The sequence below is a fragment of the Clostridium sp. MF28 genome (assembly GCF_002969175.1).
Lineage (GTDB): Bacteria > Bacillota > Clostridia > Clostridiales > Clostridiaceae > Clostridium > Clostridium beijerinckii.
Genome location: NZ_CP014331.1, coordinates 2,766,347 through 2,881,689, shown reverse-complemented (window position 1 = coordinate 2,881,689; position 115,343 = coordinate 2,766,347). Strand labels below are relative to the sequence as shown.

At 29.8% G+C, this 115,343-nt stretch carries 73 protein-coding genes and 2 pseudogenes (2 of these 75 running past the window's edge); 61 read left to right on the top strand and 14 right to left on the bottom strand.

Annotated elements, in window-relative coordinates:
* From helD to AXY43_RS12260, 4 genes are all read left to right on the top strand, one after another.
* On the top strand, window positions 1–1,619 hold the 3' portion of the coding sequence (gene helD / locus AXY43_RS12275; RefSeq protein ID WP_077829084.1) for an RNA polymerase recycling motor HelD. The gene continues 556 nt to the left of window position 1, outside the view; 1,619 of the gene's 2,175 nt are visible here — the last part of the coding sequence; its start codon lies off the left edge, out of view; the stop codon is at window positions 1,617–1,619.
* 551 nt (window positions 1,620–2,170) lie between these two features.
* A complete protein-coding gene (locus AXY43_RS12270) occupies window positions 2,171–3,007 on the top strand; it encodes an ABC transporter substrate-binding protein (protein ID WP_077829085.1) in 837 nt (278 codons plus the stop codon).
* Window positions 3,008–3,767: 760 nt separating this feature from the next.
* Window positions 3,768–4,427: an amino acid ABC transporter permease gene (locus AXY43_RS12265; RefSeq protein ID WP_017212139.1), complete on the top strand. Its 660-nt coding sequence runs from the start codon at window positions 3,768–3,770 to the stop codon at window positions 4,425–4,427.
* A complete protein-coding gene (locus tag AXY43_RS12260) occupies window positions 4,414–5,136 on the top strand; it encodes an amino acid ABC transporter ATP-binding protein (RefSeq protein ID WP_039770789.1) in 723 nt (240 codons plus the stop codon). Before AXY43_RS12265 ends, AXY43_RS12260 begins: the two co-directional genes overlap by 14 nt.
* Window positions 5,137–5,637: 501 nt before the next feature.
* Here the strand turns inward: AXY43_RS12260 and AXY43_RS12255 are convergent.
* The gene (locus tag AXY43_RS12255; RefSeq protein ID WP_105411619.1) at window positions 5,638–6,444 is read right to left on the bottom strand and encodes a DUF2628 domain-containing protein; all 807 of its coding nucleotides are present in this window, start codon (window positions 6,442–6,444) and stop codon (window positions 5,638–5,640) included.
* 256 nt (window positions 6,445–6,700) lie between these two features.
* The gene (locus AXY43_RS12250; RefSeq protein ID WP_023974359.1) at window positions 6,701–7,876 is read right to left on the bottom strand and encodes a cation diffusion facilitator family transporter; all 1,176 of its coding nucleotides are present in this window, start codon (window positions 7,874–7,876) and stop codon (window positions 6,701–6,703) included.
* A 206-nt stretch (window positions 7,877–8,082) separates the two neighbouring features.
* Between AXY43_RS12250 and dapA the strand changes: the two genes are divergently transcribed.
* From dapA to AXY43_RS12230, 4 genes are all read left to right on the top strand, one after another.
* Window positions 8,083–8,967 (top strand): 4-hydroxy-tetrahydrodipicolinate synthase, encoded by an 885-nt coding sequence (gene dapA, locus AXY43_RS12245; RefSeq protein WP_012060929.1) that lies wholly within the window; start codon window positions 8,083–8,085, stop codon window positions 8,965–8,967.
* 694 nt (window positions 8,968–9,661) lie between these two features.
* Complete coding sequence (locus tag AXY43_RS12240) at window positions 9,662–10,726, top strand: phage replisome organizer N-terminal domain-containing protein (RefSeq protein ID WP_105411618.1); 1,065 nt, start codon at window positions 9,662–9,664, stop codon at window positions 10,724–10,726.
* A gap of 148 nt (window positions 10,727–10,874) precedes the next feature.
* Window positions 10,875–12,161 carry a M18 family aminopeptidase gene (locus tag AXY43_RS12235; protein WP_038458062.1) on the top strand — a complete coding sequence of 429 codons (1,287 nt, stop codon included), beginning with the start codon at window positions 10,875–10,877 and terminating at the stop codon, window positions 12,159–12,161.
* Window positions 12,162–12,440: 279 nt separating this feature from the next.
* Entirely contained in the window at window positions 12,441–13,088 is a 648-nt protein-coding gene (locus AXY43_RS12230; RefSeq protein WP_105411617.1) for a PD-(D/E)XK nuclease domain-containing protein, read from the top strand.
* 715 nt (window positions 13,089–13,803) lie between these two features.
* Here the strand turns inward: AXY43_RS12230 and AXY43_RS28760 are convergent.
* Window positions 13,804–14,204, bottom strand: a pseudogene (locus AXY43_RS28760) (transposase); the annotation flags it as partial.
* A gap of 158 nt (window positions 14,205–14,362) precedes the next feature.
* Here AXY43_RS28760 and AXY43_RS12220 point away from each other — a divergent pair.
* The 5 genes from AXY43_RS12220 to AXY43_RS12205 all read left to right on the top strand — a co-directional run bounded on the left by AXY43_RS12220 (window position 14,363) and on the right by AXY43_RS12205 (window position 34,721).
* Entirely contained in the window at window positions 14,363–21,154 is a 6,792-nt protein-coding gene (locus AXY43_RS12220) for an Ig-like domain-containing protein (RefSeq protein WP_105411616.1), read from the top strand.
* 397 nt (window positions 21,155–21,551) lie between these two features.
* Window positions 21,552–30,797 carry a GH36-type glycosyl hydrolase domain-containing protein gene (locus tag AXY43_RS12215; protein ID WP_105411615.1) on the top strand — a complete coding sequence of 3,082 codons (9,246 nt, stop codon included), beginning with the start codon at window positions 21,552–21,554 and terminating at the stop codon, window positions 30,795–30,797.
* Between the two features lie 729 nt (window positions 30,798–31,526).
* Window positions 31,527–31,661 carry a hypothetical protein gene (locus tag AXY43_RS28460; protein WP_279220083.1) on the top strand — a complete coding sequence of 45 codons (135 nt, stop codon included), beginning with the start codon at window positions 31,527–31,529 and terminating at the stop codon, window positions 31,659–31,661.
* 74 nt (window positions 31,662–31,735) lie between these two features.
* Window positions 31,736–33,643 (top strand): methyl-accepting chemotaxis protein, encoded by a 1,908-nt coding sequence (locus tag AXY43_RS12210; protein WP_243099208.1) that lies wholly within the window; start codon window positions 31,736–31,738, stop codon window positions 33,641–33,643.
* Between the two features lie 217 nt (window positions 33,644–33,860).
* On the top strand, window positions 33,861–34,721 hold the full coding sequence (locus tag AXY43_RS12205; RefSeq protein ID WP_012060924.1) for a YitT family protein: 861 nt from the start codon (window positions 33,861–33,863) through the stop codon (window positions 34,719–34,721).
* A 207-nt stretch (window positions 34,722–34,928) separates the two neighbouring features.
* On the opposite strand, the gene AXY43_RS12200 is transcribed toward AXY43_RS12205, so the two are convergent.
* From AXY43_RS12200 to AXY43_RS12185, 5 genes are all read right to left on the bottom strand, one after another.
* Window positions 34,929–35,195: a hypothetical protein gene (locus AXY43_RS12200; RefSeq protein WP_039773675.1), complete on the bottom strand. Its 267-nt coding sequence runs from the start codon at window positions 35,193–35,195 to the stop codon at window positions 34,929–34,931.
* 66 nt (window positions 35,196–35,261) lie between these two features.
* The gene (locus tag AXY43_RS27940) at window positions 35,262–35,405 is read right to left on the bottom strand and encodes a hypothetical protein (RefSeq protein ID WP_155715590.1); all 144 of its coding nucleotides are present in this window, start codon (window positions 35,403–35,405) and stop codon (window positions 35,262–35,264) included.
* Between the two features lie 45 nt (window positions 35,406–35,450).
* The gene (locus tag AXY43_RS12195) at window positions 35,451–35,702 is read right to left on the bottom strand and encodes a hypothetical protein (protein ID WP_039773673.1); all 252 of its coding nucleotides are present in this window, start codon (window positions 35,700–35,702) and stop codon (window positions 35,451–35,453) included.
* Window positions 35,703–36,090: 388 nt separating this feature from the next.
* Window positions 36,091–36,312 carry a hypothetical protein gene (locus tag AXY43_RS12190; RefSeq protein ID WP_039773671.1) on the bottom strand — a complete coding sequence of 74 codons (222 nt, stop codon included), beginning with the start codon at window positions 36,310–36,312 and terminating at the stop codon, window positions 36,091–36,093.
* Between the two features lie 20 nt (window positions 36,313–36,332).
* A complete protein-coding gene (locus AXY43_RS12185) occupies window positions 36,333–36,590 on the bottom strand; it encodes a hypothetical protein (RefSeq protein ID WP_105411614.1) in 258 nt (85 codons plus the stop codon).
* 233 nt (window positions 36,591–36,823) lie between these two features.
* On the opposite strand from AXY43_RS12185, the gene AXY43_RS12180 reads away from it, so the two are divergent.
* The gene (locus AXY43_RS12180) at window positions 36,824–38,551 is read left to right on the top strand and encodes an N-acetylmuramoyl-L-alanine amidase family protein (protein WP_105411613.1); all 1,728 of its coding nucleotides are present in this window, start codon (window positions 36,824–36,826) and stop codon (window positions 38,549–38,551) included.
* Window positions 38,552–38,661: 110 nt separating this feature from the next.
* Here AXY43_RS12180 and AXY43_RS27935 read toward each other — a convergent pair whose 3' ends face one another.
* Window positions 38,662–38,862, bottom strand: coding sequence for a hypothetical protein (locus AXY43_RS27935; protein WP_146145459.1), 201 nt, complete (start codon window positions 38,860–38,862; stop codon window positions 38,662–38,664).
* Window positions 38,863–39,750: 888 nt separating this feature from the next.
* Here AXY43_RS27935 and AXY43_RS12175 point away from each other — a divergent pair.
* The 6 genes from AXY43_RS12175 (at window position 39,751) to AXY43_RS12150 (ending at window position 49,524) form a co-directional block, all read left to right on the top strand.
* A complete protein-coding gene (locus AXY43_RS12175; RefSeq protein ID WP_012060918.1) occupies window positions 39,751–41,052 on the top strand; it encodes an N-acetylmuramoyl-L-alanine amidase family protein in 1,302 nt (433 codons plus the stop codon).
* Between the two features lie 165 nt (window positions 41,053–41,217).
* Window positions 41,218–42,492, top strand: coding sequence for a cadherin-like beta sandwich domain-containing protein (locus AXY43_RS12170; RefSeq protein WP_105411612.1), 1,275 nt, complete (start codon window positions 41,218–41,220; stop codon window positions 42,490–42,492).
* A gap of 230 nt (window positions 42,493–42,722) precedes the next feature.
* Window positions 42,723–44,270, top strand: coding sequence for an N-acetylmuramoyl-L-alanine amidase family protein (locus AXY43_RS28455; RefSeq protein ID WP_105411611.1), 1,548 nt, complete (start codon window positions 42,723–42,725; stop codon window positions 44,268–44,270).
* A 50-nt stretch (window positions 44,271–44,320) separates the two neighbouring features.
* Entirely contained in the window at window positions 44,321–45,565 is a 1,245-nt protein-coding gene (locus AXY43_RS12160) for an N-acetylmuramoyl-L-alanine amidase family protein (RefSeq protein WP_105411610.1), read from the top strand.
* A gap of 144 nt (window positions 45,566–45,709) precedes the next feature.
* The gene (locus AXY43_RS12155; protein WP_105411609.1) at window positions 45,710–46,927 is read left to right on the top strand and encodes an N-acetylmuramoyl-L-alanine amidase family protein; all 1,218 of its coding nucleotides are present in this window, start codon (window positions 45,710–45,712) and stop codon (window positions 46,925–46,927) included.
* Window positions 46,928–47,751: 824 nt separating this feature from the next.
* Window positions 47,752–49,524: an N-acetylmuramoyl-L-alanine amidase family protein gene (locus AXY43_RS12150; protein ID WP_105411608.1), complete on the top strand. Its 1,773-nt coding sequence runs from the start codon at window positions 47,752–47,754 to the stop codon at window positions 49,522–49,524.
* A 1,260-nt stretch (window positions 49,525–50,784) separates the two neighbouring features.
* Here AXY43_RS12150 and AXY43_RS12145 read toward each other — a convergent pair.
* The 3 genes from AXY43_RS12145 to AXY43_RS12135 form a co-directional block, all read right to left on the bottom strand.
* Window positions 50,785–52,617, bottom strand: coding sequence for an O-antigen ligase family protein (locus tag AXY43_RS12145; RefSeq protein ID WP_105411607.1), 1,833 nt, complete (start codon window positions 52,615–52,617; stop codon window positions 50,785–50,787).
* Between the two features lie 209 nt (window positions 52,618–52,826).
* On the bottom strand, window positions 52,827–53,696 hold the full coding sequence (locus AXY43_RS12140) for a glycosyltransferase family 2 protein (RefSeq protein ID WP_105411606.1): 870 nt from the start codon (window positions 53,694–53,696) through the stop codon (window positions 52,827–52,829).
* Window positions 53,697–53,770: 74 nt separating this feature from the next.
* On the bottom strand, window positions 53,771–55,189 hold the full coding sequence (locus AXY43_RS12135; protein WP_105411605.1) for an undecaprenyl-phosphate glucose phosphotransferase: 1,419 nt from the start codon (window positions 55,187–55,189) through the stop codon (window positions 53,771–53,773).
* A 428-nt stretch (window positions 55,190–55,617) separates the two neighbouring features.
* Here AXY43_RS12135 and rfbA point away from each other — a divergent pair, with 428 nt between their 5' ends.
* From rfbA to AXY43_RS12075, 12 genes are all read left to right on the top strand, one after another.
* Window positions 55,618–56,499: a glucose-1-phosphate thymidylyltransferase RfbA gene (rfbA, locus tag AXY43_RS12130; RefSeq protein WP_105411604.1), complete on the top strand. Its 882-nt coding sequence runs from the start codon at window positions 55,618–55,620 to the stop codon at window positions 56,497–56,499.
* A 34-nt stretch (window positions 56,500–56,533) separates the two neighbouring features.
* Window positions 56,534–57,085 (top strand): dTDP-4-dehydrorhamnose 3,5-epimerase, encoded by a 552-nt coding sequence (rfbC, locus tag AXY43_RS12125; RefSeq protein WP_012060908.1) that lies wholly within the window; start codon window positions 56,534–56,536, stop codon window positions 57,083–57,085.
* Between the two features lie 165 nt (window positions 57,086–57,250).
* Window positions 57,251–58,270 (top strand): dTDP-glucose 4,6-dehydratase, encoded by a 1,020-nt coding sequence (gene rfbB, locus AXY43_RS12120; protein WP_077854961.1) that lies wholly within the window; start codon window positions 57,251–57,253, stop codon window positions 58,268–58,270.
* Window positions 58,245–59,225, top strand: coding sequence for a glycosyltransferase family 2 protein (locus AXY43_RS12115; protein WP_242984875.1), 981 nt, complete (start codon window positions 58,245–58,247; stop codon window positions 59,223–59,225). Before rfbB ends, AXY43_RS12115 begins: the two co-directional genes overlap by 26 nt.
* A 14-nt stretch (window positions 59,226–59,239) precedes the next feature.
* A complete protein-coding gene (rfbD, locus tag AXY43_RS12110; protein ID WP_103699036.1) occupies window positions 59,240–60,079 on the top strand; it encodes a dTDP-4-dehydrorhamnose reductase in 840 nt (279 codons plus the stop codon).
* A 15-nt stretch (window positions 60,080–60,094) separates the two neighbouring features.
* Window positions 60,095–61,471: an ABC transporter permease gene (locus tag AXY43_RS12105; RefSeq protein WP_103699037.1), complete on the top strand. Its 1,377-nt coding sequence runs from the start codon at window positions 60,095–60,097 to the stop codon at window positions 61,469–61,471.
* Window positions 61,472–61,483: 12 nt separating this feature from the next.
* Window positions 61,484–62,746, top strand: coding sequence for an ABC transporter ATP-binding protein (locus AXY43_RS12100; protein ID WP_012060903.1), 1,263 nt, complete (start codon window positions 61,484–61,486; stop codon window positions 62,744–62,746).
* 18 nt (window positions 62,747–62,764) lie between these two features.
* Window positions 62,765–63,691, top strand: coding sequence for a class I SAM-dependent methyltransferase (locus tag AXY43_RS12095; protein WP_105411603.1), 927 nt, complete (start codon window positions 62,765–62,767; stop codon window positions 63,689–63,691).
* 3 nt (window positions 63,692–63,694) lie between these two features.
* Entirely contained in the window at window positions 63,695–64,429 is a 735-nt protein-coding gene (locus AXY43_RS12090; RefSeq protein WP_105411602.1) for a hypothetical protein, read from the top strand.
* A complete protein-coding gene (locus AXY43_RS12085) occupies window positions 64,426–65,142 on the top strand; it encodes a hypothetical protein (RefSeq protein WP_105411601.1) in 717 nt (238 codons plus the stop codon). The genes AXY43_RS12090 and AXY43_RS12085 overlap by 4 nt, the downstream gene beginning before the upstream one ends.
* Before the next feature lie 65 nt (window positions 65,143–65,207).
* Window positions 65,208–69,296: a glycosyltransferase gene (locus AXY43_RS12080; protein WP_105411600.1), complete on the top strand. Its 4,089-nt coding sequence runs from the start codon at window positions 65,208–65,210 to the stop codon at window positions 69,294–69,296.
* A complete protein-coding gene (locus AXY43_RS12075; protein WP_105411599.1) occupies window positions 69,286–69,855 on the top strand; it encodes a class II D-tagatose-bisphosphate aldolase non-catalytic subunit in 570 nt (189 codons plus the stop codon). Before AXY43_RS12080 ends, AXY43_RS12075 begins: the two co-directional genes overlap by 11 nt.
* 76 nt (window positions 69,856–69,931) lie before the next feature.
* On the opposite strand, the gene AXY43_RS12070 is transcribed toward AXY43_RS12075, so the two are convergent.
* Together AXY43_RS12070 and AXY43_RS12065 are read right to left on the bottom strand one after the other, a co-directional pair.
* Window positions 69,932–71,065, bottom strand: a complete 1,134-nt coding sequence (locus tag AXY43_RS12070; RefSeq protein WP_105411598.1) for a cadherin-like beta sandwich domain-containing protein — start codon at window positions 71,063–71,065, stop codon at window positions 69,932–69,934.
* A 407-nt stretch (window positions 71,066–71,472) separates the two neighbouring features.
* Window positions 71,473–72,477 (bottom strand): NlpC/P60 family protein, encoded by a 1,005-nt coding sequence (locus AXY43_RS12065; RefSeq protein ID WP_023974323.1) that lies wholly within the window; start codon window positions 72,475–72,477, stop codon window positions 71,473–71,475.
* A 265-nt stretch (window positions 72,478–72,742) separates the two neighbouring features.
* Here AXY43_RS12065 and AXY43_RS12060 point away from each other — a divergent pair, with 265 nt between their 5' ends.
* From AXY43_RS12060 to AXY43_RS11920, 29 genes and pseudogenes are all read left to right on the top strand, one after another.
* The gene (locus AXY43_RS12060) at window positions 72,743–73,834 is read left to right on the top strand and encodes an AI-2E family transporter (RefSeq protein WP_105411597.1); all 1,092 of its coding nucleotides are present in this window, start codon (window positions 72,743–72,745) and stop codon (window positions 73,832–73,834) included.
* A 686-nt stretch (window positions 73,835–74,520) separates the two neighbouring features.
* On the top strand, window positions 74,521–75,486 hold the full coding sequence (locus AXY43_RS12055; RefSeq protein ID WP_105411596.1) for a phosphatase domain-containing protein: 966 nt from the start codon (window positions 74,521–74,523) through the stop codon (window positions 75,484–75,486).
* 149 nt (window positions 75,487–75,635) lie between these two features.
* Entirely contained in the window at window positions 75,636–76,328 is a 693-nt protein-coding gene (locus tag AXY43_RS12050; RefSeq protein ID WP_103699045.1) for a YveK family protein, read from the top strand.
* 280 nt (window positions 76,329–76,608) lie between these two features.
* Window positions 76,609–77,331, top strand: a complete 723-nt coding sequence (locus AXY43_RS12045; protein ID WP_012060895.1) for a CpsD/CapB family tyrosine-protein kinase — start codon at window positions 76,609–76,611, stop codon at window positions 77,329–77,331.
* Between the two features lie 124 nt (window positions 77,332–77,455).
* Window positions 77,456–78,238 carry a tyrosine-protein phosphatase gene (locus AXY43_RS12040; protein ID WP_105411595.1) on the top strand — a complete coding sequence of 261 codons (783 nt, stop codon included), beginning with the start codon at window positions 77,456–77,458 and terminating at the stop codon, window positions 78,236–78,238.
* Between the two features lie 252 nt (window positions 78,239–78,490).
* On the top strand, window positions 78,491–80,017 hold the full coding sequence (locus tag AXY43_RS12035) for a response regulator transcription factor (protein ID WP_105411594.1): 1,527 nt from the start codon (window positions 78,491–78,493) through the stop codon (window positions 80,015–80,017).
* Between the two features lie 124 nt (window positions 80,018–80,141).
* On the top strand, window positions 80,142–81,740 hold the full coding sequence (locus AXY43_RS12030) for a sensor histidine kinase (RefSeq protein ID WP_242984877.1): 1,599 nt from the start codon (window positions 80,142–80,144) through the stop codon (window positions 81,738–81,740).
* A 218-nt stretch (window positions 81,741–81,958) separates the two neighbouring features.
* A complete protein-coding gene (locus AXY43_RS12025; RefSeq protein WP_077867932.1) occupies window positions 81,959–83,635 on the top strand; it encodes an extracellular solute-binding protein in 1,677 nt (558 codons plus the stop codon).
* 98 nt (window positions 83,636–83,733) lie between these two features.
* A complete protein-coding gene (locus tag AXY43_RS12020) occupies window positions 83,734–84,624 on the top strand; it encodes an ABC transporter permease (protein ID WP_077867931.1) in 891 nt (296 codons plus the stop codon).
* A gap of 12 nt (window positions 84,625–84,636) precedes the next feature.
* The gene (locus AXY43_RS12015; protein WP_077867930.1) at window positions 84,637–85,518 is read left to right on the top strand and encodes a carbohydrate ABC transporter permease; all 882 of its coding nucleotides are present in this window, start codon (window positions 84,637–84,639) and stop codon (window positions 85,516–85,518) included.
* A 34-nt stretch (window positions 85,519–85,552) separates the two neighbouring features.
* Window positions 85,553–87,943: a TIM-barrel domain-containing protein gene (locus AXY43_RS12010; RefSeq protein WP_105411593.1), complete on the top strand. Its 2,391-nt coding sequence runs from the start codon at window positions 85,553–85,555 to the stop codon at window positions 87,941–87,943.
* A 197-nt stretch (window positions 87,944–88,140) separates the two neighbouring features.
* The gene (locus AXY43_RS12005; RefSeq protein WP_077867929.1) at window positions 88,141–89,781 is read left to right on the top strand and encodes a glycoside hydrolase family 13 protein; all 1,641 of its coding nucleotides are present in this window, start codon (window positions 88,141–88,143) and stop codon (window positions 89,779–89,781) included.
* 32 nt (window positions 89,782–89,813) lie between these two features.
* Window positions 89,814–90,755: an ROK family glucokinase gene (locus AXY43_RS12000; RefSeq protein WP_077867928.1), complete on the top strand. Its 942-nt coding sequence runs from the start codon at window positions 89,814–89,816 to the stop codon at window positions 90,753–90,755.
* Between the two features lie 95 nt (window positions 90,756–90,850).
* Window positions 90,851–92,953 carry a methyl-accepting chemotaxis protein gene (locus AXY43_RS11995; protein WP_077867927.1) on the top strand — a complete coding sequence of 701 codons (2,103 nt, stop codon included), beginning with the start codon at window positions 90,851–90,853 and terminating at the stop codon, window positions 92,951–92,953.
* 100 nt (window positions 92,954–93,053) lie between these two features.
* Window positions 93,054–96,071 carry an N-acetylmuramoyl-L-alanine amidase family protein gene (locus tag AXY43_RS11990; protein ID WP_105411592.1) on the top strand — a complete coding sequence of 1,006 codons (3,018 nt, stop codon included), beginning with the start codon at window positions 93,054–93,056 and terminating at the stop codon, window positions 96,069–96,071.
* 19 nt (window positions 96,072–96,090) lie between these two features.
* Window positions 96,091–98,936 (top strand): annotated as a pseudogene (locus AXY43_RS28755) (glycoside hydrolase family 66 protein).
* 585 nt (window positions 98,937–99,521) lie between these two features.
* Entirely contained in the window at window positions 99,522–100,184 is a 663-nt protein-coding gene (locus AXY43_RS11980) for a sugar transferase (protein ID WP_077867924.1), read from the top strand.
* 157 nt (window positions 100,185–100,341) lie between these two features.
* Window positions 100,342–101,691, top strand: coding sequence for a UDP-glucose dehydrogenase family protein (locus AXY43_RS11975; protein ID WP_105411591.1), 1,350 nt, complete (start codon window positions 100,342–100,344; stop codon window positions 101,689–101,691).
* Between the two features lie 116 nt (window positions 101,692–101,807).
* Window positions 101,808–102,257, top strand: a complete 450-nt coding sequence (gene pssD, locus AXY43_RS11970; RefSeq protein ID WP_023974317.1) for a PssD/Cps14F family polysaccharide biosynthesis glycosyltransferase — start codon at window positions 101,808–101,810, stop codon at window positions 102,255–102,257.
* The gene (gene pssE / locus AXY43_RS11965; RefSeq protein WP_105411590.1) at window positions 102,254–102,742 is read left to right on the top strand and encodes a PssE/Cps14G family polysaccharide biosynthesis glycosyltransferase; all 489 of its coding nucleotides are present in this window, start codon (window positions 102,254–102,256) and stop codon (window positions 102,740–102,742) included. The genes pssD and pssE overlap by 4 nt, the downstream gene beginning before the upstream one ends.
* Before the next feature lie 31 nt (window positions 102,743–102,773).
* Complete coding sequence (locus AXY43_RS11960) at window positions 102,774–103,862, top strand: glycosyltransferase (RefSeq protein WP_105411589.1); 1,089 nt, start codon at window positions 102,774–102,776, stop codon at window positions 103,860–103,862.
* Window positions 103,863–104,087: 225 nt separating this feature from the next.
* Window positions 104,088–104,645 carry an acyltransferase gene (locus tag AXY43_RS11955; protein ID WP_242986193.1) on the top strand — a complete coding sequence of 186 codons (558 nt, stop codon included), beginning with the start codon at window positions 104,088–104,090 and terminating at the stop codon, window positions 104,643–104,645.
* A gap of 403 nt (window positions 104,646–105,048) precedes the next feature.
* A complete protein-coding gene (locus tag AXY43_RS11950) occupies window positions 105,049–106,176 on the top strand; it encodes a hypothetical protein (protein WP_243099206.1) in 1,128 nt (375 codons plus the stop codon).
* A 134-nt stretch (window positions 106,177–106,310) separates the two neighbouring features.
* A complete protein-coding gene (locus tag AXY43_RS11945; RefSeq protein ID WP_105411586.1) occupies window positions 106,311–107,471 on the top strand; it encodes a glycosyltransferase family 1 protein in 1,161 nt (386 codons plus the stop codon).
* 41 nt (window positions 107,472–107,512) lie between these two features.
* Window positions 107,513–108,481: a glycosyltransferase family 2 protein gene (locus AXY43_RS11940; RefSeq protein WP_105411585.1), complete on the top strand. Its 969-nt coding sequence runs from the start codon at window positions 107,513–107,515 to the stop codon at window positions 108,479–108,481.
* Between the two features lie 231 nt (window positions 108,482–108,712).
* On the top strand, window positions 108,713–109,894 hold the full coding sequence (locus AXY43_RS11935; RefSeq protein WP_105411584.1) for a glycosyltransferase family 4 protein: 1,182 nt from the start codon (window positions 108,713–108,715) through the stop codon (window positions 109,892–109,894).
* A gap of 34 nt (window positions 109,895–109,928) precedes the next feature.
* Entirely contained in the window at window positions 109,929–111,359 is a 1,431-nt protein-coding gene (locus tag AXY43_RS11930; RefSeq protein WP_105411583.1) for a lipopolysaccharide biosynthesis protein, read from the top strand.
* 363 nt (window positions 111,360–111,722) lie between these two features.
* Entirely contained in the window at window positions 111,723–113,690 is a 1,968-nt protein-coding gene (locus AXY43_RS11925) for an ABC transporter ATP-binding protein/permease (protein ID WP_087702353.1), read from the top strand.
* Window positions 113,691–114,718: 1,028 nt separating this feature from the next.
* Window positions 114,719–115,343 carry the 5' portion of an N-acetylmuramoyl-L-alanine amidase family protein gene (locus tag AXY43_RS11920; RefSeq protein WP_017212092.1) on the top strand. It continues 1,130 nt past the right edge of the window, so the window shows 625 of its 1,755 coding nt (coding positions 1–625); the start codon lies at window positions 114,719–114,721; its stop codon lies beyond the right edge, outside the window.

Here is a 115,343-nt window from a genome sequence, read left to right as displayed (position 1 = left end):
TTTTAACGGATAATTCATCAGATAAATTAAAAGATATAGTAATGACTATTCAAAAGGAACAAGATGAGATTATAAGAGAGGATAGAAATAAAATAGTTGTTGTAAATGGGGTTGCTGGTTCTGGAAAGACAACTATCGCACTTCATAGAATATCATACTTACTATACAATTTTAGAAAACAATTTGGAGATAAGGTATTAATCTTTGGACCTAATGACATTTTTATGGATTATATAGCTCAAGTACTGCCTTCGCTTGGAGAAAGTAATATTAAACAAACAACCTTTGAAAATTTTGCGAAGAAAGAAATTAATTTGAAATATGAAAATGTAAAGAGTTTCGGTAGCTATATTGAAGATGCTATGAACGGAAAAGATGATACTTTAGAAGAATATAGATATAAGAGCTCTAAGGCATTTGTTGATTTATTAAATTCTAATTTAGAAATTTTAAATAAAGAATATTTTAAGATACAACCAATTAGATTTAAGAAAGAAGAGATTGTTACAGCTAAAGAGATAGAGGAACTATTTACAAATTATTATAAAGATATGCCTTTGTTTAGAAGAAGTGAGAAAATAAAAAGAATATTAATATCTAAAATAAAAGATAAGAGAGATGAAGAAGTTTATAAGATAAATGCTGAGTTTAAAGAAAAGATTAGCAGCTTATCAGAGAATGAACTTGAAATAGAAAAAAATAATCTAGAATATTTAAAAAGAATTAAGATAAGAGAAATTGTAAGAGCGGTTATGAAATCTCGTGATGAATTAGATACTTGGATTAAGTACGAACCAGTAATAGATATTTATAAGAAAATTGTTAATTTAGATACTGATAAAAACTATATTAATGACTTAGAAAATATTAATAATGAAGACTTAGGTGAGAATAAAGAAAGACTAAGCTATATGGATTTATCTGGCATACTTTATTTAATGATTAAGTTAAAAGGTATAAAAGTAAAAAATGAGATAAAGCATATTGTAATTGATGAAGCACAAGATTATAGTTTTATTCAATTTGAAATAATTAAAGAAATAACAGGTTGTAAGAGTTATACAATTGTCGGTGATTCAAATCAGAGATTAATAACAACTAGTGAAGAACCAGCAATGCTTCACCTTGATGATGTATTTAAAGATCTTAATGTGGAGATTACAAAGTATGAGTTAAATAAGAGTTATAGGTCAACTCAAGAGATAATGGAATATTCAAATAAATTCTTGGATAAAGACAAGATTGTTCCGTTGGTTAGAAAAGGAGAACCTGTTATTGAAGAAGAAGTTTATAATAATGAGGAATTTGTTGATACAATAATATCATTAATTGAAGATTATGAAGAAGAGGGATACGAGAATATTGCAGTAATCTTTAAGGATAAAAATGAATTGAATAAATTCTCTCATGTTATTAAAGAAAAGATCAATGTTCAAAGTTTAGATAATGATGATATTATGTATAAGGGTGGAAAAGTGCTTCTACCAGCTTATTTAGCAAAAGGATTAGAATTTGATGGAGTTATAATAGTAGAAAGTGAAGAGATCGAACCGTTAGTTAAATATATAATGTGTACCAGAGCATTACACAGGTTGTCTGCAGTTAAGTATTTAATATAATGGTATATATATGAATATTTAACTCTCAGGGCTTATTATCTTAAGCCATAAGGATATATAAAGCAAATAATTTTATATAGAATGAGCTATGCTATCTGAAATTTATATATACTAAACTAGATAATCAATTTTAAATAATAAGTAGGCGGCACCGATAACATGATATTTATGATGGTGCCGCTTTTATTTTTTATTATGTGAATAATTTTTCATAAAGTATGCAAAGTGAAAAATTATAATATAAATTTAATGAGAATAAAATTTCATAATTTTTTGTGAATTTTAAATTATAGAAATACTAAATAAAATTTTTTTATAATTTTAAAATGATTAAAAAACGCTTAAAGCAAGCTTGCAAGCCTTATAATACTAATATATATAACTATTTCCAATACATAAAATATATATTTAAATATATAATAAGTAATGAGGATAAATTTAATTTTAATGAATAATAATTAAACTTTTTATCATATTTCTATTGAGTAAATATAAAAAAGTGTGTATAATTATGCTATCGTTAGTAGAGTAAAGTTTTGGAGGTATTAATAATGAAAGTTGGTATAGTAAAAAAATTAGTTGCTATTGCAGCAGCATCAGCTATTGCAATAGGTATGGTAGGCTGTGGAAACAGCACTAAAGGAAACAAAGAAAACACAAGCAGTAATGCTTCTGCATTACAGGCAATAAAATCAAAAGGTAAGCTTGTAATAGGAACAAGCGCAGATTATCCACCATATGAATTCCATAAAGAAGTAGATGGAAAAGATAAGATAGTTGGATTTGATATTGAAATGGCAAAAGAAATTGCAAAAGATTTAGGAGTAGAACTTGAAGTAAAAGATATGGCATTTGATGGATTGTTAGTAGCACTTCAATCAGATAAAATAGATATGGTATTTGCAGGTATGACTCCAACAGATGAAAGAAAACAAAATGCAGATTTCTCAGACATATATTATACTGCAACACATAGATTTGTACTTAGATCAGGTGATGAAGCTGGAATAACTAAAATGGAAGATTTAAAAAATAAGAAAATCGGAGTACAAAAAGGTTCAATACAAGAAGGTATAGCAAAGGATAACTTTGATGCAGCAAATATTAAATCATTAGACAAAGTTACTGATTTAATATTAGATTTAAAGAATAATAAAGTTGATGCGGTTTTAGCTGAACAACCAGTTGCTCAAATAAATGTTGATAAGAACGAAGGTATCGCAATTGCTGACAAATTAGAAGTTAAAGATCCAGACGGTGGATCTGCTATAGCTATGAAAAAAGGTTCAACTGATTTAACAGATCAAGTTAATAAGACAATAAAGAGATTAAAAGATGAAGATAAGATAAAGCAGTTTGTACTAGATGCAAATAAACTAGTAGATTAATCCTATTTGGCACTAAAAAGTACGATAGAAAATAACGAGTTAGAGATGTAGTATATATTTTGTTATTGACAAGGTGAATTTAGATAATATGATTTATTCCTTTATGAAAGTTATTTAAAATTTCAGAAGTTATATTGGGATTATTTAAAATCACTTTGTACCCGTTGTGGGTATAAGTTTGACTGAGACCGGGTGATAAAGAGAGCTTCACCTGAGAAGTTTTAACTTGTACTAAGTAATGAAAGTTTTTAGCATATAGAAACTATAAGGTAATACATACCAGTATAGTAGAATGCAAAATATACTGACATCATAGCTTGTTATTTTTTTGAGTATTAGATATATGTTGTAAATTCACAATACACGTTTCACAATTCACAATTATGGCTAAAATTCTTGTAATATTTTTAGAATTATGATGAAGGATTATTTTTTAAATATATATATTTGAAATTATTTTTATATTGGAAATTAACAACAGTTGAAAATTATCAGATAATGTCTTATAATTAAAAATTAGTGACTATTTTATTATATGTGTATTATTAAGTGAAGCTTGATTCAGATGGGGGGAGTCCTTAGCTGGATATTAGTTGAACTTATATAGGGTCGTGTTACTGTATATATTACTTAAGCAGGTAGCCTAAATATATGATTTAGTGTGAATCGGTTACTCATCTGACTTTAGGAAGAGGAGTTTCATATATTGTGAGAGTATTACAGTGGCTAGACATCAGATAAAGAACTAGGAGGGAAAATATTGAATTTTACATTTTTAGGAAAATACTCTGAATATTATTTAAAAGGTGCAGAAATCACTATTGTATTAGCATTTTTTGCAGTGCTATGTGGTACAATCTTGGGTCTTGCATTAACTCTTTTAAGGCGTTCAAAATTTAAACCAATAAGCTATATAGCAACAGCTTATGTAGAATTTGTAAGAGGTACTCCACTTCTAGTTCAAATCTATATAATCTATATAGGATTACCTAAGCTTATAGGAATAGATATGCCTGATATGACGGTTGGATCAATAGCTTTAGCATTAAACTCAGCAGCATATATATCTGAAATAATAAGAGCTGGAATCGAAGCAGTGGACAAAGGTCAAATGGAAGCAGCTAGAAGTTTAGGAATGAATCAAGGGTTAGCAATGGTTCATGTTATAATTCCACAAGCATTTAAGAATATATTACCTGCTCTTGGAAATGAATTTATTTCTGTAATAAAAGAATCATCAATGGTTTCTGTTATAGGTGTTGCAGAACTTATGTACAATGCAAGTATTGTAAGAGGAAATACAGCTTTAGGATTAGAACCAATAATTGTAGCAGCAGTAGTCTACTTTGTTTTAACTTTCACTTTGACAAGATGTTTAGGTTATGTTGAAAGGAGGATGAAAGCAAGTGATATACGTTAAAGATTTACATAAAAGCTTTGGAAAAAATAATGTGTTAAAAGGAATAGATGAGCATATCAGCAAAGGTGAAGTTGTAGTTGTAATTGGGCCTTCTGGGTCAGGAAAAAGTACATTTTTAAGATGTCTTAACTTATTGGAAACTCCTACATCTGGGCAAATTACTTTTGAAGATAAGGATATAACATCAAAAGCAACTAATATAGATAAGATGAGAGAAAAAATGGGGATGGTATTCCAACAATTTAATTTATTTCCTCATAAAACAGTCTGTGAAAATATATGCCTAGCTCCTATTAAAGTAAAAGGAATTTCTAAAGATGAAGCTAAAAATATAGCAGAAAGCTTATTAAATAAGGTTGGTTTGATAGATAAAATAAATGCTTACCCATCATCATTATCAGGTGGACAAAAGCAAAGAATTGCAATAGCTAGAGCTTTAGCTATGCAGCCAGATGTTATGTTATTCGATGAACCAACATCTGCTTTAGATCCTGAAATGGTTGGAGAAGTTCTAAATGTTATGAAAGATCTTGCAAAGGAAGGTATGACAATGGTAGTTGTTACACACGAAATGGGATTTGCAAGAGAAGTTGGAGATAGAATATTATTTATGGATGAAGGAAAAATATTAGAATCTGGGACTCCAGAGGAAGTATTTAAGAATCCTAAAAATCCACGTACAATAGACTTTTTATCTAAAGTTTTATAATTAACTATACAACAAGGCGTTCACCAAATAACTATTTTTATTAGTTATTATGGTGAACGCCTAAAATTTTAATATAGATAAACTAATTATAATCCATACTTATGCGTATAGCTCACCGAAATGAATAATATACTTTTGTTCCAGTTTCTAGGTAATTCTGATGGGTGATTCTAAGGCTATAAAGTTGCACCCAAAGTGCTAGCCTCAAAGAACAAGCTTTGAACTAGCACATTTGGAACAACTTATAGCCAAAGAATCACATCCATCAAAATTACCAATGAAACATTCCACAAAAGTATATCACTCATTTCTGGTTAGAAGATATTTCATAGTCTAAGTATTATAGTTTATGATTGCGCTATCTATAGATACCCTAACTAAGAGTAGGAATTTACCGAAATTATAAGAATTATTATTTGGGAAACTTATGAAAATTTCGCTAAAGGTTTTAAGCATAAGGCTGTATTAGCCTTAACGTATTCGAACTTTTAGTTTAACAAGCTAAAAGTAGTACGAAGGAGAAGAAAATTTATGTGGTGTAATCCTAGTTGAAAGCCACATGCCAAGTGAAATTACTATAAACATAATATGGAGAGCTAATACAATTAATGGTGCGGCTAAATTAACTCCGCCTTTTTTACGTAATTTATTTATATATTCAGTATTGCTGAGATTTTGTATATTGATAACATTCATTTTGAAGTCTTTAATCTTACGTTCGCAATTGTTAAGATAAATAAAATTTGCATATAAAGTTAATATAATTCTTATGAGTAGTAGCAAAGATAAGTGTATTCCCTTTGGAAAAATCGCTGAAGATACTAAGGTTAAGAGTATCAAAGCAGCTCCTGGAATATAAAGTTTTCTGTATAATAACCAATAGTAACCGAAGAAAAAACATGGCCAGTTCCAAGATAAAAATTTATGTTTATCGTTATATTTGTTGAGGTGCTTAATATAGAAACCGCTATTATTACCAATAAAGATAGCTAGTTCGTCTCGAGAAATATTGTTGCTTTTATTGTAAGGAATAGAATATATATTTTTAAATTTGTTTGTATTCTGATTATTATAATAGTCATTTCTATTATGATAGACTTTGTTTTGATTAAAGTTATCATTAGATTTGGAGTTGTTTTCAACATGATCTACTTTAATATCAGCATTAACTCTACTATTTAAGTTTTCTTCAGTATAATCTATATTAGTTTTTTCAGTATTTTTAATCGTATTACCGAAATAAGAACACATAGGATTTATACACACATCATTTATTCCTAGTTCTTCTGAACAATGTGGACATTTCAAAATTATATCCTCCTTTTAATAGCACTTAATACTAAAAGGATATCACAAATTTATCCAATTAACAATGAGAAGGACGGCAAATAGGATAGGGTAAAAAGGAATAATGAATTGAAAAAATTTATGTGGAGTTTCAGCTTTATTTATACTTATAGTTTTAAGGATAAGAATATGTATTAAATGGGATGCAGCGATATAGAAAAAGTACAGCCGCTATTTCAAACTAGAAGTTTCTTGGTTTGAAATAACGGCTGTATTTTTATGTGTAGTGTTTGTCTATAGTAATGACACAGTTATAAGAAGGATGATATTTCTTTACTCCTTCAGATATTATATTTATAAGTTCAGTATCAGTTATAGAAAGTTTTTTTGATGGTTCAATAACAACGTCAAAAATTAAGTTCTTGATATCACCTTCACCGACTACTCTAAAATCATGTATTGACTCTATATAATCATATTTTTCAATTATGGATAGAATTTCATCATAAGCTTCTTTGACTTCGCCTTCAATAATGCAGATAGGATCGATGTGAATAACTAAGTAAATCTTAAGTGCTTTTGAAATTTCTCTTTCAGCTTTATCAATCACTTCGTGAATATCTACAACGTTAATATTTCCAGGAATTTCAGCATGAATAGATGCCATACATTTACCCGGACCATAATTGTGAACTATTAAATCATGTGAGCCGAGGATGTTATCATAAGACAAAACCATTCTTTCTATGGATTCAACAAGTTCTGGATCTGGCGCTTCTCCTAAAAGTGGATTTATAGTATCTTTAACTAAATTGAAACCGGCATAAACAATGAATAATGCAACAAACATTCCTATATATCCGTCTATAGGGAAAGAAGTGAATTTTGAAGCTAAAAATGAAATAGCCACACAAGTAGTGGTAAATACATCCCCTAGAGCATCTGTAGAAGCAGCTTTTAGAGCAGAGGAATTAATCTTTTCACCAATAAATTTATTAAATTTAGAAAGCCAAATCTTAAAAAATATTGATACTATAAGCAGAATAAATGAAACTAACTCGAAAGCAACTGGTGATGGATTAACTATTCTTTCAAATGAAGATTTTATAAATTGCAGACCAACTAACATTACCATGAAGGCAACAATAAGTGCTGAAAGATATTCTATCCGCCCATGACCAAAGGGATGTTCTCTATCAGCTGGTTTATTTGAAAGTTTAAAACCTAAAATAGTAATTAAAGAGGAGGCTGCATCAGAAAGGTTATTAAAAGCATCAGCCATTATAGCTATACTCGAAACTATTACTCCAACAGAAAGTTTTATTATAAATAAAATAATATTTACTACAATACCTATGATACCGCCAAGAACACCGTAAGAATTTCTAACTGTGTCATCTTTAACATTAGAATTATCCTTAACAAATTTATTAACTATAAGTTCAAAAAACATGAAATACACTCCAATCATAAGAAATTACCAATAAGCATTACATCTATTATATTAAATATTTTTAGTTAAGCAAGTATTTTTTTACCAGAAGTTAAGCAATCTAACACTAATAAATATATATTTCATATTTTAAATATATTCTAAGTTTATAGTAGCACTTTACTGTGTTATAATTTATATAGAAAATATTCGAGGGGGCAATTTTTATGAAGGATATTATATTTACTGGTGCAGCAGTTGCAATTGTTACACCTTTTACAGAAGATGGAATTAATTTCTCTGAATTAAAAAAACTAATTGATTTTAATATAGAGAATGGTACAGATGCAATTGTAATTGCAGGAACTACGGGTGAGTCTTCAACTATGACTGATGAAGAACACAGGGAAGTTATTAGATTTACAGTAGAATATGTAAATAAAAGAGTACCAGTTATTGCGGGCACAGGGTCTAATGATACAGTTTATGCTGTTGAATTATCAAAATACGCTGAAAGCGTTGGTGCAGATGCACTTTTATTAGTAACACCATATTACAATAAAACTACTCAAACTGGTTTAATAAAACATTACAATTATATTGCGGATAGAGTTAATATCCCAATAATTCTATATAATGTACCATCAAGAACAGGAGTTAATATAGCACCTGAAACATATGCAGAATTAGCTAAGCATCCACGTATAGTTGCAACAAAAGAAGCTAGTGGGGATCTTTCAGCGATTGCAAAGATAAAAGCGATATGCAAAGATGAACTTAATATATATTCTGGAAATGATGATCAAATAGTTCCGATATTATCACTTGGGGGAAAAGGCGTTATTTCAGTCTTTTCGAATATTATGCCAAAAGAGTCGCATGAAATTTGTAGTTTATATTTTGAAGGAAAAGTAGAAGAAAGCTGTAACCTTCAAACAAAATATTTAGATCTTATAAATACGTTATTTATAGAAGTAAACCCAATTCCAGTAAAGACTGCATTAGGAATTATGGGATATAACGTAGGACCACTTAGAATGCCATTATTCCCAATGGAAGGCAAGAATCTAGAAAAATTACGTGAAGAACTTGCTAAAAATAATCTTATATAAGTTTTAGTGTGTATTTTAAGTATAGATAAATAATATTTAATTTAGATTTATAAAATAATTCATATAAATAAGCAATATATTAATGAACGCTTGGATATTATAAATTCGGGCGTTTATTTTCGTTCTTTACAAAGAAATTATAAAAAGTTAAATTTATAGATAATTATTGGAAATGTCAGAAATATATATTTTACGAGGCAGATGCGTAAGAATTTTTTTGTCTACCATTTTACTGCATCAAACTATTTTATAGATAAGCCAATTATAAGCTGGATTTATACTATGAAATATATCCCAAATAGAAATGGGTAATATACTTTTGTGGAATGTTTCATTGGTAATTTTGATGGATTTGATTCTTTGGCTATAAGTTGTTCCAAATGTGCTAGTTCAAAGCTTGTTCTTTGAGGCTAGAACTTTGGGTGCAACTTTATAGCCTTAGAATCACCCATCAGAATTACCTAGAAACTGGAACAAAAGTATATTATTCATTTCGGCGAGTTATATACATAAGTTAAGGTCTTAGTTGGGTTATCTATATGAATTAGATCCAAATTAAAATTTAGATGTATTTTACCCATGGAATAAAATTATTTCTAAAAAAATATAAAAAATTTTAGAGAAATTATGTAATTGTTCATTTTTATACATATATTCCATATAGAAGACTAATTTAAATGGGAGAGTGTTAAAGATGAAAGAAAGAAAATTTGTTAAATTAAGAGTTGATATGTATGATGATACTAAATCTAAAATAATAGATACAATGAATGAAAGAGATCTTATTCAGTATATTTGGATTAGACTTATTGTTTTAGCTGGTAAGGTAAATTTAGAAGGAGAATTATTTTTGTCTAGAAATATTCCATACACAATGGAAACCATCGCTATAGAATTTAATAGAGATATTGAACGAGTGAAATTAGCTATGAAGGTTTTAATGGATTTAGAAATGATTGAGTTTACTGAAGATAAAATCTATAAAGTAAAGAATTTTGCTAAGCATCAAAATATTAAAATAAATAAGAGTACTGAAATTAAAGATAATGTAGTAAAAGAAAATGATTCTAGTCACAAAATGGATGAGCCTAAAATTAAAGATAGAGAAAATCTAATGGGTGTTAATTCAAAAAGTAGTGGATATAAAAGTATTGATGAAATTGTTAGAAATAAAACTGCTAAAATCGAAGATAAGAGTACTATGATTACAAAGGAAGAGATAAATGAAAACAATAATGATGATAATAATATTAACAATTGTAATAGATATAATAAAGATTCTACCAGCGTGGATTCTGAATTTGTGGTTAAAGGTAATACAGAAAATGAAAGCTTTGCAAATAGTAATAAAAATAATAGTAATACTATAAGTGCTGGAATAACTCAGAATAATGATACTATAAATGCTAGTATAGATCCTACTAATGATAAAGATAATAATGAAAACATAGAATGTGTAGATAATACTAGAAATGCAGATGTGATAAATAGTAATATTACTTGCATAAATAACAATGCTAATATGAATATCAGCTTAGAAACTGAAAAAGGTTCCTGCGAAAGTAATGTAACTAATGCAAAGTCAAGTATACCAATCTCTGCGAAAAAGAAGAATAGTAAGGGCAGAAAAAAATCCAATAATAAAAGCGACATTAACGAGATAAATTTAAGTGACGATGATGAAGAAATAGTTGAACTTTGTTCAGGAGATGTGCCGTTAGGAAAAGATGAAAAAGTAGTTATGGCATTTACTATGTAGGTATTATCTAATATAAAATTTTCTAGATAATCACACATATAAAATATGCATTATTTTCTAAAAAGGTATATAATATTAAAAGTGAATTTAATATTGTTTAATGTTTTATGAGAAAAATTTAATTTATGTAGGGAGAGATAATAACTATATGAATAATGCACAAGAATTATTAGATTTTATAAATAATGGTAAGACGGCTTTTCAAAGTACTTATGAAATTAAAAATATCTTAGATAAGCAAGGTTATACAGAAATTAAAGAAGAAGATAAATGGGAATTAAAAAAAGGTAGTAAACACTATATTATAAAAAATAACTCTGCATTAATTGCCTTTGAAATAGGGAATGGTGATATTGAAAAAGATGGGTTCAGATTAATAGGAGCACATACTGATTCACCAGGATTTAGAATAAAGCCAAATCCAGAAATGAAAGTTGAAGGACATTATGTGAAATTAAATACTGAAGTATATGGAGGGCCAATACTAAGTACTTGGTTTGATAGACCTTTAAGCGTAGCAGGAAGAGTAACTTTAAAAGGAGAAAATCCATTCAGTCCAAGAGTTGAATTATTGGATGTAAATAAGCCAATCTTAATTATTCCTAACTTAGCAATACATATGAATAGAAGCGTGAATGAGGGCTATGAATATAATAAGCAAAAAGATACTTTACCAATGCTTACAATAGTTGAAGATAAGCTAGAAAAGGATAATTATTTAATTAATTTAATAGCAGAAACTTTAAAGGTAGATTCTAGCGATATATTAGATTTCGATTTGTTTTTATATGAGTATGCAGAAGGTATGCTAATTGGCTTAAATGATGAATTTATATCATGCGGAAGACTAGATGATTTATGGATGGTATTTGCAGGATTAAAAGCTTTAATAAGCAGTAATGAAATTAAAGCAACGAAGGTATTAGTAGCTTTAGATAATGAGGAAATAGGAAGCTTAACATCCCAAGGTGCAAATTCATCAATTTTAGAAAATATTTTAGAGAGAATAACTTTGGGTCTTGAAAAAGATAGAGAAAGTTTCAAGAGAGCATTAAGTAACTCAATAATGATTTCAGCAGACCTAGCTCATGCAATACATCCAAACTATGTTGAAAAATGTGACCCTACAAATAAGCCTATGCTTGGAAAAGGGCCTGTACTTAAAATTGCAGCAGGTGGAAGTTATTCAACTGATAGTTATGCAAGTGCTGTCTTCAAAGGAATCTGTGAAAAAGCTGAAGTTCCATGCCAAGTATTTGTAAATAGATCAGATTTAAGAGGGGGAACAACCATTGGACCTATTACTGCATCAAAATTAAATATACCAGTAATAGATATGGGAGCGCCATTACTAAGTATGCATTCAATAAGAGAATTAGCTACTGTAAAGGATAATGAATATACAATTAAAGCATTTACTGAGTTTTTTAATTAATAGAATTTAAAAAAATAGAGCCTTACTCAATAAAATATAATTTGAGTAGGCTCTATTTTGTTATTTAGAATGAGTTTAAAGTAATAACTTAATAATATAAAAGATTGCTACAATGGGGATTATTTCGATGAAACCACAAGTTATAATCCGTGGTCAATATTAAATTACTTATCAAGCACTAAGGCAGGATTAAAACCTTATTGGGTAAACAGCAGTTCTAATGACTTAGTCAATATTCTATTAGCTAAAGGTTCTTAGGAAGTAAAGAAGGATTTAGAAGTGTTAATAGCTGGAGAGTCCATAACAAAGGTAATTGATGAAAATATAGTTATGGGTGATATAGAAAAATCAAGCGATAATTTATGGAGCTTCTTATTATTTACAGGATATCTTAAAGCAAAAGCAGCTTATAGAAAAGAAGAATATATTTTTTACGATTTAAGTATTCCTAATAGGGAAGTTAAAAGCCTTTATAAAAGCATAGTAGAAAATTGGCTTAAGGATACAATCACAAAAAGTGATTATTATATGATGATAAAGAGCCTAGTTACTGGATATATTAAAATATTCGGTAAGCTCCTTCGTCAATTTGTTTTAAAAAGTATAAGTTATTTTGATGTTGGAGGGGAAAAAGTGTATCATGCATTTGTATTAGGAATGTTAATAGATTTAAATGATACTCATCAAGTATTATCAAATAGAGAGTGTGGATATGGAAGGTACGATGTAATGATAATACCAAAAGATACTTCAAAACTTGATCCTGATGATGAGGAAACCTTAGAAGAAACAGCAAATGAAGCTTTAAAGCAAATTTTTGATAAGAAATATAGTACTGAATTAGAGAGCAGAGGAATAATTAATATAAAAGAAATTGCTATAGTATTTAAAGGAAAAGAAATATATATAAAAGAAGCAGATAAATAAGACACAAGCTGCTTGGATTAGATAAAACTAAATATTGTTAAGTATAATTAAAAGAATACTATTTAAATGAGAGGATGATTTTTGCATTAAGCAGAAGTCATCTTTTTTATGAAATTATAATGTAATTAAATCGTTCGTAACTTTTTTGATATAAAGAATTACAGGAATAATTTAAGTGACATTGAAAAGGTATTTATTTTTGAAACGTTATTAAGGATATTTTTGAGGAGTTTAGATAAAAATATAAAATGAGCGACAATTTGCAACAAATTTTTAACAATATATTTGGTAGAATACAATTAAGTATAGGTCGAAATTATCAAGAAAAAATAAAATTAATAAAAGAGAGAGTAATCACAAGCTCTGAAGAGTTTCTATGAGAACTCTTGATAGGATAGTGTAAAGTGAGGTGTGAAAAATCGAAGCGAATGCAATTTAGAATTAGAAGTACCATGGAGTGGGAAATATCTCTTTAAGTCTATGTGGATTAACTGAGCTCGCTACCATTGATGGCATGACAAATTAATGCTCTGAAAATAGCACCCACGGCCAGGAAACTCAAAAACATATAGAATTTCACCGTCGCGTTCACAGCATTGTAGCATTAATTTGTAATACAATCAAGGACAAGCCTAAAGGCACGCTTTTAGATGGCTAAGTGAGTACCTTAGGCCCGAAAATCTAAAAACAGATAGACATTAAACTACCTTATTTCTTACATATTTAAAATCGTTTGTTGACCAAAATAAATAAGAAGCTGCCATTTTGCAGGCATGTTGTCTGCATTAGTTAACATGTCTATTTCATTTAAAGGTTTCCAATAGTTATAAGGATGTGGTAGTAGGAAGTTGTAGTAGGCAACTCAAAGAGAGACGCATAAAGAGCATCATTCTCACTACCACAACCGCCAGTAACACAGTAAGAGGATTTGAATGTGCGTTTAAGTCTTTCTGCTACTTGTTGCACCAAACGAAATTCAGCTAATACAGCATCATCATTAGTAAGTCCTATAACTTGTGTAACATCAAAATCCTAGCTATTTACAAGCTTACACTGTTGGCTGGCAAGAAGATATGCACTATAACCATCAGCAATAAATTTTAATGATTTATTAGGCAGTTTAGCAAGATTATTGCGATAGTAAGAGCGTTTTGAATTAACGCATTTATGAACTCGAAAATGCTTATGATTCTTTTTAGGAGCTAAAATGTTCCCACAATACGGACAAAGTAGAGAAACAAGTCAATATTAAAAATGGGAAGGGGAGATAATTTATGGAAAGATATAAAATATATAAAAGAAATATTAAAAAACAATTAAGCATAAGATTTGATTATATGTTTTGGTTATTCATATTGTTTATGTGTATTGGTTTTGCTATACCATCAAGTGCATATGCTGCAAATGATAAGTTATATTACTCACTAAGAGATAGTAATGGAGCTACAGCAGGATCTGGAGATATTTTGGGGGTTATGAACGCAGATGGAACTGGGCAAACAACCTTGGTTAGCAGCGTGGCAATGGCTCCAAGCTCAGTTATACTGGATATGGGTAATAATAGAGCCTTTCTTATAGATGGTGCATCGGGGAACAAGGTTATCTATTCAATAAATCTAACAAATAACGCAGTAAGCCAGGTTGCAAATTTTTCTTCAGCAACTTCCATAGGAGGTCTCTCTTATGATCCTGTTGGAGATAAGTTGTATTATTCACTAAGAGATAGTAATGGAGGTACAGCGGGACCTGGAGATATTTTGGGGGTTATGAACGCAGATGGAACTGGGCAAACAACCTTGGTTAGCAGCGTGGCAATGGCTCCAAGCTCAGTTATACTGGATATGGGTAATAATAGAGCCTTTCTTATAGATGGTGCATCGGGGAACAAGGTTATCTATTCAATAAATCTAACAAATAACGCAGTAAGCCAGGTTGCAAATTTTTCTTCAGCATCTTCTATAGGAGGTCTCTCTTATGATCCTGTTGGAGATAAGTTGTATTATTCACTAAGAGATGGTAATGCAGCTACAGCAGGATCTGGAGATCTTTTGGGGGTTATGAACGCAGATGGAACTGGGCAAACAACCTTGGTTAGCAGCGTGGCAATGGCTCCAAGCTCAGTTATACTGGATATGGGTAATAATAGAGCCTTTCTTATAGATGGTGCATCAGGGAACAAGGTTATCTATTCAATAAATCTAACAAATGAAGCAGTAAGCCAGATTTCAAATTTTTCTTCAGCAGCTTCTATTGGTGGTCTTGCTTATTATGATGGAGATCAACCTATAGTAGACCTGGCTAGATCCAACCCTGCTAATGGTGCTTCAAGTATACTTCCTACACAAAATGTACAAATAAAATTTAATGAGAAGGTTATTTCTGGATCAGGCTCATTCTCAATTTACAACGCTGATTCAGGCACATTGATTGAGACTATTCAAGCTACAAGTCCAAACATAACAGGATGGAATTCAGATACTATTACGATTGATCCAAGTGCTACGCTACCAAATGGAAATATATCAGTTCGGTGGTCGGCAGGTGCTGTTCAAGATTTGAATCAAAATTATTTGGTTGCAAACTTAGTTAATACGTACTATCATTTCACGGTTGGCGCTTCTCCAGCAACAGCACCAACTAGTATTGTGCTATCAGGAGGAAGCACAAATTCAGTTGATGGAGTTACAAATGTATCGATACCAACTGCAGGAGGAAGCGATACAACAGGAGCGGTAACAGGCTGGGTAAGCGGAAGTGCAGACAAGATTAAATTTACAGTAACAGATGGAGGAAGCGCATCGTCAACAATAACAATAAATGGCGCAGCATATACAAGTGGAACTGATTATACAATAGGAACAGCAACAAGCCTTATAATAGTAGTAACCACAACAGAAGCAGGTAAGACAACGGAAGTAAGAAACTTCACAGTAACAGTAGCTCCAGCACTAAGCACTAATGCAACAGTAACATCAGGAAGTTACACAGTAGGAGCATTAGTAGGAAATTCAGGAACAATAACAAATGTACCATTTGGAACAACAAAAGCAGCATTTCAGGCAGCATTAGCAAAAGGGGAAAATCATCAAAGCTGGAATGTAACAGGTCTGTCAGATCCAGTAGTGAGTGGAGATATATTAGTAGTAACAGCACAAGACGGAACGACAGTAGCAACATATACAGTAACAGCAAATGTAGCAACAACGTATGCGGCAACATTATCTCAAACAACGAATTTTACATTTACAGGAAAAACAGTAGGATATTCAACAATATCACCACAAACTGTAACTGTAAATAATACAGGAACAGGAAGTATAACAAATTTATCAGTAGCGTTAAGTGGAACAAATGCAAATAGTTTCACATTAGGAACACTTGGAGCAACAACAGTAAGTACAGGAAATCAAACAAGCTTTACAATAAAGCCAAATGATAACTTAGCAGCAGGAACTTACACAGCAACAGTAACATTAACAGGAGATAATGGAATAAGCGAAAGCTTTAATGTAAGCTTTACCGTAAGCGCAGCGCCAGTGGTGCCATCAGTAAATAGTGTTGCAGTAGATCCGACAACTGCAAGTATAGTACAAGGCGAAAATAAACAATTGACAAAAACAGTAATCGCAGTGGGAGGGGCAGCAGAAACAGTAACGTGGTCAAGCAGTGATGCAAGCGGAAAAGTGACAGTAGATGAAACAGGATTAGTAATTGTAGCATCAGATGCAACACCAGGAGATTATACAATAACAGCAACATCAACATTTGATACAAGCAAAAAAGGAACAGCAACAATAACCGTAAGCGCAGCGCCAGTGGCGCCAGCAGTAAATAGTGTTGCAGTAGATCCGACAACTGCAAGTATAGTACAAGGTGAAAATAAACAATTGACAAAAACAGTAATTGCAGTTGGGGGAGCAGCAGAAATAGTAATGTGGTCAAGCAGTAATGCAAGCGGAAAAGTGACAGTAGATGAAACAGGATTAGTAACTGTAGCATCAGATGCTGCGCCAGGAGATTATACAATAACAGCGACATCAACATTTGATTCAAGCAAAAAAGGAACAGCAACAATAACAGTAACCGCAGCGCCAGTGGCGCCAGCAGTAAATAGTGTTGCAGTAGATCCGACAACTGCAAGTATAGTACAAGGCGAAAATAAACAATTGACAAAAACAGTAATTGCAGTTGGGGGAGCAGCAGAAACAGTAACGTGGTCAAGCAGTGATGTAAGCGGAAAAGTGACAGTAGATGAAACGGGATTAGTAACTGTAGCATCAGATGCTGCACCGGGAGATTATACAATAACAGCGACATCAACATTTGATTCAAGCAAAAAAGGAACAGCAACAATAACAGTAACCGCAGCGCCAGTGGTGCCAGCAGTAAATAGTGTTGCAGTAGATCCGACAACTGCAAGTATAGTACAAGGTGAAAATAAACAATTGACAAAAACAGTAATTGCAGTAGGAGGAGCAGTAGAAACAGTAACGTGGTCAAGCAGTGATGCAAGCGGAAAAGTGACAGTAGATGAAACAGGATTAGTAATTGTAGCATCAGATGCTGCACCGGGAGATTATACAATAACAGCGACATCAACATTTGATTCAAGCAAAAAAGGAACAGCAACAATAACAGTAAGCGCAGCGCCAGTGGTGCCAGCAGTAAATAGTGTTGCAGTAGATCCGACAACTGCAAGTATAGTACAAGGTGAAAATAAACAATTGACAAAAACAGTAATTGCAGTAGGAGGGGCAGCAGAAACAGTAACGTGGTCAAGCAGTGATGCAAGCGGAAAAGTGACAGTAGATTCAAATGGTTTAGTAACAGTAGCATCAGATGCAACACCAGGAGATTATACAATAACAGCGACATCAACATTTGATACAAGTAAGACAGGAACAGCAACAATAACAGTAACCGCAGCGCCAGTGGCGCCAGCAGTAAATAGTGTTGCAGTAGATCCGACAACTGCAAGTATAGTACAAGGTGAAAATAAACAATTGACAAAAACAGTAATTGCAGTTGGGGGAGCAGCAGAAACAGTAACGTGGTCAAGCAGTGATGTAAGCGGAAAAGTGACAGTAGATGAAACGGGATTAGTAACTGTAGCATCAGATGCTGCACCGGGAGATTATACAATAACAGCGACATCAACATTTGATTCAAGCAAAAAAGGAACAGCAACAATAACAGTAAGCGCAGCGCCAGTGGTGCCAGCAGTAAATAGTGTTGCAGTAGATCCGACAACTGCAAGTATAGTACAAGGTGAAAATAAACAATTGACAAAAACAGTAATTGCAGTTGGGGGAGCAGCAGAAACAGTAACGTGGTCAAGCAGTGATGTAAGCGGAAAAGTGACAGTAGATGAAACGGGATTAGTAACTGTAGCATCAGATGCTGCACCGGGAGATTATACAATAACAGCGACATCAACATTTGATTCAAGCAAAAAAGGAACAGCAACAATAACAGTAAGCGCAGCGCCAGTGGTGCCAGCAGTAAATAGTGTTGCAGTAGATCCGACAACTGCAAGTATAGTACAAGGTGAAAATAAACAATTGACAAAAACAGTAATTGCAGTAGGAGGGGCAGCAGAAACAGTAACGTGGTCAAGCAGTGATGCAAGCGGAAAAGTGACAGTAGATTCAAATGGTTTAGTAACAGTAGCATCAGATGCTGCGCCAGGAGATTATACAATAACAGCGACATCAACATTTGATACAAGTAAGACAGGAACAGCAACAATAACAGTAACCGCAGCGCCAGTGGCGCCAGCAGTAAATAGTGTTGCAGTAGATCCGACAACTGCAAGTATAGTACAAGGTGAAAATAAACAATTGACAAAAACAGTAATTGCAGTTGGGGGAGCAGCAGAAACAGTAACGTGGTCAAGCAGTGATGTAAGCGGAAAAGTGACAGTAGATGAAACGGGATTAGTAACTGTAGCATCAGATGCTGCACCGGGAGATTATACAATAACAGCGACATCAACATTTGATTCAAGCAAAAAAGGAACAGCAACAATAACAGTAAGCGCAGCGCCAGTGGTGCCAGCAGTAAATAGTGTTGCAGTAGATCCGACAACTGCAAGTATAGTACAAGGTGAAAATAAACAATTGACAAAAACAGTAATTGCAGTAGGAGGGGCAGCAGAAACAGTAACGTGGTCAAGCAGTGATGCAAGCGGAAAAGTGACAGTAGATTCAAATGGTTTAGTAACAGTAGCATCAGATGCAACACTAGGAGATTATACAATAACAGCGACATCAACATTTGATACAAGTAAGACAGGAACAGCAACAATAACAGTAATGACATCAGCAGCAGTAACATACACCCTTAACTATACAGCAGAAGCAGGTGGAACAATTGAGGGGGATTTATCGCAGACGGTGGATGAAGGATCTGATGGAACTACAGTTACAGCAGTACCTGATACAGGTTATCATTTCGTAAACTGGAGTGATGGAAAAACTAATGCAAGTAGAATGGATACTAATGTACATGATGATATAAGCGTAAGTGCAGAATTTGAAATTGATTTACCTAATGATACTGATACAACAACACCAGCAGCTGTAAGAATTAGCGGAAATCAAAAAGTAGATAATACTTTAGAAGCTCTTTTAATAGATGAAAATGGCTTAAGTGTAACTACATCTTCACCAGTAACATATAAATGGTATAGAATATCAGGCAATGATGCTGATAATGGAACACTAGTTGGTGAAGGATCAACTTACAAGTTGATCAGTAGCGATATAGGTAAATATATTAAATTAGTAGTATCTTATATAGATAAAACTTTTGAAAAGATTACATCAAAGATTTCAGGGAATTCATCAAGTGGTAATTCAGGTTCATCAGGTCACAGTAGCTCATCAACATCTAGTAGCAATGCAAGTTCTACAGAAAAAATTACAGTGAAGGTTACAGACGGAAAAAGTGACACTTCAATATCAAAAACTGTAATTGAAAGAACAACAGCAAGTGATGGAACTAAAAAGGATATTGTAACTTATACACCTGATAAAGCTAAAGAAACAGTAGGTGCATTAACGAGTGAAGGAAAAGATACAGCAAGAATAGTTGCTACAGATACAGATAATGATGTATCTGAAACTAAGGTTAATATACCTAAAGAAACACTAACAGCGCTTTCAAGTGGAAATGTAAATTTACAAATAGAAACAGGTGGTGCTATAGTTTCATTACCAAAAGAATCTGTTCAAGGTTTAGCACAAAGTGGACAATTAAATGGAGATTTGTATTTCAGATTAGTTCCAATAAAGGATGAAACAAGGCAGACAGAAATCAAGACAACAGCAAATCAACAAGCTATAATAAAAGCTGTATCAGGAAATAATGGCGTACAAGTATTAGGAACACCAATGACTATAGAAACAAATATGAGTCAAAGGGCTGTAGATATTGTATTACCGCTAAAAGGAATTACTCTTCCAACTGATGCAACTGAAAGACAAGCTTTCTTGAATGATCTTGGGGTATTCATTGAACATAGCGATGGAGAAAAGGTTCTTGAAAAAGGTCAAGTAGTTGAATATGCAGCAGGAGTCTTTGGAATTAAGTTTACAGTAAATAAATTTAGTGATTTTACAATAGTAAAACTTAACAAAAACAATCAAACTGGTTGGAAATTAGATAATGGTTATTGGTATTTCTTTGACAATGCTGGAACTATGATAACCGGATGGTACAAGTCTGAAAGTGGGGACTGGGTATATGATGGAAAAGATACAGTAGGACAATGGTTCCACTTGGGCAGAGATGGAAGAATGGACACTGGTTGGTTTAAAGATAGTAATGGTACGTGGTACTACTTATGCGACGGTAGAAGCTATGGTGCTTTAGGCTATATGGAAACAGGATGGAAATTCATTGATGGTAAGTGGTATTTCTTAAAGAGCAATGGAGCTATGGCAACAGGCTGGACATATGTGGATGGCAGTTGGTACTACTTATATTCTGACGGCAGTATGGCAGGCAACACTGAGATTGACGGTTATAGATTAGATACAAGTGGAGCTTGGATTAACAACTAAAACTATATATATGTCAATATATTTTTAAAACATACTATTTAAAAGGATGATTTCTGCATTAAGCAGAAGTCATCTTTTTTTCTTATTTATGAAATTAGAATGTAATTAAATCTTTTATAATTTTTTTATTCCGCAGATAACATTTGAATTTAAGAATACTTTTTATAATTTTGGTAAAAATATCTCCGTTGGGTAATTGTTATTAATGTTAGGTATATGAAAGAAAATAATAATCGATAATGCAAAATGTTGTATTTATCTTTAGATAAAAAGTATGATTTCCTCATAGCGAGGTACTTTTGGGAAGTTATATTTATAAAGTATAAAGATAAATAGACTATCATATTAACTTATTATTTTTTTTGAATATACCAATAGTAAGAAGGGAGTTTTTTACTTGAGGAGAAATAATTCTTATGGAGTAAGAAAGAATGTTTTAAAAGAGTTAGCTGATGGATTTTCTTGCATCCATGAAAATTTTAGGTACTTTAGCAAATTATCTAAGAACGGATATAAAGTGCTTGGGGCATCTGAATGGCTTCTTGATAATATATACTTAATAGAAAAAGAGTACAAAGCGATAAAGATTGAGATGCCTATAGATTATTTTAAGGGACTATCTTCTATAGGTAATGTTAATTACAATAGAAATAAAGATAACAATACAGATGAAGATAATGAAAATAGGGAACTTATTCCACGCATTTTTGTAGTGGCAAAGGACTATATAAATAACGGGAATGAGATTGATTGTGATAAACTTATATCATATATAAACGGACTTCAAGGCGATATTGAAAACGGAAATTTTAATAATAAAGAGAAAATTTTCACTACAGGAGAATTGTGGGCATTCCCATTAATGCTTAAAATAGCTATAATAATAAATTTATCTAAGTATACTAACGAACTTGTTGATATTCAAAAAGAAATCATAAGAGGAAGAGATATAGCTGAAAAGATAATAGATGCAATTAATAACAATAAGTTCGAAGAAAAAATAGGAAATATTAATGTTGGGAAGAATATTGGACCTTTATTTTTAAGAGAATTTTTTAGTGTATTAAGAGATAATTCTATAGAAGATCCAAGAATAAATGATCTTGTAGAATCTAAATGGAAAGTAAATTCGGATTTAGATAAAAATAATATTAGAAGTGATTTAAGAGAAGAAGTTTTAGAAAGAAATATTGGAGAATACATAACATTTATTAGAAAGATTGAGGGAATAAGCTGGAGAAGATTCTTTGAAGAAACTTCTTTTGTTGAAAAAATACTTAAAAATGATCCTGCGAATATTTATGATAGCATGGATTTTGAATCTAAGGATTATTATAGGCATAAGCTCGAAAAGATGGCTAGAATATCAAACGCAGATGAAATTACTTTAGCTAGCAATATTTTAGAGCTTGCAAGAAATAGTAAAACTAATAAAGAAGAAAATTATAAATGCCATATTGGATATTACTTAATTGATGAGGGAATAAACGAGTTAAAGAAATATGGAAATAATATAAAAACAACTATATCTGCAAATACGTATGTAGCATGCAATATTTTTGGAACACTCTTAATAAGTTTTCTTATTTTATTAATAAGCGGCTTATTAGGTGTTAGATACACTTTGGTACAGTACGTAATTTCGTTCCTTATAATATTAATTCCAGTCAATGAAATAATAATTGGACTTACGAATTATACTGTGGGTAAAGTTGTTGATATTAGATTAATTCCAAAATTAAATTTTAGTTCAGGAATTCCTAAAGGAAATAAAACTGTGGTTGTAATACCGGCTATAGTAAATTCTAAAGAGAAAGTTAAAGAACTTATGAAAAAATTAGAAGTAGCATATTGTGGAAATAAGGATAAGAATATTTATTTTGCTTTGCTAAGTGATTTTCATGATTCTGAGCATGAGACTTCTCCGGAAGATGTTGAGATAATTAAATCAGGAGTTCAATATGCTAGAGATTTAAATGAGAAATATTTTGATGACTTTAAAAACGACCAAGGAGTTAGTGAAAATAGATTCTTTTTCTTTAGTAGAAAGAGAATTTATAATAAGAAACAAAATGTATTCATGGGCAGAGAAAGAAAACGTGGAAAGTTAATGGAATTTATGGCTCTTATTAGAGATGGTAAGAATCATACTTATAATGTTTTTAGCTCGGATATTCAAGAACTGAAACAAGTTAAGTATCTAATTACATTAGATGAAGATACTTTCATGCCTAGGGAAAGTGCTTTTAAACTTGTAGGGGCTATGAGCCATATTCTTAATATTCCTCATATAAAAGGCAATAGAGTCGCAAGAGGATATGGAATAATGCAGCCTAAGGTGAGCATTAGCCTAGAAGCTAAGAATCAAACTTATTTTTCAAAAGTATTTGGAGGAGAAGAAGGAGTTGATGGATATTCCGTTGCTTATTCTGACACTTATCAAGATTTATTTGGAGAAGGGTCCTTTACTGGTAAAGGAATAATATGTATAGATGAATTTTATAAAGTGTTAAGTAATTCTATAAAAGATGATACAGTCCTAAGTCATGATTTGCTTGAGGGTGGTATTGCAAGATGCGGATTATTAAGTGATGTGGAATTTATTGATGGATATCCAGCATTTTATGAATCTAGCTGCAAAAGATTGCATAGATGGGTTAGAGGTGACTGGCAGCTAATAGGATGGTTATTTTCTAATAAAATAAATTTATTATATAAGTGGAAGATATTTGATAACCTAAGAAGAAGTTTATTAGCACCTAATTTACTTCTTGCTCTTATATTATCTCTCACTGTTTTATTTGGAAGAAGTCAGGTCGCACTTCTCGCCTTCTTAGCTTTAATAACTCCATTAGTATTTGTGGTAACAGATTTTGTTGTAACACCTAAAAATAAATTAATGGGAGCATTTAAAACGCTAGAGCAGATAGTGCTAATAGTAAGCTTTATTCCTTATCAAGCTTTTTTGATGCTTGATGCCATAATAGTAACACTATATAGAGTAATGTTTTCTAAGAAAAATCTTTTAGAATGGCAGTCAGCAGAACTTGTAGAAAAAAACTCAAGGAATAATTTTATTAATTATTTAAAGAGAATGTGGATTGCTCCTATAATGGGTCTGCTTGTACTATACTTATCATTTTATAGTTCGTTAGGAGTAGTTACTTATAGTGTAGTAGTTGCGGCATTATGGATAGTTAGCCCTTATATGGCTTATACCATAAGTATTAAACGTCCAGAACACAAGAAGAATACTTTAAAGAATGAAGAAAAAACTTACTTAAGAAAAATTTCTAGAAGAATATATGCTTATTATGAGGATTTTGTTAATGAAGAAAACAACTACCTAGCTCCAGATAACTATCAGGAGAAGCCATTTAAGGGAGTTGCACATAGAACCTCTCCAACTAATATAGGGATGGGAATTACTTCAAGCATTGCTGCATATGACTTGGGATATATAACTATGGCAGAGTTTGTTGACAGAATAGAACTCATATTAAATAGCATGAAAACTCTTCAAAAGGTTAATGGTCATTATCTAAATTGGTATGATACAAAAACAAAAGAACCTTTATGGCCTAGATATGTATCAACAGTTGATAGTGGAAATCTTCTAGGTAACTTATGGGTACTAAAGAGGTCTATGGAAGAGCTTAAACATAATAAAGTTATAAGAGTAAAAGAAGTTACATCTTTGAATGATATTTACAAAATAATTGAAGATGAAGCCCCTAATTTAAAGCTTAAATTTTCTTCACATATTAATATTGGAGAATATATAAATGTATTAAATGAAATTTCCTTTAAACTTCAAGATTTAAAGGAAACAGAGCAGATAATCAGTCTAAAGCAGAAACTTAAGTCGGAAAATAATAATATGAATAATGAAAATAATTTAAGTGATGAAGAGGAAAACAGTATAGGCGAATTAAAACTTGAGAGTGAAGAAGCAAGATATTGGATTGATAAGCTTATAGGTGAGGTTAGAAAAAAGATTAGCTATTATAATTTTATTTTTGAAGGTATAGAAAAGTTATATAGTAAGGAATTTTTCGAAGGAGTCCCAGATATTGTTGAATTAATCCACAGATGCGAGAATTATAGAAGAAAAAATGGGGATAATTTCAGAGGCAAATTTAGAGAAAAGATAAATAATTTCAAAAATTACATAGATAAAATAGATAATATAATACAAGATATTGATAAAATAACAGAAGAAATGGATTTTACTTTTCTTTATGATAAAACTAGAGGACTATTCTCTATCGGATATAATGTAGAGGAAAATTCTCTTGGAAACTCATATTATGATTTACTTGCATCTGAGTCAAGAATAGCATCTTTTGTTGCGATAGCTAAAAATGATGTGCCTTCTTCTCATTGGTTTAAGCTAGGACGTTCCATGACTAACGCATTCCATACTCATTCATTAGTATCTTGGAGTGGAACTATGTTTGAGTATTTTATGCCATCATTAATAATGAGGAATTATCCTAAGACCTTACTTAGCCAAACATATAAGTCTGTTATAAAGGCGCAAAAAAGCTTTGCAAAACAAAAGAAGTCTCCTTGGGGGATATCAGAATCTGCATTTTATGAATTTGATGCGGCAGAAAATTATCAATATAAGGCATTTGGAGTGCCTGGACTTGGTCTTAAGCGGGGACTTGAAGATGATCTTGTAATATCTCCATATTCAACATTAATGGCTATTTCTTTTGATAAAGATTCTGGAATTAAAAATCTTAAAGAACTTGAAAAGTTAGGCGCATTAGGAAGATATGGTTTCATAGAAGCTTTAGATTATACTAAAGCTAGGAAAGATAAGTACATAATGACACTTTCTAAAAGTGATCTTCTTGAGCAGAATATTTCAACAAATGGAAAAAATTATACACAAAATGTGGATAAGTATGAGGATTATGTGGATAACTATGAAAAAATAGTGGATAATACACAGGATAAAAATACAAGTTATATGAATGATAAGCATGTTGATAATGTGAATAATGTGGATAAGAATGATGAAATCAGTAGGATTCACATGAATAATGACGATGAGGGCAATTATGATAACTCAAGTTATCCACAGAAGGTCAATAAAGTTGCAACTTATATGGTACATCATTTAGGAATGTCACTTATGGCTTTGGATAATATTCTATGTAATGATATTTTGATAAATAGATTTCACGATCTTCCTGAGATAAAATCTACAGACCTTTTACTAAAAGAGAAAATTCCACAAAATGTTGTTTTTGAAAGAAATGAAGATTTTTCTGTTAAGAATAGATATTTTGAGGGAGAGGTTTTAATTCCAAGAGTATTTGAAAAAGTGAATCAGGATAGTCCACAAGTATTACTATTAAGCAATGGTGAATATTCATCTATGTTAACAGTAAACGGAAATGGATATTCAAAAAAGAATGATACTATGCTCTATAGATGGAAGGGAAACTCTACAAGTGATGATAGTGGAATGTTCTTCTATGTAAAGAATTTAAATTCAAATGAATATTGGAGTTCAACCTTTGAGCCTTGTAAAGATATTGGAGATAAGTATTCAGTTGAGTTCAATTTAGATAAAGCTAAATTTAGTAGAAAAGATGGTAACATTGAAACTTCGATGGAAGTTTCAATATCATCAGAAGAAAACTTTGAAGTTAGAAAATTAACTTTAAATAACAAAGGAGATAAGGGAAGAAGTATTGAAATAACAAGTTACATGGAAGTGACTTTAGCTACATTCAGTGCTGACGTAGTTCATCCAACATTCTCTAATTTATTTGTTCAAACAGAATATGATGAAAAGGAAAGTGTTCTTATAGGAAGCAGAAGAGGTAGAGTCAAGAATGCAAAAATTCCATATATTTTCCATAAGGCGGTTGTTAATGGAGACTTAGAGGGAAGTATTTCATATGAAACTTCAAGAATAAATTTTATAGGAAGAAATAGAGAATTGAAGAATCCAAAAGCTATGGATAATGATAAGGCTTTAGATAATACTGTGGGAACAGTTTTAGATCCTATAATGAGTATAAGAACAAGAATTAGATTAGAGCCTAACTCCAAGAAGGAAATTTATTATATAACTGGAATATGTGAGTCAAAAGAACAAATACTTGAAATATGCAGAAATAACAATGACAATAGTAAGCTAGAGAGAGTATTTAAAAATTATAGCATAAGTGCACAGCTTGAACTAAAGACTTTAGGAATAAGAAGTGCTATAGCCAATATATTCCAAAGTGCTGCAAGCTCAATTTTCTTTCTAACTAATACTAGAAAAAATAGAGAAGAATATATTAGTAATATTTCAAGGCATCAAAAGGATTTGTGGGCATATGGAATCTCAGGAGATTTACCTATTATAATGTTGTCTATAGAAAATGAAGAAGACATAAATTTAGTATATACCATGGTAAAATTCCATAATTACTTAAGAATTAAGGGAGTTAAGTTAGATTTAATTATATATAATAATGAAGAAGTTTCTTATGATGAACCACTTCAAAAAAATATCATGGAAGTAATAAGGTCATCTAATGTAGGTAATTATCTTAATAAAGCAGGTGGAATATTTATTCACAATAAAGCAACCATGGACGTTGAAATCAAGAATTTACTAATAGGAATTTCTAGAATATATGTAGACAGTAATAATCCATTAAGTTCATATGCATATAATGAAAAGAATTTTAATAGATATGTGGACTTAGATGATGAGGGATTAGATTCGCGTATAGCTTTAAGAAATAATTCAAGGTTTAAGGATAAATATAAGGATGAAAATCCTAACCAAGATACAGATGGTGAAAACATACCTTATGAAGTATATGATAATGATGAAGAAGTAATTAATATTCATGATTTAATAAAGAATATTAATGAGCCAGAAGATCAAGATGATATTGATGAATTAGAAATAGATAAGAAATCTAATCAAAGTAAGAAGGAAAGAGAGTTAGTTTATAACTCGGAAATTTCTAGTTTAGTTGATTTAGATTTAGATGTATCAAAAGATTCTAATAATTATATTAAAGATGTGGATGAAGATCCCGATGTAAGTGATTTAGATTTCTTTAATGGTTATGGTGGATTTTGCAAGAAAGATAATAGTTATATAATAAAACTATCTAATTACAGAAATACGCCAGCACCTTGGATTAATGTTATTTCAAATGATGACTTCGGATTTCATATATCAGAAGTAGGATCAGGATATACTTGGTGTGGAAATTCTAGAGAAAATAAAATAACACCTTGGAGTAATGATTATATTAGAGATCCTATAGGAGAAGCATTATATATTAAAGATAATGACTCTGGTGAGTATTTTTCAATAACGCCAAAACCTGCAAGAGATTCAGGTGATTATTTAATAAAACATAGCTTTGGATACTCTGAATATAGGCATACAGCATACAATATAAAAGGAAAGCTAGAAATTTTTGCTCCTAAAAATGAAAGATTAAAAATTCAGAGGGTTACGCTAGAAAACTTAAGTAATGATGATAGAAGTATTTCACTATTCTACTATGCAAAACTTGTTTTGGGTGTTTATGAGTATGATAGCTCAAGATATATCTCAACATATATAGGTGGAGATGAATCACACTATAAAGAAACAATAGATGTAGTAAATGGAAGCAGCATTAAAAATAGTAATGAAGATTTTACATTCAAAAATAAATTTATAGGTGCTCATAATCCATACAGTGAATATTTTGGAAAATTAAATGCTTACTTAACCATTATAGGTGGGAAAGAATTGAGTTTCACTGGGGACAATAAAGAGTTTTTAGGTATTGGAGGAGAAACCTTTAGTCCTGAGGCTCTAAAACATAATAGGTTAAGCAATAAGTCTGGTGGGATCTATGACCCTTGTTTAGCAGCACAAACAAGCATTATGTTAAGAAAAGGTGAAAAAAAGGAACTACTAATCCTATTTGGTCAAGACGAAAAAGAAAAAATAGATGAATTAATAAGTAAATACAAGATTTTTGGAAATGCAGAAAGTGAATTAGATAAAGTAAAACAATATTGGAGCAATTTCCTAGGAAATATACAAGTTAAGACACCAGATAAGTCATTAGATTATCTTTTAAATGGATGGCTTTTATATCAAACTCTAAGTTGCAGATATTTAAGTAGAAGTGCATTTTATCAAAGTGGTGGTGCTTATGGATTCAGAGATCAGCTCCAAGATTCTATGTCACTTGGCTTTGTAAATCCAGAAATAACAAAGGCGCAAATACTAAGAAGTGCTTCAAGACAGTACGTAGAAGGCGATGTTCAACATTGGTGGCATCCTGTTGTTAATTCAGGAATAAGAACTAGATTTAGTGATGATTTATTATGGCTTCCTTATGTAACTGCCGAATATATTAACTCCACAGGAGATTACGATATTTTAAATGCTACTGCTCCGTACTTAGAAGATGAACCTTTAAGAGAAGGTGAGGATGAAAGATATACCATAGTAAATCAATCATCAAAGGAAGGAACTATATATGAACATTGCTTAAAAGCTATAGAAAAGAGTTTGAATTTTGGTATTCATAATATTCCTTTAATGGGTAGTGGAGACTGGAATGATGGAATGAGTACTGTTGGAAACGAAGGAAAAGGAGAAAGCGTATGGCTTGGTTGGTTCCTATATTCAATACTAGAAAGCTTTATTGAAATTGCAGATAAGCAAAACGATAAGCAAACAAAAGAACATTTTCAAGAAAGAAGAGAGTTTATACGAGATAACCTAGAGAAAAACGCTTGGGATGGCGGCTGGTATAGAAGAGCATACTTTGATGATGGTACACCTCTTGGTTCAAGAGAAAATCCAGAATGCAGAATTGACTCGTTAGCTCAAAGCTGGGCAATTATATCAGGTGCAGGACAGAAGGAACGTAGTATTGAAGCAATGGAAGCCGTGGATAATAACCTTGTAAAGAAAGATAAGGGAATGATCTTATTGCTTGCACCACCATTTAGTAATTCTAAGTTAGAACCAGGTTATATAAAAGGATATGTGCCCGGTGTAAGAGAAAATGGAGGTCAATATACTCATGCTGCAGTTTGGGTAATACTTGCTTTAACTAAACTTGGGCTTGGTGATAAAGCAGTAAGCTACTTTAATATGATAAATCCTATAAATCATGCAAAAACAGAGTTAGAGTGTATGACATATAAAGTAGAACCTTATGTAATGGCAGCAGACGTGTATATAAAAGAGCCTCATGCAGGAAGAGGAGGCTGGAGCTGGTATACAGGAGCTTCAGGATGGATGTACAGAGTTGGCGTTGAAAATATCTTGGGACTTAGAAAGGTTCAAGACAAGGGATATGCTATAAATCCTTGTATACCAAAAGCTTGGAACGAATTTGAAATAAAGATTACAAATGAAAAAGAAGATTACACTATAAAAGTATCTAGAGCAAATAATGAAAATGGATTAAACGTAAATACTAAGAATAATGAGCAAAATAATAATTATCAAAGTGATGTAACATCCATACCTTATAGCTCAGAAAATAGTGATAATCAAGTTGTTACAAAGGTAGTTGTAAATGGAGAAGTAATGAAAGATAACTTAATTCCAAGAAACAGCGGTAAGCTAGAAGTTTTTGTATACTTAAAATGAGTATATAGATAAAACGAATATAATCTATACTTATGCGTATGCCTCACCGAAATGAATAATATACTTTTGTTCCAGTTTCGAGGTAATTGTGATGGGTGATTCCAAGGCTATAAAGTTGCACCCAAAGTGCTAGCCTCAAATAACAAGCGCTCACAGAGAAAGTTCGAAGAACGAAATGTGAAATTTCGATTCTCACTTTTTGAACTAGCACATTTGGAATAGTTCAACCTTCCACTTAGAACTATCCAGCGAAAATTTCACTAGTCCGCTGGAACAAATTTGTATCTAATTTCGGTTTTCCCACACATAAATTTAAGCTGTATAAGATGATTTTATAATTATCTTATACAGCTTTTTGGCTTTAAGAGAAGTATATAGATTTTGAGTTATAAAGCGAAATTATTTAAATGACTTAAGCTGTATGAAAAATTCAAAGTGTTACCATGAAATTGTTATTACGTATCCGCAGTAAATCTATTCATAAAATTAAGTCTAAGACTAACTTTTCTTTAGAATTTTATTAAATATGTAGTTTATTATATAAAAAACATTATAAATGTTGATAATAGCTAGTAATATGTTATAATTTATCAATAATGCATGAAAAATAAGCATAACTTGTAAAAGAATAAGTAAATTTAATGTAATAAACATAATTTTTATAGTGTAAAAAATAATTCTAAAACTACTACTTATTTTATAAGAAATATTGATAAGGGGAGAAAATAAATGGGATTGATTAGAAAACAATATGAAAAGACAATGGACAAGCAAACAAATAATAAAGATAAAAATAGCTCTGTGAAAATAAAGAGCATAAAAAGCGAACTCCTAATCACAATGCTATCAATATCCGTTGACTGACTCTTGGAATTATTTTATGTGTAAGCACTATTTTATCGAAATATTATGATAATGAAATAAATAGTAAGAACGAAATGTTATCTAAGCTTATATCAAAAAATGTTTCTTCTTTTATGGATACGGCGTATAAAGTGACAGAAGATCTAGCATATAATTCAGAAGTAAGAGAAGGAAGTAAAGATACAAAGGAAAAAGTACTTAAAGAAACTAAAGACAGAAATCCATATTTTGAATTATTATATATGCAGGATGAAAAAGGAATGCAGACTGGGAGATCATCAGGGGATCTTGCTGATAGATCAGACAGATGGTGGTTTTCACAAGCAAAAAGCTCTTTATCATCATTTGTATCAAAGTCTTATTATTCTGCTTCTTCTAAGAATCCAGTAACTTCAATATTTGTTCCTTTGGTTGAAGATAATAAGTTTGTTGGAGTAATGGGGTCTGATATTAATTTAGAAAAATTGCAGGAAGTAGTAAGTGAATATTCAGATGAAGCATCAGGAAGATATTCTTTCATAATAGATGGAGAGGGTGTTGTTGTTGCACACCCTAATACCGAAGTGATTGAGGAATTATATAATTATAAAAACCAAACTAGAACAACTGGAGTCAAAGAGGGAAATCCTAAGGAAGAGCCGATAGAAGTATCAGATGGACTAAAAGAAATCATAGCTCAGTTAATGGCTGGAAATGATGGTAGCATTAAATATAAAGAAAATGGTCAAAATTACTATGCATCTTATACGAACATAAAATTAGATGGAAATTCACTTAATTGGTCAGTTATAACAGTTCAAAAGGAATCTAGTGCAAAGGCTATTATAAATAACATAACAGAAATCTCATTAATCGCAGGCTTAATAATATTACTTGCAGCAGCTGCAGTAATCATGTATGTGTCGAAAAGAATTTCAATGCCTATAATAGAAATATCAAACTTATTATCTATAGCATCAACTGGTGATTTTACAGTGAAATCTTCTACTAGAGCGAAAAATGAAATTAAATTATTAGGTGAAAGCTTCAATGAGATGATGAGCAAGGTTTCTGCTTTATTAATCGAAACAAAAGATTTGACTCATGATATGAAAGAGAGTTCTGCAATTTTGGCTGAAAAGTCTCAGGAAACAACTAATGTGGCAAGAGATATAAATATTACATCACAGGAAATAGCGCAAGGAGCATCTAATCAATCTAGTGGAGCAGAAGAGAGTGCAAGACTTGGAGAAGATATGAGGGGAGAATTTAATGAGTTAGAGGAAAAGACTAATCTAATGATTAATGAATCAATCAATTCATCTAAAGCAATTGCAAATGGAATTAACAAGGTTCAAGATTTAAAAGAGAAGGCACAAACAACAATTTCCATTGTAGAAAAAACTCAAGGAAATATAGAAAGCTTAAGTGATAAATCTAAGAATATAGAAAATATACTTGGAGTTTTAAAGGGGATCGCAGAGCAGACTCAGTTACTCGCGCTAAATGCATCTATAGAAGCGGCAAGAGCAGGAGAAGCTGGCAAAGGTTTTGCAGTAGTTGCAACAGAGATTCAAAAATTATCACAAAATTCAGCAGTATCAACTAAAAATATAGCAGAGATAATTTTAAATATAAAGCAGGATATATTAAGCAGTGTAAGTGATATGAAAAAAGTCAAAGAAGTATCCATGGATCAATTTGTTTCAGTAAACGAAGTGAATGAAGCCTTTAATAGTATTACGCAGGCAACTGATACAATAACAACTGCAATAGATTATATGGGAAGCTTTGTTGAAGAAATGAATGACAAAAATGAACAAGTAGTAAATTCAATAAATAATATTGCGGCAATATCAGAAGAAACAGCAGCATGTTCACAGGAAGTAACAGCATCAATTCAAACTCAAACGGAAGCTATTTTAGAAGTATCACAGGAAGTGGAAAAACTGAAAGAAAAAGCTGAGCGTTTAGAAATGGAAGTTGATAAGTTCAAAATTTAATAAATTCTCAATGTAAATAGATATCATGTTACTATTCTGGTAGTAATATTGATATTTATTTGCTATATCACATAAATTATTAATAATTACTTGATAAATAGTAAAAACTTTTTGTAGAAACTGTAAAAAATCTGTTGAAAATACTAAAGATTGAATATAGAATAATATCTGAAAAATGAAATGAAACCCAAATAACCATTTTGCAAGGAGTATACAAATGAGTTTATATTATAAGTTGAAGCATAATATAGTTGATGTGTTTTTCATATTTTTAGGCTGCATGATTGCATCCTTAGGGGTAAATCTATTTTTAGTACATGCAAAACTTTTAAGTGGTGGTGCCACTGGTATTGCACTGATTTTAGAGTACACTCTTAAAGTTCCATCTGGAGTAGTAATCTTAATAATTAATTTACCGTTACTTGTATTGAGTTATAAAAAACTCGACAGATCATTTACGATTTATACAACAATAGGGATGCTTAGTCTTTCAGCTTCTCTGCTTATAACAAAACCACTTTCGCGCCTAATTGATATGAATGGTGATTTACTTATCTTTTGTATATATGGTGGGGTTTTATGTGGTATTGGTTACGGAATGGTATTTTTAAGACATGGTTCCACAGGAGGAACAGATATTATAACCATGCTTATTAGAAAAAAATATTCGAATTTTAATATAGGAAGTTTGGGATTTTCTCTAAACTTGATAATAGTTATTATAGGAGCATTAATATTTGGTATTCCACAAGCATTGTATACTCTTATTTCTTTGTTCATTCAAAGTACAGTTCTTGACAGAGTATTAAAAGGATTTAGCAGTAAAAAACTTCTTCTTATTCTAACAAGAAAAGAAAAAGAAATTATTGATTATGTAATAAAAGATCTTAACCGTGGAGTTACATCTTTGTTCGCGGAAGGTGAGTATACTCATGATAAAAAGAAAATGCTTTACTGTATTGTAAGCTCACACCAAATGGTTGAACTAAAAAGTATTGTGCATCAGATAGATCCAGGAGCTTTTATAACAATTATTGATATATCTGAGGTTAGAGGTAAGGGCTTTTTGACAATTTAAAATAGGTTAAAAATATAAAAGTCCACCATAAAAATTTAATTTATGGTGGACTTTTTGGAAATAAGCACTAAATTAAAATGATAAACTTTAGTGCCTGAGTATTATGGGGTACGAATATTATTCTTACCAACAGCGGGAAATTTATTCAAAAATCTATTGAATTTTTTGCAGTGCTTATTGTTGGATTTATTATAAGTATTTATATAACTAATCATCTCCATCTATTTCATAATTATCGGGAGAAAGCATATCTTGTGTGTAATCAAATTCTTGACTAGCTATATTATTTACAACAATAGGGTCAACTGCTGGATTAGGCATATTTATAGGAAAATCCACGCCAGTTGCACTTTCAACATCATCTCTGCTTGGATGATAATTAGTTCTCATTTTTGGCAAGTAGGAATTAGTAAAGTCTTTTTTACTACCATCTCTCACATCGGAAGTATGAGATACTTTCTTTTCTTTACTCATATAAAATCACTCCTAACTTAATTACTTTTATTATATAGATTCGTGTTGCAATATCTTTGCTTAAGCTTAAGAATTTCTTTTTTGTGAATCAGTGTTCTCGTTATCATTTTTATTACCAGAGTTTTTAGATTCTGGTGAAAAAATATAACTTAAATCTGGAGCAGGAACATCTTCTGGAGTTGGAACATATGGATATTTACCTTTACTCATATAGAATCACTCCTAATCTTATTAAACTATCTTATCTTAATTTATTTATATTAAATCACTATATTTAGATTCATCAGAGTCGCCGTCAGCATTTAGATCAATAAGCTCTGTATCTAGATTAGTTCTAGATATATTTGCATTATTTAAACTTTTAGCATTTCTTTCACCTGAATCAGCAGTCTTTCGTACATTTTTAGAATCAGAAGCCCTTGATTTTGATGAATTTTCCTTACTATACTCTTCCATTGGATAATCATCGCCAGGGTTTATGCTAAATGGAATTTTTGATTGACTCATAAAAATCACTCCTATCTTTTGCTCAATATTATTTACAATATAAATATAGATTTAGAACAGATTTTGACTTGTTATAGATAAGCCAATTATAAGCTGGATTTATACTATGAAATATATCCCAAATAGAAATGGGTAATATACTTTTGTGGAATGTTTCATTGGTAATTTTGATGGATTTGATTCTTTGGCTATAAGTTGTTCCAAATGTGCTAGTTCAAAGCTTGTTCTTTGAGGCTAGAACTTTGGGTGCAACTTTATAGCCTTAGAATCACCCATCAGAATTACCTAGAAACTGGAACAAAAGTATATTATTCATTTCGGCGAGTTATATGCATAAGTTCAGGTCTTAGTTGGGTTATCTATATAGATAAAGTTATATTCATGCTATTTATATTAGTGATTTTGGTTTGACTGGTTCAGGATGTTCCAATCCATTAGCATTTTCAATACTTTTTTCACTTGGAGCATGGTCGGCTTTTGAATCCGGAAGATACATACTTTTTATTTTTTTTAGTTCAGAATCATTTGGGTCTGATGGATGTGAATCAGTTAATTCTTCTTCAGAATAATATTTTTCATTTTCATTAGATGACATTTTTTCTTTACTCATTAATAATCACTCCTAACTTCTCAAATATTATGATTTTTATATTCAAAAGCATCTTCATAATTCATAGCAACAGGTCCTGTTACTGGATGCGGTTTAGAAGATGTTGAACTCGTTATATTTTTATTAGGACCGTCAGTCGAAAGGGGATTTAAACTTCTAGTTGGTGCAATGTTATCTCGTCCTTCTTGCCTATTAGAAGATTCAGGCCTTGTACCAGATAACTTTTCAACATCATAATCTCCTGGAGTAGGATTATATGGTGTTCTTTCTTTGCTCATTGTAATCACTCCTCACGTATTAAATTTTGAAATTTATTTATAGTACATAATGTCTAAAATTTTGCGATAACTAAAGTAAATAAAACTTAGTTATATCTTATTATCTGAAAAAAGAGTCGTATTAATGCTAGAAATATTTAGATTTTATATAAAAAACATGGTAAAATTATGTTAAGTGATTTTTTTTTGTTATTTTTAAAAAATTCACTTTATAATGGATGAGGAGGAATTTTATGAATAAAAATATAAAAAGAATAATTGCGATCACAGTTGCTGTCAATACAATTTCAACAATTTCACCTACGACATTAAATACATATTTTGTAGGAGCAAAACCTGTTTATGCGTCTTCATATTCTCCAGACGATGAACAATTAAAAACTCTAAAGATAAAATCTTTAGATGGAGAAACTCTTGATTTGCGTGATGGGTATAATGGAGATACAGTAAAATTAAGCGATGAAACAGAATACTATACAAAGCTTACTGATGATAGTGATGGAATTAAGATAACGGCTGACGCTGAAGGTGATGATTATGTAGTTAAGATTTTTACATCTGATGCAGAAAATGCTACAGCTTATGATCCAGGAGATGAAATCTTACTTGGAAAAGGTGATACAACTTTATATATAAGAACTTATAAGTCTAAATCAGAATTTAATAAAGTAAAGAATAATGTATCAAATTGTAAAGAAGAATATACGCTAAATGTAAGAAAGACTAAAGAAAGTTCTTATGAGGATGATTCTCAAGATTCGATATATTTAGATAAGATTGATTTAAGCAAAGGAAATATAGATTTCTTAAAAGGGAAAACAAGCTATGATATAAAAGTTGATGAAAATGTTGATAGTATGTGGATTAAAGCAATTCCTGAGAGTAATAGCGACAGAGTCAGAGTAGATGGATCTTTAGTAGATTCTAGCGATAATTATAAAAAAACTGTATCTTTAGATAAAGGTAAAAATGAGATTAAAATAAAAGTTACAGATAGTAAGGATAATCAAAGAACATATACATTAAATGTTACTAGAGGAGACGATTCTGATAACGAAGATGATATATACTTAGATCATATAACTTTAAGTGAAGGCGATATTGACTTTTCTAAAGATGATAATTCATACAACGTTGATTTAGATGAGTCTGTAAGTAAAATAACTATAGGTGCAGAGCCAGAAGATAGCGATTATTCAGTTACAATTGATGGAGATGAAGTAAGATCAAGTGATGACTATGAAAAAAAAGTATCATTGGATAAAGGGAAAAATGTCATAAAGGTAAATGTTGAAGATGAGTTAAATGATAAAAAGAGAACTTATACTTTGACTATAAATAGAGGTAAGGAAGCAGATGATAGCAAGGACAATAATACTGGGGATACATCTGATAAAAAATCTCAATGGGTTCAAACCGATGATGGTTGGAAGTATTATGATGAAAATGGAAAAGTATTAAAAAGTTCATGGCTTTATGATAAAGATCAAAAAGTATACTGTTACTTAGATAAAGATGGTCTAAGAGTTACAGGCTGGCATAAAGATAATGAAAAATGGTACTTGCTAGATAGTAAGGGAGCAATGCTTACAGGTTGGCAAAAAGATAATGAAAAGTGGTATTTATTGGGATCTGACGGAGCAATGCTTACAGGCTGGCATAAAGAAACAGTAGATGATCAAAAAAAGAACACTGATGCATCAACTAATTCAGGAGATAATGATACTAAAAAAGTTGATAATTGGTATTATTTAAATCAAGATGGATCAATGAGGACAGGCTGGTTATCAGATGGTGGAAAGTGGTACTTCTTTAATGCAGATGGAACAATGCAAAAAGGATGGTTAATTGACTATAATTCAAAATACTATTTAACTGAAGATGGTAGCATGGCAACTGGAACAAGAACTATTAATGGAAAAGAGTATAAATTCAATAATAGTGGAGCTTTAATACTTTAGGAAAATATTATGAACATTAATTTAATTGTACGTTTAATTTAGTTTTTAGATTAAATTATAGATGAGACAAGTGAGACTTGAATTTATGACATAGTTCGCCGAAATAAGGATTATGCTGTTGTTTCAGTTTCTAAGGAAATTATGATGGATGATTCTAAGATCACAAGTTGCATCCAAGATGCTAGCCTCAAAGGCGAGCTTTGAACTAGCATACTTGGAACAACTTTTAATCTAAGAATCAAAACCATCAAATTCCTAATGAAACATTTCACAAAAGCATAATTCTTATTTCTAGTTGGGATATATTTCATAGTATAAGTCTAGCTTATAATTGGATATAGATACCCACGCTCGAAAGTAGACTTATACAATTATCTAAACTTAGCAAATTCAATAGCTTAATTAAGTGTATAAGTTAATATACGCCTCTGTTTATCTATATTTGTAATCACAAGGGTCATACTATGGAGAAAACATTTGAAAATGAGCTGTTAAAGGTTCTTAGTTGCAGGTTGTTCCATTTTATTTTGGGTTCTCGAACTTCCTCAGCGAATGTAATGAGTTGAGCTTCAATAGGAAAGTTGGAGCATGCTAAAGTGTGTGCAACCTGCTGCTTAGATCTTCAACGATATTTTCATAGCTTTTCGGAATCAAAATATTTATGATTTCGGTAAGTTATCACATAAATCTAGTTTTAAAGATATTTATCTATACTAGTAACTAAACAAGAACTCGCTTTATTCTTATAAGTGAGTTCTTGTTTTAATTAATCAAATGATTGCTAAATTAAAGTTTAAACCAACAATATTATAGATTATTCAATTATAGATTGTTCATGCGAAATAGCTACATATATTATGGGATAAAAATTATTTTATATCTTTTGATGATATGATATATACATTAAAAAACAATTCTTCATCATAAGTCTGAAAATGTTGCAAGAATTTTAGTAGAAATTTTGAAATGTGCATTGTGAATTGTAACATATATAAGTTAATTATTTATAAAAAATTAATATTTATATAATAGAATTTTTAGAACTATGTAGTATACTTGGAATAGTATAGGATTATAGTTCTATATTTATAATTAAATTAAGTTATGTTATTATAACTATATAATGTTTATTTATATAATAAGTAAGTTATGTAAAAGTAAATAGATTAATTTTATGAATAAAAATAGGGAGGAAGTTTATGCATAAAAAAATTAAATATATAATTGCAGCAACTCTTGTGGTTGCAGCTGTTTCAGGATTTGCACCAAGTAACAATTTTCTATTAGGAAGCGTTGAAGCTTATGCATCAACATATAATGATGCTAGTAATGGAGAATTAAAATCGTTAGATTTGACTTGGGGTAGCGGAAGTAAAATTAAATTGCTTGATAGTTATTCTGGAGATGAAGTAGATTTGTCAAGCGATACTGACTATTATGTGCAGCTTAAAGGTGTGAGTGACTTTAATGTAGCTGCAGAAGTAAAAGGAAGCGGATATGTAGTTAAGATGTTCACTTCATCAAGCAGATCAGAAAAAGGTGAAGATGTTGGACAAGATGTTAATATCGGTTCAGGATATAAAGATATCTATCTAAGAACATATAAGAGTGAAGAAGCATATAAGGAAGCTTATAATGACGGAGATGTAAGTGATTGTGAAAAGACTTATATTATTCATGCAAGAAAAGAAAGTAGTACATCAGAAGCAGAAGAAGATAGAGAATATGCTTATTTAGATGGAATTTACTTAAGTGATGGAAGTGTTGATTTTTCCAAAAATAAAACTTCTTATGATGTGAATGTTGGTGAAGATGTTGATAAATTAACTGTTAGAGCTAACCCTGACGATGATGATGATTATATAGAAATTAACGGAAACTCAGTATATGAAGATGACAATTTCGAAAAGACAGTTAATTTAGATAAAGGAAATAATACTATAACAATATATGTTGAGCATGAGGATGAAGATACAACTTATACTTTGAATGTATATAGGGGTAAATCAGCAAATAAAACTGATTCTTCAAACGGCCAAAACTTTGCAATTCAAACTCAAGAAGGCAGCCTTAATGCATGGCAAAGAGTAGATGGAAAATGGAGATATGTAGATGGTACAGGCTCGGTTTTAAAAAATAAGTGGTGGTTTGATAAGGATACTGGAAAGAATTATTATTTAGGACAAGATGGCTTTAGAACTACAGGATGGTTTAGTGATAATAACAACTGGTATTATTTCAACGAGAACGGTGAAATGCAGACCGGATGGGTAAATACAAATAAAAATTGGTATTATCTAAATAAAAGTGGAGCTATGCAAATGGGATGGTTAGAAGATTCAACTGGAAACTGGTACTACCTTGATGGTAGTGGAGCTATGGAGACAGGATGGATTGAAGATTCAAACGGGAAATGGTATTACTTAGATTCTACAGGTAAAATGATAAAAGATTCTGCAATAGGTGCATATAAATTAGGCACGGATGGAGAATTAGAATAATAATACTTCTGTTAAATAAATTGTAAACTTGTGTGTGTCAAGTGCACAATAATGAATTAAGTGGTAAAATAATCATAATATGTAATTAAAGCACAATCAAAAAATAATAGACAAGTATGCATACCTATTATTTATTTCGCGTGCTTAAAGTGGAGGGAGAACATTATGAATAAAAATTTGAAAAAAATAGTTGCAATTGCATTAGCAATAGGAGCTATCTCAGCAGTAGCGCCTGTAACAAATATAAATTTCTTAACTACAAAAGCTTATGCATCATCTGATGACGATTCAAATGATGAGACTGAACTTGAAAGCTTACAATTGCTTACTGAAAGCGGAAGCAAAATAAAGCTTTACGAAAGCAGTAGCTATGATAGCGATGATAAAGTTGATGCAGATGATGTGGAGGCTGGTGAGAAGTATTTTGCTAAGACTTCATCAGATACTATAAATATAGATATAGACGGACCAAGTTCAAAATATGTTAGAGTTTTTAAGGGAACTTCAGATTCTACTAAAGGTAAAAAAATAAGTAGTGATATAAGTTTAGATAAAGATTCAACTACGACTCTTACTGTAAGAGTATATGATGAAGAACCAGATGATGATGTAAGATATGAAGATGACGATTATTCAAGTGAATATACAATAAAGGTTAAATGTACAGCTGATTCTTCGGATTCAGATGATGAGGATTCAAGTGACAGTTCAGATGATTACGATGATATCTACCTAGATAGACTTAGTGTAGATGGTCAAAGTATAAGTTTATCTAAATCAAAAGTTGAATATACTTATAATGTAAGCAGTGATACAGATGAAGTGACAATTAAAGCAACTCCAGAAGATGAAGATTATGACGTTACAATAGATGGCGATAGTGTAGATGATGATGATAAGTACAAATCAGATGTAGATTTAAAAAAAGGTGAAAATAAAATCAAAATTGAACTTGAAGATGGTGATGATGAAAGAGTATATACATTAATCATAAATAGAGGAGGCACATCATCAACTACAGGAAGTACAACAAATACAGCTTCAGGTTCACCAAGCAGTGCAACTGATGTTGTAGCAACTGTTACAAATAAATGGGTACAAGTTGGCGGAAACTGGCAATATAAAGATGCAACAGGAAATACAGTGAAAAATACATGGGTTCAAAATTATTTTGTACAAGCTGATGGAAATATGGCTACTGGGTGGTTAAATTATAGTGGAAAGTGGTACTATCTAGGTTCTGATGGAGCAAGAAAAACAGGATGGCAACAAGCAGGTGGAAAATGGTACTACCTAGACTCAGAAGGTGCAATGCAAACTGGATGGGTTAGAGATTTAGGTAGTGGAAAGTATTACTATTTAAATAGCGATGGATCTATGGCTTATAATACAATGATTGGTAAATACAAGCTGGGATCAGATGGAGCTTGGATTAACTAAGAATATAAATAGTATAATAACTGAAAAAGCAAAAGAACGTTTATTTAATAGACGTTTCTTTTGCTTTAAATAAATATATTTAGCAGTCGCAAATATATTTACAATATTTTATATTAGTGGTAATATTACTAAAAAACTCAAAAGGCCTACTTTAATTGTTAATCCTGATATATAATTAATTAAGGATGTATTTACTAATTAAATATATAAGTAGAAACGGGGGAAATAAAATGAAGAAAAATATGATTAAAATAGTTTCAATAGCGTTAGCTCTTGGAATCGTTTCAGCAGCAGCGCCTGCTACAAATATAAATGTATTAACTACAAAAGCTTTTGCAGCAACTGATAACGATGATGATTATTTAGATCGCTTAGAATTAAATGATGAAGACGGGAACAATATAAAACTATATAGTGATAGCGATTATAGCAGTAAAGTAAATGCCAGTGATGTAGAAGAAGGAGAAACTTATTATGCAAAAACTTCATCAGATACTGTAAGTATAAAAATTGATGGGCCTGATGAAGACTATGTTAGAGTGTTTAATGGAACATCATCTTCTTCAAAAGGAAAGGAGGTAGGGGAGGATGTTGATTTATCAGATGATTCTTCAACTACAACTCTTACTATAAAGGTGTATGGCAAAGAACCAGATGATAATATGAGATACAAAGACAATGACGATTATAATGTTTTAAGTACATATAGGATTAAAGTAGAGAACGCAAATTATAGTCAAAGCAAAAATAAGGATAATATTTATTTAGAAAGACTTAGCGTAAATAATAATAAGGTTGAGTTATCAAAATCAGAATCAACTTATACTTATAATGTTGCTAGTGATGTAAAGAGAGTAACAATTAAAGCAACACCAGAAGATGACGATTATGATGTTACTATTGATAATAAAAATGTTCAAAGTGCAGATAACTATAAAAAAGAAGTAGATTTAGATGAAGGCACAAATGAGTTTGAAATAGAACTTGAAGATGGTGATAAAGATAGAGTATATACTTTGATAATAAATAGAGGAAATTATTCATCAAATGGTACAAGCTCGCAAGATACAGCAGAACCAGAACATCAAGATAGTATTTATCTAGATAAACTAAGCATTGATGGAAGACTTTTCTCATTATCACAATCACAAGTAAGTTATAGTTCTAATGTCCCTAGTGATGTAAATAAAGTAACAATTAAGGCAGAACCAGAAAAAGATTTTTATACAGTTAAGGTTAATGGTGATGAAGTATTTGATGATGATGATTATAAGACAACCGTTAATCTAAAAGATGGCGAAAATAAAATTAAAGTAGACGTTAAAAATGAAAATAGTGGTGAAGAAAGAGTTTACACTTTGACTGTGATTAGAGGAAGTGTGACTTCAACACAAAATAACACCACTGGAGGAGAAACTAATGCTAATAAATGGGTACAAGTAAATGGAGCATGGAAGTATAATGATGCATCAGGAAATTCTGTTAGAAATACTTGGGTAGGAAATTATTATTTACTTGACAGCGGAAATATGGCCACTGGATGGTTAAATTATAATGGAAGCTGGTATTATTTAGGAAGCGACGGAGCTAGGAAGACAGGCTGGCAGTTAGTAGATGGGTCTTGGTACTATTTGGATTCACAAGGTAAGATACAAACAGGTTGGATTAAAGATTCAAATGGAAAATATTATTATTTAAATAGCAATGGTGCTATGGCATATAATACAACAGTAGGCGGATATAAATTAGGGTATGATGGTGCTTGGATACAAAAATAGAAATCACCAGATTAGAATGAGAATGCATAATAAAAGTGGAGGGATAGACTATGAATAAAAATATAAAGAGAGTGATTGCAATTGTACTAGCTATAGGAACAATTTCAGCGGCAACACCAGTTTCGAAGATAAATCTATTAACTACAAGGGCTTATGCTTCGACTACTAATGATGAAAGTACATTGGATAGCTTATCATTAGATGATAGTGATGGTAATAATGTAAAACTGTATGATGATAATGATTATAAGAATAGAGTTAAGGAAGAAGATGTTCATGAAGATGAAACATATTATGCCAAAACTTCATCAAAAACTGTAAGTGTGGATATAAGCGGGCCAGATGATAGATTTGTCAGGGTATTTAGAGGAAGTGCAGACTCTACTAAAGGTAAAGAAGTAGGGGATGATATTCAGTTGACAGATAAATCAGTTGTTACTGATCTTATTATAAAGGTATATGGCAAAGATCTAGACGGTGAAAGTGTAAGAAATAATGAGCATGATGATAATGAGTATGATCTGCTAAATACATATGAAATAAAGGTAAGACATGTAGACGAAGCTGATTCAGATAAAACGGATTTTGATGATATTTATTTGGAGAGACTTAGCATAGCTGGAAGTACTATAAATTTATCAAATTCAATAACTAAGTATACTTATAATGTAGATAGTAATGTAAACCAAGTAGCAATTAAAGCAACACCAGAAAATGATAACTACGATGTTACTATTGATGGTGAAGATGCTGATTATGATGATAATTATAAGAGGACTGTTAACTTGGAAAAGGGTCAAAATATCATAAAAGTAGAAATTGAACATAATAATAAAGATAGAGTATATACTTTAATTATAAATAGAGGAAATGTTTCTTCAAGTAATACAAATAATAGTTCAACTAATACTAATACAAATACAGGAAGTAAAGATGTTAAAGCTAATCAATGGGTACAAACAAATGGAATATGGCAGTATAATGATGCAGAAGGAAAAGTGGTAAAGAATAGTTGGATACAAAATTATTATTTAAATTCTGATGGAAATATGGTTACAGGATGGTTAAATCTTAATGGAAACTGGTATTACTTTGGAACAGATGGAGCTAAGAAAGTTGGATGGCAACAATCAAGTGGAAAATGGTATTATCTAGATTCAGAAGGAAGAATGCAGACTGGATGGGTAAAAGATAGGAACGGAAAATATTATTATTTAAATAGTGATGGGTCTATGGCTTATAACACTAAAATTGGTGTATATAGATTAGGCGCTGATGGGGCTTGGATTAAATAAATTTAATTTTAATCGGGTTAAAAATAAAGAACGCTTATGAAATAGGCGTTCTTTATATTATTTTATATAAGGCAGAATAAAAAAATAACCATGGTATTTTGAACTTGTTATTTTATTTCATATGCCTAAAAGGAGAGGTAATATATGAACAGAAATTTGAAAAAAATAATAGCCATAATATTAGCTGTAAATACTGTTAGTACAATTGCACCAGTAGCTAATTTGAGTCTACTAACTACTAAAGCTTATGCAGCTAATAAAATAACTAATTTAACAGTAGAAGATTCAAACGGAGATAATATGTCTCTTTATAGTGAGAGTGATTGTACAGATAAGCATAGGGTAGACAGTGATGATGTACAGCCTGGAAAGACCTACTATACCAGAAAAACTTCAGCAGATGAAATAAATATAGATGCAGATGGGGTGGATTCAGATAATATAAGGGTATTTGAAGAAACATCATCAGATACTGAAGGAAAAGATATTGGAGAGGATGTTGACTTATCATCTGGAACAAATGTTATTACCGTAAGAGTATATAACGGAGATCCGGGAACAGTAAAATATAGTGATAATTCTTATGTAAATGAATATAAGATTAGAGTAAAATATTCTGAATCAAATGATGATGACGATGAAGATTCAGATAATGTATACTTAAGCAGTATTACGTTAATGGGAGGGAATATAGACTTCTCAAAAAAAGTTTATACTTATGACGTGCAGGTTCCAGAAGATTTAAGTAAAATTACAATACGTGCAAGGCCTGATTGCGATAGCGGTAAATATGATGATTATAAGGTAAAAATAAATGGAGTAAAAGTTGATAAAGATGATAAATTTAAGGATGATGTATCATTAAATAAAGGGAAAAATGTAATAGACATAAAAGTTGAAGATGATGATGATAATGAAAGAGTATATACTTTAAATATTACTAGAGGTAAAGATAATTCAAATAATAACTCTAAAAGCAGTGAACAAGCAGAAGTTACCAAAACAAGTCAATGGGTTCAAGTTGATGGGAAATGGCAATACAAAGATTCAACAGGTAACTCAGTAAAGAATACTTGGGTGCAAAACTATTTTGTACAAGCAGATGGGAATATGGCGACAGGTTGGCTGAATAATAATGGAAAGTGGTACTATCTAGGCGATGATGGAGCTAGAAAAACAGGATGGCAATTAGTAAATGGAAATTGGTATTACTTAGATTCACAAGGAACAATGCAGGTTGGATGGATTAAAGATATAAGTAATGGAAAATATTATTATTTAAATAATGATGGGTCTATGGCTTATAGCACAACAGTTGGTGAATATAAATTAGGATCAGATGGAGCTTGGTACAATAGATAATTAGGAAGAAAATTTTGAATTAGTAGATAGTGTTGCGTAGTGAGAATCCTAGCCGAAATTGGATACATATTTGTTCCATAGGACTATGAAAATTTCGCTGAAAGGTTCTAAATGGCAGGTTGTGCCCATTACTGCATGTTCCCACTTTCAGTGTGACAAGCATTGAATGGAACAACCTCCCATTAAGAACCTAAGCAGCTTATTTTCAAATGCCTATTTTACAAATATGTATCCAATTTCTCTGTTGTGATATTTCAAATTCTCAATATTGAACATTATATGGATAAACGGTATGTAATTAATAATGAAAAAATTAAATTTATAAGAAAAAAGGTACCAAAATGAATTTAAGTAGTTGTATTGTATAATGAAAGTTTATTTGGGTAGTTATAGAAGGTATTCATTTAAAATGAATTATACCCAAGTAGATCAAAATTATAAAAATAGAACTATAAAAAACTTAATAATACAATTTTAGTTGAATATATTAGTTAACTTAGAATTTAATGAATTTATTTTCTAATATTGACTAAAAAAATATATTTATATATTTTTTAAAAAAAGTACCCAAAGTGAATTTTGGCATTGTATTATTTAGTGATATTACAGTAAATACTAGGAAGAACAGTAAATTATGAAAGTTAATAGCATTTTATGTACAAGCATTATGTAATGTGGTATCATGTTATAGTTAATGTAAATATGTAATAAATTACATGTAATTTATACAGGAATATACATTAGTAGTTATTATATAACTTTACATAGTTGTACAATAATGCTATAATTTATCTGAATTTTAAAATTTAGGAGGAAAAGAAATTATGTTTAAAAGAGCAAACAAAATTACATCTTTATTAGTAGCTGCTGCTTCAGTTATGGCTTTAGTGCCTGCTTATGCTGCAGACGTAAAAAAAGTTGATTCAGAAGACGGGACTGTATACAATGCAGTAGCATACAAAGATGGTAAATTCTTTGTTGATGGAGAAATCAACGATGATGAAGAAGCTTACTATGTAGCTGACGGAAAATTCAACAAATTAGATGATGTTGATTCAGGAGATGAAGCAGTTCTATTTGGAGAAAAATACTTAGATGTATCAGACGGAGACTACACTGTTGATTTAGATAAAGGTAGTGTAACTGATGATGACGTTAAAGGTGATACAGCAGACGATGCTGCAGCAGCTTTAAGAAAGAAAATTAAAGATGATACAGATGATAGATATTTAGAAAGTGAAGCAGAAGGCGTTAAAAATGAAGATGATCTTGCTATAATTGGAGGAGCAAAGTATGACAAGCCTTGGTATGCTACAACATATACTGCTTCTGCAAAAGCTATAGGTGATGTTAATGGATTAACAGCAACAAATAATAAGTTCAATGTTTATACTGATACAAATGGTGCTTACATTGATGCAGATTATAACTTAGGAAAAGTAAAAGTTACAACAACTGCTGACGGTGCTACAAAAGAAGTTACTGTAGAAAACACAAACGATACTTATGATGCAGCTGGTTCTAGCGATTCAGGAAAAGATAAAGTAAGTGCAAGTGTTAAACAAACTGCAGTTTTAACACAAGATAAGGATAATATCTACAGACTTGTAGAAGTAACTGTTAAAACAGGTCATGGTGTTATAACAGAAATTAATGGCGTAAAAATAGCTGACATTGGTGCTAATACAGTATTTGGTGGTACAAACACTGAAGTAACATTCCCAGCTATCCAAAAGATATCAAAAGCACAAGCTTCTGATGATGTTGATGGAGCTAAATATGCTAAAACAGTAACTACTTATGCTTTATCTGATGATTCAGGAAATAAATTAGATGAACAAAGTTTATTTGTAAAAACTGATGGTACTGCTGTTACTACAACTAAGTATACTGTAGCTAATGGAAAGCTTATAGCTTACAATACTGATATTAATGACAATAAAAAAGTAACTGTTGATGCATATACATTAAAGACAAAAGGTGGATACTACTACGCTGATGAAGAAGATAAGAGCGAAGAAGATTGCGAAGTAAGTGCTCAAGATAAAACAACAGCAGCTGTTCAAACAGACGTTGATGGAAATCTTTGGAGATTAGATGGTGGATATATCTACAAATTCGATAACACTGATGATTGGGATAAAGTTTACAAAGTAGACGGATCTTTCGATGAATTATCAGTTTACGATAAAGACAACATGGTTGCTTGGAGCGAAGATGATGATGTATATTCATTAATCGGAGGAAAGAGCGATGATAATAAGGGTGATGACCAAGGAACAACTCCTGTAGTTAAAGCTGGTTGGGCTCAAACTTCAGCAGGATGGACTTATGTTAAAGCTGATGGAACTAAAGCTACTGGATGGTTACAAGACGGTGGTGCTTGGTACTACTTAAAAGCTGATGGTACAATGGCTACAGGTTGGATTCAAGATGGAGCAACTTGGTACTACTTAAACGGATCAGGTGCTATGCAAACTGGTTGGTTAAATGATAACGGAACTTTCTACTACTTAAATGGATCAGGTGCTATGTTATCTAACACAACAACTCCTGATGGATACTATGTAGGAGCTAATGGAGCTTGGGTTAAATAGTTTTAATCTGAACTTATTAGATAAATAAAAAAGGACAAGGCTTAGCCTTGTTCTTTTTTTATCAATAATATTATTATATAATGAATTTACATTTGAAACTCTAATGGGCTAAGTGCTCAATTAAGATTAGAAAGTAGAAAATCAATTGTTATATATTAGATAGGAAAAGATTTTATGTATATGAATGCTTTGAAGAATATAAGAAAAAATAGAGTTGATCCTCCTATGTAGAGGTTTGATTATTTAATTTACTTATATTTAGTATATAATAGTCTATATGAGTTTAAAATAGTTTTGGGGTAATGTTATTAATTTGTCTATAAGGTTTTAAATCAAGAGCTACTACTACTGACTATTTTCTTAAGAAATTCATATATGCAGCAACAAAGCTAGCGGTCTTATCAATAAATACTACAATGGCTATTTCCAACCTTGCTTTCAGGTCATACAACTCATTCTTAGATTTATTATCAATAATAGTACTTATTTTCTAATTATAAAGTTTAACTGCAATTATTTATGTTAATCTATTTTCTATAAATGCTTTTATTAGATTTTTTTATGCTTCTTTGTTGCTAATATCTGTGTATTTTCATGTGATGCTATATTGATAAACAAGTATTTTTAATACCGAATAAGCTACGGTCAATATAGTCGCATAAGATTATAATAGAAACTATTGTAATGAGTTAAAAATTACCATCTTTAGGTAGATAGATAGCGTTATAAATCAGAGGAACGACGAATTTGCATGTTATTTTCATTAAATATGCCTTAGGAGTTAGGGCGTCTAATTTATGAGAAAAATCTGTATTAATGCTTTTTATAAATAGTTGTTTACTATTGTTAAAATATATTTTAATGTATTCTCTTTAAAGTATTATTTGTGAGGGGATTACAGATACTTTTGTAATTTGTATCTAATAATTTATCTTAAAGGGAATAAGGATAGACATATGTTTCTTTGATTTAAGTACTATTCTCAAATAAAATTTATTTGACATTTGAATATTTATTAGTTATATACTTTAGTTTTGGATGGAATATATTGCAGAAGAATTTTATTACTTGAGTTTAATTTTAAATAAAGTTCTTTTAGAGAATTCATTACATTAGAGAGTATGGAATATTAAAAAATATAAACATTCCAAAACTTATTGTATTTAAATGGTAGAAGAATTAAATACAATAAAAAAATAACCAAGAAGTAATCTGTATTCCCTCTTGGTTATTTAATACTAATCTATTAAGATACAATTATTATTTATTACTTTTCTTACGAAGATTTTCCCTATTCATAAAGTTAATTGCAATACCAACCCCGAAAATTATCCAAAATATTGGAGCTACACCTACAACTGAATCGTTAAATATCCCAGCAAATAAGTATCCAATAATACCTAGACATGTAATAGCACCTAAAGCTTGATTTCTATCTTCAAAGTTGTTTTTTAGAGCATAAAGCTTTATACTATCAATAATGTAAATAAGCAGCATTGCTATAAATCCAACTAAGGCAATTACACCATAATTTATTGCTATTTGTAAATAAAGATTATGAGCTTTGTCTACAACTATATTTGGAGTATCATAAGCATAATATTTTCCTATTAAATCACCTTGTGGAAAGTCAAACACAAAAGTGTCAGGACCAGTTCCAAGTATCATAGTATTTTTTATGAGAGGAAGAGATCTAGACCAAATGTAACCTCTAGAAGATCCTAACTTTTCTTTACCTTTAAATCCAAAGGTTTCAGGAGCTTGTAAATCAATATAATTCTTTGTGCTCATATCTATTAAGTGAAATACTTTGTTGTCATTTAACTTGAATAGGAAAGTTGGTTGATTGTTTATATTTAAAAGAAGTGAGTCACTGATAACTGACTTCTTATCAAGCTTTCCAAAAGCAAATGTGATATTTTTAAAAGCATCAATATTTGTTGATAGTACTTTACCATTTAAGGAATATGGAACAACTTCACCATTTGAATTTTTAAATACAGGATTACCACTTTCATAAGTTATTTTTAAAGTATCATTAGGTAATACAACTTCTGTAGTTGAGTCAATATACTTAATGTCTTTTACAGGAGTATAATTTGTATAATCAAAATCACTAGTATCTTTAAAAATGCTGAAAGCATCCGATGCTAAGCTAGGAATTCTTTTGAAAAGACTTCCTTTAGATGCGAAGTTTGCGCCAACAAGCAATATAATTAAGGTAATAATACCAATCAAGATTCCCTTCCAACGTTTAATAAGAGGTTTAAAGAATATTATAATACCAAATATTAAAGCACCTAATACACCAATAATCCCTGAACGTGCAGTACTTCCAAATAAGAGCCAAAATGAAAGAAGAGTACCAATAAATGATAGAATTTTGTACATAACTTCATCTTCGAAAATTGTGTAACAAAACAAAATAGGCAAAGTAATTGCTACGAAACTTCCCATGTAATTATAACTAGCCAAAGTGCCATAAATAGTTCCTTTTTCGTTAAGTAAATCTATGCCTGAATTTGAACTAGCACCCGCGATAGAAGCACCTAATGAAGTTTTAATCAGATCTTGTCCTATATATTGGAAAAGTCCTAAAAAGGCATTAATAAATACTAAAATTAAAAGCGGAGTAATAATATACTTATAATTATTAGTAGTTTTAAAAGTATAAAGTGAGTATAAAAAAAGTACTATGTAACACGCAATAGTTATAAATCCTTCAGCTCTATCAAACATTCCCCAAAAGGATACTTGTTTATATTTTGAAAATATTGCAGATAAAAACGTGAAAAGTGTAAATAAACCACATGCGATTAAAATATAATTAACCAACTTATCTTTTCTACTAAATATTTTCTTGAAGAAAATAACACAAGTGATAATTAATATAACGGAAAATATTATTAAAAGAAGAGCTTTTCTTTGTGAAAACAAATCCGCTTTAACTGTAGTACCCCATATCTTAATTGCATTTTCATCAAGTTTAACAGCTGCCACTCGAACTATTATAGGTACAATACTTAATATAAATGCAATAGGTAAAAAAAAGTTAAAAGACTTTTCATTAGAATTGTTTCTGGAATTTGTCATTTTCTACACATCCTAATATTTTTATTTTTGTAATTTACAAATGTTAATATGTAATATTATAGCATTGAGAAGAAGCTATTGCAATGTACGCGAGCACCTATAAATTTATATAAAAATTGAAGAACGATAGAGTGAAATGATTTTGTTCTAAGAAATAAAGTACTATATCTAAAGTACTTTATTTCTTAGAAATTATAATAATGCTGATTTTATTTAAAAGCATTCTTTATGATTTGAACTAAGTATTTTAACCCAATTCCTATAAATACAAGAAATGTCACAGCAAAATTGTACTTTTCATAATAATGTTTTTTATAAAAAATCCACATTGCCTGATGAAAGTCATATATGACTTTAAATCTTTTCTTTTTAGAACTGCCACCTTTATAATGTATGATTTGTGCTTCAGGGTAGTAGAGTATCTTATATCCCAATTCTTTAATTTTATAGCATAAATCTATATCTTCACCATACATAAAAAAATCTTCATCAAGGCCACCTACTTTGTCAAAAATAAGTTTTGGCATAAGCATAAATGCTCCAGTAAGGCAATCAACTTCTCCAATATCATCTTCCCTTAGATGAAGTGCATTATATTGTCCATACTTTGATGGATTTTTTTCGTGTAATTTCAAAAAATAATATAAAGAGGCTTTAGGAGTGGGAAAACCACGTTTGCAAGCATGATCTAGCTCACCATTGGCTAAAACTACTTTACAACCTAATGCACCAATGTTTTTATCTTTTTCCATTTTTGCTATACATTTTTCTAAACAATTTTCTTTAAGCACAGTGTCAGAATTTAATAATAGTATATATTTTCCTCTAGCAAATTTAATTCCGATATTATTTGCTTTTGCAAAGCCTAAATTATCTTTATTTATGATTATATGGAGTTTTTTTGTTGTTACAATATTTCTGAATTTATCTTGCAATTTATTGATGCTACCATCGCTAGATGCATTATCTACAAGTATGACTTCATAATTAAAGTTATGATGTTCTTTAATTACAGACTCTATTGTTTGTTTAGTGAGATCATAGGTATTGTAGTTTACAATGATAATAGATAATTTCACGTTTTTTCTCCCTTGATAGTTTTTGTTAAGTACATAAAAATTCCTGATAAGAATAAATAGAAATTGAAGTTTCGTTATAAATTAATTTCATTATTTGTCGACTTAGTGCTATTTATCCTGATTTTTTCATTATTTTTAAACCCTTTGAAGGCAGTTTTAAACAATATACTGATATCCATTAAGATATTCCAGTTTTCTATATAGTGAATATCAAATTCAATTCTTTTTTTTATAGAAGTATCACCTCTATAGCCATTTACTTGAGCTAGTCCAGTTATTCCAGGTTTTACTTGATGTTTTACCATGTAAAGAGGAATTTCATTTTTAAAGTTTTCAACAAAATGTGGGAGCTCAGGTCTAGGACCTACTAAGCTCATATCACCTTTTAATACATTAAAGAATTGAGGTAATTCATCTATGGAAAATTTACGAATAAAGGAACCAAATTTAGTTTTTCTAGGATCATTATCGGTACTCCAGCCTGTTTCCTCTTGTGAATTAATTTTCATGGACCTAAATTTATACATAACAAATAAATTTTTGTTTAATCCAACACGTTTTTGCTTAAATATTATAGGACCATTTGAAGTGAATTTAATAATCACAGCAGTGATAATCATTATAGGACTTGTACATAATATTAAAAAAAGTGAACCTAGTATGTCTAAGGATCTTTTTATAAAGGCATTTCCTAAGTTATCTAATGGAATTCTTCTTATATTAATTAGAGGAATGCTTCCGAGTTGGTCAATATATGGTTGGCTTGGAATATATTTATAGCAAAATGGTATTATGGAAATTTTTGTACCACTTTTTTCGCAATCTGAAACTATATTTTCTAAATATTTTGCATCTGATAGATCAAGAGCACAAACAACTTCATCAGGTTTATATTCATTTAAAACATTATATAAATCAGAATAGTTTCCAAGCTTTCTGCCCTGGAAATTAGATGCATCTGATACATATCCAGAATAATTATATCCAAAGCTTTTATTATTTTTAAGAACGTCTAAGTATTCATTTGCAACCTCTCCGGCACCAACAATTACTACATGTTTTAAATTTAACCCTTTAGTTCTCATTCTTGATAATATTTTTCTTAAAATCAGTCTTTTGGCCATTATTAACATAATATTCACAAAGTAAAAAATGATAATAACTAACCTTGAAATGTGTACCAATTTTAGAACAAATAACAATGATAGAAGAACAGCAGTAAGAATTGTGTTGGACTTAATTATTGCGCTACATTCTTTTACAAACGATCTTGTTCTAAAAGAGTGATAGAGGTTAAAAAAATTAAACAAAATTAGATTTATTGGAATTATTATAACAGAAAATTCAATGTATGTAGTTAAAGTTATGTAATAAGTGTCAGGTGAAAAAATATAAAAACGAATTAAGTATGCTAGTGTAATTGAAATAAATAAAATTATAATATCTGAAATAGCATTAAATTTATTCAATAGGTTTTGATTTTCCTTTATCATCTATATCATCCTTTATAGTTCAAATTTAAACTGCTTCATTATCGTGTCATTGTGTTTTAAATGTCTAAATATTTACTAAATAACAAAAAAACATATACATATTTTAGGTGTATAATATCATTTTACATAAAAGTTTGCAATAAATAAAGGGTTTCAATAAATTGGACTAACTACCAATGTATAATTATAGGAGTAGTCATTTATTTATTCTTTATAATATGATAAAATTTAGTATAGAAGTTGAATAAAGTGCATATATTTCAAATTTAAAGTCTTTTCTATTAATAAGAGGCTTGAAAATTTTTAAGTGTTTAGTTAAGCACATTTATCTAGAATGATTGAACAATATTTTAGATAATCAAAATTCTATAGAATTGCGATATATTGAAATTTTAGTAAGTAAAAGTATATAGGAAGAAGTGATTATTTTGACAAAAGGTATAATACTTGCGGGTGGAAGCGGGACAAGGCTTTATCCACTGACTATGGTAACTTCAAAACAACTATTGCCAGTATATGATAAGCCTATGATTTATTATCCATTATCAACCTTAATGTTAGCAGGAATCAAGGATATATTAATAATTTCAACACCTAATGATCTACCTAATTTTGAAAAGTTACTAGGTGATGGATCTAGATATGGAATAAATTTATCTTATAAAGTGCAGCCCTCTCCAGATGGACTAGCTCAAGCATTTATTTTGGGAGAAGAATTTATAGGAAATGATAATTGTGCAATGATTCTTGGAGATAATATATTTCACGGAAATGGACTTAAAAATCATTTGAAAAAAGCAGTAGAAAATAAAGGCCGTGCAACAGTTTTTGGATACTATGTAGATGATCCAGAACGTTTTGGAGTAGTAGAATTTGATGTTAATGGAAAAGCTGTATCGTTGGAAGAGAAACCAGAGAATCCAAAATCTAATTATGCTGTAACAGGGCTTTATTTTTATGATAATAAAGTATGTGAATACGCTAAGAGGCTAAAGCCATCCCAAAGAGGAGAATTAGAGATTACAGATTTAAATAAAATTTACCTTGAACAAGGAAACTTAGATGTAATAACACTTGGAAGAGGATATGGATGGCTTGACACTGGAACAGTAGATAGTTTAACAGAAGCTTCAGAATATGTAAAAGTAATTGAAACTAGGCAGGGACTTAAGATAGCTTGTTTGGAAGAGATTTCTTATAAGAATGGCTGGATAGATAAGAAAACATTACTTGAAAGCGCAGAGCAATATGGAAAGAGTCCTTATGGACAACATTTAAAAAATGTTGCTGAAGGGAAAGTTATTTATTAATTTCTAAATAATGAATCAAAGAGAGGTATCTATAATGAATTTGATAAAAACTAAATTAGAAGGTGTTTACATAGTAGAACCACAAGTTTTTGGAGATGAAAGAGGATGGTTTATGGAAACTTACTCTAGAATAAAAACACCAGAAATTGCTTGTGACTTTTGCCAAGATAATCAATCATATTCTAAGGGAAAAGGAATACTTAGAGGAATTCATTTTCAAAATGGTGAAAATGCTCAAGCTAAGTTAGTGAGATGTGTAAAAGGCGCTGTCTTAGATGTAGCTGTAGATTTAAGAAAAGGATCACCTACATATAAGGAATGGGTAGCTGTGGAACTTTCAGCAGAAAATAAAAAACAATTATTTATACCTAGAGGCTTTGGGCATGGATTTTTAACATTAACTGATGATGTTGAGTTTGTTTATAAAACTGATAATTATTATAATTACGAAAGTGATAGAAGTATAAAATTTGATGATCCTGAAATTGGTGTTGAATGGGGAATAGAAAATCCTATCCTTTCTGAAAAAGATAAAAAAGCACCATTACTTAAAGATAGCGATTGTACATTTATATATAATAAATAATAATAATGGACTTAAAGAATTGACAGTTGACAATGTACAATTGGCAATGAAGGATGAAAAGTTTGTAGTCTTTCTAAAGAATTAAATTTAAGAAGTTCAATGGGATTTAATCCTAAATTGTCGATTGTCAATTTTCAATTGTACATTGAAAACGGAGTGTGAAAAATGAAAATAGTTGTAACAGGTGGAGCAGGGTTTATAGGTGGTAACTTTGTTCACTATATGCTTAATAAATATAAAGATTATAAAATTATCTGCGTAGATGCGTTAACTTATGCTGGAAATATGGAAACACTCGTATCAGTTAAGGATAATTCTAATTTTAGCTTTTATAAAATAGATATAGCTGATAGAGATGCAGTATATGACATGTTTGAAAAAGAACATCCTGACATGGTAGTTAATTTTGCAGCTGAAAGTCACGTGGATCGTTCAATTGAAAATCCAGAAATATTTTTAAAAACAAATATTATTGGTACGGCTGTTCTTATGGATGCTTGTAGAAAATATGGAATAAAGAGATACCATCAAGTATCAACAGATGAAGTTTATGGAGATTTACCTATTGATAGACCAGATCTTTTCTTTACAGAGGAAACTCCGATACACACTTCAAGTCCGTATTCATCAAGTAAAGCGTCTGCGGATCTTTTAGTGGGTGCATATCATAGAACTTATGAACTACCAGTTACAATTTCAAGATGCTCAAATAACTATGGGCCATATCATTTTCCAGAAAAGTTAATTCCGCTTATGATAGCAAATGCGTTAAATGATAAGGAATTGCCTGTATATGGAACTGGAGAAAATGTACGTGATTGGCTCTATGTTGAAGATCATTGCAGAGCAATTGATCTAATTATTCATGAAGGAAAAGTTGGAGAAGTATATAATATTGGTGGACATAATGAACGTACAAATTTACAAGTAGTAAAAACTGTACTTCATGAACTTGGAAAACCAGAAACATTAATAAAATATGTAACAGATCGTAAAGGGCATGATATGCGTTATGCAATAGATCCTGCAAAGATTCATAATGAACTTGGATGGCTTCCAACAACAACTTTTGATGAAGGCATCAAAAAGACTATCGAATGGTATTTAGATAATAAAGCTTGGTGGGAAAATATTATTAGTGGAGAATATCAGAATTACTATGACAAGATGTATGGAAGTAGATAAGCCATTAGTATCTATATTACTAGCTGTCTATAAACCAAATGAAAACTGGTTTATAGAACAGTTGATTTCATTAAACGAGCAAACTTATAATAATCTAGAGCTATTTGTTTATGATGATTGTCCTGATTTTCCAACAAGTGAAGATTTTTTAAAGAAGTGCATAACAAATTTTAATTACACAGTTATAAGAGGAAAGACAAATGAAGGCTCTAATAAAGCTTTTGAGGAACTTACGAAAATTGGGAATGGAGAGTTTTTTGCATATTGTGACCAAGATGATATTTGGGAAAAAGATAAGATATCTATAATTATGGATGAATTTAAGGAAGATGATGTAACTTTAGTATGCAGCGATCTTTCGATAATTGATGAAAATGGAACGAAAACAGCAAATAGTATAACTGAAATTAGAAAAAGAATAATATATAAATCAGGATATGATTTAACCGAGGGTTTGTTAGAAAGAAATTTTGTTACAGGTTGTGCAATGATTGTAAGAAGCAATATTGCTAAGAAAGCAATACCATTTGTTGATTCATTGGTCCATGATAATTGGATTGCAATTATAGCATCAATAAATGGAAAAATAGAGTTTGTTAATAAACCATTAGTTAGATATAGACAACATAATTCAAATCAAACTGGTATTTTAAAAGGAATATACGATAAAAATACTTACTGTAAATTTAAAATCGAAGATGTTTTGGAAAGGTATATTTCATTAAAAAACAGATTGGGATATATTGGAGAGTTGCAAGGGCATCTAAATTATTGCATAACATCTCTCAGGGCTAGAAGAAGCTATTTCTTGAAGCCTTCATTAAAAGAATTGAAGATTATTATAAAATATAGTAAATATTACAAAGCATCAATTGTGTTAGAAATATTTCTACCTATTATGCCTGAATTTGTTTTTAAGTATATAATTAGACTAACTAAAAAGGGGATATTATAAAGGAGCGTATATATATGATTTTAGTTACAGGAGTAAATGGTCAATTAGGTTATGATGTAGTTAAAGAATTAAATAGAAGAAATATTGAATGCCTAGGAATTGATAGAGCAGAATTAGATATTACAGATAAAAATGCAGTTAAGGATTGCATTGGAAAATTAAAACCTGATTGTGTTATACATTGCGCAGCTTATACAGCTGTTGATAGAGCGGAGGATGAGGAAGAAGTCTGCGCTAAAGTAAATGTATATGGTACAGAGAATATAGCAAAGGCTTGTAAGGAAATAGGCGCTAAGATGATTTACATATCTACTGATTATGTATTTGATGGGAAAGGAAATACTCCGTTTGAAGTTGAGGATAAAATTGAACCGCATTCAGTTTACGGAAAGACTAAATATGAAGGTGAATTAAAGGTTAAGGAAGTTTTAGACAAGTACTTTATTGTTAGAATTTCGTGGGTGTTTGGAGTTAATGGAAATAACTTCATTAAAACAATGCTTAGATTAGGAAGTGAAAAAGAAAGTTTAAATGTTGTTTGTGATCAAATAGGAAGCCCAACATATACAGCAGATTTAGCACCACTTTTATGTGATATGGCAGTTTCAGAGAAGTATGGCGTGTACCATGCTACTAATGAAGGATTTTGCTCTTGGGCTGAATTTGCTGGGGAAATTATGAAAGAAGCTGGACTAAGTTGTAAAGTAAATCCTATTCCTACAAGTGAATATCCAGCAAAAGCACAAAGACCTTTTAATTCAAGGCTTTCAAAGAAAAGTCTTGTGGATAATGGTTTTGGGTTATTACCTAATTGGGAAAACGCATTGGATAGATACTTAATAGAATTGAAATAAGAGGAAATATATAATATGAATAAGAGAAAGTTTATTAAATTAACAATATTAGTATCATTAATTTTTATAACAAATATATTAATATTTAAATTTTGTAACATAGATGATAAAAATATAACATTAAGTTATAAAATAGTATCGAATGAACAAGATAGCTATCAAGTATTTTATGGAACTGACATGCTATGGAGTGAAGAACAGTCGCAAAGAAATAGTTATACAAATATAAATAGACAAGAAACACTCAAATTTTCAATTCCAAAAGATATAACAAATTTAAGATTTGATTTTGGTGAACACCCAGCAAATATAAATGTATCAGAGATTAAGTTGTCATGCTGGGGAAAAAGTATAAATATAGATTTGAATGAAATATTAAATGAGAATAACGAAAATCAAATTGGAGAAGTGCAAGAAATAAACAATTCTTTAAATATAGAGACTATAGGTAATGATCCATATGTAGTATATAAAATGGATTCAACTTTAATATCTGGTCTTATTGAATATGAGGATTCTATAAATAATGCAATTAAATTAGGAAGTTGTATTTTAATAGATATATTAGCAGCAATTGTCTTAAGAAAATCAAGAAGTGTTTTGATATTAATCCAAGAATTAAAAAATAACAAGACATTAATATGGAGTTTATCAAAAAATGATTTTAAAACTAAGTATGCGGGATCATACTTAGGAATAATTTGGGCATTTATTCAGCCAATAGTAACTATATTGGTTTATTGGTTCGTTTTCGAATATGGATTGAAATCAGGTTCTCCTATTAAAGGAGTACCATTTATAGTATGGTTTATGTCAGGTCTCGTACCATGGTTCTTCTTTCAGGAAGCGCTTTTAAATGCTACAAATTGTATGTTAGAGTATACTTATTTGGTTAAGAAGGTTGTTTTTAAGATTAGTATACTGCCAATAGTAAAAATATTATCAGCACTATTTGTACATTTAGTGTTTATAGTATTCTTGTTTTTTGTTGCAGCGATATATAGATTTTATCCATCTCTATATACAACGCAATTGATATATTACTCATTCTGTACATTTTGTATTGTACTTGGAATATCATATGCTACATCAGCAATAGTAATATTCTTTAAAGATCTTGGACAAATAATAAATATATTCTTACAAGTAGGAATGTGGTTAACACCAATAATGTGGAGTTATACAATGGTACCTCAACAATATCAGTGGATATTAAAATTAAGTCCTATGTATTACATAGTTGAAGGATATAGAGATACATTTATAAATCATGTTTGGTTTTATGAAAGGTATTTTCAAACAATATATTTTTGGGTAGTAACATTAGGAGTATTTGCAATTGGAGCAGTTGTGTTTAAAAAATTAAAGCCTCATTTTGCAGATGTATTATAGGAGAGATTTTAAATGAATGATATAGCCATAAACGTGGAACACTTAAGTAAAATATATAAGTTGTATGATAAGCCAATAGATAGATTAAAAGAGTCTCTTTTTTTTACAAGGAAGGTTTTATATCATGAACATTATGCGTTAAATGATATAAATTTCGAAATAAAAAAAGGAGAAACTCTGGGTATTATTGGTACTAATGGCTCAGGAAAGTCTACGATATTAAAAATTATTACAGGGGTATTAAATCCAACACTTGGGAGGGTTGAAGTAAATGGAAGAATATCGGCTTTACTAGAATTGGGAGCGGGTTTTAATCAAGAATATACTGGAATTCAAAATATTTATCTTAATGGAACTATGATGGGGTTCACAAAGGAAGAAATCGATAGGAAAGTGAATAATATTATTGAATTTGCAGATATAGGTGGATTTATTAATCAGCCTGTAAAAACTTACTCTAGTGGTATGTTTGTTAGATTAGCTTTTGCAGTAGCTATTAATATTGAGCCTGAGATCTTAATTGTTGATGAAGCACTTTCAGTAGGGGATGTTTTCTTTCAAAATAAATGTTATAGGAAATTTGAGGAATTTAAATCAGAAGGAAAAACAATTTTATTTGTAAGCCATGATTTGGGAAGCATTAGTAAGTATTGTGATAGGGTAATTTTGCTAAATAGAGGAAGAAAAATTTGTGAAGGAAATCCCAAGGAATCTATTGATATGTATAAAAAAGTGTTGGTGAATCAGCAGGATGATAGTTATGATATAAATCATATTTCACAAAATAAATATATCGAAAAAGGTCAATGGAAAAGGTCATTGACAGTTAATCCCGATACACTAGAGTATGGGAATAAATTTGCGGAGATAATAGACTTTGGTATCGTGGATAATACAGGTATTATAACAAATAATATAACCAAAGGAACTATATTTATGATCAAAATGAAAGTCTTATTTAATAAGAAAATTCAAAATCCTATTTTTGCATTCACGATTAAAGATTTAAAGGGTACAGAAATTACAGGAACTAATACAATGATAGAGAAAGAAGATATTTCAGTTATAGAGCAAGGAGACATAAAAGAGATAAGTTTTACGCAAAATATGAATATACAGGGTGGACAATATCTTTTATCCTTAGGATGCACTGGCTATAGAGATGGGGATTTTACCGTATATCATAGACTTTATGATGTATGCAATATCACTGTAGTTTCACATAAAAATTCGATTGGCTACTATGATATGAATTCAGAAGTAAAAATAAAGTAGAATTAAGGAAGGCATACTATGAATGAGAAAATTGGAAACTTAACTTTGAATTATAAGCATTACTCAGGTGTTGATTTATACAGTGATGGTGAAGTTGAAGATGAACTTTTGGGAATTGTTAAAAATCACGAGGAAAAGGAATATAATAAGATAATTGCTCAAAGTAATAAGTGGGCGATAATGTATCATTTATCTCATTTGAGAGCTAATATAGTAGAATGGTTACCTATTACAAAGCAAGATACTATATTAGAAATAGGTTCTGGATGTGGAGCGATTACTGGAACTTTAGCAAGTAAAGCTAAAAAAGTTACATGCATTGAACTATCTGAAAAAAGAAGCCTTATTAACGCCTATAGGAATAAGGAAAAAGATAATATAGAAATTTGGTTAGGCAATTTTGAGGAGAGTGAAAAAGATATTGTAGAAAAATACGACTATATAACACTTATAGGTGTATTTGAATATGGAGAAAAGTATATTTCTACTGAAAAACCTTATGAAAACTTTTTAACTATAATAGGTAAACACTTAAATGAAAACGGAAAAATTATAATTGCTATAGAAAATAAATTAGGTCTAAAATATTGGGCTGGTTGTCAAGAGGACCATGTAGGGAAGTACTTTGAAGGCATAGAAGATTACCCAATTACAAACGGAGTAAAAACATTTTCTAAAAAAGAATTAGAGGAAATTATAAAGAATAGTGGATTCTTTAATTATAAGTTTTATTATCCATATCCAGATTATAAATTACCAACAACTATCTACTCAGATAAGTATTTGCCTAAAAAAGGTGAACTTAATAATAACATGAGGAATTTTGATAGAGAACGTATTATTACATTTGATGAAACTAGAGTGTACGATATGATTATAAAAGAAAATTTATTTCCTATATATTCGAATTCGTACTTAGTAGTTTTGGAAAAAGGGAGGAATTAATACGTGAAGAATGTTATATACTCTAAGTATTCTAATGATAGGGCTGACAAATTTAAAATTAGAACTGATATTGTAGAGGACTTAGAAAATAGATTTGTTCGTAAGAAAGCACTTACGCAAGAAGCTAATACTCATATTAATGATATTTATGAAAATTATAAATTATTATCAGAAGCGTATAAAGGATCAAAGATATGTATAAATAAGTGCCACAGAATAGATGATGGAGTAGAATTTGAATATATAGAGGGTAGTACGCTAGAAGAAGAATTAGATGAACTATTGAAGAAGAAAAGATATAATGAATTAGTAAATAAAATACAGGAATATGTATCTACTATAGAGACTGGAATTGGAACAGGAAAATTTAAAAAAACAAAGGATTTCATAAAGATATTTGGAGATGTTAATTTACCATCATCATTAAGAGCTGGTGATATCAATGATATTGATTTAGTTTTTAATAATATTATAGTAGGGGAAAAGTGGAATATTATAGATTATGAGTGGTCTTTTAATTTTTCTATACCTTTTAATTTTATTATTTATAGGGCTCTACATTACTATATGTACGGTTCAGCTAAACGCCACGAAGTAATAAATCTAGGGTTGTATAAATTAATGGGGATTACGGATGACGAAATAGTACAATATGACATTATGGAAAGGAACTTTCAATCTTACGTTTTGGGAACCTTAATTCCAACAAGAGATTTATATACTAAATCGCAGAAATGAATATCAATGTTCAAAATGTTATTGAACGAGAGCGAAAAAATTCCTATAAAAAAACTATGCAAGTATTTTATGATTATGGCAATGGATTTACTGAATCTCAATCATATAAGTTTATTCCAGAGATAGATTCTAATAATAAAGTGAAAATTGAAATTCCATTAGCATCTAATACAAAGCAAATTAGAATTGATCCTTCTAATTATGTGTGTATAGTAAATATTGATAGTATATTAGGGTACAATGAAAATTATTATTCTTTAGATGCAATTACAAATGGATTAAGTTTAAGAGAAAAATTCATATTGTTTTCAACTGATGACCCGCAGATAGTATTATCTGATATAAAATTAAACACAAGTAGGATAGAGGTTCAACTAGAAGTACAAATGATATCTAAAGAAATTGTAGTGAGATTATATAGCCTTTTGCAAGAAAAAGAAGATCAATTAAAACATGAGTATTATAAAATTGAAGGGCTAACAAAAGAAGTAGAAGAAATACATGAATTAAAAGAGCAAATAAGCATTATGGAAGAACAACTAAGGAATAAAGAAGAACAACTAAGGAATAAAGAAGAACAACTAAGGAATAAAGAAGAACAACTAAAGAATAAAGAAGAACAATTAAAAAATAAGGAACAATATATTAATGAAATTCATGCTAGTAAAGGATGGAAAGCTTTGTGTATGACCAAAAAGTTATTAGGTAGATAGAATGTTACATAAGTATAAAGTAAAATCTTTGAATTGTAATTATATGAAAATGGAAGGGTAGAAACATGAATATAGAGCTGATAAAAGAAAGTATAGCTGCGGCAGACGTGGTATCATTTGATATATTCGATACATTAATTTTTAGAATAGTCAATGAACCGGAAGATATATTTACATTAATAGGCTATATTTTAAATATAAAGGATTTTAAAGAAATTCGGCAAAAAGGTCAGCAAATGGCGAGTATGAAAGTTGAAAGAGAATATGGATTTCCGCATGCTGATATAGATGAAATATATGAATACATTAAGCAGACATCTGATATGAAGGTTGATTGGGAATATGTTAAAAATTATGAGCTAGAAATGGAGTTAGATTCACTAGTTTGCAACAAAGAAATACTTGAGGTTTACAAGTTTGCTAAGAATTCTAATAAAAGAGTAATTGCTACAAGTGATATGTATATAAAATCAAAGGATATTAAGCGTTTTTTGGATAAGTGTGGATTCAATGACTTTGATGAGATATATGTTTCGGCAGATTTAAGGAAAACTAAGTATGTTGGAGATATATTTGATGAAATATTGAATATTGAAAAAATTAAGCCAAATCAAATGTTGCATATTGGTGATAACTTTAACTCTGATTTCACTAATTCCATTAGCAAAGGAATTAAGGCAATACACTACAAGTGTAATCAATTTGATGAGGTTAAAATATCTTCAGATAGTCTAAATTTATTTAATCTTATAAATCATGGTGTTTTTAATGTTGTTAAAAATAACAATAATAATAAGAGCTTTTGGTATTATCTTGGTGCAAGAGTTGGTGGGCCTTTATACATTGGCTTATTAAACTGGATGGAAAAGTGTTTAGAAAAAGAAGAATATGATAATATATACTTTTTATCAAGAGATGGTTACATTTTACATAATATTTTTAAAGAACTTAATTTCGATAATATTCACTATATGTATGCATCAAGAAGGGCATTATTATTAGCAGGGATTGATAAATTAGATGAGGAATCACTAAACAATCTTCCACCATATACTTATGGGCAGCAAGTTAAGGATATTTTGGAATATTTGAATATAGAAGATATAGAACAAAATACTTTACGAGATGCCGGATTCAATAGTGTTAATGATATTATAAGTACTAGAGCTGACTTTGATAAGATGAAGAGGTTATTTTCTTTAAATGAGAAAAGTATATTGAAAAATTGTAAAGAAGAAAGAGAAAATGCAATTAAATATTTTGAAAATTTAAATTTTCTTTCAAGTAATTCAGTAATATTTGATTGTGGATGGAATGGAAGTTCTCAATATTTATTAGATAAGCTTTTGGACAAATGTGAGTACCATAAAAAAAACAAATTTATTTATGCTGGGATAATGAATAATGATAAAAGTAAACGCCAATTGAGAAATAAGAGTTTTGAGAGTTATTTGTTTGGTCATGAATTTAACTACAATTTAGAACAGAGAGTAGTGACTTCAATTGTATTATTAGAGCTTTTCTTTGGCGCACCACATAGCTCTGTTTGGAGATATGGAGAAAATGGTACTGAACTAGAAGAAATTGAACCAAGCCATGATCATAAACAAGATATATTCGAGGGGATACTATCGTATGTAAAAGAAATCTATGGATTTACTAAAAAATATAATATAGAAATAAAACCAGAAGATGCATTAAGAGGAATTTTTAAATTAATAGAAGAACCAACAGAAGAAGAAGCAGTTAAGATTGGAAATCTACCAAATGTGGATGGCTTTGTAGCACAAAAGAATGAAATGAAGTACATAGCGAAATTAAAGTTGGGTACTTTATTTAAAAATATTAGAACGGAGATATATTGGCCTCAAGCACTTATTGCTAGAAAAGATATTAACCCTATAGTTAAGTATTTTGTGAAAAAAAAATTCCACTTAAAGAAAATAAAATCTGAAAGAAAGGTTAGGAGTATGAGATTATATAACAAAATGCCACATATTAAAAAAGGCCTAAGCATTTTGAAAGATGAAGGTATAATAACTTTTCTTTATAAGTTATATAGGAAGTTGAAAAACAGAAAGAATACTGATAACAATGAATATTATAAATGGATTAAGAATAATGAATCAGATATATTCGAAAAGAGAGAATTAAGTTTTAATCCATTGATATCTATAGTTGTTCCTGTATATAATGTTTTAGACGAGCAACTAGTGGAATGTATAGAGTCTGTTATAAATCAAACATACGATAATTGGCAATTATGTTTAGTTGATGATGCATCAACATGGAATAGTGTTGTAAAGGTACTTAATAAGTATGAAAAGAATACTAAAATTAATATTGTTTATAGAAAAGAGAATGGACATATTTCACGTGCAACTAATGATGGGATAAGCATTGCTAATGGAGAGTTTATTGCATTTTTAGATTGTGATGATGTACTAGCTCCTAATGCGTTATACGAAGTAGCTAAAAAATTAAACGAAGATTCTGAGTATGATTTTATTTATAGTGATGAAGATAAGCTGACTGCTGATGGTAAACATAGGCATTCTCCTTTCTTTAAGCCAGATTGGTCTCCAGATACTTTTATGTCATTAATGTATACATGTCATTTTTCTGTTTATAGAAAGAGCATCATAGATGAAATAGATGGATTACGTACAGAGTTTAATGGGGCTCAGGATTATGACTTTACACTAAGATTTACTGAGAAGGCGAAAAAAATCGGACATATTGATAAAATATTATATCACTGGAGAGAAAGAGAAGAATCTATTGCATCAAATCCAGAAGCAAAGCCATATGCGTTGCAAGCAGTTAGAAGATGCAAAGAAGAGGCACTGGAAAGACGTGGACTTAAAGGCATTGTTGAATATGTAAATGATATGTTTCAGTATAGAGTTAAGTATACAAATGATGAGAAACCACTTGTAAGTATAATTATACCTTCAAAAGATAATTTCAAAATATTGAATAATTGTATTGAATCAGTTAAGAAATATACTTCATACTACAATTATGAAATTGTGGTGGTTGATAATGGAAGTAATAACGAAAATAAAAACAAATATGAAGACATTTGTAAGAAATATAATTGTAGATACCATTATGAAGAAATGAACTTTAATTTTTCAAAGATGTGCAATATAGGCAGTAGAATAGCAAAAGGGGAATTCTATTTATTTTTAAATGATGATATTGAAATTTTTCAAGAAGAGTGGTTGGAAATTATGTTAGGACAAGCTAGTCTTAAGCATGTTGGAGCAGTCGGTGCAAAGTTATTATATCCTAATAGCAATATTATACAACATATTGGGATCACTAATTTGAAAATTGGACCATCACATAGTCAGATAGGATTTGATGATAGAATAGTTTATTATTATGGAAGAAATAGGATGGAGTATAATTTTATTGCCGTAACAGGCGCTTGCCTAATGATTGAAAGGCATAAGTTTGAAGAAATAAGTGGATTTGATGAAAACTTAAGTGTGGCTTATAATGATGTGGATCTTTGTTTTAAATTAGTAGAGCATAAATACTATAATGTTGTTAGGAATGATGTTTCGTTATATCATCATGAATCAATAAGTAGAGGAATAGATGATATTAATAAAGAAAAAATGACAAGGTTATTGAAAGAACGTAAAATTTTGTTCGATAAGCACAAGCAATTTAAAGGATGGGACCCGTTCTATAATACAAATTTGACTGAATGTAAAGTTGATTATGATATTAAGTACAAACCTGAGTTTAACAAAATGTTGGGGATTAATATAGAAATAAAGAATAAGTGGGTTAGTAATGATTGTAAAGCATGTATAGATTCAATAAATGTAGGTAGTAACATACGAATTGAAGGATGGGCGTTTATTGAAGGAATTAGAGTTAACAATCTTAATTCTAAGAAAATTGTATTAATTGATGAAGAAAGTAATAATATTATATTTTCTACAGATGTTGTAATTAGAAAAGATGTTACAAGTGTTATGAAAAAACAAGGAAATTTAAATTTAAGTGGATTTTCCTGTACAATAGATTCATCATTATTGACAAAAAATACGTATAAGGTGGGATTGCTTTTGGAAAATAAATTGTTGCATAAGAAAAAATTTATCATAACAGATAAAAAAATAAATCTTCAGTAAAGCATCTTATAATAATATTGTATTTGAAGGCCATTCTACAGATTACCAGACAGCTGATAGTTTGAAGAAAATGGTTGAAGACGGGATAGCAATACTAAAAGTTGGACCGGCTTTAACATTTGCGCTTAGAGAGGGACTTTTCGCTTTGAGTTATATGGAAAATGAATTATTTAAATATGATGCAGATGTAGAAATTTCAAATTTTATTGAAGTACTTGATAAAGCAATGATAAAAAATCCAAGCAATTGGAGGAAACATTATCATGGATCAGGTAGTAAAATTAAATATGCTAGAAAATATAGCTACTCTGATAGATCAAGATACTATCTTCCAACAGAAGAAGTAATATATGCACAAAATATTTTAATAAAAAACATGAAGTCCGTAGATATACCATTGACTTTAATAAATCAATTTATGCCAATTCAATATAATAAGATAAGAAATGGACTGTTAAGGAATGATCCAGAGGAACTTATTAAAGATTGGGTAGTTGATTGCATTGACGAATATATTTATGCATCAACTCCATCAGAAGTAAGTAAACAAGTTATTTAAAAAAATAAGGCAGCTAATTCTTGTATTGTACACAAGATTAGCTGCTAGTTTTTTATTTTAAAAGGATCATTTGGAATTATTTAGTATAGGTTCCGTCAGAACCTAGTTTATATCCATCAATTGTAGTATTTTTAGCAATAATTCCTGATTCTCTTAGGTAATACCATTTTCCAGAAGAATCTTTTATCCAACCCGTTTTCATTGCACCGCTTGCATCAAAGTAATACCAGTCATTTTCGATTAATGTCCATCCAACAGCTATAGTTCCGTCAGCTTTTCTATATTGCCAGCAAGCTTCTGCTTGTACAATTTGAGAGTTTTGATTAGTTGCAGTAGTGTTATTATTTGAAGATACTAGCGAACTGTTACCTCTTGTCACAACTAAATAGTACTCTCTAGTTTTACGATCAGAATTTATAATTCTAATTTTTATAATATTTTTTCCTTCATCTAAAGATACGAGTCTTGTATCTTTACCATCACTAGGATCCAGATCTTTGTCATTAATTGATAATTTATAGCTTTGTTGTTCTGGAACAGCTTTAACATTAATATAAGATATATTTTCATCAACATTTATATTTTGTACAGGTTCTGTCTTATCAAAAGAGAAATCGATTTTATTACTGTTAGGATCAAATAAAACTAGTCGATTTAAGTAAATATCATCATAGTTTTTTAGAGTTATTGTATTATCATCTATAGTTTCTTCGGTATCGCCATCAATAACACTATCTTCATCATTCATTTCTCTTTCTACAACAAGTTCATATTCTAGGGAATAATTGCTATCAGAGGCGTTTTTAGAATCATAAAGTCTTATATAAATAGTCTTGCTTTGACCTTCCGCGATATTTATTTTACCATAGATATCACTTAGCTTTATATTTTCATTTCCAACAAAGACTCTTATATCAGCGGCCTTAGTTTCAATGGTGCTCAAGTTAAAGCTAGTTTTATTAGAAGGAATTTTTGAATATATAACTACTGGAATTTTGTCGCCTTTTTTTACTCTATAATCTCCTTTGCGAGTTATACTATTGTATATTGACAAAATAGAGCTTTCTGATGTTAGATCTAAAGATGTTATTTCATCTCCAGAGTATGCATAAGCGCATTTTTCTCCTATGCTCATAGTTGATGGCATCCATGTATAAAAAGCTGTACTTATAACGGTAAATATAATAATTTTTTTTACATTTTTGTTCATGATAAATCGCCTCCACAATAATTATGTATTCGATTAAATTATACCATTTTATATATATTCTATAAATACTAAAATATTACAATATATTATCTTATGAAAATTTATAAGGGACATGAAAGAAAATAACGAGTTAAAAATGCAATGATTATTTTTCATCAGACAATAAAGCAGATTGATCTCATAGCGGGTCTATTAGAACAATCTGCTGAAGCAGTATGATGAAAAATAGGCTTGGCAGATTGACTTGTTATTTTTTGAATGTCTCTAAATTAAAGCAGCTAGTTTCTTTAATTAAACTAGCTGCTTTGCTTATAGTATATAATTTTATTTTTCGATATATGTTGCAATTAATCTTATACATCTCAGTATTAATTTAGTACTTAGCTTACTAAAGTTTTAAGTTAATATTAATTTAAAACTCTACCAAAATATTTCATATTTGAGGTGCTTAACTTACTTATTTTAACGACATCGCCAGTGTGAGGAGCCTGAATATACATATCATATCCTATGTACATACCTACATGAGTTGAATCTGAAACTTTATTGAAGACTAAATCCCCAGGTTTAATTTCTGCCATGCTAATAGGCTTGGCAAAACTTTGCTGTTCTTGTGATGTTCTTGGTATAGCGATCCCTTTAGAATTAAAGACATACTGCATAAGTCCGGAGCAATCAAACCCTTCAGGAGATTCCCCTCCCCACAAATATGGAACTTTCAAATATTTCTCTGCTTCTTCTATAACTCCTTTAGCCTGATCTGTAATATCAGAAGGTAATGTTACAGGAATAGTGATTCCTATATCTCCAGTTAATAGTGCGTTATTATCTTGTACATATTTTAAGAGAGTATCTTTTTTATCTTCCAAGTCCTTAATTTGTTTTTCAACATCATCTTTATCAGTTTGTAATTCTTGATTTTCTTTTTCTATAGTGGTTTTAATGTTTAAAAGATTGTCTTCTGATTTTTTTGTTTCTAAAATTAAATCCTTATCGCTTGTACAAATTTGAGAAATCAATGACACTCTTTTTAATGCATCTAAAATATCACCTGAAGAAAATAAGGCGTCTAAATATTGTAATGGTGTAGCTTCAAAGCCTCCATTGAATTGAATGCCCTTTAATCGTTCAGATAACTGGTTTTCTCTTTCAGTAAATTGTGTTTGGGTTAAATCAAGCTTAACTTGGTTATCTTTTATATCATTTTCTTTTTCAAGAATTTGCTCTTTTAGTTGATTTAACTTATCCATGTTATATTCAATTTCATTATCGTATTCCTGTATGTTTTGTATAGCTTGTTCAAGTGTTAGATTACTATCATTAGGGTCCGCCAATGCCGGTACTGAGTTGCATATTGACGTAATAAGTAGCGCTGAAGCTACTATTGCCCCAATTCTATTATTTTTTTTCATCGTATCCTCCTTTATGCCTACTCTATAGATATGGTTTTTGTAAAGTAGAATAGATTATTTAATATTATCCGATAACTTATATTATACTACAAACAACTTACAAAATAATTGCAATTTATTAAGATTTTATTAAAATGTTAAGGTAAATGGTTCCAGAGCATAATTATTTTATTTAAATTTATTAATATGGAAAGGTTTATTGGAATTTCTTGTTTTAAGCATATGATTTATAGGATATAATAATTACTAGAAGGGGGAATAAGATGTGAATTTCTTAAGAGAACTATTTAAAAAAGATATAGTCAGAAGAATTTGCGTTCTTCTTATTATTGTATTTTTTATGTATATATTAAGATCAATGCTTAATCTATTTTTACTTACATTTTTCTTTACATATATTGCATACAGTCTACAAGTAGGAATTACGAAACGGTTAGATAAGTTTATAAAGGTAAAACCGATAATAGTAACATTATTTTTATACATATTCATGACATCTATTATTATTTTTGCAAGTTATAGGTATATACCAATAATTATTAGACAGCTTACAGAGATTGGGATGAAAATATCTAGATTTGATTTTAGAGATATTGGTGGGGAAGTTTTATCTACTTACATTGTTCCGTATTTTGGAAAATTTGATTTTATGTCATTTTTTAGAAATTCCGAGATAAATGAGCTATTGAATTTTGACCAATTCTTAAGGTATGCTTCAAATATAGGTACTTGGAGTTTTAATATATTTGTGTCTTTAATATTAAGCCTCTTTTTTATGGTTGAAAGAGAGAAAATCAAAGAATTTTTCTCAGAGTTTCAAGATAGTAAGATTGCTATATTATATAGGTATACAAAAGATTTTGGAATAAATTTTTTGAATTCATTTGGAAAAGTAATTCAAGCTCAAATAATTATTGCATTTGTTAATAGTATTTTATCTGTTATATCTCTTTTTGCATTGGGATTTCCGCAAGTTTTAGGCCTTGGAGTTATGATTTTCTTATTTAGCTTAGTCCCAGTTGCAGGAACAATTGCATCGTTAATACCTTTAAGTATAATAGCATACACAGTTGGCGGTTTTAAAATGATTTTATATATTCTTATAATTATCGCAGTTTTACATGCACTTGAGAGTTATGTATTGAACCCTAGGTTTATGGCAGATAAGACTGAATTACCAGTCTTTGTCGTATTTATTACACTTTTAGTATCAGAGCATTTTATGGGAGTTTGGGGGTTATTACTTGGAGTACCTCTTTTAATGTTTGTATTAGATTTGTTGAATATCAAACCAAGATCTAAAAATGGAAAGCATAGAAAACTTGTGACACTTAAGAAAAAACGCATTGTCGAGTAAAATTACTCCCTAAAACTTTAGAAGGAAATATCTTAGCTAGGTTAAAACTATTGGTTTCAGCCTAGCTTTTATTTTATGCTTTAATGCTCATAAAACCACCTACTAAGTGAATTTACCAGCCTAAAGTAGGCAATTTCACTTAGCAGGTAGGCTTAACTTTTAATTTTATTCAAGAATTATATTTTAAATAGAGTACAGTATAAAGGACAAATGTTTGGAGATATTTGTATATGTTTAAGCATTTATTAATCAAAGTATTTGGTATTACCTTGAATAATCACATAATTTTCACATAACTATTTTATACTGGGCAATGGTAGGTGTTTTTCTATAGATAAACAATTTAAGAATTTCATTTACACTTTGCAATAAATACCATACTAGAAAGCAGAAATATTTTTATGCAACAGGCATTGAAAATGAGTTGTTAAAAGCCCTTAATTGTAGGTTGTTCCATTAATGCTTGTCACAATGAAATTTGGAGCAAGCATTAGTAGTAAAACCTGCAATTTAGTGCTTTCAGTGAAATTTTCATAGTCCTGTGAAATAACAATGTTTCTACTTTCGGTGGATAATTGCATGAGTCTAGCTTTAGAATTGGTTATCTATAATCATTAGCAAAGCACAAAAGAATCTAAGATTTATGAGTGAAAAATATTCAAATATCAAGGGGAAGGGTGATATTTATGAAGAGGAATAAAGTCGCATATGTAATAGTAGCTTTAGTTATAATAGGAGGAGCGGCTATTATGTATAGTATAAATCAACATTATAAAAGTAATAAAATAGCAATTCAAAAGACAAATAGTGTACAAGCTAACAAAACGAAACTTGTAATAGATACAGACAATAAGGACGTATTACCCAAAAACTTTAGGACTACTAAGGATAAAATTAATGATGAGAAAACAAAAGATATTAACCTTACAGGATTGAGTGATCTAAATATTTCTGGTAGTGGAGCGCTTTCGGAGAAAAGTTTGGCGATGGTAAAAGAAAAAATAGGTGATAAATCTATCATAGATATTGACTTGCGCCAAGAGGATCATGGATTTATTAATGGTATGGGAATAAGTTGGTTTGGAAAGAATAATCAAGCTAATAAGGGAATTAGCAGAGAACAAATTATATTAGATGAAAAGAGCAATTTAGATAAAACATCTAAGGACAAGCATGTTAAGTTTGATGAACTGCCAAAGGGAAAGTCCGTAAACACAGTAAAATCAATTGATAATCCTGAAAGTGTAGAAACAGAGGAAGAATTAGCTAAAGGCTTGGGCATGAACTACTTAAGAATTACAGTTACAGATCATGAGAAACCTTTAGATGATCAGGTAGATTTATTTATTGAATCAATTAAGAATCTACCAAAGGACACATGGATACATTTCCATTGTAGAGGAGGAGCAGGCAGGACTACAACATTTATGTCTATGTATGATATGATGCACAATGCAAAAAATGTGAGTTTTGAAGATATAATGAACCGTCAAAAATTGATTGGTGGATCAGATTTACTAAAGGAAACAAATAAAGATGAAGATAAATCAAGAGTAGAGTTTTTAAATATGTTTTATAAATATTGCAAAGATAATCAAGATGGGTATGAAACATCGTGGTCTAAGTGGATTAAGAATAATGGAAAGCAATAATGCAAATGCATAAAAGGTTAATTCTAGTGGAAATTTTCCATTAGGATTTTTTTATTTTAAAAATATGAATGAAAGAGAAGGAAATTACTAAAAATATAATTATTGTATTTAGGACTATTGAAAAATTTATTGTATATGGAGAAGTTTAAATGATGAGTAACGATATTATAAGAATTGATGAAATAGCAAATCCAATAATAAAAAGATGGAAAATGATACTCTTAGTAACATTAGTAACGACATTGTTAGCTTTAATTATAAGCTATTTTATAATTCCACCTAAATATGAAGCAAATACTAAAGTCTTTATAGGAAAAGAAAATACTACTGGTCAGGATCAAAACTATAGCACTAATGATGTGCAGATGTATCAAAAACTAATAAAGACTTATGCAGAAATAATAAAGACCAATGATTTAGTACAAAGGGCCATAGACTCAAGTGATATAAACTTAAATTCAGAAAATGTTCTTGATAATTTATCAGTTACGCCAAGAACGGATACACAAATATTGGAGATTAGTTACGTGAGTGCGAACCAAGCATTAGCTGGGGATGTAGTGAATTCAGTTACAAATGAGTTTATAAAATCATCCAGAGAGTTTATACCAAATGGTAACGTAAAGGTTGTAGAAAGTGTTAAGGTACCTCAAAAACCAGTCAGTCCAAATAAAAAGATGTATATAGGAGTCGGCCTTTTGCTTGGTCTGATAGGCAGTGCTGGAGCAAGTTTCTTATTAGAGTTCTTAAATAATACATTTAAAACTAGGGAGCAAATAGAGGAAATCTTAGGTTTGCCAGTTTTAGGTGTTATTCCTGACTTATTTAAAGAAGGTAAGTGATGTGAATTGACAGGAAAAGCGGAGATAGAAATTCTATTTTTTATCAATTAATGCGCTAGATAATTAAAATAAATCATCTACTCTTAAAAAATGAAGTTTATGCTAATAAATTATTTGTAAACAAATGCAAGTTGTACTTTTTGATTATTAATGTAGCAAATTTATTTTGATGTTAGGAAGGTGTGAAATCATGTCGTTACTAGAGAAAATAAAAGGCTATACACTAGAAATAATGAAAAGATATAAATTAGAAGAAGCGAGGAGTTATAAAGCAGATAGAATGAAAAGATATAAATTAGAGAAAACAGTAGTTGATAATAGAATTCATGCCGGCTTCATAGTAGAAGATAAACCTAAATCTATAGTTGCAGAAGCTTATAGAACATTGAGAACTAATATACAATATTCTTCCTTTGATAAGGAAATAAGAACAATAGCTGTTACTAGTGCAGAAATGGCAGAGGGAAAATCAACAGTTGCAGGAAATATTGCTGCATCTTTTGCTCAAAATGAAAAGAAAGTGATACTAGTGGATTGCGATTTACGAAAACCCTCAGTTCATAAAAATTTTAAAGTCTCAAATTTGATTGGACTTTCTGAAGTTCTTCTTGGAAAGGCCGCCATTGAAGAAGCAGTACAAAAAAGGAATGATAATTTTTATTTTTTAACATCAGGGAAGATTCCACCAAATCCATCAGAAATGTTATCATCTTCTGCTATGAGCAATTTAATAGAAAGATTAAAAGTAGAATTCAATATAGTGGTTTTAGATACAGCACCGCTTAAAGCAGTTACAGATGCACAAATACTATCAACAAAGGTAGATGGGACTATTTTAGTTATAAGGGCGGGAGAAACGAAAAGAGATATAGTAATGGATGCAAAAAATCTTTTGGATAAAGTAGGCGCTAATATAATAGGAACAGTATTACATGCGGTGGAGAATACAAGAGGAAAATATTCTTATTATTATGGAAATGATGAAGACAAGGATAATTTATAGTGAACAAATGTTAGTTTATAATATAAGGAATAAAAATATATGTGATTTCGGCTGATTACAACATAATCCTAAGTTCAAAGTTTAGTATCCGCAAAACAAATTATACACTAAAAGAGGTGAGGTTATGATAGATATTCATTCTCATATACTACCTGGAATTGATGATGGATCTAAGGATATGGAAATGACTTTAGAGATGCTAAGAAATGCAGAAAAAGATGGAACAAGAGAAATAGTTGCGACACCTCATTATTTATTAGAGTACGGGGAAGCTACTATTGGTGAAGTTAAATCGCTGGTACAAGAAGTTAACTCAATTATAAATAAGGAAGGTATAAATATAAAAGTATATAGTGGACAGGAAGTTTATTTTAATGAAAATATAATTAATAACTATTTGGAGGGTAAAATAGGTACAATAAATAATTCGAGGTATATGTTAGTTGAATTTTCAATGCACAAGTTTGATGATAATATATTTGATACCCTTTATGAACTTCAGGTTAGAAATATCGCACCTATAATAGCACATCCAGAAAGGTATAAGCCATTTAGAGAAGATCCTTCACTTATTAATGGATTTATTGATCAAGGATACTTATTTCAAATGAATGCAGGAAGTATAACAGGTAGATTTGGAGAAAGTATTAGAAAAACTACAAATATATTTTTAGAGAATAATATATATAATTTTATTGGTTCTGATGCTCATGACATAGATAACAGAACTACTGGCATCAGAAAAGCTATAAATATATTAAATGATAGTAATAATGAAATAATAAATAAAAATATCTTTGAAGAGAGCTCTGAAAAGCTGATCAATAATGAGGTTATAAATTTCGTTGGAAAAAAAGTTAAGATAAAGAAATCAATATTTTCGTTTTTTAAAACTAAGCCAAAGTAATCAGGATTTGAAATCATAACTACACAAATAGCTTAAGAATATAGTGGAGAAGAATCCTATTTAAAATGTCGTACTTTGAATAGTGATATGGACAAAAAAATGTATATATGTTACATTAACAATGTGGTTAAACGATTACGTAGAATTTTGTTATATTATATTAATGCAATGCTAATTATTATTTTGGATCTATTTAGTATGTATAGAAATAATCGTTTATTAAAATTTAAAAGGAGATGTGGGGGAAAGTTTATGTTTAAAATCTTAATTGTTGATGATGAATTTATTGAGAGAGATGGCATTATATTTTTAATCAAGAAGTTTTCTTTTGACTTTGATATAAAAGAATGTAGTGATGGCGAAGAAGCATTAGAATATTTGAAAAAAAATTCAGTTGATGTTTTATTAACTGATGTAAGGATGCCATTTATGGATGGAATTGAATTATCACAAAACGCTAAATTAATATATCCAGATCTAAAAATAATAATTTTTAGTGGCTTTGGTGAATTCGAGTATGCAAAAAGAGCAATAAGCCTTGGTGTAAATGATTATATATTAAAACCAATAAGCCAGGCAGAATTTAAAAAGACAATCGAAAGTGTTATTGAAAAAATAGAACAGGAAAATAAAGAAAAGCAAGCTAAGGAATGGAGAAATTTCACCGAAAAAGAACATGTTTTATTAAAAGTAATAAGCGGAATTTCTATAGAAAGCATTAGAGAGAGATTTTCTTTAGATAATTATACAGATTTTATAAATAAGTATAAGAGAATGATTTTGATGGAATTCGATAAGGATTTCTTTAATAATCATCAAGAATTTATAAAAGAAATTCTTGATGATTTCCAAGATAAAGTAGATTATTTGAATTTAAATCCCTATCAAGGAATATTTTTTTTCTATGAGTTTATAGATGAAACTGTATTAGAAAATACTTGTACGAAAATACATAATGTGATATCAGAAAAATATGGAGTAGATTGTTATTTTTCTATTAGTAATTTAATTACATCACATTCTATAATTTCAGAAGAATATTCTAATATGGAACATATTATGGAGCAACGTTTTTTTGTATCAGATAAGTATATTTTTTCTAAAAAAGTAGAGATGACATTGGAATCAACAGATGAAAAGTTCGATAGTACTATACTTAAAAATATAGAACATGATATAAAAGTTAAAGATTTTTGTAGTTTGAAATCTAGTGTTGATCTTTTAATAAAAAAGTTTTCAGCGCAAAGTGATTTTTCTCAAATATATGTGAAGTTTATTCTTTCAAACATTTATCGAAATATATGTAATGAAATGAAAGAAGCAAATGAAATAGATTTAGATGGAGAAATAGATAAGATTTATTCTAGCAGGACAATTCAAGAAATAAGAGATATATTAAATAATGTTATAGATAATATGGATAAACAATTTTCCAAGCAATCCTTTAATTATAGGCATGAGATAGAGCTAGTTAAGTCATATATTTATGAGAATTATGGAAAAGATTTATCTCTTGATATATTAGCAGAATATGTGTATATGGCACCAAGCTATTTAAGCAGTATGTTTAAGAAAGAGACAAGCATGGGTATTAATATATTTATAAAAAATTATCGTATGGAAAAGGCAAAAGATATGTTAGAAAATACAAATATAAGAATTAAAGATATTGGTAATATCGTGGGATATAGTAATACATCATATTTTTGTCAAAGTTTTAAAGAATTCTATGGATTAACACCTGAAAAATATAGACAAAAGGATGAAAATAATGAATAGGTTAAAAAGATTTTTTCTAAATTTAAAATTTCGATATAAAATAATTTTGACTTACTTCTTAGTTAGTATTATTCCGATTATAATTCTAGGTTTATTTTGTTATCAGCAAACGAAAAATTTACTTTTGGATCAAGAAAGAGAGAATTTAAGAAAGTCTTTTTCAGAAGCAGTTATAGGAATCGAAAACTCAGCTAATGTGTATAGCAATATACTGGATTATACTACATTTAACCCAATGGTTTTAGAGGTAATTAATCATGAATATAAAAGTTATTATGAAATGTATTATAAGTTTCATAATATGCTGGATCCATATATTGACATGCTAAGAGCTTTACATAATGATATACAACAAATAACTGTATATACTAGTAATAATATAGTAAAGCATTCCGATTATATAATGCCCATGGAGATTATTGAGAATAACATTTGGTATAAAGATGTATTAGGAAAATATAAACCTCAGTGGTTCATTGATAGTGAAAAAAATGTTTTTTTAGCGGTTCAGTTTATTAATAAAGGATATAATGATATACAAAATATTCTATATGTAAAAATAAACTCTAAAAATTTTTTTCAGCCGTTATATAATATATCAAGCACTAATTGTGGAATTTATATTGTAGATAAAAATGATGAAGTTGTATTTGAGAATAGAAGCTATGATGATGGTAACGAGTATTTATTGCCAAGTACTGAATTAAAGAAAATAGAAGGAGATACTATAACTTATGATAATATAAATTATATTTTAATAAAAATGGATATGAAGGATCTTGGATGGACTGCGTATCTTTACAAACCCGTGCATTTAATTGTGGAATCATCTAAAAATATTATTTATACTGTATTCTTTATGATGGGGATTTGCGTTCTAATAATTTTAGTTGTAGGGTATTGGCTTTCATATATAATAGTAAACCGTATTGAAAAATTAACTAAAAATATGAAGGAAATGAATATGGATCATTTGGAAGTTACAATAGAAAGTAATTCGGAAGATGAAATTGGTGTTTTAATTAATAGTTTTGATAAGCTTATAGTAAGAATAAAAACTTTAATACAAGAAGTATATAAGAGCGAAATATCTAAAAGAAAATATGAAATGAAAGCATTACAAGCTCAAATAAACCCACATTTTCTATATAATAGCTTGTCTTTGATCAATTGGAAGGCAATTAGGTCAGGAGAAGATGAAATTAGTGAAATGGCTCAGCTATTATCAACATTTTATCGTACATCTTTAAATAAAGGAAGTAGTATCATAACAGTAGAAAATGAATTAAATAATACAGAAGCATATGTTAAGATTCAATCCATGATGCATAATTATAATTTTGATGTGGATTTTGATATTGATAATAAAATTAAGGGATACTATATGATTAATTTATTACTACAGCCATTAGTTGAGAATGCAATATGTCATGGTATTGATCAAAAAAGAAATAATAGAGGCAAGTTAAGAATATCTGCACAGCAAAAAGGAACAGATATTGTGTTTGAAATTGAAGATAATGGAGTGGGGATGAAGAGTGAAATTTGCGAAAGAATTTTAACAACTAGAACAAAAGGTTATGGAGTAAAAAATGTTTATGATAGAATTAAACTTACTTATGGTGAAAATTGTGATTTGAGATTTATAAGTATACCAAATGAAAAAACTGTTGCGATAATGAGTATCCCGGTAGAAATAGACAAGAATAAATTTAATGATTAACTAGATAAATAGCTGTTTTAAAATGGAGGTATGAATTTCATTTTGAAACAGCTTGCTTTTTGTAGTTGTTTACATATTCATAAAAAATTGATATAAATCAAAAATCTTTAGTATATTCGGATAATTACTTGAATGCTATAATTTCAGTATAAATTACTTAACCAAAGCTAGTTACAGTTAAAGTATTATTTTTTTAATGAATTAGGAGGCTTATGGGGATGCTAAAAAGAAATTTAACGCAAACAATGAAAAGGATAACAACTTTTGGAATGGCAGTTATTACAATTGCTATGTTCTTTACGGGGTGCGGAAATAAAGATGGTGCAACTACGACTGAAACGAAAGATAAGTCAGGGGCAGTAACTACACCTTATGGAAAATACGATGAATTGGTAACTTATACTATAGGTAAAAATACACCTGGAAGTCCGCGTCTTCCAGAAGGAGATACCTATGAAAATAATGCATATACAAGATATTTAAAAGATGTATTAAATGTTCAGAATAAAGATGAATTTGAAGCAGCTAATGGAGATCCATATGATCAAAAGGTATCAATGGCAGTCGCTACAGGTGATATACCAGATATTATGAAAGTTGATTCAACAACATTAAAGCAATTAGTAGATAGCGATATGATAGCAGATTTAACTGATGCTTACAAAAACTGTGCCACAGATAAAATTAAACAAATGTATGATTCGTATAATGGAAGAGCATTAGAAAGTGCTACATTTGATGGAAAACTTATGGCATTGCCATCTACTCAATGTGCTAATGCGCCAACAATGCTTTGGGTTAGACAAGATTGGATGGATAAATTGGGATTGCAAGCACCTAAATCAATGGATGATGTGGAAAATATCTTACAGCAGTTTGTAACAAAAGATCCAGGAAATAATGGAGCTGGAAAAACAATTGGTCTTGTGGCTTCTTCTAATATAGGAGGAGTTTATGGGGGATTATTTCAAATGGATAACGTTCTAGGAATGTATAATGCTTTTCCAGGACAATGGATTGAAGAGGATGGAAAAGTTGTATTTGGATCTACAACTAATAATATGAAAAAGGGATTAGGAAGAGTTGCTGAAATGTTTAAAAAAGGTTTAATTGATCCACAAATGGCAGTAAGACAAGGTGATGATGTTACTTCACTTATTGTTAATGGTCAAGCTGGCGCTTTCTTTGGACCATGGTGGGCACCTGATTATCCATTAAATGATGCTAAGAAGCTAAATCCAAATGCACAATGGGTTCCTTATATAATACCAACAAATTCAGATGGGTCTTATACAACTTATACACAAAATCCGGCAAGCGAATTTTATGTTGTTAAAAAAGGATTTGAGCATCCAGAATTATTAGTAAAGATAGCTAGTGTTATTAATGACAAGATGGTATATGAAGACTATGGAAAACAAGAACTTATGGATTATATAAAGCAGGGTGTTGATTCAGGTGTAAGACCGGTAGGTATTCTTATTAATGATTATAATGCAACAATTGATATGTATAAAAATATTGATTTAGCACTTAAAGGAGAAAAAGATCCGGAATCTTTAGGAGCTGATAAGGGAAACTATGAAAAGTGTAAGGATTATTTAGCTAATTCAAATTCTCCAAGTGCTGATGCATGGAGTGGCTATACGTCAAGAATGGTTGCCCCAAAACTAATGAGTGAGACCAAGATAAATGAAGTTAATCCAGTATTTTTTGGACAAACAAAGAGTATGAAATTAAAATGGGCCAATTTACAAAAATTACAAGATGAAACCTTCTTAAAAATTGTAACAGGTGAAGCACCAATAGATTCTTTTGATGTCTTTGTTTCAACTTGGAAGAGTACAGGTGGAGATGAAATTACAAAAGAGGTTGAAGATGCTATAAAAAAATAAATACTAATTTGACAGTTTGGATGCAAGTAGTATTTGCATCCAACTTACAATCGAAGAATTAATATTCTACATTACAAATAAGGAAGGCAGGGAGATTCATGAAAAAAGGGAAAAAACAATTAAGTTATCATCTTATGATGGCACCTGGTATGATATTTTTATTCATATTTAGTTTTATTCCTATGTTTGGTATAATAATGGCTTTTCAAGAGTATTTACCGGCAAAAGGAATACTAGGTTCTAAGTGGGTTGGACTTGATAATTTTAGATATATGCTTCAAATACCAGATAGCATGAATATTTTAAGAAATACACTAGTTATTGCTATAGGAAAAATTATCTTAAGCACAATAATACCAATTATATTTGCATTACTTTTAAATGAAATAAGAAAAAAATGGGCTAAGAAAACCATTCAAACTATTGTATATTTACCACATTTTCTATCATGGGCAGTCTTAGCTGTAGTAGTAGCCAATATTTTCTCCTTTGATGGCCCGGTTAATGCATTTTTGAAATTGTTTGGATATGAACCAACATTATTTCTTGCAAGCAATACCTGGTTTAGGCCTATATTAATAGGAACAGATGTATGGAAAGAATTCGGTTATGGATCAATTGTATATTTAGCGGCATTAACCGGAATTGATTCTGGATTATATGAAGCAGCGGCTATAGATGGAGCAAATAGATTCAAGCAGCTAATACATGTGACTCTGCCAGGTATAATGCCTATAATTATGCTTATGACAGCAATGAATTTAGGAAATATTTTAAATGCTGGCTTTGATCAAGTATTTAATTTATATAATCCGATTGTTTATCAAACAGCAGATATCATTGATACATATGTTTATCGTGTAGGGTTAGTAGGAATGCAGTATAGTTTTGCAACAGCAGTAGGACTATTAAAATCAGTAGTTGGATGTATATTATTATTGTCTGCTAACAAATTATCTCAAAGAGTTGCTAATATGCAAATATTTTAAAGGAGGAGTATTATGTTAAAGTCAAAAAAGTTTGGAAGCAGGCTAGCTGATGCAATTATATGGAGTGTTGTAATAATACTTACAACTGCATGCCTGTTTCCACTTATAAATATGGTAGCTATTTCTTTCAGTAATAAGTCAGCAGCAGCGGGAAATTTAGTGGGATTACTTCCAGTAGATTTTACTTTATCATCCTATAAAACATTATTGCAAGAAGGTCAATTTTGGCGTTCTTTTGGAATTTCAGTATCAAGAGTTATTCTAGGAACAGCATTAAATTTAATATTAGTGGTTTTAATGGCGTATCCACTATCAAAAGGTAAGCGAGAGTTTCGTTTTAGAAATATTTATATGAACCTTATGATATTTGCGATGTTGTTTTCAGGTGGAATGATACCAATATTTATTACTGTAAAAAATCTACATTTATTAGATACTATCTGGTCTCTAATTTTACCAGGTGCTGTGCCTATATTTAATGTAATTTTATTAATGAACTTTTTTAAGAGTGTACCAAAATCATTGGAAGAGGCGGCAGAATTAGAGGGATGTAATAAATGGCAAATTTTATTTAAGATATATATTCCTATCTCGCTTCCTGCGTTAGCAACAATTTCATTGTTTAGCATTGTTGGACACTGGAATGATTTCTTTGGTGGATTGTTGTACATAAATAAGGCAGCAAATTATCCATTGCAAACTTATATACAACAATTAACAGTGGATATTACAAAGGTAACAAATCCGGCTCAGTTACAAAGCATTGCTGATATTTCTAACAAAACATTAAATGCAGCTAAAATCGTTGTATCAACTATTCCATTGCTAATTATATATCCGTTCTTACAAAAATATTTTGTCACAGGAATGGTTATGGGATCAGTTAAGGAATAGAGTATTTTAAGAAGTAAAGAAAGGACATAGTATAATGAAGGATATATATAGAATTGATACAAGTCCATTTTGTAATAATAACAATGTTGTAAAAGGAGATAAATATAGATTTACTGTATTAACATCTCAAATGATAAGATTAGAATATGATGATAAAGGAATATTTGAAGATAGAGCAACTCAGAGAGTGCTAAATAGAAATTTTATATCACAAAGTTTTAAATTAATTGATGAAGAGGAAAATTTAGAAATAATAACTGATCATATTCATTTAATCTATGACAAAAAGAAATTTTCAAAAAATGGATTAACTATAAAAGTGAGAGGAAATGTAAGTAATTATCATAGTATTTGGCATTACGGAGAAGAAATTAATGATTTAAAAGGCACAGCAAGAACTTTAGATGGAGCTGATGGTGCAATTCCTTTGGAAAGAGGTCTAATTTCAAAAGATGGATTTTCTATTATAGATGATAGTGAATCGTTAATTTTAACAGAAGATGGATGGATTGAGACAAGGGAAAAAAAAATAACAGATATTTATTTTTTGGGATATGGAAGGGATTATATTAAGTGTTTTAAAGATTTTTTTAAACTATGCGGGAATACTCCTCTCCTACCTAGATATGCATTAGGAAATTGGTGGAGTAGATACTATAGGTATAATGAGGAAGAATATAAGAAACTATTAGATAGATTTAAAGAAGAGAAAGTACCATTTTCAGTAGCTGTAATTGATATGGATTGGCACCTAGTAGATATAGATCCTAAGTATGGAAGTGGATGGACCGGATACACTTGGAATAAAGAGCTATTTCCAGACCCTAAGAGATTTATGAAGTGGCTTCATGAAAATAACTTGAGAGTCACATTAAACGTACATCCAGCTGATGGAATAAGAGCCCATGAAGAAATGTATACTGATATGGCGAAACATCTAAATATAGATTATTTAAACGGAGAAAATATTGAGTTTGATATTTCAGATTCAAAGTTTTTGGAAGCTTATTTCAAATATGCACACCATCCAAATGAAGAAAACGGAGTAGATTTTTGGTGGATTGACTGGCAGCAAGGCAATGATTCAAAGATAGAAGGTCTTGATCCATTATGGATGCTTAACCATTATCACTTTTTGGACAATAAACGTAATGGAAAGAGACCACTTACTTTTTCTAGATATGCAGGAATAGGGAGTCATAGGTATCCTGTGGGATTTTCAGGAGATAGTATTATAACTTGGGAGTCTTTGGATTTTCAGCCTTACTTTACAGCTAATGCATCTAATGCAGGATATGGGTGGTGGAGTCATGATATCGGAGGACATATGCTGGGTGTAAAAGATGATGAGATGGCATTAAGATGGCTACAATTTGGAGTATTTTCTCCAATCATGAGGCTTCATAGTTCGTCAAGTGTTTTTAATGGAAAGGAACCTTGGAGATATAATTCCATTGTTCATGAGACAATGAATGAATTTTTAAGATTTCGACATAGTCTAGTACCGTATATTTATACAATGAATAGAATTTTTAGTGAAGACGGAATCCCTTTAGTACAACCAATGTATTATAAAAATTCTGAATATGATGAGGCTTATGAAGTGCAAAATCAGTATTATTTTGGATCAGAATTGATTGTATGTCCTATAACACATCCAATGAACAGAAAAACTGGAAGAGGAAAGGTAAAAGCATGGCTGCCAGAGGGAACTTATATAGATATATTTAATGGGATGATTTATTCTGGAAATAGATATATTAATTTATATAGGGATATTAGAAGAATACCAGTACTTGCAAAGGCAGGAGCAATAATTCCAATGATAAATATGGAAAGTTGCTACAATCAGATAGATAATCCAAAAGATATTGAAGTAAGAATTTTTGCAGGTGATAATGGCAGATTTAAAATGTATGAGGATGATGGTAATACTTTAGAATATTTAAAAGGAAGATATGCAGAAACAGAAATGAATTTAGAGTGGGGAGACTCCACTAGATTTGTAGTAAAAGCAGTAATGGGAGAGTTTTCTGTTATACCAAAGGAAAGAAATTATACTTTTAAATTCATAGGATTTAAAGATTGTAAAGAAATAATGGTTATATCGGATGGTAAAGAAGTAATTTATGAAAAAGATTATGATAATTTAATGAATAGCATCATTATAAGATGTAATCAAATTGATGTACTCAAAGATTTAGTTATTGACTTTAAAGATGTCATGCAGTTAAGTTGTAATAATATTGATAGACAAATATTTGATTTTTTAAATGAAGCACAAATAAGATTTGATATAAAAGATAAAATTTATAATATAATAAATTCACATGAAAATAAAACTAAGATCATAGGGGATTTGCAAACATTAGATTTGGATAAAGATTTATTTGGTGCAGTTTGTGAAATTATTCTCGCATATTAGATAAATTGAGCATATAGGATGATTAAAAAAGATGCAGTAAAACCCTCAATACTTAAGTAATCGTTTAATAAATTAAATAATAATTATCGTAATTTAAATTAATAAATAGGAAGATTGATAGTTTAATATTTTAGTGGCCTTTGGTAAGGCGACTTACTAACATAAATTATTTGAAAATATATTAATTGGAGGCAGTTATGAATAAGGAATGGTGGAAAGAAAGTGTAGTATATCAGGTATACCCAAGGAGTTTCAAAGATTCTAATGGGGACGGAATCGGGGATTTAAGAGGAATAATAGAAAAGTTAGATTATTTAAAGGAGTTAGGTATAGATGTGATATGGCTATCTCCGGTATACAAATCGCCAAATGACGATAATGGATATGATATAAGTGATTATGAAGATATAATGGATGAATTTGGAACAATGGAAGATATGGATGAACTTATTAAAGAAGGAAATAAGAGAGGAATAAAAATTCTCATGGATTTAGTGGTTAATCATACTTCTGATGAACATAAGTGGTTTATTGAATCTAAAAAATCAAGGGATAATCATTATAGAGATTATTATATATGGAGAGATCCAGTAAATGGGAAAGAACCAAATGATTTAAAGTCAACATTTAGCGGTAGTGCATGGCAATATGATGAGACCACAGGACAATATTACTTACATTTATTTAGTAGAAAGCAGCCAGATTTGAACTGGGAGAATGAGGAAGTCCGTAATAAAGTTTATGATATGATGAATTTTTGGATTGATAAGGGTATTGGTGGCTTTAGAATGGATGTAATAGAACTTATAGGTAAAGTTCCAGATAAAAAGATAAAAGAAAATGGACCAAAACTTCATGAATATATTAAAGAAATGAATAGAAAAACTTTTGGAGATAAAAATCTATTGACGGTTGGAGAAGCATGGTGCTCCAATCCAGAAATAGCAGAACAGTATTCTAATCCAGATGGAAGTGAGCTTAGTATGGTATTTCAGTTTGAACATATTTTATTGGATCAACAACCCAATAAGGAAAAATGGGATTTAAAACCATTGGAATTATTAGATCTAAAGAAAGCGTTGTCAAGATGGCAGTTAGAATTAGAAGGAAAAGGTTGGAATAGTTTGTTCTGGAATAATCACGATGTTCCAAGAATAGTTTCAAGGTGGGGAAATGATAAAGAATATAGAGTAGAAAGTGCAAAAATGCTTGCTACATTGTTACATGGAATGAAGGGAACACCGTATATATATCAAGGCGAAGAACTTGGCATGACAAATATAAGATTTGAGGAACTAAATGACTATAAGGATATAGAAACACTTAATATGTATGAAGAAAGAATAGAGCAAGGTTATAAGCATGAAGATATAATGAATTCAATATATGAAAAAGGTAGAGATAATGCACGTACTCCAATTCAATGGGATGATAGTGAAAATGCAGGTTTTACAACCGGAAATACTTGGATAAAAATAAATCCTAATTATAAAGAAATAAATGCGAAATCGCAATTAAATGATGAAAATTCTATATTCAATTACTATAAAAGTCTAATTAAAATTAGAAAAACAAATCCAGTAGTTGTGTATGGAAAATATGAATTGATTTTAGAAGAAAATAAAGAAATATTTGCTTATACAAGAACTTTAGAAAATGAAATGGTATTAGTTATTTGCAATTTTACAGAAAACAAAGCAAAGTTTATTTTTGATGGTATAAGTAAGTTTAAATATAAAGAACTTTTAATTTCAAATTATGATGTAGATATAAATCAATCAGTAAATAATATAGAGCTAGAACCTTATGAAGCGCGAATTTATAAATTTATCAATTAATTAAGGTTTTTATTGGGGAAGGAGTTATCCAAATGGAAAAGTATATATTTGGTGTAGATATTGGAGGAACTACCGTTAAACTTGGTTTGTTTAAGACTGAAGGAACATTGCTAGAAAAGTGGGAGATTAGAACAAGAAAAGAGGATGAAGGAAAATATATTATAAAAGATATTGTAGAAACACTTGAAAATAAGCTTAATGAGAATAATATTTCCAAAAGTGAGGTATTGGGCATAGGCATAGGTGTACCGGGACCGGTTAAAGAGGATGGAACAGTACTTAAATGTGTAAACCTTGGATGGAAAGTTTTTAACATAATAGATGAGGTTAATAAATTATTAAAATTACCTATTAAAGCTGCAAATGATGCAAATGTGGCTGCACTTGGAGAGATGTGGAGAGGCGGAGGAAAAGGCTATAAAAATGCTGTAATGATAACACTTGGAACTGGTGTTGGTGGTGGAATAATTATTGACGGAAAAATAATATCAGGATCAAATGGTGCAGGTGGTGAAATTGGTCATATAAAGGTTTCTGATAACGAGACAGAATGTTGTGGATGTGGAAATAAAGGATGTTTAGAACAATATGCATCTGCAACAGGGATTGTTAGTTTAGCTAATAAGGCTTTAAAAACTATGAAAACAAAATCTGATTTAAAGAATTTTGAGAATTTATCAGCAAAAGATATTTTTGATTCTGCAAAGGCAGGTGATGAATTAGCATTAGAATTGGTAGATGATTTTGGTAATAGATTGGGGAAAGCTTTAGCTAATATCTCATGTGTTATTGATCCAGATATATTTGTGATTGGTGGAGGTGTATCTAAAAATGGGAGTTTTCTGATCGAAAGTATTACTAAGCATTTTAAAGGAAATGCATTTCATAGTTCAAGAAATACAAAATTTGAGTTGGCCAAATTAGGTAATGATGCTGGAATATATGGTGCTGCAAGATTGATTTGTGGAAACTAGATAGGTTATATGATAAGAGGTGGTTTAGCTTGAAAAAATATTGTACATATTCTATTTATAAGTTTTGCAAGGATTAATGAGGGAGTGATCGCCCGATGATTAAATTTAAAAAAAGAAATAATAAAAGAGAAATAGATTTTATCAATAAAGGAAAGAATATTTTTTTTTACTGTGAAAACATTATGAGAGGTTCTAAAATAAAAGTTAGATTGACAACTTCTTATGGATTATTAGTTTTAGTTCCATTATTAATAGTAGGGGTTTCAATAATAGTGCAATCTAAAAGTTCAATCGATAATAAAATTTCAAATTTCTCATCTCAGATAATGGCGCAAATTGGAGTAAATATATCAAGCGAAATGGATAAGAACTCCAACTTCGCTATGTCAATATTTACTGAACCTGATTTTCAGGATTATTTCGAAAATGGACAAACTGTTGATTATCATAAAATTAATGAGTTAAATAAATTAATAAGAAATAAAGTAGGAACCAAAAGTGATATGACCGGCCTCGGAATTATCAGTGCAGACAAAGAAAAAATAGGAAGTTTTTCAAATCAACTATCTGACGATTTAATGTTGAAATTATCAGATTTATCTAGCAAGTCAAAGGGAAAATTCACATGGTCATTAAACAAAAGTTCATCAGGATATAAAATCTACGCTTCAGTTCAAATGAATACTTTGGCTACAGGTAAAAACTTTGGAATAGTTATAGAAGAATTGGATCCTAAATTATTTATTAATTTGTTTAAAGACATTAGTTTAGGAGATAATTCTGATATATTTGTTTTAGATTCACAAGGAGTTGTTATTCTAAGTGATGAATCAAGTCTAATTGGAACAGAATATAAAGATAAAAGTATTATAGAGAAAATTCAAGAGAAAGAATCAGCTAAAAGCAAGGATAAAAGTGCTAAGATAGAAAATTCTTTTTCAACAAGTGATGGTAATAATCTAGTATCTTATGCACCTTTAAGCGGTTCAGACTGGTATGTAGTAGGAGTTATACCGTACACGTATATAAACTCTGAATCTAATAGTCTAACAAATAATACTATAATAATTGGTTTGGTTTCGTTTATGGTAGCCATGTTGGTAGCATTAATAGTATCAAGAAGCATATCAAAACCTTTGGAAAAATTAGTTTCACTTATGAAAAAGTCTAGAGATGGAAATTTAGCTTTGCACATAGAAGATAGTAGTAAAGATGAAATCGGAGAAGTAATAAGTGCATTTAATGAGATGGTGAGTAAAATAAGTGTTTTAATTGGCGATGTTAAAGCTATTACTAACAATGTATTTAATAACACCAAAATAGTTGCACAGGTTTCAGAGCATTCTTGCTCATCTTCAGAAGAAATCGCAGCTACAATGAGTGAAATTGCTAAAGGTGCTTCGGATCAAGCTGTTAGTGTTAATGAAGGAATTGATTTCATGAGCGTATTATCTGATGGAATAAATATAGTGAGTAAGAAAACAGAAAATGTATGGTTAGTATTAGAGGAAACACAAAAAATGAAAAAAGAAGCTGTTATATCAGTTAATACATTGAAAGATAAAGCCAACGAAACCAATAATGTTTCAGCTAAAATTGTTAGCGATATAAACTCTTTAGACACAAATATAAAAGATATAAAAGAAATTATAGAGTTAATTGGTAGTATTGCAGAGCAAACTAACCTTTTAGCATTAAATGCAGCAATCGAAGCAGCAAGAGCTGGAGATTCTGGTAAAGGTTTTGCTGTTGTTGCTGATGAAGTTAGAAAACTGGCTGATAGATCAAAAGAGTCATCTGATCAAATTAATAAAATAATTAATAATATTGAAAATAAAACAAGAATTGTAGTAAAAGAAGCAAGTAATTCTAGAATTATAATAAAAGAACAGATGGATGCAGTTGATGGTGCAGATGAGGCTTTTAAAGTTATATTTGAAGGAATGAACCAAATATCATACCAATTAAAAGATATAGTTATGTCAATTAATAAAATAGTTGATTGTAAAGATAAAACTAAAATAGCAATGGAAAATATTTCAGCTATTTCAGAAGAAACAGCCGCAACTACAGAACAAGTTTCCTTCGGGGCTAATGGACAAATTAGTGAAATTCAAAAAATATTTGAATTTGTAGAAGAACTAAATTCAGTGGTTGAAAAATTAAATCTAACAATAAATAAATTTATAGTTAATTAGTTTTAAATGTAAATTTATTAAATAGAATCAAGATATTAGAAAGAAAATTAATTATATATAAATACTAATTTAACTATAACATAGTAGGGGAGATAATATCATGATTAAAAGAATTAACAAAATAATAACACTAGTAACAATTACAACAATTGTTACTACTCTTAGTTCATCACCAATTGCATTTGCTTCCGATGCATTGCAAGAAAAGGATGGGAATTTTAATGCTTCTGTTGCTTACTCAAATAAGTATTTATACGATGGGTATAGAGGAACTGATGGGGAAGAACAAACAATATACTACAATAATGGAAAGTATAATGAACTAGAGAATTCAGATGCATATGATGATTCTATAAAGTACGATAATAGGTATATTGAACTAGATAATAATGGTAAGGAAGATCTATTTAATTTGCAAACAGGAAAGTTTGAAGGGGAAGATATAGAAGATCAAAAATTTGATATTAGAAGAGATTTAGTAAAAAAATTAAAAGAAACCAATAGATATGGCAGTAATATAACAGATTATCTTCAATTAGGTGATAGAATTTCAAGTAATAAAGGTTCCTTTGGTGATGTATGGTATAAATATACTGCAGATTATAATTATGGACAAGCTATTAAATATGTAACAATAATCAATTTAGCTGCAAATTCCAATGATGAATGGGATAATATTACATTGAAAAAAGGTGATGGAATAACATCAGACTTTGGAGACAGCTATCAATTTTGGTTTTCAGTAACAAGTAATGATCCTACTAATAAAGAAACTGATGGTATAGAAAAAACCTATAATGGCGATATAACTGCAGCATCAAAGTATATAGCTAAAAGATTAAAAGATTATTGTGGATATGATGCAGAGGTGACTACAGAGAATGGAAGTCCTGTTATCCAAATAATATCTGATGAAAAATTAGAAGGAACTGTAATAACGGGGCATAATAGTGATATTTCAATAGAATCTAAAATGGCACTTGCTAAAAATATTCAATATGTATCGGATGATACGAAAAATTCTAACGGTGCTGTAAGAGATATGATTGCTGATAATTATATTTCTAAAACAGTAGAATCAGTATACGGAACTACGACAACAGATTCTGCTGTAAAATATACAACAACTATTGATATAAATGCAGAATCAGATCATGAATGGAGAAATATAACATTAAAAAAGGGTGATGATGTAACATCAAGCTTTGGAGACACTTATCAATTTTGGTTTTCAATAACAGCTGATGAATCTGGTAATTTAGAATCTGACGGAGAAGCAAAAACTTATAATGGAGATGTGGAAGCAACAGCAGAATACATAGCTGGAAGAATAAGAGATTACTGTGGATATGGTGCACAAGTTATTGAGCAAGATGGAAAGCCAGTAATTCAGATAAAATCTGATACAAAGATAGATGGAAATATAATAATATCTTATGATGACAATATTTTAGTAAAAACAGAGGAAAACTCTTCTTCGACAGATGAAGATGATAGAGGTAATTCGGGAAATAGCAGTGGAGAAGATGCTCCAAGTGGTTCAGAAACAGATAATGAAGATGGTGATAACAATTCAGGGACAAATAGTGGAGAAAACACAACTGGTTCTGACACAAATACTGGAGAAGAAACTTCAAGCGGAACACACGCTATAATAAATTATGACAAGGAGCCAATATATTATGGCTTTGTAAATAATTCTGGCAAATATATGGATGTCTCTAAGTTTGCAAACATTAAACTTATATATACAGTTAATGGAGAAACTAAAACAGAGAAAATAGAAAAATTTGGAGAAAAATATGGAAATGAGAACATTGTAGCTAATTTAACAGACGTAGGGTCAGATTTATTAACACAGGATTCAACTTATATCTATGTTAGTGCAAATGTAGAATTCACTTCAGATAGTGATATAAGCATTGCATATCCAGATGGTACAAACAGCAAAAAGTATATTTTAAAGATTTCTAAGGCTGTAGGAGATAAAGTTGATGGAGCAGATACACCTAAAGAAGTTACAGCATATGAAATGAATGGAGAATCTGATTTTCTATCTTGGATTCAGCCTAAACTTAGTAATGATTGGTATAATTTAGATGTATGCGCTAAGAATGGAAACATATATGTTATAAGATTCAATAAAGACGGAGGCAATAATAAGATACAAGTAAATCAAGTTGGATTCGAAACTGTACGTGATGATGATTTGAAGGTTAGTAGGAATAAGATATATAAGGTTAATGATCCATCTATTGAAACTAGAATTAAAGGACAAAAATTAACAGTTACGGATGCAGGTGAAATAAGAAATTTAATAAGACCATATTATTCTATAGATGCTGAAGGAAACTTGTGGGTATTAGGCTTGAAAAAGATATATGAATTTAATGGAAATGGCTTTGATGAAAAGTATACAATTCCTGCAAAGATAAGCAACTTAGACGTTTACGATGGTAACAATTTAATTGCTTGGGGAGATAATGGTACAGAATATGGTTATGTAACTAATATTAATGAATTTTCAAGTACTAGTGATGAAAAGGATTTGGGAACTGAAAATAATGGCAATGAAGGTAATGGTGGCGAAGGAAGTACTAGTGATAAAGACAATACTTCAAGTGATGAATCAGTAATTAAAAGTGGATGGATTAAAACAAAGTCGGGTTGGCAATTTTTTGATGAATCGGGAAAACAAGTTAAAGATTCTTGGATTAAAGTAAATGAAAAATGGTATGTAATTGATGAAAACGGTATTATGAGGACTGGCTGGATTAACATAAGTGGAAAATGGTACTACCTAAATTCTGATGGAAGTATGGCAACAGGATGGATGCAAGAAGGGAGTAGTTGGTATTACCTACAATCAGATGGAGAAATGTCAACAGGCTGGGTAAATGATGATGGGAATTGGTATTATTTAAAAGAATCTGGTGAAATGTCAATTGGATGGATTTCTAATAACGGAAACTGGTATCACCTGGGAACTGATGGGAGCATGAGTACAGGCTGGTTAAAATATGGGAAGCACTGGTATTATTTGGACGAAAATGGAAAAATGTTATCGGATGCAACTATGAACGGATATAAACTTGGAACTGATGGTGTTTTAATTTAGTAAGAAAGATGGTGAAAATATGAATAATTCAAGAAAAAAATTAAAAGTTTTATGTAGTTTAGCACTTATGTCGACTACAATCCTATCAACTTTATCAATTATATCAAATACCGCATATGCAAAGTCTGATTTTATAGAAATGCCTATAGTAAATACTTCTGAAAAAGGAGTATTTAATCAAAAGCTTTTATTATATGATGTTTCAACAGATAAATCTATGTATAATCCAGGATCAAATGTAAGTGTAAAAATTAATCTGGTCAATTATACAGGAAATGAAATATCCAATGGAACTATAGAGTTATCGGCAAAGCATCTTGATACACAAGTTGGAAATACAGTAACTCAAAATTTTTCAATTGAAAAAGATGAAAATAAAGAGTTATTTATAAACTGGACAGCTCCTAATGAGGATTTTAAAGGCTATTTACTTGAAATAACGTGTAAAGATTCTGAAGGAAAAGTCATGGAGTCATCATCAACAGCTGTAGATGTCTCCTCAGGTTGGCTTAAGTTTCCTAGATACGGTTATCTAACTAATTATGAGAAAAGTGTTAATACAAAAGATATAATAGATCAGTTGAAAAAATTCCATATAAATGGTCTGCAATATTATGATTGGCAAGACAAACATCATGATCCTATAGCAGGTGAAGGTTCAAATGTTGAAGATGTATGGCAGGATTTATCAAAACATGATGTATATAAATCAACAATAGAAGGATATATTAAGAATGGTCATGAAGCAGGAATTTCTTCAATGCAATACAATTTAATATATGGAGCGACTCAAGGATATGAAAATGATGGTGTGAAAAAGGAATGGGGATTATACAAGGATCCAAGTGGAACTGATGGAGAACAGTGGACCATGGCAATGCCTAGCGGCTGGGAAACAGATGCGCTTTACTTTATGGATCCATCAAATAAAGAATGGCAGGATTATCTCTTTGCAAGGGAAAAGGAAGTTTTTGAAGCATTTGATTTTGATGGATGGCATATGGATACTGTAGGTGATTTTGGAACAGTGTATAAAGCAGATGGAACACCAGTATCAATTACAACTACTTTTAAAGATTTTATAAATGCAGCTAAGAAAGAATTCCTGACAAATATATATTATTTAATCCAGTTGGAAATAAGGGGCACGAAGATGTAAATAGTAGTAATGTAAGTGGTGCATATACGGAAGTATGGCCTTGGGATGGAATTATAACATATAATTCCTTGAAAGGTATTGTGGATCAAGCAAGAACGGAGACAAAAGGAAGATCATTAATAGTGCCGGCATATATGAATTATGACTTGGGAGATAAGCATAGTGAAGAAAAGCCTGGAAAATTTAATACTTCCTCAGTGCTATTAACAGGGGCTTCAGTCTTTGCAGCAGGTGGATCTAGACTTGAGTTGGGCGATGATACAAGAATGCTTACCAAAGAGTATTTCCCCAATAAAAATGTTGTTATGGATGAAGAGTTAAAGGCAAGGGAAAGAAAATATTATGACTTTATAGTTGCTTATGAAAACTTATTAAGAGATGGACAAATAAATAGTAATAATGAAATCCAAGTTGAAGGTTATGAGAATAGTAATATAGGTGAAGCTAATAAAATATGGACTTACGGAAAAAAAGATTCAAATTATGATGTTATTCAAATGGTAAATCTTTTAGGTGTTTTTGATAATACTTGGAGAGCTGCTGATGGATCGAAATCTAAACCAATTAAAGCAGAAAATTTTAAGGTTAAATATTATGTAACCCAAGATATTCAAAGTGTTTTATTAGCATCACCTGATGCTAATGATTGTAAATCACAAAGTTTAGAATTTTCAAAAGGAAACGATGAAAAAGGAAATTATATAGAATTTACAGTACCATCTTTGGAATATTGGGATATGATTTATTTAAAAAAATTAAGTTCTGAGAATATTGATAAGAATAATGATATAATAGGCGTTCAAGGTCAATTAACAAATCCAGGTTTTGAAGATGGATTTATGGGCTGGAATATATCCGGAAGAAGTTATGGCTTAGATTCCACAGATGCAGCATCTGGAAATAATAAGTTATATTTCTATGATAACAAGCCTTATACCAAAAAGATTGATCAAACAGTTGTAGGATTAAAAAATGGAAAATATACAGTAACGGCTATGGTAAAACAAAATACAGGGATTCCAGATTATGCAGCTATGGAATTAACTTCTGGAGATAAGACTGAAAAAGTTAATATAAAACATGGCGATAATTATAGAAAAATAGAAGGAACTATAGATGTTAAGGATGGAAAATTAAATGTAGCTTTTAACTTTATATCTACTTTAAATGGTGAAGCTAATTTACAAATTGATGATATTCAGTTATTAGATGAGAACGGAAATGTTGTATCAAAGGAAGCTAAGGTTATTAAACAGGGCGAAGGTGCAAGTTCATCTAACATACCAGAATCTGTTGGGAAAATAACAAATGGAGATTTTGAAACAGGTGATACAACAGGCTGGGTAGCAGCTAATCCAGATGGATTTGGAGTTAATGATGAAGATGCTTTTGCTGGAAATGATAAATGTTATTTCTGGGGTCAGGGAAAACAAATGTTACAACAAAAAGTAACTGAGTTACCTAATGGAACTTATACGATAAAGGCAATGGTTAAACAAAATACTGGAAATCCTACCTCATCACAATTAGAATTATCAGGTTTTGGAGGAGAGGCAGCTTCGGTTAAAATTCCACATGGGGATTCCTATGTTGAAATTTCGCAACAAGTCACTGTTACTAATGGCACTTTAATAATCTCATTTATACAAGATGGCAAGGAATGGACAAATTTACAAATTGATAATGTTGAATTGATAGCTAATTAAATTCAATAAATATTAAAATATAGATATCAAATTTAGAAAATTAAGTTATACTTTGTAACAAAGACAATATTAGAAAGTGGAAACAGTAATGTTTTCACTTTCAGTATTTATAGCGGGAGCTAGGTTATGAATTGGATATCTACAAGCTGTATAAAACACTATCATATATTTTTTATGAATAAATATATGTTCATGTAAATTCGAATTGTTAATAGATAGAATTTTTGTTTATTTTATATAAATTAAAAGTTTGTATGGAGTTTATATTGAGTCTTGGGGGAATGAGTAAGTTCTTAAATTATAGGACTGCCATAAAAAAGAAAATAAATTAAATACTTGTCATAAAACGCTATATTAGCAAATAACCTTTTTATTGCTTAATATAGCGTTTATTGTGCGTTGAAACTTACTATAGGTTCGTTGTAATATATTTAATACAGAGAATAGAGAAAAGCAATAAATTGTCGGTTTAGGTCTAATTACATAAAGCAGTAATTATTAAATGTTGTTATTTACCATAGTGAACACATATTAAAAAAGTTAAAATATTTAGCTAATAATTAATTATGATAGGATGGTGATAAAATGCAACAAGTAGAAATTAGTAAGAGAGAATTTGTGTTTCAAGAGAAAGTAGAAAATAGAGGTAAATATTATTTTTTTAAGAGAATTACAGATATACTTTGTTCGTCATTTGGGTTATTAGTTTTAAGTCCAATATTCTTGATTGTTGGAGTTTTAATTAAGCTTGAATCAAAAGGATCTGTAATTTTTTCGCAAGAAAGAATTGGTAAAGACGGTAATGTATTTAAAATGTATAAATTTAGATCTATGGTTGCTAATGCCGAAGAGCTAAAAGATAAGCTGTGTCATAAAAATGAGATGAGCGGACCTATGTTTAAGATGAAGGATGATCCAAGAGTAACTAAAATAGGTAAATTTATAAGAAAGACAAGCATAGATGAACTTCCACAATTGTTTAATGTTCTAAAAGGTGATATGAGTTTAGTCGGACCTAGACCATCTCTTCCCAAAGAAGTAGAAAAATTTGATAATTGGATGATGACAAGGCTTGAAGTAAAACCTGGTTTAACATGTTACTGGCAGGTATCAGGAAGAAATGATATTGATTTTGAAGATTGGATGAAACTAGATATTAAGTATGTAAGGGAAAGAAATACTTTAGTTGATATTAAGTTAATATTTAAAACATTTTTTGTGCTGTTTGGAGACAAGCATGCAAGTTAAGTGACTTTAGGCATATATACGTGTTGTTTTTTGATTATACCTTAATAAGGCGCATTAGAGGAAATAATGATTTTAAATCTATTGTGCCTAAAGCTATGGGTAATATGGGAGCAAATAAATTTAGGCAATTAGAATTACGGAATATATGGAGGTAAGTATGAAAATAGTAGTAGCAGGAACAGGATACGTAGGTTTAGTTACCGGAGCATGTCTTTCGGAAATCGGGCATAATGTAACTTGCGTTGATATAGATAAAAATAAAGTTGAAATGATGAAACAAGGAATTTCACCAATATACGAACCAGGATTAGATGAACTTTTAAAAAGAAATCACGATGAAGGTAGATTAGATTTTACAATAGATTATAAAAATGCTTATAAAGATGCTGATTTGATATTCATAGGGGTTGGAACTCCAGAAAGAGAAGATGGATCAGCAAACTTAGATTATGTGTTTAATGTATGCAGACAAATTGCTGAAAATGCTGGAAGAGATTGTTTAGTAGTGGTTAAATCAACGGTACCAATAGGAACTAATGATAGAATTGAAGAGTTTTTAAAGGAAAATGTTAAAAATAATATTCAAATAGAAGTAGCGTCAAACCCAGAATTTTTAGCGCAAGGAACCGCAGTTGTCGATACTTTATATGCAAAGAGAATTGTAATAGGAGTTGAATCTAAAAAAGCGGAAGAACTTTTAAAAGAGGTTTATGAGGGCTACAATCAACCAATTGTTGTTACGAATAGAAGAAGTGCAGAAATGGTTAAATATGCATCAAACGACTTTTTAGCACTTAAGATATCATTTATGAATGAAATAGCAAACTTCTGCGAAATGGTTGGAGCAGATGTTGAAGATGTAGCTAAAGGAATGAGCTTTGATCCAAGAATAGGTGATAAATTCTTAAATGCTGGAATCGGATATGGTGGATCATGTTTCCCTAAGGATACAAAAGCACTTCATTGGCTTGCAAATGATAATGGATATGAATTAAAAACAATAAAAGCAACAATAGAAGTAAATGAAAATCAAAAATATAAATTATTTAGACAAGCTAAGAATAAATTTGGAAGTTTAAGAGGATTAAAAGTGGCTGTGCTTGGATTAACATTTAAACCTGGAACAGATGATTTAAGAGAAGCTCCATCTATACCAAATGTAAGAAGATTATTAGATGAAGGTGCTGAAATAATTGCATATGATCCAGTTGGAGTTGAGAATTTCAAAAAGATATACACTGATGTTAAGTACGTAAGTACTCCAGAAGAAGCTTTAAAGGATGCAGATATGACATTCATATTTACAGAGTGGAATGAAATTAAATCCTTAGATTTAAGTGTATATGAAAAGCTTATGTATACTCCAATTATATTTGACGGTAGAAATTGTTATAAGGTTAAAGAGGCTAAAGAAAGACAAATAGATTATTATTCAATTGGAAGAAAATCTGTATTGAATTTAGAAGAAAAAGCTTTAAGTAAAGTAAAAACAGCAATGGTAATATAGCAAGGGTAATTAAATGAAACTTTTCAGATGAACATGGTGACTCCATCTGAACTCATAGATTAAAGAATGCTAACTATAGTATGGTAAATTTTTAAATGATTAAGGAGGAGAATATTATGAAGGTATGTTTTATAACATCAAGTGGTGGTCACTTAACTCATTTAATCCAATTAAAAGAGTGGTGGAAAGATAAGGAGAGATTCTGGGTAACCTTTGAAAAGGAAGATTCTAAATCAATACTTAAAGATGAAAAAAAATATTGGTGCTACTTTCCTACAAATAGAAATATAAAAAATTTAATCAAAAATACATTCTTATCAATAAAAATATTACTTAAAGAAAAACCAGATCTTATTGTCAGCACTGGTGCAGCGCCTGCAATTCCATTTTTCTATATTGGGAAATTATTCGGTGCAAAAGTTGTTTATATTGAAGTGTATGATAGGATAGAAAAACCAACTATAACGGGGAAGGTAGTTTATCCTATAAGCGATTTATTTATATTACAATGGGAAGAACAAAAGAAGTTTTACCCAAGAGGACAAGTATTGGAGGGATTATTTTGATATTTGTAACAGTAGGAACACATGAACAAGGCATGGAAAGATTATTTATCCAATTGGATAAATTAATTGAAAGTGGAGATATTAAAGAAGAAGTATTTGCTCAAGTTGGGTACTGTAATTATGAGCCTAAAAATTATGAATATAAGAAAATGATTGGATATGATGAAATGGATGAATATGTGAGAAAAAGTGATATAATCATAACTCACGGAGGACCAGGAAGTATATTTCATCCGCTCCAATATAATAAGGTTCCAATTGTAGTGCCAAGAGATCCAGAGTTTGATGAACATGTTGATGATCATCAAATACTTTTTACTAAAAGATTAGATAAAAATTCAAAGATCATTGGAGTATATGATATAGAAGATTTAGGCAGCGTAATAAGCAATTATAAACAGTTATCTTTAAAATGTAATACATATAGTTCTAATAAAAATGACTTCATTAGAAAGTTTGATAATGTAATCGGCCAGATAATGTAGGCTAGCATTCATAAATTAAAGGAGATCATTGATGAATATATTATATCTTAACAGAGGTATGGGTCTTGGAGGAGTTGAGAAATGTATTATTCAACTATGTAAATTATTCAATAGTAGTAATAAAGTTATAGTTGCAAGTATGGGTGGTGAATTAACTAAGGATTTAGAAAAGATGGGAGTTAAACACTACAATATTTTAAATACAGATTCCAAGAATCCTGATGTTATATTAAATAACTTAATAGCTATATATAAGATAGTGAAAAAAGAAAATATAGATATAATTCATAGTCATCATAGAATGACAACATTATTAGCTAAATTAATATCGAAAATTACTAAAGTTAAAGTAATACATACTCAACATTTATGTATAGAAGATAAGTTTAAGTTAACGAATGTATCTTTAAAAGGTATTAAAACAATAACTGTAAGTGAAGCAGCTAAAAGAATTTTAATTGAAAAGGCTGGTTTAGAAGAAAAGAATATAAAAACTATATATAATACTGTAGAAACTGATCATGATAGCAAAGAAGTTGATCATAAGCTTTTAGAATTAAAGAAAAAAGGATACTTTATAGCAGCTCAAGTAAGTAGAATAGTGGATTATAAAGGAGTCTATGATTTTATTTCTATCGCAAAAAGTACTGCATTAGAAAATGAAAAAATAAAGTTTGTATTAATAGGCGATGGACCAGAGCTAAGTAATATTAAGGAACTTGTAAAGAAAGAGAAACTAGAAGATTATATTTATCCGCTAGGGGCTAAGGATAACATTATAGAATATCTAAAATATATAGATGTATTATTACTATGTTCCTATATAGAAGGTTTACCTCTAACTCCATTAGAGGCATTCTCACAAGGGGTTCCAGTTGTAGCTACCAATATAGATGGAACAAATGAAGAAATAGAAAACGGATATAATGGGTATTTAGTAGAGGCTAAAGATATTGAAAGCTTTAAAGAAAAAATACTTGAATTATATGAAGATAAAGAAAAGTATTCTTATATGAAGGGTAATTGCTTTGAAATTTTCAATGCTAAATTCAATAAAGAGATATATTTTAAATTACATCTTAAAGAATATAAAGAAATTTTAAGCCATGAAAGAAAATAATGAGTCCAAAATGTCATGATTATTTTTCATTATGTGAGGAAGCAGATTGAACTCATAGCGAGTCTATTAGTAAAATTTGCTGGTAAGAAGAGAACCCAAATCTATGATTTGGTGTGAATCGCTTACTCATGGAGCGTAACAAGTCGAGTTCCCTCTATAATGGAAAACAGGATTGGTAGATGGATTTGTTATTTTTTTGATTATAATTTAAGTTAGGTGAGATAAATGATGATTGGAAAAGGCATTAAGTATTTAAGATCATTAATGAGAATTATTGTATTAAAAATAAGATATAGTAATAGAATTGAGTTTAAAATTAAGAATTTAAAATCACTTTATATAGGTAAAGGTGTAAAAATAAGAATAAGTAAAGGAAATGTATTATCTCTTGGCAATAATGTTTATATCGAAGATTATTGCAGCTTCGAATGTATAAATGGAAGTATTTATGTTGGAGAGAATACATTTTTTAATACTAATAATAAAGTAGTATCTTTAGAAAAAATAAGTATTGGATCAGATTGTCTATTTGGACCCAATATAGGGATTTTTGATCATGATCATCGCTATGATATTAGCGATAAGCCAATAATATCTCAAGGCTATAATACTAAAGAAATAAATATAGGTAATAATATTTGGATTGGGTGTAATTCTACTATTACACGTGGAGTAAATATATGCGACAAAGTTGTTGTTGCTGCAAATTCAGTTGTAACTAAAAACATTGTTAATAAAGGGGTTTACGGTGGAGTTCCCGCTAAACTTATTAAAGAACTGTAATGACAGTCAAATTCTTCTCTATTAGATGATATATATCGTCTCTTTAATCTGTTATTTTCTTTATATTTATCCAAAGATGAATATATAATTTCAACTTTGGGGTAATCTATATATAGAACTTTAAATTCAGTCATATAAAAAAATAACAAGTCCAAAATGCTATGATTATTTTCATTAGGCAAGGAAGCAGATTGGTCTCATAGCGGGCTATTAGGGTAATCTGTTAACATAGCATAATGGAAAATAGGCCTAGCAGATGGATTTGTTATTTTTTTGATTATGTCTAAGAAGGGAGTAACAGATGCTTTTCGTTTTGAATGTATTATTTGATATTTTTATCTTTCAAAATTGTCTAATTACGTATATTCCACAATTGGGGTATATTGATGAGCTATTCACATTTATGCTGATAATTCTATCAGTTTTTTATATATTTAATGGAAAAAATAAAATAAGCATGTATTCTAGTGAAGTTAAATCTATAATTTTATTTTTTTGTTTGCTACTTGTAGGAGTAGCAGGAAACGTAATGCATAAAATTCAACCAGAGAAGATTGCCATATATAAAGATATTTTAGCTATAAGTAAATTTGTAGTTTGTTACACATTTACGCTAATTGTATCAAATAATATAGATAAAGATTTATTGTTAGAAAAGGTAGCAAAAAGATCAAGAATTTATGTAAATGTAATATTTACTTTTTTGATTTTAAACATAATTCATGATATAGGAATGTCATCAGATATAAGATATGGAATAAGAAGTTATAAATTTCTATATCAGCATCCAACATATTTGGTTTCAGCTATTGTAATATTTTTATGTGTAATATTAAGTGATAATAGAAAAAAGTTTGATAATTTTATTATTTTTGAATCAATAGCTATATTGTTTTTTACATTAAGAAATAAAGCATTTGTATTCATATTAGGATATTTCTTTATGAAATTAGTTATGAAATATGCTAAATCTATAAAAATAAGATATATATTGATACTTGCTGTCATAGGAATCTTCTCGACATATAACAAAATAATGGAATATGCATCATATTATCTTACAGCTGCTCGGCCAGCGCTATTTATAGTAGGTTATAAACTAGCTTGTAAATATATACCTTTTGGAAGTGGTTTTGGAACCTTTGCATCAGAAATATCCGGAGATTATTATTCACCTATATATTATGAATATGGAATAAATTTAGTTAGTGGATTAGAGGAAACCGCTCATTCGTATATTGGTGATACTTTTTGGCCTTATGTATATGGTCAATTTGGCTTTTTGGGTTTAATTATATTTTTATGGATTATATTGAATATATTTAAATCAATACAGAAAAGATATCAGTATAACAGAGAAATTCAATCAGCGGCATTTTTGCTGCTATTATATATTTTAATAGCATCTACTGCAGAAGCTATATTTACGGATGTAACAGGCTGCTTTACTTTTGCTGTGATTGCTACGTATCTAGGAAACAACATTATAGACAGTGATTCGCAAGAATGTACTACTGCTAGTATAGAATAAGATAAAAATTAATTATCTATTTATAAGTTAAGAGTGATTTTATGAGAAGAATTTACTCATGAATCTTAGAAAACGAAATTTCATATATGTGAATGAGGATTATAGTGCCTGATATCAGATGAAGGAAGGTTGTTATGGAAAATAAAACGTTAAGAGTTCTCCAAGTTGTGGATTCATTAGGAGCTGGAGGAATTCAAGCCTTTATATTAAATATAAATAGAAATATGCATTTAGATAAAATTAAATTTGATTATGTAGTATATAAGAATAAAGAAGAAACTGAATTCTATGATGAAAGTGTTGAGAAAATGGGTGGACAAATAATATGTCTAGAAAAAAATACTGGGATTAAAAGGCTGAAATCTTTTATGGATTTATATAGATTGCAAAAAGATAAAAAATATTCAGTAGTACATATACACGGGGATCGTGCAAAAAGCTTTTTTGAAGCAGTTGTTTTTAAGATATGTAAAACACCTACAATTATTATGCATTCACATAATGATAGAATAAGCAGAGATAAGAGGTTTTATCATTTACATTTAGGAATACAGAACATTATAAGAAGTCTTTGGAAATATGTAGTTGATTATGAATTTGCATGCTCAACTAATGCGGCACAATGGATGTTTTCCAAGGAAGATGTAAGAGATGAAAAAGCCAAGGTTATAAATAATGGTATTGATGAAAAAAAGTTTATTTATAATAAAAATGTAAGAGAAGAATATAGAAGAAAATTAAAGTTGGAAGACAAATTTGTATTAACTCATGTGGGACGCTTTAGCTATCAAAAAAACCATGATTTCTTAATAGATATTTTTAATTCTGTGAATAAGCAATATAGTAATTCAGTGCTATTGCTAATTGGAGAGGGAGAATTAAAAGAAAAGATTCAGGATAAGGTTAGATCACTGAATTTAGAGGATAAAGTAATATTTTATGGACTTTGTAATGAAATTCATAACATTCTACAAGCGTCGGATATATTTGTTTTTCCATCTCATTATGAGGGTCTTCCAGTGGTTGGAATAGAAGTTCAAGCGGCAGCTTTGATGGCCGTAGCCTCTGATGCTATAAGCAATGAAATAAAGATAACTCATTATTGGAAATCTGTTTCTTTAGATAGCCCACCAGAGGAATGGGCAAAGATAATTCTGAAATATAAAGATGGATATAGCAGAAAGGATACCTCTGAAGATATTATAAAGTCAGGTTTTAGTGCTATGGCAATATCTAGAAACTTGGAAAATCTATATATGAATGCTGATAATAATAAAAAAAGTGGTAATAAATAATTTAGTATAGAATATCTTAGTGGTTCAAGGAGAGCAAATATATGATAAGTATTATTATTCCAGTTTATAATGTTCAAGAGTATATAAAAGAATGTTTAGATAGTCTTTTAATGCAGACGTATAAAGATTTGCAAATATTGATTGTTGATGACGGTTCAACGGATAAAACTATGGATATAGTTAAAGAATATGAAGATAAATTTGAAGATTTCACTATATTATATCAAAAAAACCAAGGAGTATCTGTTGCTAGAAACACAGCATTTGATTATATAAAAGGTGAATATACTATATATATTGATCCAGATGATTTTTTTGAATTAGATATGCTTGAGAATATGTATAATAGAGCAGAAAAAGTTAATGTAGATATAGTAATAAGTGAATATTACGTATATTATGATGAAAAAGATAGCAGAAACTATATTGAGAAATATAGAGTAGATCCAAGAAAAATATATAACAATTATGAGGTTATGAACCTTATGTTGAATTATGAATTGCAAGGTCAACTATGGAATAAGTTTTTTAGAACTGAATTATTAAAACAAATTGAGTTTAAGTTTGAACCTCATAGATATATTCAGGATGCATTTCCAGTTTTTAAAGCAATACATTCAAGTAAGGGGATAGCTTTTATAGATAAACCATTGTATTACTATAGGCAAAGAGCAACATCAACAGTTCATAAGAAAAATGCTAAGCTCGCAGAAGATTACTATTTTGCTATGAGCAGTATTATAAATTATATAGAAGATAAAAATATAAAAGTAGATAAGAAAAGCTTAAACATTTTTAGAATCAAAGTATTATCTCACTTTATAGCCCATTATACTAATGCACATGAGGGGAATAATCTAAAAAGTTTTAAGAAAAGTAAGTATGATGAATTAAGTGTGAAAAATAAAGATTTTTTATTTTTAAAGGAAATATCTAAAGACGATAAATTAAAGTTATTTTTATGGAATTGTGGTTTATACCCAGTTCTGAAGAAAATAAAAAATAGATGATAGATGATAGATTTAAGGTAGAGTGGCTTTGTTAAGAAAATATTAGTATGCACTCAGGCACAACCAAAAAAATAATAGACTAGTATATTTACTTATTTCGCAGTATACTTCGTCAGCAAATTTAGCTAATAGGTCTTGTTATGAGCTGAATTTACTTCCTTGTCTAACACGAAATATTCGGCGCATCTTTGGTCCATTATTTTCTTTCATGTGCCTTTATAAGGAGAAACTATGAAAATATGTTTTATAACTACTACAATTTTTAATTTGGGAGGAGTTCAAAGAGTAGTATCTGTTTTAGCTAGTGAATTAAGTAAAAATAATAAAGTAGATGTAATTTGTACAGATAGAACTTTTAAAGTTAATAGAGAAATGTATAATTTGAATTCTAATGTAAGTATAAAGTTTAATTCGGGGCTGTTACATAAGAAGTTTACTAACAAAGTTATCTGTAAGATTTCTAGAGAGGTGAATTCTATAACTGGAATTTTAAACAATTCTGTTATGAGTGATTTATTGCTTTATGGATATTGTCCTAATGAAGTTCAAGACAGATTTATAAAGTATCTAAATACAAGAAATTATGATGTTATCATAGGTGTAGAAGGTTATTATAGTATAGTTCTTGGGAAAATAAGTGATAAGTTAATTGGTAAAACTATAGGATGGATGCATAATTCTTATGATGCGTACTTAAACAATAAAGGTAAATATTATTGGAAGCAAGAGGAGTTGTTTAAAAGATACATACCTAAATTAAATTGTAATGTAGTTTTAACTTATGATGATAAGATTAAATATAAAGAAAAGTTAGGAATAGATTGTGAGGTGATTTATAACCCTTTAAGTTTTGAATGCAATAAAAAATCTTCGTGTGATAAAAAAAGTATAATTTTTGTTGGAAGATTGCTAGAGCAGCAAAAGGGTTTGGATCTTCTTATTGAAATTTTTAATATAATTCACAAAAAGAAAAGTGATTGGATTTTAAAAATAGTTGGAGAAGGCCCGGATAGAGAAAGTCTAATAAATCATATTGAAAAGTATAATCTAAAAAATAATGTAATATTACTTGGTCAATGTGATAATGTTAAAGATCATTATTTGGAATCTTCAATTTTTGTTTCAACTTCAAGATGGGAAGGCTTTGGATTAGCTATCACAGAAGCAATGGAATGCGGATTGCCAGTAGTGGCTTTTGATAATTCTGGTCCTAAAGAAATAATAAGCAAGCCGAACATAAATGGAGTTTTAGTTGGGGATTATAATATTAACAAATTCGCTGATGAGATTATATCCTTAATAGAAAATGATGAGAAAAGAGCAAGTATGTCATTAGAATCTATAAAAAGAGCTCAAGATTTTAAGATAGATAATATTATTAAACAGTGGATTCAAATTATGGAAAAACAATAGATGCATGATATAGGTATTTATAACCGGAGGAATGATGAGAGAGTATTCAAATTTAAAAAGTGGAATAATGATTACGTTCATATCTAAATATAGTAATATATTTGCACAGTTAATTATAAATTCAGTGTTAGCTAGGTTGTTGATGCCAGCAGATTTTGGCATAATTGCAGTAATAACTGTATTTATATCATTTTTCAATATGCTTGGTGATATGGGGATAGGACCTGCTATAATACAAAATAAATCTTTAGATGAAGATGAGATTTCAGATATATTTAAGTTTTCAGTAATTGGGGCTATAGTCATAGCAATTGGATTTTACTTTTTTTCTTATTTTATAGCTTATTTTTATAATGATAAGATATATATAAGACTAGGAGGATTATTATCTTTTTCTGTGTTATTCTCCATATGTAATATAGTACCAAATGCTGTGCTATATAAAGCTCAAAAGTTTAAACAAGTAGGAATAATAAATATAATTGTAAATGTAGTAGTTGGTATTTTTACAATATCTCTTGCCTTTAAAGGATTCTCTTATTATTCATTGGTTTTCGATTCAATATTAAAAAGTTTATTTATTTTTATATTATGTTTTAGAATATGTAAATTGAAAATAAATAAAGGTTATTCATATAGTTCAATAAAAAAGATACAAAATTATTCAAGCTTTCAATTCTTATTTAATTTTATAAATTATTTCACCAGGAATCTAGATAACATATTAATTGGTAAGTTCTTAGGTGCATCAACTTTAGGGTATTATGATAAATCCTATAAGCTTATGCTTTATCCAGTACAAAATTTAACAAATGTAATAACACCCGTATTACATCCAGTATTATCTGAATATCAAAATCAAAAGGACATAATTTATGAAACATATATAAAAGTTATAAAAGTTCTTGCTTATTTAGGAATTTTTATAACGGTATATTGCTTCTTTTCTGCAAATGAAATAATACGCATAATGTATGGTCCTAATTGGGACGCATCAATACCAATATTTAAAATATTATCAATAACAATTGTGATACAAATGGTATTATCAAGTATTGGATCAATATTTCAAGCTACTGGTTATGTTAACAAACTATTTTCTACAGGAGTAGTATCAGCAATATTCACTGTAAGTGCAATAGTTACAGGAATAATGAATAGAAGTTTAATTATATTATCGTTAGGATTAGTTATAGCATTTATATTAAACTTTATCCAATGTTTCTATGTACTTATAACTCATGTATTTGAAAAAAGCTTTATTTCTTTTTTATTGCAATTAAAGAATATTCTTATTATCGGTGTATTAATGGTTGGAGGATATATATTAATAAGCAAAGTAGTAATAAACAATATGCTATTAAGTGCAATATTTAAATTTATTATTGGAATTATAACTTACGCTATAGGATTATACATAACAAAAGAATATAGACTGTTGAAGAAGATAATTTTGAGAAAATAGAATTTAAATTATTGTTTATCCATAGATAACTCAATTAAGAATTAGACCTATTACATGAACATATTTACAAAGTTGCTAAAACTTTAAGTTTGTATCTTCACTAGAAATTATAAATATATTTGTGGAGAAAACATTTGAAAATGAGCTGTTAAAGGTTCTTAGCTGTAGGTTGTTCCATTTTAGCTTGTCAAACTGAAAGTTGGAGCATGCTAAAGTGGATACAACCTGCTGCTTAGAACCTTCAGCGATATTTTCATAGCTTTTCGGAATCAAAATATTTATGATTTCGGCGAAGTATACGCATAAGTTCAGGTCTTAGTTTGGTTATATATAGTTATAAAATCGACAAGGAGTATACGAAAAATGGCTTTATTAGAGTTGAGAAATATTAATAAGTATTATAGATTAAAAGATAATGACAAATTTCATGTATTGAATGATATTAATCTATCTTTTAATGCTGGAGAATTAGTTTCTATTATAGGAGAATCTGGTAGTGGTAAGTCTACACTAATGAATTTAATTGGTGGATTAGATTCTGATTTTTCAGGAGAATTACTTGTAAATGAAAAAGATATTAAAAAGTTAAGAAGAAAAGAGCTTGATAAATATAGAAAAAATGAAGTTGGATTTATTTTTCAAAGTTTTAATTTAATTGGTCATCTATCTGTTTTAGATAATGTTACGATTGCAATGACACTATCTAATGTTAGAAAAAAAGAACGATTGAAACGTGCAAAAGAAATATTAAGAGATTTAGGTTTAGAGAATCATATAAATAAGAAACCAAGTCAATTATCAGGTGGTCAAAAACAAAGAGTTGCAATAGCTAGAGCTTTAATAAATAATCCTAAAATAATTATTGCTGATGAGCCTACGGGTAGTCTAGATTCAAAAACTACAATTCAAGTTTTAGAAATAATGAAGGATATTGCTAAAAAGGGAAAGCTAGTAATTATGGTTACTCACTCTGAAAGAGTAGCATCCGCTTCAAGTAGAATAATTAAAATATCAGATGGAGAAATAATTGATGATAACAAGGTCATAGAATTAGATAATGAAGTTAATATAGAAAAACAAGATAATATTAGAAAGCAAAAGCAAAATCTTAGTTTAATATCATCTGCAAAACTAGCACTTGTTAATATGAAAGAAAAACTTCCTCGTAATATACTTGTTTCTGTGGGAGGCAGTATAGGAATAATGAGCATAATTTTAATGCTGTCATTAGGCAATGGGGTGAAATCTTATTTTAATAAGACTATGAATAATTATGTAAATCCATTAGTAATAGAAGTTAATATGCCTAGTGAAGAAAATGAGGATATAAATTTAGATGTTACAACAGTCCAGAAACCGGATGTTAATTCTACTAAACCATTTGAAGAAAGCGATATTGATACATTATCAAAAATAGAAAATGTATCTTCTGTGGAAAGGGGTTATAGTATAATTTCTCTTGGGGCGAATTCGTTAGTATACAATAATAAAACTAATAATTTAATGAATGTTTCAACAATATCTTCAAATATAACGGCATCTAATGTTGAAACTGGAACATTACCTAAAGATGGGGAAGTATTAATTAATAAAGCATTAAGCGATAATTTGGGGAAAGATATTATCGGGCAAAAAGTGAATTTACGCATACTTGCAAATCAAAAGATTTTAAATAGAGACTTTATTGTAAGTGGTATTTATACTACAACAAGTGGAGATTTAACTGCAAATATGAAATCTGCTTTTTTAAATTATGCTGATTTAGAAAAATTATATTCAGATAACGGCTATAAATTGAAACCTAATGTGGTTTATGTTAACACAACAAATAGCAAATATACCTCTCAAATTAAACAAAAGGTTAATGAACTTGGTTATTCACAATCATCTCAGGAACAAATGGCATCTATGTTTAATCAAATGATAGATATATTAACATATGTACTATCAGGAATTGCAGCAATATCTTTAATTGTATCAGCGATTATGATAATAGTTGTTATGTACATAAGTGTTGTAGAAAGAACTAAAGAAATAGGAATAATAAAAGCAATTGGAGCTAGAGCAAAAGACATACGTAGAATTTTTGTTTCAGAAGCTTTTTTAATAGGATTTTTTAGCGGCGCAATAGGTTTAATAGGTGCATATTTTATCATGAGAGGAATAAATCTCATGTCAAATAAACTATTTGCAGTAAGTGTGGTTTTAATAAAAAGAGAATACGCAATACTTGGAGTTACCGTAAGTATTGTAATAAGTACATTAGCAGGTTTACTACCAGCAAATAAAGCTGCAAGGTTGGATCCAGTAGAATCATTAAGGAGGGAGTAAAGAAAATAAAAGTAAAATAGCCTCGAAGCTATTAGCAGTATTTATTAATAAGAAGGTAGCTGGATCATTTACTTTCTTATAGATGGTAATGAAATAAAGTGAAAAGTTTAGTTACATATATAGATATCAAATATAAAGGGTTAACTTATTAGATAAGTATATTTACAAATTTTCTAAAACTTTAAGTTCATATATTTAATAGAAATTATAAATATAGGTTATGCACTTAGTACGGGGTAGGCGCATAACCTATATTTTTTATTGGCATGCCTAAAAGATAGTCTTTTCTGCTTTAAATAAGGTTTCTTCATCAATTGAGTATTGTATTTAGAAATTAGAATCATGATTTTATTGATGAAAGTATTTTTCTTAGATACTTTAAAGGATGTTTTATATAATGTCTTAATGAATTAGGATTCATGGACGCCTACAAGTATAAGATATTATAAAGTAGAAAACTATATGTCGAATTTTGCATTTCATTATAGCAAAGTGGAATTAATGAATTTATACTACATCAATTCCATGATTTTTCAGCTTATAATTTAAAATGATTCAGGAATTGTTAAGGAAATTCAATTATAATAGAAATACGGGTAAAGTTTTTAGCATCCTAAAGGAAAGCTTTAAAGTCAAGCTTTTGTAGCCTGTTTTCATATATAATGCTTATGTTAATATATTAATTACAATCAGGTAACGTATATATGAAGATAATTAATTGGAGATTGATATAATTGCGCTCAAATATTGGTATTTTATTAAGTAAATCTTATAGAAATCTGGTCCTTAATTTTACAGTTAAGTATGTAGATTTACAATAAAAGAATAAAATTCAGCAAGTACTAATATTTTATTAAAAAAATATCGACAAAAAGCTCCAAATAAATACAAAAAGACGTAGACAAGCATAAATAAAGTTGCTATAATAATATTCGTAAACCAAAATAATATTTTTTAACCAAGATATTATTTTTAAACTAATAAGTAATTAATAAACCAAAAAATGAAACTCTAGGAGGAATATACAAATGATAAAAAGAATGACTAAAGCAACATCGTTACTAGTAGCTGCAGCTGCTATTATTTCAATAGTACCTGCACATGCAGCTGACTACACAAAAATCGATTCACAAGAAGGTACTATCTATAATGCAGTGGCATATAAAGATGGTAAGTTTTATGTTGATGGAGAAGTTAATGATAAAGACGAAGCAGCTTATTATTTAGCAGATGGTAAATACAATAATTTATCAGATATTGATAGTGGAGCAGATACTGATATTTATGGATCTAAATATTTAGATGTACAAGATGGTGACTATTTTGTCGACTTAGACAATGGTTCAGTAACTGATGAATCTATAAAAGAAAATGCAGAAGATGATGCTGCATCAGCTTTAAGAAAAAATCTTAAAAAGGATAACGATAAAAGATATGTTTCAACCGAAGCTGAAACAATTCAAGACTTAGCTGGAGCAGAAATTGCAGGAAATAAGTTCTCAGCTCCTTGGTATAAATTCCAATACACAAAAGATAATGCAACAAACGGTACAAACACTAAATTAAATGTATATACTGATGCTCAAGGAAACTATATTGATGCTGATTATAACTTAGGATCAATTAAAGTAACTACAACTGCTGCATCTGGAA

Coding starts and splice junctions, on each gene's coding strand:
- AXY43_RS12160 (WP_105411610.1), top strand. CDS start 44,321: ATGAATAAAAATATAAAGAGAGTGATTGCAATTGTACTAGCTATAGGA.
- AXY43_RS11995 (WP_077867927.1), top strand. CDS start 90,851: ATGATTAAATTTAAAAAAAGAAATAATAAAAGAGAAATAGATTTTATC.
- AXY43_RS12150 (WP_105411608.1), top strand. CDS start 47,752: ATGTTTAAAAGAGCAAACAAAATTACATCTTTATTAGTAGCTGCTGCT.
- AXY43_RS28455 (WP_105411611.1), top strand. CDS start 42,723: ATGAAGAAAAATATGATTAAAATAGTTTCAATAGCGTTAGCTCTTGGA.
- AXY43_RS11940 (WP_105411585.1), top strand. CDS start 107,513: ATGATAAGTATTATTATTCCAGTTTATAATGTTCAAGAGTATATAAAA.
- AXY43_RS12005 (WP_077867929.1), top strand. CDS start 88,141: ATGAATAAGGAATGGTGGAAAGAAAGTGTAGTATATCAGGTATACCCA.
- AXY43_RS28460 (WP_279220083.1), top strand. CDS start 31,527: ATGGGATTGATTAGAAAACAATATGAAAAGACAATGGACAAGCAAACA.
- AXY43_RS12145 (WP_105411607.1), bottom strand. CDS start 52,617: ATGACAAATTCCAGAAACAATTCTAATGAAAAGTCTTTTAACTTTTTT.
- AXY43_RS12185 (WP_105411614.1), bottom strand. CDS start 36,590: ATGAGCAAAGAAAGAACACCATATAATCCTACTCCAGGAGATTATGAT.
- AXY43_RS11955 (WP_242986193.1), top strand. CDS start 104,088: ATGATGATTGGAAAAGGCATTAAGTATTTAAGATCATTAATGAGAATT.
- AXY43_RS12105 (WP_103699037.1), top strand. CDS start 60,095: ATGAATAAGAGAAAGTTTATTAAATTAACAATATTAGTATCATTAATT.
- pssD (WP_023974317.1), top strand. CDS start 101,808: ATGAAGGTATGTTTTATAACATCAAGTGGTGGTCACTTAACTCATTTA.
- dapA (WP_012060929.1), top strand. CDS start 8,083: ATGAAGGATATTATATTTACTGGTGCAGCAGTTGCAATTGTTACACCT.
- AXY43_RS11925 (WP_087702353.1), top strand. CDS start 111,723: ATGGCTTTATTAGAGTTGAGAAATATTAATAAGTATTATAGATTAAAA.
- AXY43_RS12100 (WP_012060903.1), top strand. CDS start 61,484: ATGAATGATATAGCCATAAACGTGGAACACTTAAGTAAAATATATAAG.
- AXY43_RS12250 (WP_023974359.1), bottom strand. CDS start 7,876: ATGTTTTTTGAACTTATAGTTAATAAATTTGTTAAGGATAATTCTAAT.
- AXY43_RS12170 (WP_105411612.1), top strand. CDS start 41,218: ATGAATAAAAATTTGAAAAAAATAGTTGCAATTGCATTAGCAATAGGA.
- AXY43_RS11930 (WP_105411583.1), top strand. CDS start 109,929: ATGAGAGAGTATTCAAATTTAAAAAGTGGAATAATGATTACGTTCATA.
- AXY43_RS11960 (WP_105411589.1), top strand. CDS start 102,774: ATGAATATATTATATCTTAACAGAGGTATGGGTCTTGGAGGAGTTGAG.
- AXY43_RS12050 (WP_103699045.1), top strand. CDS start 75,636: ATGATGAGTAACGATATTATAAGAATTGATGAAATAGCAAATCCAATA.
- AXY43_RS12095 (WP_105411603.1), top strand. CDS start 62,765: ATGAATGAGAAAATTGGAAACTTAACTTTGAATTATAAGCATTACTCA.
- AXY43_RS12010 (WP_105411593.1), top strand. CDS start 85,553: ATGAAGGATATATATAGAATTGATACAAGTCCATTTTGTAATAATAAC.
- rfbD (WP_103699036.1), top strand. CDS start 59,240: ATGATTTTAGTTACAGGAGTAAATGGTCAATTAGGTTATGATGTAGTT.
- AXY43_RS12085 (WP_105411601.1), top strand. CDS start 64,426: ATGAATATCAATGTTCAAAATGTTATTGAACGAGAGCGAAAAAATTCC.
- AXY43_RS12070 (WP_105411598.1), bottom strand. CDS start 71,065: ATGAACAAAAATGTAAAAAAAATTATTATATTTACCGTTATAAGTACA.
- AXY43_RS11990 (WP_105411592.1), top strand. CDS start 93,054: ATGATTAAAAGAATTAACAAAATAATAACACTAGTAACAATTACAACA.
- AXY43_RS12055 (WP_105411596.1), top strand. CDS start 74,521: ATGAAGAGGAATAAAGTCGCATATGTAATAGTAGCTTTAGTTATAATA.
- AXY43_RS12040 (WP_105411595.1), top strand. CDS start 77,456: ATGATAGATATTCATTCTCATATACTACCTGGAATTGATGATGGATCT.
- AXY43_RS12035 (WP_105411594.1), top strand. CDS start 78,491: ATGTTTAAAATCTTAATTGTTGATGATGAATTTATTGAGAGAGATGGC.
- AXY43_RS12025 (WP_077867932.1), top strand. CDS start 81,959: ATGCTAAAAAGAAATTTAACGCAAACAATGAAAAGGATAACAACTTTT.
- AXY43_RS12000 (WP_077867928.1), top strand. CDS start 89,814: ATGGAAAAGTATATATTTGGTGTAGATATTGGAGGAACTACCGTTAAA.
- AXY43_RS12155 (WP_105411609.1), top strand. CDS start 45,710: ATGAACAGAAATTTGAAAAAAATAATAGCCATAATATTAGCTGTAAAT.
- AXY43_RS12220 (WP_105411616.1), top strand. CDS start 14,363: ATGGAAAGATATAAAATATATAAAAGAAATATTAAAAAACAATTAAGC.
- AXY43_RS12180 (WP_105411613.1), top strand. CDS start 36,824: ATGAATAAAAATATAAAAAGAATAATTGCGATCACAGTTGCTGTCAAT.
- AXY43_RS12065 (WP_023974323.1), bottom strand. CDS start 72,477: ATGAAAAAAAATAATAGAATTGGGGCAATAGTAGCTTCAGCGCTACTT.
- AXY43_RS12270 (WP_077829085.1), top strand. CDS start 2,171: ATGAAAGTTGGTATAGTAAAAAAATTAGTTGCTATTGCAGCAGCATCA.
- AXY43_RS11950 (WP_243099206.1), top strand. CDS start 105,049: ATGCTGATAATTCTATCAGTTTTTTATATATTTAATGGAAAAAATAAA.
- AXY43_RS12235 (WP_038458062.1), top strand. CDS start 10,875: ATGAATAATGCACAAGAATTATTAGATTTTATAAATAATGGTAAGACG.
- AXY43_RS12175 (WP_012060918.1), top strand. CDS start 39,751: ATGCATAAAAAAATTAAATATATAATTGCAGCAACTCTTGTGGTTGCA.
- AXY43_RS12135 (WP_105411605.1), bottom strand. CDS start 55,189: ATGATAAAGGAAAATCAAAACCTATTGAATAAATTTAATGCTATTTCA.
- AXY43_RS11945 (WP_105411586.1), top strand. CDS start 106,311: ATGGAAAATAAAACGTTAAGAGTTCTCCAAGTTGTGGATTCATTAGGA.
- AXY43_RS12020 (WP_077867931.1), top strand. CDS start 83,734: ATGAAAAAAGGGAAAAAACAATTAAGTTATCATCTTATGATGGCACCT.
- AXY43_RS12240 (WP_105411618.1), top strand. CDS start 9,662: ATGAAAGAAAGAAAATTTGTTAAATTAAGAGTTGATATGTATGATGAT.
- AXY43_RS12205 (WP_012060924.1), top strand. CDS start 33,861: ATGAGTTTATATTATAAGTTGAAGCATAATATAGTTGATGTGTTTTTC.
- rfbC (WP_012060908.1), top strand. CDS start 56,534: ATGAATTTGATAAAAACTAAATTAGAAGGTGTTTACATAGTAGAACCA.
- AXY43_RS12200 (WP_039773675.1), bottom strand. CDS start 35,195: ATGAGTAAAGAAAAGAAAGTATCTCATACTTCCGATGTGAGAGATGGT.
- AXY43_RS27940 (WP_155715590.1), bottom strand. CDS start 35,405: ATGAGTAAAGGTAAATATCCATATGTTCCAACTCCAGAAGATGTTCCT.
- AXY43_RS12190 (WP_039773671.1), bottom strand. CDS start 36,312: ATGAGTAAAGAAAAAATGTCATCTAATGAAAATGAAAAATATTATTCT.
- AXY43_RS27935 (WP_146145459.1), bottom strand. CDS start 38,862: ATGAAATATATCCCAACTAGAAATAAGAATTATGCTTTTGTGAAATGT.
- AXY43_RS11980 (WP_077867924.1), top strand. CDS start 99,522: ATGCAACAAGTAGAAATTAGTAAGAGAGAATTTGTGTTTCAAGAGAAA.
- AXY43_RS11975 (WP_105411591.1), top strand. CDS start 100,342: ATGAAAATAGTAGTAGCAGGAACAGGATACGTAGGTTTAGTTACCGGA.
- AXY43_RS12210 (WP_243099208.1), top strand. CDS start 31,736: ATGTTATCTAAGCTTATATCAAAAAATGTTTCTTCTTTTATGGATACG.
- AXY43_RS12080 (WP_105411600.1), top strand. CDS start 65,208: ATGAATATAGAGCTGATAAAAGAAAGTATAGCTGCGGCAGACGTGGTA.
- AXY43_RS12015 (WP_077867930.1), top strand. CDS start 84,637: ATGTTAAAGTCAAAAAAGTTTGGAAGCAGGCTAGCTGATGCAATTATA.
- rfbB (WP_077854961.1), top strand. CDS start 57,251: ATGAAAATAGTTGTAACAGGTGGAGCAGGGTTTATAGGTGGTAACTTT.
- AXY43_RS12195 (WP_039773673.1), bottom strand. CDS start 35,702: ATGAGTCAATCAAAAATTCCATTTAGCATAAACCCTGGCGATGATTAT.
- AXY43_RS12115 (WP_242984875.1), top strand. CDS start 58,245: ATGACAAGATGTATGGAAGTAGATAAGCCATTAGTATCTATATTACTA.
- AXY43_RS11935 (WP_105411584.1), top strand. CDS start 108,713: ATGAAAATATGTTTTATAACTACTACAATTTTTAATTTGGGAGGAGTT.
- AXY43_RS12045 (WP_012060895.1), top strand. CDS start 76,609: ATGAAAAGATATAAATTAGAGAAAACAGTAGTTGATAATAGAATTCAT.